This is a genomic window from Pseudomonas sp. GGS8 (assembly GCF_024168645.1).
In the GTDB taxonomy this organism is placed as follows: Bacteria; Pseudomonadota; Gammaproteobacteria; order Pseudomonadales; family Pseudomonadaceae; genus Aquipseudomonas.
In genome coordinates, this window is the sequence record NZ_JALJWF010000001.1 from 1,772,004 (window position 1) to 1,887,346 (window position 115,343).

At 58.4% G+C, this 115,343-nt stretch carries 104 protein-coding genes and 2 pseudogenes (2 of these 106 cut by a window edge); 67 read left to right on the forward strand and 39 right to left on the reverse strand.

The annotated features are described in order from the left end of the window. Positions 1–230 carry the final stretch of a SulP family inorganic anion transporter gene (locus J3D54_RS07745; RefSeq protein WP_253417384.1) on the forward strand. 1,297 nt of this gene lie to the left of the window's left edge, so only the last 230 of its 1,527 coding nucleotides appear in the window; the start codon falls outside the window, past its left edge; the stop codon is at positions 228–230. A gap of 170 nt (positions 231–400) precedes the next feature. On the opposite strand, the gene J3D54_RS07750 is transcribed toward J3D54_RS07745, so the two are convergent. Further along, a complete protein-coding gene (locus J3D54_RS07750) occupies positions 401–1,051 on the reverse strand; it encodes a hypothetical protein (protein ID WP_019580288.1) in 651 nt (216 codons plus the stop codon). Positions 1,052–1,423: 372 nt separating this feature from the next. On the opposite strand from J3D54_RS07750, the gene coxB reads away from it, so the two are divergent. The 4 genes from coxB to J3D54_RS07770 all read left to right on the forward strand — a co-directional run bounded on the left by coxB (position 1,424) and on the right by J3D54_RS07770 (position 5,744). After that, the gene (gene coxB, locus J3D54_RS07755; RefSeq protein WP_253417385.1) at positions 1,424–2,551 is read left to right on the forward strand and encodes a cytochrome c oxidase subunit II; all 1,128 of its coding nucleotides are present in this window, start codon (positions 1,424–1,426) and stop codon (positions 2,549–2,551) included. Positions 2,552–2,633: 82 nt separating this feature from the next. Next, positions 2,634–4,226 (forward strand): cytochrome c oxidase subunit I, encoded by a 1,593-nt coding sequence (gene ctaD / locus J3D54_RS07760; RefSeq protein ID WP_253417386.1) that lies wholly within the window; start codon positions 2,634–2,636, stop codon positions 4,224–4,226. Between the two features lie 39 nt (positions 4,227–4,265). Beyond that, positions 4,266–4,823, forward strand: a complete 558-nt coding sequence (locus J3D54_RS07765) for a cytochrome c oxidase assembly protein (RefSeq protein WP_253417387.1) — start codon at positions 4,266–4,268, stop codon at positions 4,821–4,823. A gap of 33 nt (positions 4,824–4,856) precedes the next feature. Next, entirely contained in the window at positions 4,857–5,744 is an 888-nt protein-coding gene (locus J3D54_RS07770) for a cytochrome c oxidase subunit 3 (protein WP_018927260.1), read from the forward strand. Positions 5,745–5,759: 15 nt separating this feature from the next. Here J3D54_RS07770 and J3D54_RS07775 read toward each other — a convergent pair whose 3' ends face one another. Further along, positions 5,760–5,963, reverse strand: a complete 204-nt coding sequence (locus tag J3D54_RS07775) for a twin transmembrane helix small protein (protein WP_253417388.1) — start codon at positions 5,961–5,963, stop codon at positions 5,760–5,762. 70 nt (positions 5,964–6,033) lie between these two features. Here J3D54_RS07775 and J3D54_RS07780 point away from each other — a divergent pair, with 70 nt between their 5' ends. The 5 genes and pseudogenes from J3D54_RS07780 (at position 6,034) to J3D54_RS07800 (ending at position 9,943) form a co-directional block, all read left to right on the forward strand. After that, positions 6,034–6,774 (forward strand): SURF1 family protein, encoded by a 741-nt coding sequence (locus J3D54_RS07780; RefSeq protein WP_253417389.1) that lies wholly within the window; start codon positions 6,034–6,036, stop codon positions 6,772–6,774. Then, entirely contained in the window at positions 6,740–7,333 is a 594-nt protein-coding gene (locus tag J3D54_RS07785; RefSeq protein WP_253417390.1) for a hypothetical protein, read from the forward strand. Before J3D54_RS07780 ends, J3D54_RS07785 begins: the two co-directional genes overlap by 35 nt. Positions 7,334–7,343: 10 nt before the next feature. Next, positions 7,344–8,424: pseudogene (locus J3D54_RS07790) on the forward strand (heme A synthase). Beyond that, positions 8,412–9,311: a heme o synthase gene (gene cyoE / locus J3D54_RS07795; RefSeq protein WP_253417391.1), complete on the forward strand. Its 900-nt coding sequence runs from the start codon at positions 8,412–8,414 to the stop codon at positions 9,309–9,311. Before J3D54_RS07790 ends, cyoE begins: the two are co-directional and overlap by 13 nt. Next, complete coding sequence (locus J3D54_RS07800) at positions 9,308–9,943, forward strand: SCO family protein (RefSeq protein ID WP_253417392.1); 636 nt, start codon at positions 9,308–9,310, stop codon at positions 9,941–9,943. The genes cyoE and J3D54_RS07800 overlap by 4 nt, the downstream gene beginning before the upstream one ends. A gap of 75 nt (positions 9,944–10,018) precedes the next feature. Here the strand turns inward: J3D54_RS07800 and J3D54_RS07805 are convergent, their stop codons facing one another. The 3 genes from J3D54_RS07805 to J3D54_RS07815 form a co-directional block, all read right to left on the reverse strand. Continuing rightward, positions 10,019–10,792: a MetQ/NlpA family ABC transporter substrate-binding protein gene (locus tag J3D54_RS07805; RefSeq protein ID WP_253417393.1), complete on the reverse strand. Its 774-nt coding sequence runs from the start codon at positions 10,790–10,792 to the stop codon at positions 10,019–10,021. A gap of 79 nt (positions 10,793–10,871) precedes the next feature. Next, a complete protein-coding gene (locus J3D54_RS07810) occupies positions 10,872–11,546 on the reverse strand; it encodes a methionine ABC transporter permease (protein WP_018927268.1) in 675 nt (224 codons plus the stop codon). Continuing rightward, complete coding sequence (locus tag J3D54_RS07815) at positions 11,546–12,553, reverse strand: methionine ABC transporter ATP-binding protein (RefSeq protein ID WP_253417394.1); 1,008 nt, start codon at positions 12,551–12,553, stop codon at positions 11,546–11,548. The genes J3D54_RS07810 and J3D54_RS07815 overlap by 1 nt, the downstream gene beginning before the upstream one ends. Before the next feature lie 248 nt (positions 12,554–12,801). Between J3D54_RS07815 and katE the strand changes: the two genes are divergently transcribed. Then, positions 12,802–14,940, forward strand: a complete 2,139-nt coding sequence (gene katE, locus J3D54_RS07820) for a catalase HPII (protein WP_301293557.1) — start codon at positions 12,802–12,804, stop codon at positions 14,938–14,940. 119 nt (positions 14,941–15,059) lie between these two features. Here katE and J3D54_RS07825 read toward each other — a convergent pair whose 3' ends face one another. The 4 genes from J3D54_RS07825 to zur are packed head-to-tail and all read right to left on the reverse strand — an operon-like array spanning position 15,060 to position 17,862. Then, complete coding sequence (locus tag J3D54_RS07825) at positions 15,060–15,776, reverse strand: PA5502 family lipoprotein (RefSeq protein WP_253417396.1); 717 nt, start codon at positions 15,774–15,776, stop codon at positions 15,060–15,062. A 37-nt stretch (positions 15,777–15,813) separates the two neighbouring features. Beyond that, entirely contained in the window at positions 15,814–16,602 is a 789-nt protein-coding gene (gene znuB / locus J3D54_RS07830) for a zinc ABC transporter permease subunit ZnuB (protein ID WP_253417397.1), read from the reverse strand. Beyond that, positions 16,595–17,380 (reverse strand): zinc ABC transporter ATP-binding protein ZnuC, encoded by a 786-nt coding sequence (gene znuC / locus J3D54_RS07835; protein ID WP_253417398.1) that lies wholly within the window; start codon positions 17,378–17,380, stop codon positions 16,595–16,597. Before znuC ends, znuB begins: the two co-directional genes overlap by 8 nt. Beyond that, a complete protein-coding gene (gene zur / locus J3D54_RS07840; protein WP_253417399.1) occupies positions 17,380–17,862 on the reverse strand; it encodes a zinc uptake transcriptional repressor Zur in 483 nt (160 codons plus the stop codon). Before zur ends, znuC begins: the two co-directional genes overlap by 1 nt. Before the next feature lie 66 nt (positions 17,863–17,928). Between zur and J3D54_RS07845 the strand changes: the two genes are divergently transcribed. Beyond that, positions 17,929–18,849: a zinc ABC transporter substrate-binding protein gene (locus J3D54_RS07845; RefSeq protein ID WP_253417400.1), complete on the forward strand. Its 921-nt coding sequence runs from the start codon at positions 17,929–17,931 to the stop codon at positions 18,847–18,849. 92 nt (positions 18,850–18,941) lie between these two features. Here J3D54_RS07845 and J3D54_RS07850 read toward each other — a convergent pair whose 3' ends face one another. Together J3D54_RS07850 and J3D54_RS07855 are read right to left on the reverse strand one after the other, a co-directional pair. Further along, the gene (locus J3D54_RS07850) at positions 18,942–19,892 is read right to left on the reverse strand and encodes a homoserine kinase (protein WP_253417401.1); all 951 of its coding nucleotides are present in this window, start codon (positions 19,890–19,892) and stop codon (positions 18,942–18,944) included. Between the two features lie 58 nt (positions 19,893–19,950). Beyond that, entirely contained in the window at positions 19,951–20,241 is a 291-nt protein-coding gene (locus tag J3D54_RS07855; protein ID WP_018927274.1) for a DUF2782 domain-containing protein, read from the reverse strand. A gap of 74 nt (positions 20,242–20,315) precedes the next feature. Between J3D54_RS07855 and polA the strand changes: the two genes are divergently transcribed. Continuing rightward, positions 20,316–23,084 carry a DNA polymerase I gene (polA, locus tag J3D54_RS07860; RefSeq protein WP_253417402.1) on the forward strand — a complete coding sequence of 923 codons (2,769 nt, stop codon included), beginning with the start codon at positions 20,316–20,318 and terminating at the stop codon, positions 23,082–23,084. Positions 23,085–23,382: 298 nt separating this feature from the next. Here polA and yihA read toward each other — a convergent pair whose 3' ends face one another. After that, positions 23,383–24,024 carry a ribosome biogenesis GTP-binding protein YihA/YsxC gene (yihA, locus tag J3D54_RS07865; protein WP_253417403.1) on the reverse strand — a complete coding sequence of 214 codons (642 nt, stop codon included), beginning with the start codon at positions 24,022–24,024 and terminating at the stop codon, positions 23,383–23,385. 191 nt (positions 24,025–24,215) lie between these two features. Between yihA and J3D54_RS07870 the strand changes: the two genes are divergently transcribed. From J3D54_RS07870 to J3D54_RS07900, 7 genes are all read left to right on the forward strand, one after another. Further along, positions 24,216–24,506 (forward strand): cytochrome c5 family protein, encoded by a 291-nt coding sequence (locus tag J3D54_RS07870; RefSeq protein WP_253417404.1) that lies wholly within the window; start codon positions 24,216–24,218, stop codon positions 24,504–24,506. Positions 24,507–24,552: 46 nt separating this feature from the next. Then, a complete protein-coding gene (locus J3D54_RS07875) occupies positions 24,553–25,164 on the forward strand; it encodes a cytochrome c4 (protein ID WP_105342661.1) in 612 nt (203 codons plus the stop codon). A 198-nt stretch (positions 25,165–25,362) separates the two neighbouring features. Further along, entirely contained in the window at positions 25,363–26,004 is a 642-nt protein-coding gene (locus J3D54_RS07880) for a thiol:disulfide interchange protein DsbA/DsbL (RefSeq protein WP_253417405.1), read from the forward strand. A gap of 14 nt (positions 26,005–26,018) precedes the next feature. Beyond that, positions 26,019–26,879: an endonuclease/exonuclease/phosphatase family protein gene (locus tag J3D54_RS07885; RefSeq protein ID WP_253417406.1), complete on the forward strand. Its 861-nt coding sequence runs from the start codon at positions 26,019–26,021 to the stop codon at positions 26,877–26,879. Next, on the forward strand, positions 26,880–28,916 hold the full coding sequence (locus J3D54_RS07890) for a diguanylate cyclase (RefSeq protein WP_253417407.1): 2,037 nt from the start codon (positions 26,880–26,882) through the stop codon (positions 28,914–28,916). A gap of 102 nt (positions 28,917–29,018) precedes the next feature. Beyond that, positions 29,019–29,798 carry an N-acetylmuramoyl-L-alanine amidase gene (locus J3D54_RS07895; RefSeq protein WP_253417408.1) on the forward strand — a complete coding sequence of 260 codons (780 nt, stop codon included), beginning with the start codon at positions 29,019–29,021 and terminating at the stop codon, positions 29,796–29,798. A 73-nt stretch (positions 29,799–29,871) separates the two neighbouring features. Then, positions 29,872–31,488 carry an EAL domain-containing protein gene (locus tag J3D54_RS07900; protein ID WP_253417409.1) on the forward strand — a complete coding sequence of 539 codons (1,617 nt, stop codon included), beginning with the start codon at positions 29,872–29,874 and terminating at the stop codon, positions 31,486–31,488. A gap of 12 nt (positions 31,489–31,500) precedes the next feature. Here the strand turns inward: J3D54_RS07900 and J3D54_RS07905 are convergent, their stop codons facing one another. Next, positions 31,501–33,291, reverse strand: coding sequence for a KinB sensor domain-containing domain (locus J3D54_RS07905; protein WP_253417410.1), 1,791 nt, complete (start codon positions 33,289–33,291; stop codon positions 31,501–31,503). A gap of 10 nt (positions 33,292–33,301) precedes the next feature. Continuing rightward, positions 33,302–34,648, reverse strand: a complete 1,347-nt coding sequence (algB, locus tag J3D54_RS07910) for a sigma-54-dependent response regulator transcription factor AlgB (protein WP_253417411.1) — start codon at positions 34,646–34,648, stop codon at positions 33,302–33,304. 440 nt (positions 34,649–35,088) lie between these two features. On the opposite strand from algB, the gene J3D54_RS07915 reads away from it, so the two are divergent. The 5 genes and pseudogenes from J3D54_RS07915 to J3D54_RS07935 all read left to right on the forward strand — a co-directional run bounded on the left by J3D54_RS07915 (position 35,089) and on the right by J3D54_RS07935 (position 39,138). Next, positions 35,089–35,376, forward strand: coding sequence for a hypothetical protein (locus J3D54_RS07915; protein ID WP_253417412.1), 288 nt, complete (start codon positions 35,089–35,091; stop codon positions 35,374–35,376). Between the two features lie 81 nt (positions 35,377–35,457). Next, positions 35,458–35,622, forward strand: a complete 165-nt coding sequence (locus tag J3D54_RS07920) for a DUF1328 domain-containing protein (protein ID WP_003177151.1) — start codon at positions 35,458–35,460, stop codon at positions 35,620–35,622. A gap of 25 nt (positions 35,623–35,647) precedes the next feature. After that, a pseudogene (locus J3D54_RS07925) lies at positions 35,648–35,790 on the forward strand (Ivy family c-type lysozyme inhibitor); the annotation flags it as partial. 682 nt (positions 35,791–36,472) lie between these two features. After that, entirely contained in the window at positions 36,473–37,804 is a 1,332-nt protein-coding gene (gene gltP, locus J3D54_RS07930) for a glutamate/aspartate:proton symporter GltP (RefSeq protein WP_253417413.1), read from the forward strand. Positions 37,805–37,908: 104 nt separating this feature from the next. Then, the gene (locus J3D54_RS07935; protein ID WP_253417414.1) at positions 37,909–39,138 is read left to right on the forward strand and encodes a nucleoside recognition domain-containing protein; all 1,230 of its coding nucleotides are present in this window, start codon (positions 37,909–37,911) and stop codon (positions 39,136–39,138) included. Positions 39,139–39,255: 117 nt separating this feature from the next. On the opposite strand, the gene J3D54_RS07940 is transcribed toward J3D54_RS07935, so the two are convergent. The 10 genes from J3D54_RS07940 to J3D54_RS07985 form a co-directional block, all read right to left on the reverse strand. After that, positions 39,256–39,882, reverse strand: a complete 627-nt coding sequence (locus J3D54_RS07940; RefSeq protein ID WP_253417415.1) for an ABC-type transport auxiliary lipoprotein family protein — start codon at positions 39,880–39,882, stop codon at positions 39,256–39,258. After that, positions 39,879–40,817, reverse strand: a complete 939-nt coding sequence (locus tag J3D54_RS07945) for an MlaD family protein (RefSeq protein ID WP_253417416.1) — start codon at positions 40,815–40,817, stop codon at positions 39,879–39,881. Before J3D54_RS07945 ends, J3D54_RS07940 begins: the two co-directional genes overlap by 4 nt. A gap of 1 nt (position 40,818) precedes the next feature. Continuing rightward, positions 40,819–41,622, reverse strand: a complete 804-nt coding sequence (locus J3D54_RS07950) for an ABC transporter ATP-binding protein (RefSeq protein ID WP_007941535.1) — start codon at positions 41,620–41,622, stop codon at positions 40,819–40,821. After that, the gene (locus J3D54_RS07955) at positions 41,619–42,767 is read right to left on the reverse strand and encodes an ABC transporter permease (protein WP_253417417.1); all 1,149 of its coding nucleotides are present in this window, start codon (positions 42,765–42,767) and stop codon (positions 41,619–41,621) included. Before J3D54_RS07955 ends, J3D54_RS07950 begins: the two co-directional genes overlap by 4 nt. 53 nt (positions 42,768–42,820) lie before the next feature. Then, positions 42,821–43,849 carry a DUF5924 family protein gene (locus J3D54_RS07960; RefSeq protein ID WP_253417418.1) on the reverse strand — a complete coding sequence of 343 codons (1,029 nt, stop codon included), beginning with the start codon at positions 43,847–43,849 and terminating at the stop codon, positions 42,821–42,823. A 240-nt stretch (positions 43,850–44,089) separates the two neighbouring features. Further along, the gene (locus tag J3D54_RS07965; RefSeq protein ID WP_253417419.1) at positions 44,090–45,466 is read right to left on the reverse strand and encodes a pitrilysin family protein; all 1,377 of its coding nucleotides are present in this window, start codon (positions 45,464–45,466) and stop codon (positions 44,090–44,092) included. Between the two features lie 56 nt (positions 45,467–45,522). Next, complete coding sequence (locus J3D54_RS07970) at positions 45,523–47,181, reverse strand: Na/Pi cotransporter family protein (protein ID WP_253417420.1); 1,659 nt, start codon at positions 47,179–47,181, stop codon at positions 45,523–45,525. Positions 47,182–47,394: 213 nt separating this feature from the next. After that, entirely contained in the window at positions 47,395–48,162 is a 768-nt protein-coding gene (locus J3D54_RS07975) for a TerC family protein (protein WP_253417421.1), read from the reverse strand. An 85-nt stretch (positions 48,163–48,247) separates the two neighbouring features. Beyond that, entirely contained in the window at positions 48,248–49,555 is a 1,308-nt protein-coding gene (locus J3D54_RS07980; protein WP_018927294.1) for a CitMHS family transporter, read from the reverse strand. A 394-nt stretch (positions 49,556–49,949) separates the two neighbouring features. After that, positions 49,950–50,276: a DOPA 4,5-dioxygenase family protein gene (locus J3D54_RS07985; protein ID WP_253417422.1), complete on the reverse strand. Its 327-nt coding sequence runs from the start codon at positions 50,274–50,276 to the stop codon at positions 49,950–49,952. Positions 50,277–50,358: 82 nt separating this feature from the next. On the opposite strand from J3D54_RS07985, the gene J3D54_RS07990 reads away from it, so the two are divergent. Beyond that, positions 50,359–51,024 (forward strand): NAD(P)-dependent oxidoreductase, encoded by a 666-nt coding sequence (locus tag J3D54_RS07990; RefSeq protein WP_253417423.1) that lies wholly within the window; start codon positions 50,359–50,361, stop codon positions 51,022–51,024. A gap of 5 nt (positions 51,025–51,029) precedes the next feature. On the opposite strand, the gene J3D54_RS07995 is transcribed toward J3D54_RS07990, so the two are convergent. Continuing rightward, positions 51,030–51,980, reverse strand: a complete 951-nt coding sequence (locus tag J3D54_RS07995) for a LysR family transcriptional regulator (protein ID WP_253417424.1) — start codon at positions 51,978–51,980, stop codon at positions 51,030–51,032. Positions 51,981–52,094: 114 nt separating this feature from the next. Between J3D54_RS07995 and betC the strand changes: the two genes are divergently transcribed. From betC to J3D54_RS08010, 3 genes are all read left to right on the forward strand, one after another. Beyond that, on the forward strand, positions 52,095–53,609 hold the full coding sequence (gene betC / locus J3D54_RS08000) for a choline-sulfatase (protein WP_253417425.1): 1,515 nt from the start codon (positions 52,095–52,097) through the stop codon (positions 53,607–53,609). Positions 53,610–53,625: 16 nt separating this feature from the next. Beyond that, positions 53,626–54,546 carry a choline ABC transporter substrate-binding protein gene (gene choX / locus J3D54_RS08005; protein WP_253417426.1) on the forward strand — a complete coding sequence of 307 codons (921 nt, stop codon included), beginning with the start codon at positions 53,626–53,628 and terminating at the stop codon, positions 54,544–54,546. 152 nt (positions 54,547–54,698) lie between these two features. Beyond that, positions 54,699–56,267 carry a SulP family inorganic anion transporter gene (locus tag J3D54_RS08010; protein WP_253417427.1) on the forward strand — a complete coding sequence of 523 codons (1,569 nt, stop codon included), beginning with the start codon at positions 54,699–54,701 and terminating at the stop codon, positions 56,265–56,267. 138 nt (positions 56,268–56,405) lie between these two features. Here the strand turns inward: J3D54_RS08010 and aroE are convergent, their stop codons facing one another. Further along, positions 56,406–57,227 (reverse strand): shikimate dehydrogenase, encoded by an 822-nt coding sequence (aroE, locus tag J3D54_RS08015; protein WP_253417428.1) that lies wholly within the window; start codon positions 57,225–57,227, stop codon positions 56,406–56,408. A gap of 13 nt (positions 57,228–57,240) precedes the next feature. After that, positions 57,241–58,155, reverse strand: coding sequence for an oxygen-dependent coproporphyrinogen oxidase (gene hemF / locus J3D54_RS08020; protein ID WP_253417429.1), 915 nt, complete (start codon positions 58,153–58,155; stop codon positions 57,241–57,243). Positions 58,156–58,334: 179 nt separating this feature from the next. On the opposite strand from hemF, the gene J3D54_RS08025 reads away from it, so the two are divergent. Further along, positions 58,335–59,312, forward strand: coding sequence for an NADPH:quinone reductase (locus tag J3D54_RS08025; protein WP_253417430.1), 978 nt, complete (start codon positions 58,335–58,337; stop codon positions 59,310–59,312). A 153-nt stretch (positions 59,313–59,465) separates the two neighbouring features. Here J3D54_RS08025 and J3D54_RS08030 read toward each other — a convergent pair whose 3' ends face one another. From J3D54_RS08030 to J3D54_RS08040, 3 genes are all read right to left on the reverse strand, one after another. Next, entirely contained in the window at positions 59,466–60,023 is a 558-nt protein-coding gene (locus J3D54_RS08030; protein WP_253417431.1) for an L-threonylcarbamoyladenylate synthase, read from the reverse strand. 54 nt (positions 60,024–60,077) lie between these two features. Continuing rightward, positions 60,078–61,184: a DNA-processing protein DprA gene (gene dprA, locus J3D54_RS08035; RefSeq protein ID WP_253417432.1), complete on the reverse strand. Its 1,107-nt coding sequence runs from the start codon at positions 61,182–61,184 to the stop codon at positions 60,078–60,080. Positions 61,185–61,265: 81 nt separating this feature from the next. Further along, the gene (locus tag J3D54_RS08040) at positions 61,266–62,291 is read right to left on the reverse strand and encodes a LysM peptidoglycan-binding domain-containing protein (RefSeq protein ID WP_253417433.1); all 1,026 of its coding nucleotides are present in this window, start codon (positions 62,289–62,291) and stop codon (positions 61,266–61,268) included. Between the two features lie 167 nt (positions 62,292–62,458). Between J3D54_RS08040 and def the strand changes: the two genes are divergently transcribed. The 5 genes from def (at position 62,459) to J3D54_RS08065 (ending at position 67,191) form a co-directional block, all read left to right on the forward strand. Beyond that, positions 62,459–62,965, forward strand: a complete 507-nt coding sequence (gene def / locus J3D54_RS08045) for a peptide deformylase (protein WP_007941507.1) — start codon at positions 62,459–62,461, stop codon at positions 62,963–62,965. A gap of 70 nt (positions 62,966–63,035) precedes the next feature. Continuing rightward, positions 63,036–63,995, forward strand: a complete 960-nt coding sequence (fmt, locus tag J3D54_RS08050) for a methionyl-tRNA formyltransferase (RefSeq protein ID WP_253417434.1) — start codon at positions 63,036–63,038, stop codon at positions 63,993–63,995. Further along, positions 63,992–65,302 carry a 16S rRNA (cytosine(967)-C(5))-methyltransferase RsmB gene (gene rsmB / locus J3D54_RS08055; protein WP_253417435.1) on the forward strand — a complete coding sequence of 437 codons (1,311 nt, stop codon included), beginning with the start codon at positions 63,992–63,994 and terminating at the stop codon, positions 65,300–65,302. The genes fmt and rsmB overlap by 4 nt, the downstream gene beginning before the upstream one ends. A gap of 22 nt (positions 65,303–65,324) precedes the next feature. Beyond that, positions 65,325–66,698, forward strand: a complete 1,374-nt coding sequence (gene trkA / locus J3D54_RS08060) for a Trk system potassium transporter TrkA (RefSeq protein ID WP_253417436.1) — start codon at positions 65,325–65,327, stop codon at positions 66,696–66,698. A 178-nt stretch (positions 66,699–66,876) separates the two neighbouring features. After that, positions 66,877–67,191, forward strand: a complete 315-nt coding sequence (locus J3D54_RS08065) for a tetratricopeptide repeat protein (protein ID WP_253417437.1) — start codon at positions 66,877–66,879, stop codon at positions 67,189–67,191. A gap of 60 nt (positions 67,192–67,251) precedes the next feature. On the opposite strand, the gene J3D54_RS08070 is transcribed toward J3D54_RS08065, so the two are convergent. After that, entirely contained in the window at positions 67,252–68,139 is an 888-nt protein-coding gene (locus tag J3D54_RS08070) for a lysophospholipid acyltransferase (protein WP_253417438.1), read from the reverse strand. 40 nt (positions 68,140–68,179) lie between these two features. Beyond that, the gene (gene tag, locus J3D54_RS08075; RefSeq protein WP_253417439.1) at positions 68,180–68,737 is read right to left on the reverse strand and encodes a DNA-3-methyladenine glycosylase I; all 558 of its coding nucleotides are present in this window, start codon (positions 68,735–68,737) and stop codon (positions 68,180–68,182) included. A gap of 81 nt (positions 68,738–68,818) precedes the next feature. On the opposite strand from tag, the gene glyQ reads away from it, so the two are divergent. The 4 genes from glyQ to J3D54_RS08095 all read left to right on the forward strand — a co-directional run bounded on the left by glyQ (position 68,819) and on the right by J3D54_RS08095 (position 73,228). Then, complete coding sequence (gene glyQ / locus J3D54_RS08080; RefSeq protein ID WP_003213601.1) at positions 68,819–69,772, forward strand: glycine--tRNA ligase subunit alpha; 954 nt, start codon at positions 68,819–68,821, stop codon at positions 69,770–69,772. After that, positions 69,769–71,823, forward strand: a complete 2,055-nt coding sequence (gene glyS / locus J3D54_RS08085) for a glycine--tRNA ligase subunit beta (RefSeq protein ID WP_253417440.1) — start codon at positions 69,769–69,771, stop codon at positions 71,821–71,823. Before glyQ ends, glyS begins: the two co-directional genes overlap by 4 nt. A gap of 4 nt (positions 71,824–71,827) precedes the next feature. Beyond that, positions 71,828–72,367, forward strand: coding sequence for a D-glycero-beta-D-manno-heptose 1,7-bisphosphate 7-phosphatase (gene gmhB, locus J3D54_RS08090; protein WP_253426532.1), 540 nt, complete (start codon positions 71,828–71,830; stop codon positions 72,365–72,367). An 81-nt stretch (positions 72,368–72,448) separates the two neighbouring features. Further along, the gene (locus tag J3D54_RS08095; protein ID WP_253417441.1) at positions 72,449–73,228 is read left to right on the forward strand and encodes a 1-acyl-sn-glycerol-3-phosphate acyltransferase; all 780 of its coding nucleotides are present in this window, start codon (positions 72,449–72,451) and stop codon (positions 73,226–73,228) included. Between the two features lie 182 nt (positions 73,229–73,410). On the opposite strand, the gene J3D54_RS08100 is transcribed toward J3D54_RS08095, so the two are convergent. Continuing rightward, positions 73,411–75,723, reverse strand: coding sequence for a CHASE2 domain-containing protein (locus J3D54_RS08100; protein WP_253417442.1), 2,313 nt, complete (start codon positions 75,721–75,723; stop codon positions 73,411–73,413). Between the two features lie 18 nt (positions 75,724–75,741). Further along, positions 75,742–76,737, reverse strand: coding sequence for a FecR domain-containing protein (locus J3D54_RS08105; protein ID WP_253417443.1), 996 nt, complete (start codon positions 76,735–76,737; stop codon positions 75,742–75,744). A gap of 767 nt (positions 76,738–77,504) precedes the next feature. Here J3D54_RS08105 and J3D54_RS08110 point away from each other — a divergent pair. Then, positions 77,505–78,224 (forward strand): response regulator transcription factor, encoded by a 720-nt coding sequence (locus tag J3D54_RS08110; protein ID WP_253417444.1) that lies wholly within the window; start codon positions 77,505–77,507, stop codon positions 78,222–78,224. Positions 78,225–78,346: 122 nt separating this feature from the next. Here the strand turns inward: J3D54_RS08110 and J3D54_RS08115 are convergent, their stop codons facing one another. Beyond that, entirely contained in the window at positions 78,347–79,246 is a 900-nt protein-coding gene (locus J3D54_RS08115; RefSeq protein ID WP_253417445.1) for an EamA family transporter, read from the reverse strand. A gap of 158 nt (positions 79,247–79,404) precedes the next feature. On the opposite strand from J3D54_RS08115, the gene J3D54_RS08120 reads away from it, so the two are divergent. Beyond that, a complete protein-coding gene (locus J3D54_RS08120; protein ID WP_253417446.1) occupies positions 79,405–80,202 on the forward strand; it encodes a helix-turn-helix domain-containing protein in 798 nt (265 codons plus the stop codon). A 122-nt stretch (positions 80,203–80,324) separates the two neighbouring features. Here J3D54_RS08120 and gyrB read toward each other — a convergent pair whose 3' ends face one another. The 4 genes from gyrB to dnaA are packed head-to-tail and all read right to left on the reverse strand — an operon-like array spanning position 80,325 to position 86,535. Continuing rightward, positions 80,325–82,742 (reverse strand): DNA topoisomerase (ATP-hydrolyzing) subunit B, encoded by a 2,418-nt coding sequence (gene gyrB, locus J3D54_RS08125; protein WP_253417447.1) that lies wholly within the window; start codon positions 82,740–82,742, stop codon positions 80,325–80,327. A gap of 5 nt (positions 82,743–82,747) precedes the next feature. After that, positions 82,748–83,851, reverse strand: a complete 1,104-nt coding sequence (gene recF, locus J3D54_RS08130; protein ID WP_105342583.1) for a DNA replication/repair protein RecF — start codon at positions 83,849–83,851, stop codon at positions 82,748–82,750. A 20-nt stretch (positions 83,852–83,871) separates the two neighbouring features. Further along, complete coding sequence (gene dnaN / locus J3D54_RS08135; protein WP_253417448.1) at positions 83,872–84,975, reverse strand: DNA polymerase III subunit beta; 1,104 nt, start codon at positions 84,973–84,975, stop codon at positions 83,872–83,874. A gap of 39 nt (positions 84,976–85,014) precedes the next feature. Further along, positions 85,015–86,535: a chromosomal replication initiator protein DnaA gene (dnaA, locus tag J3D54_RS08140; RefSeq protein ID WP_253417449.1), complete on the reverse strand. Its 1,521-nt coding sequence runs from the start codon at positions 86,533–86,535 to the stop codon at positions 85,015–85,017. Positions 86,536–87,103: 568 nt separating this feature from the next. Here dnaA and rpmH point away from each other — a divergent pair. From rpmH to J3D54_RS08270, 26 genes are all read left to right on the forward strand, one after another. Continuing rightward, positions 87,104–87,238 carry a 50S ribosomal protein L34 gene (gene rpmH, locus J3D54_RS08145; RefSeq protein WP_003213577.1) on the forward strand — a complete coding sequence of 45 codons (135 nt, stop codon included), beginning with the start codon at positions 87,104–87,106 and terminating at the stop codon, positions 87,236–87,238. Positions 87,239–87,254: 16 nt separating this feature from the next. Continuing rightward, positions 87,255–87,656, forward strand: a complete 402-nt coding sequence (rnpA, locus tag J3D54_RS08150) for a ribonuclease P protein component (RefSeq protein ID WP_253426535.1) — start codon at positions 87,255–87,257, stop codon at positions 87,654–87,656. Further along, on the forward strand, positions 87,649–87,894 hold the full coding sequence (gene yidD / locus J3D54_RS08155) for a membrane protein insertion efficiency factor YidD (RefSeq protein WP_003213574.1): 246 nt from the start codon (positions 87,649–87,651) through the stop codon (positions 87,892–87,894). The genes rnpA and yidD overlap by 8 nt, the downstream gene beginning before the upstream one ends. A 2-nt stretch (positions 87,895–87,896) precedes the next feature. Next, positions 87,897–89,582: a membrane protein insertase YidC gene (yidC, locus tag J3D54_RS08160; RefSeq protein WP_019651244.1), complete on the forward strand. Its 1,686-nt coding sequence runs from the start codon at positions 87,897–87,899 to the stop codon at positions 89,580–89,582. 79 nt (positions 89,583–89,661) lie between these two features. Continuing rightward, entirely contained in the window at positions 89,662–91,032 is a 1,371-nt protein-coding gene (gene mnmE, locus J3D54_RS08165; RefSeq protein WP_253417450.1) for a tRNA uridine-5-carboxymethylaminomethyl(34) synthesis GTPase MnmE, read from the forward strand. A gap of 550 nt (positions 91,033–91,582) precedes the next feature. Continuing rightward, positions 91,583–93,481: a tRNA uridine-5-carboxymethylaminomethyl(34) synthesis enzyme MnmG gene (mnmG, locus tag J3D54_RS08170; protein ID WP_253417451.1), complete on the forward strand. Its 1,899-nt coding sequence runs from the start codon at positions 91,583–91,585 to the stop codon at positions 93,479–93,481. Further along, positions 93,478–94,122, forward strand: a complete 645-nt coding sequence (rsmG, locus tag J3D54_RS08175) for a 16S rRNA (guanine(527)-N(7))-methyltransferase RsmG (protein WP_253417452.1) — start codon at positions 93,478–93,480, stop codon at positions 94,120–94,122. Before mnmG ends, rsmG begins: the two co-directional genes overlap by 4 nt. Positions 94,123–94,140: 18 nt before the next feature. Then, positions 94,141–94,938: a ParA family protein gene (locus J3D54_RS08180; protein WP_007934331.1), complete on the forward strand. Its 798-nt coding sequence runs from the start codon at positions 94,141–94,143 to the stop codon at positions 94,936–94,938. 9 nt (positions 94,939–94,947) lie between these two features. Then, a complete protein-coding gene (locus J3D54_RS08185; protein WP_253417453.1) occupies positions 94,948–95,820 on the forward strand; it encodes a ParB/RepB/Spo0J family partition protein in 873 nt (290 codons plus the stop codon). A gap of 148 nt (positions 95,821–95,968) precedes the next feature. Beyond that, the gene (locus tag J3D54_RS08190; RefSeq protein WP_007934335.1) at positions 95,969–96,376 is read left to right on the forward strand and encodes a F0F1 ATP synthase subunit I; all 408 of its coding nucleotides are present in this window, start codon (positions 95,969–95,971) and stop codon (positions 96,374–96,376) included. A gap of 16 nt (positions 96,377–96,392) precedes the next feature. Next, positions 96,393–97,262 carry a F0F1 ATP synthase subunit A gene (atpB, locus tag J3D54_RS08195; RefSeq protein ID WP_253417454.1) on the forward strand — a complete coding sequence of 290 codons (870 nt, stop codon included), beginning with the start codon at positions 96,393–96,395 and terminating at the stop codon, positions 97,260–97,262. Positions 97,263–97,395: 133 nt separating this feature from the next. Further along, positions 97,396–97,653, forward strand: a complete 258-nt coding sequence (atpE, locus tag J3D54_RS08200) for a F0F1 ATP synthase subunit C (RefSeq protein WP_002555987.1) — start codon at positions 97,396–97,398, stop codon at positions 97,651–97,653. A gap of 56 nt (positions 97,654–97,709) precedes the next feature. Continuing rightward, entirely contained in the window at positions 97,710–98,180 is a 471-nt protein-coding gene (locus tag J3D54_RS08205) for a F0F1 ATP synthase subunit B (RefSeq protein WP_007903028.1), read from the forward strand. 12 nt (positions 98,181–98,192) lie between these two features. Then, positions 98,193–98,729 carry a F0F1 ATP synthase subunit delta gene (locus J3D54_RS08210; protein WP_253417455.1) on the forward strand — a complete coding sequence of 179 codons (537 nt, stop codon included), beginning with the start codon at positions 98,193–98,195 and terminating at the stop codon, positions 98,727–98,729. A gap of 21 nt (positions 98,730–98,750) precedes the next feature. Beyond that, positions 98,751–100,295 (forward strand): F0F1 ATP synthase subunit alpha, encoded by a 1,545-nt coding sequence (atpA, locus tag J3D54_RS08215; RefSeq protein ID WP_105342560.1) that lies wholly within the window; start codon positions 98,751–98,753, stop codon positions 100,293–100,295. Positions 100,296–100,345: 50 nt separating this feature from the next. Next, positions 100,346–101,206: a F0F1 ATP synthase subunit gamma gene (gene atpG / locus J3D54_RS08220; RefSeq protein ID WP_007934344.1), complete on the forward strand. Its 861-nt coding sequence runs from the start codon at positions 100,346–100,348 to the stop codon at positions 101,204–101,206. Between the two features lie 27 nt (positions 101,207–101,233). Next, on the forward strand, positions 101,234–102,613 hold the full coding sequence (gene atpD / locus J3D54_RS08225; RefSeq protein WP_105342556.1) for a F0F1 ATP synthase subunit beta: 1,380 nt from the start codon (positions 101,234–101,236) through the stop codon (positions 102,611–102,613). Positions 102,614–102,658: 45 nt separating this feature from the next. After that, positions 102,659–103,084 (forward strand): F0F1 ATP synthase subunit epsilon, encoded by a 426-nt coding sequence (locus tag J3D54_RS08230; RefSeq protein ID WP_007934346.1) that lies wholly within the window; start codon positions 102,659–102,661, stop codon positions 103,082–103,084. Positions 103,085–103,200: 116 nt separating this feature from the next. Next, the gene (gene glmU / locus J3D54_RS08235) at positions 103,201–104,568 is read left to right on the forward strand and encodes a bifunctional UDP-N-acetylglucosamine diphosphorylase/glucosamine-1-phosphate N-acetyltransferase GlmU (protein ID WP_253417456.1); all 1,368 of its coding nucleotides are present in this window, start codon (positions 103,201–103,203) and stop codon (positions 104,566–104,568) included. A 204-nt stretch (positions 104,569–104,772) separates the two neighbouring features. Next, on the forward strand, positions 104,773–105,549 hold the full coding sequence (locus J3D54_RS08240) for a DeoR/GlpR family DNA-binding transcription regulator (RefSeq protein ID WP_253417457.1): 777 nt from the start codon (positions 104,773–104,775) through the stop codon (positions 105,547–105,549). A gap of 1 nt (position 105,550) precedes the next feature. Further along, positions 105,551–107,383 (forward strand): glutamine--fructose-6-phosphate transaminase (isomerizing), encoded by a 1,833-nt coding sequence (glmS, locus tag J3D54_RS08245; RefSeq protein ID WP_253417458.1) that lies wholly within the window; start codon positions 105,551–105,553, stop codon positions 107,381–107,383. A 281-nt stretch (positions 107,384–107,664) separates the two neighbouring features. Then, the gene (locus J3D54_RS08250; RefSeq protein WP_253417459.1) at positions 107,665–108,519 is read left to right on the forward strand and encodes a TnsA endonuclease N-terminal domain-containing protein; all 855 of its coding nucleotides are present in this window, start codon (positions 107,665–107,667) and stop codon (positions 108,517–108,519) included. After that, positions 108,516–110,684 (forward strand): Mu transposase C-terminal domain-containing protein, encoded by a 2,169-nt coding sequence (locus tag J3D54_RS08255; protein ID WP_253417460.1) that lies wholly within the window; start codon positions 108,516–108,518, stop codon positions 110,682–110,684. The genes J3D54_RS08250 and J3D54_RS08255 overlap by 4 nt, the downstream gene beginning before the upstream one ends. Then, positions 110,681–112,141, forward strand: a complete 1,461-nt coding sequence (locus J3D54_RS08260) for an ATP-binding protein (RefSeq protein WP_253417461.1) — start codon at positions 110,681–110,683, stop codon at positions 112,139–112,141. Before J3D54_RS08255 ends, J3D54_RS08260 begins: the two co-directional genes overlap by 4 nt. Positions 112,142–112,156: 15 nt before the next feature. Continuing rightward, positions 112,157–113,824: a TnsD family Tn7-like transposition protein gene (locus J3D54_RS08265; RefSeq protein WP_253417462.1), complete on the forward strand. Its 1,668-nt coding sequence runs from the start codon at positions 112,157–112,159 to the stop codon at positions 113,822–113,824. A gap of 457 nt (positions 113,825–114,281) precedes the next feature. Then, a protein-coding gene (locus tag J3D54_RS08270) for a TniQ family protein (RefSeq protein WP_253417463.1) crosses the window boundary here: on the forward strand, positions 114,282–115,343 show its 5' portion. It continues 624 nt past the right edge of the window; the window shows 1,062 of its 1,686 coding nt (coding positions 1–1,062); it begins with the start codon at positions 114,282–114,284; the stop codon falls past the right edge of the window.

Consider the following 115,343-nt stretch of genomic DNA (forward strand, 5'->3'; position numbering starts at 1 on the left):
TCAAGGTGCCGGCGTTGACCCAGGTGCTGGGGAGCATTCCGGCAGGCGCGACGGTGCATGTACCGCTCAATAACCTGAGCTACATCGATCACTCATGCCTTGAGTTGCTGGAGGAGTGGGGCCGGGCCAATGCGGCCAAGGGTTCGAAGTTGATGATTGAAGCGCGGGGGTTGAAGCGCAGGCTTGAAGGACGGTTGCGGACCACGACGGGCGTAGGTTCCGCCGGATAGATAACAGTGTGGGAGCGGGCTTCTGTGGCGAGGGGGCTTGTCGGAACGCCGCATCGCCCCGTTCGGCTGCGAAGCAGTCGCAAAGCTTTTGGGGCCGCTTCGCGGCCCAACGGGGGCGAGCCCCCTCGCCACAAGCCCGCTCCCACAGGTGTTCGGTTCTTACCGTTGGATCAAGCCGCTGGCTGATCCAGCTCCAGCTCGACGCCCAATTGACGCGACAGGCACGGCCAACGCTTCCACGCGGCGCCGGTGTCCGGGCTGTTGAGTTTCTCGCGGTAGGCCTCCACCGACTCTAGCGCGAAACTTTCATCGTCAAGCATCTCGTCCACGGCGTGATGCACCGCCTCATCCAGCTGGTTGGCAAATTCCTCGCCGATCAGTTGGTGGGCAATCAGGTTGGCAACCGTCATGTCCAAGGGGATCAGTGGCTGGCCAAAATGCTTGATGTACAGGTCGTTGACCTCTTCAACCAAACGGTGCGCCAGATAAGCTTCATCCAGCAGGCTGTCCAGGCCGACGTGACCGGCCATGATCGCCGGCGGCTGGAGGAAGAACTGCTCGGCGATTGTCAGCACCGGCTTGATCTGCGATTCGATGCCCGCTTCCCTGGCGACTTCATTGGCTGCGTCCAGCAGGTCTGGCACTTGTTCTATATACGCGGCCACAAAACGCGTCATCACGCCGTTGGCGTCGACATCCGGCAATTGGATGGCGGAGTGAAGGTGCGGCAGTTGGGTTTCCAGCTGACGAGTCAGCAGGCCGGTCTCGGCCTCGTGTTGCAGGGCTTTTTGGATCTGCTCGCGCAATGCGGCGGTGTTCATGAAAACTCCAGGAAACAAAGGCAATGGAATAGGGAAGACATAACTTAGCTGGCTTAGGAAAAAGGCTAAGACGCATTTGTCATAATTATTTCATCCTTGAGACGTCTGCGTTATATCGATTTGCCACCACTCGTCTACATCCTTCTCCATTCGTGACCTGGAACGCAAGTCCAGGCTGTTTCAGTTGATTTACCCCGTCGCGTTGCGAGGTGGCAGTCGCTGTCTATACTCGGTTCTGAATGGAGTTAGCTGATGACACCCGACTGCATAGGCAGCAAGGCTCGGCGATTCAAGTTCGTGGTCTGAAAAAGCCGCTCCCTTGCCGCAGGCGTTACGCCTACGGGATAACAAGAACGATAAGGGGAACCCGCAATGATGCGACATCCACATGTCTGGATGGGCCTCCTGTTGTGGTCGATTTTCAGTCAGGCGCAAGCGGCCTGGACTGTCAATATGGCGCCTGGAGCGACTGAGATCAGTCACGCAGTATTCGATCTGCACATGACCATTTTCTGGATCTGTGTGGTGATCGGCATCATCGTCTTCGGCGCCATGTTCTGGTCGATGATGCTCCACCGCCGCTCGACCGGGCAGGTGGCCGCAAAATTTCATGAAAGCACCACCGTTGAAATCCTCTGGACCATCGTGCCCCTGCTAATTCTGGTGGCCATGGCGGTTCCCGCTACCGCCACCCTGATCAAGATGTACGACAACACTGAGCCGGATATCGATATCCAGGTCACCGGTTATCAGTGGAAGTGGCACTACAAATACCTGGGTCAGGACGTCGAATTCTTTAGCAACCTGACCACCCCCGCCGATCAGATCCACAACAAAGAAGCCAAGGGCGAGCATTACCTGCTGGAGGTCGACAAACCATTGGTGCTGCCGATCGGTGCCAAGGTGCGCTTTCTGGTGACCTCCGCCGACGTCATCCACTCCTGGTGGGTGCCGGCCTTCGCGGTCAAGCGCGATGCGATTCCCGGTTTCGTCAATGAATCCTGGACCCGTGTCGAAAAGCCCGGCATCTACCGTGGCCAGTGCGCCGAGTTGTGCGGCAAGGACCACGGTTTCATGCCGATCGTGGTTGAGGTCAAGGAAAAGGCCGACTACGAAAAATGGCTGGGCGAGCGCAAGGCGGAAGCCGCGCAACTCAAAGAGCTGACCAGCAAGGAATGGACCCTCGACGAGCTCAAGGAGCGCGGCGACAAGATTTATCACACCACGTGCGTGGCCTGTCACCAGGCCGAAGGCCAGGGCCTGCCGCCGATGTTCCCGGCACTCAAGGGCTCGAAAATCGCCACCGGCCCGATCAAGGATCACCTGAGCCTGGTCTTCCACGGCAAACCCGGCACCGCGATGGCGGCGTTCGGCAAACAGCTCTCGGAAGTCGATATTGCAGCGGTCGTGACCTACGAACGTAACGCCTGGGGCAACAACAAAGGCGACATGGTCACCCCTAAAGAAGTGCTGGAGCTGAAACAGGCGGAAAGCAAATGACCCGGTCTATTGCGTACTCAAGGAATCGGTCGGGGCATGACGTCCCGGTTCGCCCAGCCCAGCCGTTTGCAGGAGACAGGACATGACTGCTGTCGTCGATGACCATGTTCAAACCGAGACCGCCCACGCCCACGGCCCTGCCAAAGGCCTGATGCGTTGGGTGTTGACTACCAACCACAAGGATATCGGCACGCTGTACCTGTGGTTTGCATTCACCATGTTTCTGCTCGGCGGCTCGTTCGCGATGGTGATTCGCGCCGAGCTGTTCCAGCCGGGACTGCAAATCGTCGAACCGGCATTCTTCAACCAGATGACCACCATGCACGGCCTGGTGATGGTGTTCGGTGCGGTGATGCCGGCCTTCGTCGGCCTCGCCAACTGGATGATCCCGTTGATGATCGGCGCGCCGGACATGGCCCTGCCACGGATGAACAACTTCAGCTTCTGGCTGTTGCCGGCGGCGTTCATTCTGTTGGTGTCGACCCTGTTCACCCCCGGTGGCGGGCCGAATTTCGGCTGGACCTTCTACGCACCGCTGTCGACCACCTACGCGCCGGAAAGCGTGACGTTCTTCATCTTCGCCATCCACTTGATGGGGATCAGTTCGATCATGGGGGCGATCAATGTGATCGCGACCATCCTCAACCTGCGCGCCCCCGGCATGACGCTGATGAAAATGCCGCTGTTCGTCTGGACCTGGCTGATCACCGCGTTCCTGCTGATCGCGGTGATGCCGGTATTGGCCGGCTGCGTGACCATGATGCTGATGGACATCCACTTCGGCACCAGTTTCTTCAGTGCCGCCGGTGGCGGTGATCCGGTGCTGTTCCAGCACGTGTTCTGGTTCTTCGGTCACCCCGAGGTGTACATCATGATCCTGCCGGCCTTCGGTGCCGTCAGCTCGATCATTCCGGCGTTCTCGCGCAAGCCGCTGTTTGGCTACACCTCGATGGTCTATGCCACGGCCAGTATTGCCTTCCTGTCATTCATCGTCTGGGCGCACCACATGTTCGTGGTCGGCATTCCGCTGGTGGGCGAGTTGTTCTTTATGTATGCCACGCTGCTGATCGCAGTGCCGACCGGCGTGAAGGTGTTCAACTGGGCCAGCACCATGTGGCAAGGCTCGCTGACCTTCGAGACACCGATGCTGTTCGCCGTAGCGTTCGTGATCCTGTTCTCCATTGGCGGGTTCTCCGGGTTGATGCTGGCCATCGCCCCGGCGGACTTCCAGTACCAGGACACCTACTTCGTGGTCGCGCACTTCCATTACGTGCTGGTGCCGGGGGCGATCTTCGGGATCTTCGCCTCGGCGTACTTCTGGCTGCCGAAATGGACCGGCCACATGTACGACGAAACCCTCGGCAAGCTGCACTTCTGGCTGTCTTTCATCGGCATGAACATGGCGTTCTTCCCGATGCACTTCGTGGGTCTGGCGGGCATGCCGCGGCGAATTCCGGACTACAACCTGCAATTCGCCGACTTCAACATGGTGTCGTCGATCGGCGCGTTCATGTTTGGTGCCACGCAGATCTTCTTCCTGTTCATCGTAATCAAGACCATTCGCGGCGGCGAGCCGGCACCGGCCAAGCCGTGGGATGGCGCCGAAGGCCTGGAATGGAGTGTTCCTTCGCCCGCGCCGTATCACACCTTCACCACACCGCCGGAAGTGAAATGAACGCACTAACTCCTGTGGGAGCGGTGGAGGTTGGAAATCATGGCTGACTCGATTTCAATGAAGAAGCTGGTCACCCGCCTGTTGCTGGTGGTGGCGGCAATGTTTGTCTTCGGCTTTGCCCTGGTGCCGATCTACGACGTGATGTGCAAGGCGTTCGGCATCAATGGCAAAACCGCCGGGCAATATGAAGGCGAGCAAACGGTCGACGCCTCGCGGCAGGTTCGCGTGCAGTTTCTGTCGACCAACTCTGCAGACATGCCCTGGGATTTTTATCCCAAGAGTGATGAGCTGACCGCTCACCCCGGGGCAGTGAATGAGATGATTTTTATCGCCCACAACCCCACCGATCGGCCGATGAGCGCCCAGGCCGTGCCGAGTATCGCCCCGAGCGCAGCAGCCGCGTACTTCCACAAGACCGAATGTTTCTGCTTTACCCAGCAAGTGCTGCAGCCCGGTCAACGCATCGAGATGCCGGTACGGTTCATCGTTGACCGCGACATGCCCAAGGATGTGAAGCACCTGACGCTGTCCTACACGCTGTTCGATATCACCGCACGTCATCCGCCCGTGGCTGTTGCAGCAAGCACCGGTGGCTAGACGTTAAAGCGTGCCCGATAAGGAGAACAATAAATGGCTACTCATGAACATTATTACGTTCCAGCCCAGAGCAAATGGCCGATCATCGCCACGATCGGCATGCTGGTCACGGTGTTCGGCCTGGGCACCTGGTTCAACGACCTGAAGGCTGCGCGGCCGGAGTCCCATGGCCCGCTGATCTTTTTCGTCGGTGGGCTGCTGCTGGCCTACATGCTGTTCGGCTGGTTCGGGACGGTGGTCAAGGAGAGTCGCGCGGGGTTGTACAGCCCACAACTCGACCGCTCGTTCCGCTGGGGCATGAGCTGGTTCATTTTCTCGGAGGTGATGTTCTTCCTCGCCTTTTTCGGTGCGCTGTTTTATGTGCGCAACATTGCGGGCCCGGCACTCGGTGGTGAAGGCACCAAAGGCATCGCCCACATGCTGTGGCCGACGTTCGAGTTCACCTGGCCGCTGCTGAACAACCCGGACTCGAAACTCTTTCCTCCACCCAAGGAAGTCATCAGCCCCTGGGGCCTGCCGCTGCTCAACACCGTGCTGCTGGTGAGTTCCAGCGTCACCGTGACCATCGCTCACCACGCCTTGAAGAAAGGCCATCGCGGCGCGCTGAAAATCTGGCTGGCGCTGACCGTGTTGCTCGGTTGCGGCTTCCTGGGCTTTCAAGCCAAAGAATATCTGCACGCCTACCACGAGCTGGGCCTGACCCTGGGTTCCGGCATCTACGGTGCAACGTTCTTCATGCTCACCGGTTTCCACGGTGCCCACGTGACCATCGGCACCATCATTCTGTTCGTCATGCTGATGCGCATCATGCGCGGGCACTTCAATGCAGACCACCATTTCGGCTTCGAGGCGGCGACCTGGTACTGGCACTTTGTGGATGTGGTGTGGATCGGGTTGTTCGTTTTCGTATACGTACTTTGAGCCTGGCACTCATGACTACCAAGGCACGTGGGACACCAGCTGGCCGCTGAAAAAACCCCAGGCGATCAAGCCGACAGTGATGGCGGCCAGCGCAACACGAATACTCAAGGCGATGACCAGGCGACTCGAGCTGCTGTCGTCCTTGACCAGAAAAAACAGGCCGCTGAACAGGCTGACAACCGTGGCAATCAGCATCAGGACGATGGCTGCTTTGAGCATGGTGACACTCCGGGGGACAGGCGATGCATGTGAGTATAGCTATCGCGATGACCGACTTTCTGGCGACGCCATGAAGCGCTTCCGGCCGGGCCTCGTGCCGACTCTGGTGGTCGCGGTGCTGCTGCCCTTGCTGGTGTCACTCGGCTTCTGGCAGTTGAGTCGGGGCGCAGAGAAAAGCGCGCTGCTGCAAAATTACGCCGAGCGCCGGACGGCCGAACCGATGGCCAGCACCGAACTGCAACACACCGAAGATCCGGCCTTCCGCCGGGTTCGCCTGCACGGCCAGTTCGATGCCGAACACAGCCTGCTGCTGGATAACCGGCAGCGCGACGGCAAGGTCGGGGTCGAGCTGTTGCAACCGTTTCAGGATCAGGCCACCGGGCTCTGGTTGCTGGTCAATCGCGGCTGGCTGCCGTGGCCGGATCGGCGCACACCGCCGTCATTCATCACCCCGACTCAGGTGTTGAGCCTCGATGCCTGGGTCTACGTCTCCCCCGGCGCAACGTTCCAGTTGCACGCCGACCCGACCACCACGACCTGGCCACAACTGATCACCGCCGTTGAACCGGCCAGACTGTGGACATCGCTTGAGCGTGACGGTTTCGCCTACGAATTACGTGCGCAAAGCGGCCCAGCGACCTACCGGGCCGATTGGCCGGTGGTGGCCATGGGGCCGGAAAAACACCTGGCTTACGCCGTGCAGTGGTTCGCCCTGGCGATCGCCCTGCTCGGTCTTTATCTCTATCTCGGCTGGCACAACGCAAAGGAGAATAATAATGGGAGTGGCCATGAATCCACCCGGCATGTCTGAGGCGAAAGCACCGGTGAATCGGCGGCGCGGACGCTTGCAGTTGTTGCTGATCCTATTGGGGGTGATCGGCCCGATGATCCTCGCCACCGGCATGTACAAATTGCAGTTCTGGGTGCCCGAAGGCCGCAGTTATCACGGTGAACTGATCGGCAACGGCCAGACCCGCGCCGACATTGGCGTACAGGCGCAAGAACAACGCTGGCAGTTGCTGGTGACGGCACCGAAGAACTGTTCGGTGGACTGCCAGCAGCTGGTTTATCTGGCGCGGCAGCTCCAGATCGGCCTTGGTCGCGATGCTGCCCGTGCCAGCCATGCACTGGCCATCGCGCAGCCGCTGAACAGCGATTACGAGACTAAACTTCAACGCGAGTACCCGCAGCTGCAACGCTACTCACTGGACCTGCCGACCTACACCAAAGGCGCTCAGGGCAATGACACGCCGCACCTGTGGATCATCGACCCTCACGGCAATCTGGTGCTGCGTTACGACCCGACGGTGAAGGGCAAGGACTTGCTCAACGACCTGCGCCACCTGCTGAAACTGTCGAACATCGGATAAGGGCATCGTCATGGCCAAACCTGGATTTCGCCTCGCGCTGTTTGCCACCTTGCTGGCACTGATTGTGGTGTTGCTCGGCGCTTACACACGCTTGACCCACGCCGGCCTCGGCTGCCCGGACTGGCCCGGGTGCTACGGTTTTATCAGCGTGCCGCAAAGCGAAGCCCAGCTGGCTCATGCCGAACTGCATTTTCCAGACACCCCGGTGGAAGCCCACAAGGGCTGGAACGAAATGGTCCATCGCTACTTCGCCGGCACGCTGGGGCTGCTGATCGCGGTGCTGGCGGGCCGCGCCTGGGTCCATCGTCATCATCCGGGGCAGCCGGTGAAGTTGCCGCTGTTCCTGCTGGCGTTGGTCATTGGCCAAGCGGCTTTCGGCATGTGGACGGTGACGCTCAAGCTTTGGCCGCAAGTGGTCACCGGACATTTGCTCGGTGGTTTTGCGACCTTGAGCCTGTTGTTTCTGCTGACCTTGCGTCTGTCCGGCGTATTGCCGGCGCTGACCGTGCCTCGACGTTTGCAATACTGGGCAACCGCCGGCTTGCTGTTGGTGATCCTGCAAATTGCCCTCGGTGGCTGGGTCAGCTCCAATTACGCGGCGGTAGCCTGCATCGACTTTCCGACCTGCCACGGCCAATGGCTGCCACCGGCTGATTTCGCCAACGGCTTTCACCTGACCCAACACATCGGCCCGAATTATCTGGGCGGGCAGCTGGACAGCGATGCCCGCACCGCGATTCACCTGACTCACCGTATCGGCGCGCTACTGGTCACCCTCGTTCTGCTCGGCCTGGCCTGGCAACTGAAGGTCGTCGGCATGACGCGTCTGGCCGCCATGGTGCTGATTGCCCTGGCAGCCCAAATCACCCTGGGCATTAGCAACGTGGTATTCCACCTGCCGCTGCCAGTGGCCGTCGCCCATAACGCCGGCGGTGCAGTGCTGTTGCTGACGATGGTGCTGGTCAATTATCACGCGCGAACCAGCCTGGTTCGGATCAAGCATCAGCCCCCTGTACGCTGGCGCCTCAGCCCGCGTAAACACTCGGCCGGGCCCATCACAAAATAAAGGAGAGATGCCATGGCGACTCTGATCGGCGAACGTCACAGTCAGGCGATCTGGCGGGATTACCTGGAGCTGACCAAGCCGAAAGTGGTGGTGCTGATGCTCATCACCTCGCTGGTCGGCATGTTCCTCGCGACCCGCTCCGGGGTGCCATGGACGGTGCTGGTGTTCGGCAATCTGGGGATTGCCCTGTGTGCCGGCGGTGCGGCGGCGGTCAATCATGTGGTGGACCGGCGCATCGACGCGGTCATGGCCCGGACCCACAAACGGCCCTTGGCTGAAGGGCGGGTATCTCCGGCCGCTGCACTGACGTTCGCCCTGGTGCTGGCGATGCTCGGCCAGGCCTTGCTGCTGACTTTCACCAACCCGTTGACTGCGTGGCTGACCCTCGCGTCGTTGCTCGGTTATGCCGTGGTCTACACCGGTTTCCTGAAACGCGCGACGCCGCAGAACATCGTCATCGGTGGCCTCGCCGGCGCTGCCCCGCCGCTGCTCGGCTGGACCGCCGCTACCGGTCATGTCGGCGCCGAACCATTGCTGCTGGTGCTGATCATCTTCGCCTGGACCCCGCCGCACTTCTGGGCGCTGGCGATTCACCGCAAGGAAGAATACGCCAAGGCTGACATTCCGATGCTGCCGGTGACCCATGGCGAGCACTACACCAAAGTCCACATCCTGCTTTATACCTTTGCGTTGCTGGCCGTCAGCCTGATGCCTTACGTGATCCACATGAGCGGCGTGCTCTACCTGATGTGTGCCCTCGCACTGGGCGCAAGGTTTCTGCAATGGGCCGTGGTGCTGTACCGTGGCACTCGACCGCACGCGGCGATCAACACGTTCAAGTACTCTATTTACTACTTGTTCCTGCTGTTTATCGCGCTGCTCGCAGACCACTACTTACTGTTGATCCTATGACTCGAACCCAGAAAACCGTCTTCATCCTCGTTGCCCTGATCGCGCTGATTCTGGGTCTGACCATCAATAAAGTTCTGACTGGGAAAAACCAGGGTGACCCGACGGCACTGATCGATGCGGGAATCATCCTGCTGCCCCAAAGCCGTAATTTGCCGGATGTGAAGATGACCGATCAGGACGGCAAGCCAGTGGCGGTCAACGAACTGAAAGGCAAGTGGAGTTTGCTGTTCTTCGGCTATACCTTCTGCCCGGACATCTGCCCGACCACCCTCGCCCAGTTGCGGCAGATCAAGAGCGAATTGCCGCCAGAGGCTGTGGATAAGTTGCAGATCATTCTGGTCAGCGTCGACCCGAACCGCGATACGCCCAAGCAACTCAAGCAGTACCTGGGCTACTTCGATCCGCAATTCATCGGGCTGACCGCATCCTCGGTCGAAGACCTTCAGAAAATGGCCAACGCGGTGAGCATTCCGTTCATTCCGGCGGACACCAGCAAGCCCAATTACACCGTTGATCACAGCGGCAATCTGGCGGTGATCGGGCCGGACGGGACACAACGCGGATTCATTCGTGCACCGTTGAACAATCAGAAACTGGTGGCGCAGCTGCCGGTGATGCTCAAGCGCGAATAACCGACACAGAACTGGTATTTCAGGCATAAAAAAACGGGGACGCAATCAATGCGTCCCCGTTTTTTTTGCGTCAGATCAGAACGCCGGCAATACCGCGCCTTTGTACTTCTCGAGAATGAAGGCTTTCACTTCCGGGCTGTGCAGGGCAGCAACCAGTTTCTGCATCGCCGCGCTGTCCTTGTCGTCCGGACGGGCAACGAGGATGTTCACGTATGGCGAGTCGCTGCCTTCGATGACCAACGCGTCCTTGGATGGATCGAGCTTGGCTTCCAGCGCGTAGTTGGTGTTGATCAGTGCCAGGTCGACCTGAGTCAGCACGCGCGGGATGGTCGCGGCTTCCAGTTCACGGAATTTCAGGTCCTTGGTGTTCTCGGTGATGTCCTTGACAGTCGACAGGATGTTGTTCGAATCCTTCAACTTGATCAGGCCAGCCTTCGCCAGCAGCAACAGCGCGCGGCCGCCGTTGGTGGCGTCGTTCGGGATCACCACGTTGGCACCGCCCGGCAGCTCTTCCAGTTTTTTGTACTTGGTGGAGTAAGCGCCCAGCGGCTCCAGGTGCACACCGGCAACGCTGACGAGGTGGGTGCCCTTGGCCTTGTTGAACTCATCCAGGTACGGTTGGTGCTGGAAGAAGTTGGCGTCCAGACGCTTCTCGGCCACCTGCACGTTCGGCTGGATGTAGTCGGTGAAGACTTTGACTTTCAGGTCGACGCCTTCTTTGGCCAGGGCCGGTTTAACGAATTCGAGAATTTCCGCGTGCGGCACCGGGGTGGCCGCAACGGTCAGCGTATCGGCAGCGTGGGCAGAAAAGGCTGCAACGGCAGCGAACGCGACGAGTAGTTTTTTCATTCAGCTAACTCCTTGTGAGGCGCCAGTCTTCGGCGCCTGCCAGCGAATGGCCGGCTCATGTCTTAGTGACGAAAACTGTTTATTTGCGGGAGAAATGAACCACCAGCTTGTCGCCGACGGTTTGTAGCACTTGAACCAGCACCAGCAGCAGCACCACGGTGACCACCATCACGTCGGTCTGGAAACGCTGGTAACCGAAACGGATCGCCAGGTCGCCCAAGCCGCCAGCGCCGACCACACCGGCCATCGCTGTGTAGGACACCAGTGTAATCGCTGTCACCGTAATCGCCGCGAAGATGCCCGGACGGGCTTCCGGCAGCAAGGCGTTGGTGATGATCTGACGGGTCGTCGCGCCCATGGCCTGGGTTGCCTCGATGATGCCGCGATCCACTTCACGCAGGGCGGTTTCCACCAGTCGCGCGAAGAACGGCGTGGCGCCCACCACCAGCGGTGGAATCGCACCGGCGACACCGAGGGAGGTGCCGGTAATCAACACGGTGAACGGAATCATCACGATCAGCAAAATGATGAACGGCAGCGAACGCAGAATGTTCACCACCAGCGACAGCATCGCGTAAACGCCTTTGGCTTCCAGCAACTGGCGCGGGCTGCACAAAAACAACAGCACGCCCAACGGCAACCCCAACAGCACGGTGAACAACAACGAACCGCCAAGCATCAGCAGGGTGTCACCGGTGGCCAGCCAGATTTCGTACCAGTCGATATTGGAAAAGAAACTCATCAGGACTTCCATCAGCGCAGCACCTCCATGTGGACATCAGCTGCGGTGAAGTGAGCAAACGCCGCTTCCATGTCGCCACCGGTGACGGCCAGGGTCAATTGGCCGTAGGGAACTTCTTTGATGCGATCGATACGGCCGGCCAGGATGCTGTAATCCACCCCCGTTTCACGGGCGACGGTCCCCAGCAACGGCGCGTAGGTCGCTTCGCCCTGGAAGGTCAGACGCACGATACGACCCGGTACATGAGCGAAGTCGTCGCGCTGTTCGTTTTCGTCGATCTGCTCGTCTTCCTGCACGAAGCGCTTGGTGGTCGGGTGCTTGGGATGCAGGAACACCTCGGCCACCGAACCTTGCTCGACGATCACACCAGCATCCATCACCGCCACCTGATCGCAGACCCGACGGATCACATCCATCTCGTGGGTGATCAGGACGATGGTCAGCTTCAGCTCGCGATTGATCTCGGCCAGCAGTTGCAAAACCGATGCCGTGGTCTGTGGGTCGAGGGCACTGGTGGCTTCGTCGCACAACAAAATTTTCGGCTTGGTTGCCAGGGCGCGGGCGATGCCGACACGCTGCTTCTGACCACCGGACAGTTGTGCCGGGTACTTTTTCGCATGGTCGGCCAGGCCAACCCGTGCCAGCAACTGCGCCACACGCTGGTCGATTTCGCTGCGCGACAGCTCACCCGCCAGGGTCAACGGCAATGCGACGTTGTCGGCCACAGTCTTGGATGCCAGCAAGTTGAAGTGCTGGAAAATCATCCCGACCTGCTGACGGAAACGCCGCAGGCCATTGGCATCCAGCGCCGTGACTTCTTCGCCATCGACGATGATCTTACCGCCACTGGAGTTCTCCAGGCGGTTGATCAGACGCAGCAGGGTACTTTTTCCCGCACCGGAATGGCCGATCAGGCCGAAGACCTGACCGTTCTCAATCGTCAGACTGGTCGAATGCAGGGCGGGAATATCCTTACCGGCGACGCGGTAAGTTTTGTGGACGTTTTGAAACTCGATCACGTAGCGAACCTTGTGGGGCGCGTTAGAAAAGGATCAGCGGTTAGCCGGGCGCGCATTTTAGCCTGTCCGTATAGAGGTTCTTAGCATTTATTTCGCTTTCAACCAGCGATTTGGCAATAAGGCGATCAAAGGTCAGAAAAAAGGAACGGCGCCAGTGCCCCATCAGTCACTCATTAAGCAACTCGAAAAAGCCAGAGCCATGCTAATGAGCCCTGGCCACGACGAGAATCGCAACGAGGAGTCTACGTCTGATGAGTACTAAAAAGCCTGCCGCCACCCGCACACTGGCCGGGACCGATACCCTGGACCGCAGCAACACCAATCCCAAGCTCGACAGCCTGGAACAATTTCGCTCCGACGCCACCGAGCAAGCCCTGCGCACCAACCAGGGTGTGAAGATCGCGGACAATCAGAACACGTTGAAGGCCGGCGCCCGTGGGCCGTCATTGCTGGAGGACTTCATCATGCGTGAAAAGATCACGCATTTTGACCATGAACGTATTCCTGAGCGCATCGTTCATGCCCGTGGCACTGGCGCCCATGGTTACTTCCAGGCCTACGAGCCCCATTCCGTGCTGACCAAGGCCGCATTCCTACAAAATCCACATCAAAAAACTCCGGTTTTTGTGCGCTTTTCCACGGTGCAAGGCCCGCGCGGGTCGGGCGATACCGTGCGCGACGTACGCGGTTTCGCGGTGAAGTTTTTCACCGACGAAGGCAACTTCGACCTCGTCGGTAACAACATGCCGGTGTTTTTCATTCAGGATGCGATCAAGTTTCCTGACTTCGTGCATGCGGTAAAACCCGAGCCCCACAACGAGATTCCTACTGGCGGTTCGGCTCACGACACCTTTTGGGACTTTGTTTCTCTGGTGCCGGAGTCCGCGCACATGGTGATCTGGACCATGTCCGACCGGGCAATCCCCAAAAGCCTGCGCAGCATGCAAGGCTTCGGCGTGCACACCTTCCGCATGATCAACGCCGAGGGCAAATCGCGTTTCGTCAAATTCCACTGGCGCCCCGTCGCGGGTACCTGCTCATTGGTGTGGGGTGAAGCGCAGCAGCTCGCCGGGAAAGACGCCGACTTCCATCGCCGTGATCTCTGGGAGTCCATCGAGACGGGGGACTACCCGGAGTGGGAATTGGGCGTACAGGTCATCGAGGAGGAAAGCGAACACGCCTTCGACTTCGACATCCTTGATCCGACCAAGCTCATCCCCGAGGAAATCGTACCGATCACTCCGCTGGGCAAGATGGTGCTCAACCGCAATCCGGACAGCTTCTTCGCCGAGACCGAGCAGGTTGCCTTCTGTCCAGGGCATATCGTGCCCGGAATCGATTTTTCGAATGATCCGCTGCTACAAGGCCGGCTGTTTTCCTACACCGATACGCAAATCAGCCGACTTGGCGGACCGAACTTTCACGAGATCCCGATCAACCGCCCACTGGCGCCATTCCACAACGGTCAACGGGATGCACAGCACCGCACCACCATCGACAAGGGGCGTGCTTCCTACGAGCCGAACTCCATCGACAGTGGCTGGCCGAAGGAAACCCTGCCCGCAGCGCAGGACGGCGGCTTCGAGAGTTACCCGGAGCGCATCGACACCGCCAAGATCCGCCAGCGCAGCGAGTCATTCAGCGACCACTTCTCCCAGGCTCGCCTGTTTTTTCACAGCATGAGCAAGCACGAGCAGGAACACATCATTGCCGCCTACAGCTTTGAGCTGGGCAAGGTCGAACGCGAGTTTATTCGTGTGCGTCAGGTCAATGAGATCCTGGCCAATATCGATCTGGAACTGGCCAAACGCGTGGCGCAGAACCTGGGCTTGCCGGTGCCGAAGACTGGAACGGTCAAGGTGCGTAACACTTCACTGGATCACTCCCCTGCCCTGAGCCAGGCCAACTTGTTGCCCGAAGACATCAAAACCCGAAAAGTCGCGATCCTGGCGGCCAACGGTGTCGATGGTGCGGCGATTGATGCCATGAAAAAAGCGCTGAAGGCAGAAGGTGCTCACGCCAAATTGCTCGGCCCGACCTCGGCCCCCGTGACGACCGCCAATGGCAAAGCACTACCGGTCGATGCTTCGATGGAAGGTTTACCGTCCGTGGCCTTCGACGCGGTGTTCGTGCCGGGTGGCGCGGCGTCGATCAAGGCATTGATCAGCGATGGTGTGGCGCTGCATTACCTGTTGGAGGCATACAAGCACCTGAAGGCGATCGCCTTGCATGGCGAAGCGAAGCAGTTGCTGGAGGTATTGAAACTGGAAGCGGACGCGGGGTTGATCGTGGGTACGGATACCAAGTTGTTCAAGGCGTTTTTTGCCGCGATCGGTCAGCATCGGATATGGGACAGGGAGCCTAAGGCCAAGGCGATTCCGGCTTAAAGCTGTATTGCTAAAGAGGACGCCATCGCGGGCAAGCCCGCTCCCACAGGTTTTTGGGGTGACCACGGATCTGTGGCCATTCCTCATCCCATGTGGGAGCGGGCTTGCCCGCGATGCTTTTAGGGCTTGCGAGGGCTCAAAACCATCTGCGCCGGAATGTTGCGCAGAATCTGCTTCTGCAGCTTCAGATCAAACCCCGAATCCAGCTTCTTCACCCGTTTGGTCAGCAACGTGGCCAGCCAAGGGTAATCCTGGGTGCGGGGAACCTGAATGCTCACGTCGCACTGATAATTCACCACATCGGTGGCGATGGCATCCAGTTGGCGACGAAGTTTGCTCATGTCGGTGAGGTTCAACGCCACCGTCGTGCTTTCAGCCGTCGGGTCGATCACTTTGGCCTGCGGTTTGGCTTCGGCAGCCTTGAGGGCCGCTTCGGCTTTATCCAGTTCAGCCTTGCGTGCATGAACAATCGCATTGTTAACGCCACCGGTCAGCGCCGGGGCCTTGGGCATCAACACCCTGGCACGGCTGAGCGCAGTGGCCGCGGCATTCACATCACCTTTTTGCAGCACGATCTGGCTGCGCAGCAAATAGGCTTCGGCCAATTGCCGCTGGTATTGCTCAAGGGATTGATCGTTGGGCGACTCGGCCTGCAAGGCCGCCAATTGGTCCTCGGCGGTGGCCAGCTCGCTGCTGGCCAGGCTTTGTTCCAGTTGTGCAATAGCCGTGGCCCGCGCATCGGGGGCCTCGGTGGCCGCCGGTGGCGTGCTTTGGCAAGCACCCAGTAACAGCGAAAATGCGACAAGGAGCAGATAACGGGAGGCGAACGGCTTCATTCCTGCGACTCTCTATTTGCGCAAAAAACGAGCAAGTCTACACCCCTCGACGGGGCAGGACAAAACTCAGCAGAAACAGCGCGGCGGCCGCCACCACAATCGACGGGCCGGCCGGGGTGTCCTTGAACCAGGACAACGCCAGTCCGCCACACACCGCAAGCATGCCCAGCAGGCTCGCGCCCAGTGCCATCTGCTCCGGCGAGCGGGCGTGACGCTGTGCCGCAGCTGCCGGAATAATCAGTAACGAAGTAATCAGCAACACGCCGACGATTTTCATCGCCACTGCGATCACCACGGCGATCAGCAACATCAGCACCAAACGCAACGCCGCCACCGGCAAACCTTCAACCTTGGCCAGTTCTTCGTGCACGGTGATCGCCAGCAAGGGTCGCCACAGTGTGACCAGCAGTGCCAGCACCACCGCGCTACCGCCGAGGATCCAGGCCAGATCGGTCGGGCTGATCGCCAGCAGGTCGCCGAACAGATAGGCCATCAGGTCGATCCGTACTTCATGCATGAAGCTTAGTACCACCAGCCCCAGAGAGAGCGTGCTCGGTGCGAGAATGCCCAACAGCGTGTCGGAGGCCAATGGTTGCCGTTGTTGCAGCGTTACCAGCAACACTGCCAGCAACAGGCAGCCTACGGTGACAGCCACGGTCGGGCTGACATCCAGCAGAAAGCCCAGCGCTACGCCAAGCAGGGCGGCGTGAGACAGGGTGTCGCCGAAATAAGCCATGCGCCGCCAGACCACGAACGAACCCAGCGGGCCCGCGACCAGCGCCAGGGCCAAACCTGCAAGCAGGGCGAAGAGCAGAAAATCAGCCATGCTTGCAGCTATCTCCATGAACGTGGGTATGGGCCGACGGGGTCGCTGTGACCACCGAGCCATGCAGGTCGTGAGCGTGGTCGTGATGGTGGTGATAAATCGCCAGGCTTTGTGCGTTCTTTCCGAACAGTTCAACGAACGCGGGATCGCCGCTGACCTGCTCGGGATGCCCAGAGCAGCAGACGTGGCGATTCAGGCACACCACCTGGTCGGTAGTGCTCATCACCAGATGTAAATCGTGAGAAACCATCAATACGCCACAGCGATGACGGTCACGCAGGCGTGTGATCAGGCTATAGAGCTCAGCTTGACCGGCCACGTCGACGCCTTGTACCGGCTCATCGAGCACCAGCAACTCGGGCTCGCGCAGCAATGCCCGCGCCAGCAACACTCGCTGCATTTCGCCACCGGAAACACTTTGCACCGGGCTGTCGATCACCTGCTCGGCGCCAACCTCCTTGAGGGCGGCCAAGGCCCGAGCGCGGTCCACGCCAGGGACCAGACGCAAGAAGCGCAGCACCGACAGCGGCAGGGTCGGATCGACATGGAGTTTTTGCGGCATGTAACCGACGCGCAACTTCGGCTTGCGCCAGACGCTGCCACTGTCCGGCTTCAACAGACCGAGCACCGCGCGCACCAACGTGGTTTTGCCGGCGCCATTGGGGCCGATCAGGGTAACGATCTGCCCCGGCTCGACGCTCAGTTCGATGTTATCCAGCACGTTTTGCCCGGCAAAAGTGACGGCCACCTGCTCAAGGCGAATCAGCGCATTGCTCATCAAGCCCCCTGGCAACCCGAGCAGAGACCGATGACCTCAACGGTCTGGGCCTCGACGATAAATCCGACATCCTTGGCGCTACCGATGATCGCGTCGCTGATGGACTTCTGCTCGAGCTCGATGGCGGCATGGCATTCGCGGCAAATCAGGAACTGGCCCTGGTGGGCGTGTTCCGGGTAATTGCAGCCGACGAAAGCGTTCAGTGAGGAAATGCGGTGTACCAGGCCGTTTTCCAAGAGGAAATCCAGCGCGCGGTACACAGTCGGCGGTGCGGCGCGACGGCCGTCCTGCTCGCTGAGCACCGCCAGAATATCGTAGGCACCCAGCGGTTTGTGGCTTTGCCATACCAGTTCCAGCACCCGCCGGCGCAAGGCGGTCAGGCGCAGGCCCTGACGTGCGCACAAGGCATCGGCCTCAGACAATGCGCTATGGACGCAATGAGAGTGGTCGTGGGGACGGCTGGCAATCGGTGTTTTAGGCATGAGCGGCGACGAGTGTTGTGAGAGACGTTATTATGTTACCCGTTCTCGCCTCTTCGAGTGGTCATCGTGTCCCGACTTTTTTCTATCTTTGTCGCGTTTGTCGCAAGTTTTCTGCTGATCGGCTCAGCCCAAGCCGAAGTCAAAGTCCTTACCAGCATCAAGCCGCTGCAGCTGATTGCTGCTGCGGTGCAGGAAGGTGTGGCGATTCCGGAAGTGCTGCTGCCGCCCGGGGCTTCACCGCATAACTATGCTTTGCGCCCATCCGACGTACGGAAGGTGCAGTCGGTGGACCTGGTTTACTGGATCGGTCCGGACATGGAAGGTTTCCTGCCTCGCGTACTGAAAGGTCGTACGCTGCCCAGCGTCGCGGTGCAGGATTTGCCTGGTCTGAAACTGCGACGTTTCGCCGAAGACAGCCACTCCCACGCCGAAGAAGCCGATGAGCATGACCACGATCATCGCCCCGGCAGCCTGGATGCGCACTTGTGGTTGTCGCCGATCAACGCCCGCGTGATCGCCAGCAAAATGGCTACCGATCTGAGTGCAGCCGATCCGGCTAACGCGGCGCGCTATCAGAGCAACCTCAAAGCCTTCGATGAGCGCCTGGATGCCCTGGACCTACGCCTGAAGGCTCGCCTGGCAGGGATCGCGAACAAGCCTTACTTCGTGTTCCACGAAGCCTTCGACTACTTCGAAGACGCCTACGGCCTCAAACACGCCGGTGTGTTCAGTGTCGCCGCCGAAGTGCAACCCGGTGCCCAGCACGTCGCGGCGATGCGCACGCGATTGCAGGAAGTCGGCAAAACTTGCGTGTTCAGCGAACCGCCGCTGCGTCCGCGCCTGGCAGAAACCCTGGTGGCCGGGCTGCCGGTGAAACTGGCGGAGCTGGATGCACTGGGCGGGTACACGCCAGCGACCGCTCAGGGGTATGAGCAGGTGCTGGAAAAGTTGGGGAATGATTTGGCGGGATGTCTGGAGTCGTTGTAACTCCAGCATCGGTGTCGCTCCCATCGCGGGCAAGCCCGCTCCCACAGGGTTTGCGGTGATCCTTGTGGGAGCGAGGCTTGCCCGCGAAGCTTTTAAAGGGCGAAAGGCAGCTGTGTATTGACCTTCTGCCGCTGCGCCAGCCGCAACTGAAACTCCATCGGATCGTGAATCAACACGTCCTGCCCAGCGAAAGACTCCGCCGCAATCAACCGCGACAACCAGAACCGCACGCACGCCACGCGCAGCATGGTCGGCCACAGCTCCGCTTCGGCAGCGGTGAACGGTCGCAACGCGGCATAAGCGCCCAGCAACGCCCGAGCTCGCACGCCATCGACCTGCCCTTGCTCGTCCGAACACCAGTCGTTCAAGGCAATTGCCACGTCATAGAGCATCGGCCCTGAACAGGCGTTGTAGAAGTCGATCAACCCGGTCAGGTGCGTGCCTTCGAACATCGCATTGTCGCGGAACAGATCCGCGTGGATGTTGGCCCGCGGCAGCGCCAGAATTTTCGTCTTCTGCTGCGTGATTTCGTCCAGGGCCCGTTGCAGCAAATCGCTTTGCTCGGCGTTCAGGTGCGAAAGCAACTGCGTGCCCTCTTCCAGCATCCAGTCCAGGCCGCGATCGGTTTTGCGCTTGATCATGTTGGCCTGGGTCGCCAGGTGCAAATGAGCCAGCAGCTCGCCGACCTGGGCGCAATGCTGCGCATTGGCGTCCTTGATGTGTTTGCCCGCCAGACGTGGCTGCAACAGCGCAGGTTTACCGGCCAGTTCACGCAGCGCAACGCCGTCGGTGGTGCGCAGGGCATAAGGCACTGGCAGGTCGGCGTCGTGCAGTACGTCGAGCAGTTCGATGAAGAACGGCATCTCCTGCACCGGACCGCGCTCGACCAGGGTCAGAACAAATTCGCCCTGCTCCAGGCTGATAAAGAAATTGGTGTTCTCGCTACCGGCGGCAATCCCCTGGAAATCAAGCAGGCGGCCGAGCCCGTAAGGGGCGAGAAAGGTTTCCAGCTCGGGCCGAGCCAGCGGGGTGAACACAGACATGGTTAAAACTGCCAGTACGGGCGCCGCGGTTGAGCCAGCGCCGATTGAAATTAAGAAACTACTTCCACTCAAAGATTTTCCACGAGGGAATCAGCATATCCGGCTGATCCGAGCGGATATAGTTTGCATCCGTTCCGTCCGCACGTATCAGAAAGTACGGTTTTCCGACCTTCGGGGTGACCTTGATCGCGTACACGAAACCGTTCTGGCGATACTCCTGAATGGTTTTATCGCCTTCCGTGCGGATCGTTACTTCCGGGTCCGCCGAGGGCTTGTCATCCGCCGCCATGACAGCCAATGGAGTGATTGCAAACAAGCCAGCCAGCAACAAGCGATTTAGTGTGCGCATGATAACCTTGTCCCTTTGTCGTCAACGGTCCCGCTATTCTAGCGCCGGACCCGCCGAAAAGGTTGATCCTGCTCATGAGCCAAGCCCCCCTCGTCCTGGTGGACGGTTCTTCTTATCTGTACCGCGCCTTTCACGCGCTGCCACCGCTGACCACGTCCAAAGGCCTGCCGACCGGTGCGGTCAAGGGTGTATTGAACATGCTCAAGAGTCTGCGCAAGCAGTACCCGGACAGCCCGTTCGCCGTGGTGTTCGACGCCAAGGGCGGGACGTTCCGCGATGCGATGTTCGCCGAATACAAGGCCAACCGTCCGAGCATGCCTGACGATATGCGGGTCCAGATCGAGCCGCTGCACGCCAGCGTCAAGGCCTTGGGCTTTCCATTGCTGTGCGTGGACAACGTCGAAGCGGACGATGTGATCGGCACCCTGGCCCGCAGCAGTGCGGCCGCCGACCGGCCGGTGATTATCTCCACCGGCGACAAGGACATGGCGCAGTTGGTCGACGGGCACATTACCTTGGTCAATACGATGACCGGTAGCACGCTGGACGTGGAAGGCGTGAAGGAGAAATTCGGCGTCGCTCCCGAGCAGATCATCGATTATCTGGCCCTGATGGGCGATTCGTCCGACAACATTCCGGGCGTTCCGGGTATCGGCCCGAAAACCGCGTCCGGCCTGCTGGTCGGCGTGAACGGCGGCCTGACCGAGCTCTATGCACAGCTCGACATCGTCCCGACCCTGCCGATCCGCGGCGCCAAAACCCTGCCGGCCAAGCTCGAAGAGCATAAGGAAATGGCCTTTCTTTCTTATCGATTGGCAACCATCAAGATCGACGTACCGCTGGACTTCGGCCTCGACGACCTGCATATGGGGCCACCGGATCACGACAAACTCGCCGAGCTCTATTCCCTGCTGGAATTCAAAAGCTGGTTCGAAGAGAACCAGCGCGATGCCAAGCGCTCGGGTCAGGACATCGTCGAGGTCGTCCAGGAGCAGCCGGGGGCCGCCGAAGCGAAATACGAAACCATCCTCGACCAGAAGCGCTTCGAGGCCTGGCTGGACAAGCTCGACAAGGCTCCCCTGATCGCCTTCGTCACTGAAACCAACGGCAGCGATGCCCAACACTCGCAACTGGTGGGCCTGTCGTTTTCTGTCGCGGCCAACGAAGCAGCCTACATTCCGCTGACCCATTCCTACATGGGCGTGCCGGAGCAGCTGGATCGCGACACCGTACTGCTGGCGTTGAAGCCGCTGCTGGAAAACCCGAACAAGCTGAAAGTCGGCCAACACGCGAAGTTCGACACCAATATCCTCGCCAATTGCGCCATTGGTGGCGATCAGAACAACGGGATTACTGTTCAGGGTATTGCCTACGACACCATGCTCGAATCTTACGTACTGGATTCGACGGCCACCCGCCACGACATGGATAGCCTGGCACTCAAATACCTGGGCCAAAGCAAGACCGACATCCAGGAGATCGCTGGCAAAGGCGTCAAACAGCTGACTTTCGACCAGATTTCCCTTGAACTGGCAGGCCCCTATGCCGCCGAAGACGCCGATGTCACCTTCCGCTTGCATCTGGCCTTGCAGGAAAAACTGGCCGCGACGCCAAGCCTGGTCAACGTGCTCAACGACATTGAAATGCCGCTGATGCCGGTCCTGGCCCGTATCGAGCGCCAAGGCGCGCTCGTGGACGCCAACCTGCTGGGCATCCAGAGCGTCGAGCTGGGCGAGAAACTGGTCGCCCTCGAGCGTGAGGCCTTTGCCATTGCCGGGGAAGAATTCAACCTCGGCTCGCCGAAGCAACTGGGGGTGATCCTCTACGAAAAACTCGGTTTGCCCGTACTCAGCAAAACCGCCAAGGGTCAGGCTTCGACTGCCGAAGCCGTGCTGGCCGAGTTGGCCGAACAGGACTACCCGCTGCCCAAGGTACTGATGCAATACCGCTCGCTGAGCAAGCTCAAAAGCACCTACACCGACCGCTTGCCAGAGCAGATCAACGCTCGCACCGGGCGCATTCATACGTCCTACCAGCAAGCCGTCGCAGCCACCGGGCGTTTGTCGTCCATCGACCCGAACCTGCAGAACATTCCGATCCGTACCGCCGAAGGTCGCAGGATTCGTCAGGCGTTCGTCGCGCCCAAAGGCTACAAGCTGCTGGCCGCGGACTACTCGCAAATCGAACTGCGGATCATGGCCCATCTGGCCAAGGACGAAGGCTTGCTGCACGCCTTCCGCAACAACCTTGATGTGCACCGGGCCACGGCCGCAGAAGTGTTTGGCGTCGAGTTGGGCGCGGTCACCAACGATCAGCGTCGTAGCGCCAAAGCCATCAACTTCGGCTTGATCTATGGCATGAGCGCCTTTGGCCTGGCCAAGCAGATCGGCGTTGATCGCAAACAGTCCCAGGCCTACATCGACCGTTATTTCGCCCGCTATCCCGGCGTGCTGGAATACATGGAGCGCACGCGTGCCCAGGCCGCCGAGCAAGGCTTCGTCGAAACCATCTTCGGTCGTCGTCTGTACTTGCCGGAAATCAACGCGAAAAACCAGGCCTTGCGCAAAGCTGCCGAGCGCACGGCGATCAACGCCCCAATGCAAGGCACCGCGGCGGACATCATCAAGAAAGCCATGGTGGCGGTGGACAACTGGCTGACATCGTCAGGCCTGGACGCCAAAGTCATCCTGCAGGTACACGATGAATTGGTGCTCGAGGTCCGTGAGGACCTGGTCGATCAGGTACGCGAGGAAATTCGCGTGCACATGAGCAACGCCGCCCAATTGGACGTACCGCTTCTGGTCGAGGTGGGCGTAGGCAACAACTGGGATGAGGCGCACTGAGCCGCCTGAAAAGACGTATGTGCTGCGGCCTGGCGCCGCAACACATGACCAAGAGCTATAGAGCGGAAAATGACGACGATTATTTCCAATGGTTTTTGAAAATAGTCTGAACTAAATCCGCGAACCGCCACTCAGAGATACTGAATGGCTGGTGAAGCCCTTCGATGCTCCTATGTTGTGTTAAGTGTTGGCAGATATCTGGACCCCGCCCTAGCGGTCCGGAACTTGAACCCCGGAACTTCTCCCTCCCCATACGAAGTCCGGGGTTTTTTTTGCCTGTCGATTTGTCTCGACAGCTTTACTCGGCAGCCTCGGCGCCCTTGTCCGCCAACTCCATCCAGCCCGCCAGTACGGTGTAGGCTTCTTCCAGCCCCATGCGTTTAGGGGCCGAAAACAGCTGGATTGTGACCGTATCGCCCCATCCCTTGCGAATTTCCGATTGAACCTTGAGCAGCGTGTTTTTCGCTGCGCCGTAGGTAAGCTTGTCGGCCTTGGTCAGCAGAATATGCATCGGCATGCCGCTGGCGACCGCCCAATCGAGCATCAACAGGTCGAAGTCGGTCATTGGATGACGGATGTCCATCATCAGAATCAAACCTTTCAAGCTCTCGCGACCGCCCAGATAAGCTTCCAGGTGACGCTGCCAGTGCATCTTCAACGGGATCGGTACTTTCGCATAACCGTACCCCGGCAGGTCGACCAGACGGCGTTCATCGTCTAGCTTGAAGAAGTTCAACAGCTGTGTGCGACCCGGTGTTTTCGAGGTCCGCGCCAGACTGGCATGCGTCAGGGTGTTCAACGCGCTGGACTTGCCGGCGTTGGAACGCCCGGCGAAGGCCACTTCAAAGCCTTCGTCGTCGGGACATTGGTCGACTTTGGCGGCGCTGAGCATAAAGGTGGACTGTTGGCACAGACCGAGGATGGGGTTTTTGAGTTGCATGGGATTTCCGATGTGGGCGGCGCCGGGAATGGACGCGGCAAGCAGTGTCGTTTCCGTTTCAGTGACGCCAGTATATAATGCCGCAGATTTTGTGTGCGCTTTGTCCCAGCGTAGGATGAAGTTCACGAGAGCGATTGACCTTGATTGCGCACTAGAACGCAGCACGCTCTCAACCCTGAAAAGGTCGTTTTATGACGAAATGGCTGCTAGCTGCCGGTGTCTTGGTGCCGCTTTACAGCGCTCAGGCTACACAGGATCCGGAAGCTGTGTACAACCGTGTTTGTGGTGCCTGTCATTCCGGCCAACTACCCATGGCGCCCCGCAAGGGCGATCAGGAAACTTGGACGCCGAGGTTGGCGAAAGGTATGGAGACGCTGGTGCAACACGTGACCCAGGGTTTCAAGGCGATGCCGCCGCGTGGTTTGTGCATGGACTGCAGTGCCGAGGATTACCGAGCCATCATCCAGTGGATGAGCGAGTAAACCCGGTCCATAACTCTTTAACCCTTAGCCGTAGTTGGATTAGCTGATGAACAAATTGATCGTGAGTCTGCTGTTGACCGTGGGGATCTCCGGCATTGCCCATGCTGCAGGTGATGCGACTGCTGGTCAGGCGAAAGCCGCAGTATGTGGCGCCTGTCATGGCCCGGATGGCAATAGCATGGCGCCTAACTTTCCGAAACTGGCAGGCCAGGGCGAGCGTTATCTGAACAAGCAGCTGCACGACATCAAGTCCGGCAAGCGCCAGGTCCTGGAAATGACCGGCCTGCTGACCAACCTGAGCGATCAGGACCTGGCTGATATCGCTGCCTACTTCGCCAGTCAGAAAGGCAGCGTCGGTGCCGCCGACCCGAAAGTCGTGGCTCGCGGTGAAGCACTGTTCCGCGGTGGCGATTTGGCCAAAGGGCTGCCAGCGTGCACCGGTTGCCACTCGCCGAATGGTGCAGGCAACGCAGCTGCCGGCTTCCCGCACCTGGGCGGCCAGCATGCTCAGTACGTCGGCAAGCAACTGACCGACTTCAGAAAAGAAGAAGGTGGCCGGACCAACGACGGCGATACCAAACCGATGCAAAGCATCGCCAAAAAGCTGAGCGACGAAGATATCGCCGCAGTCTCCAGCTATATTCAAGGCTTGCACTGAGGCCTGCAATCGAGCGTTGCGAGCGATGTACATCTCTTGCAACGTTAACACTCGATTAATCCGTCGATGCAAACATAAAAAGGGTAGCTTTGGCTGCCCTTTTTTGTGGCTGCTGCCGTTACACTACAGAACTCAAGCCCGCCGGAATCTGTCTGAAAACAGGTCGCGCGAGGCGACCCAATTGTCCAGGAGTAAAGCATGCGTAATCTGATCATCAGCGCCGCACTCGTCGCTGCCAGCCTGTTCGGCATGACTGCCCAAGCCGCCGAAAAACCTGAAGCGCCCTACGTCGAACTGAGCAATCCGGTCCCGGTGGCCGTGCCTGGCAAGATCGAAGTCGTGGAGCTGTTCTGGTACGGCTGCCCGCACTGCTATGCCTTTGAACCCGTCATTAACCCTTGGGTTGAAAAACTGCCTTCCGACGTGAATTTCGTGCGTATTCCAGCCATGTTCGGCGGCCCTTGGGATGCCCACGGCCAGATGTTCCTGACGCTTGAAGCCATGGGTGTCGAGAGCAAGGTTCATGCTGCGGTGTTCAATGCGATTCAGAAAGAACACAAGAAACTGACCGATAAAGAAGACATGGCGGACTTCCTGGCGACTCAAGGTGTAGACAAGGACAAGTTCCTGGCCACCTTCGACTCCTTCGCCATCAAAGGCCAGATCAACAAAGCCAAAGAACTTGCAAAGAAATATGAAATCTCCGGTGTGCCTACCATGATCGTCAATGGCAAGTATCGCTTTGACATCGGCTCTGCCGGCGGCGCTGAACAAGCGCTGACACTGGCCGACCAACTGGTTGCCAAAGAGCGAGCGGCAACCAAGGCCGTCGCCAACTAAGCGCGGCGACCGCCATGCGCCGCTGGGGAACTGAACGCGTCGTTGGCCTGCATGACCCGCGGGTCAACGAGCATCACCTGGAATCAACGGGGTTGCCCGTGGACAGCCGTCTGCGTTTGCTCAGTTTCAATATCCAGGTCGGCATCAGTACCGAGCGTTATCGGCACTATCTGACCCGCGGCTGGCAGCATCTGTTGCCGCACACCGGGCGTGCCGACAACCTGCAAAAAATCGGCAATCTGCTGGGCGACTTCGATCTGGTCGCCTTGCAGGAAGCCGATGGCGGTAGCCTGCGATCAGGCTACGTCAATCAGGTCGAACACCTGGCACAACTCGGCGCCTTCCCCTACTGGTATCAACAACTCAATCGCAATCTCGGTCGCCTCGGCCAGCACAGCAATGGTGTGCTCAGTCGACTGCGCCCGTGGGCGATTGAAGATCATCCGCTGCCGGGGCCCAAGGGTCGCGGGGCCATTCTGGTGCGCTTCGGCGAAGGTCCGGAGGCGCTCGTGGTGGTGATGATGCACCTGGCGCTGGGCGCTCGCGCCCGTAGCATGCAACTGGCTTACATCCGCGAGTTGATTGGCGGTTATAAACACCAGGTGCTGATGGGCGACATGAATACCCATGCCAGTGACTTGCTGCAACATTCCCCGTTGCGTGATTTAGGCCTGCTCGCACCGCAATTGGAAGCAACCTTTCCCAGCTGGCGGCCACAGCGCTGCCTGGACCATATTCTGCTCAGCCCCACCCTGACGCTTGAAAAGGTCGAGGTGCTGGCACAACCCATTTCCGATCACCTGCCGGTCGCGGTAGAGATTCGTCTGCCGGGCTCGCTCACGGCCGATGCATTCCCCGCGTTGAGTCCTGCCTGAATGAGCGACGAAGCACAGCGCTGGAAAGAGAAATACCTCAAAAGCATCGAACAACAGGAAAAGCTCGAACGTCGATGGGACGCCCGGCTCGACCTGCTGCGTCGCGGGCTGGTACGCAGCACCCTGGCTGCAGAAGGCACCGATCGAGCCGTTGATCAATGCATGAAGGAAATGCGCGAAGTCGTGCGTACCGACGACATGGACGCCGGCCTGGCGGCTTTGCTGCCGCGCCTGGAAAAAGCCGTACTCGACTCCGAGCAGCGCCGGGAAACCCGGGTCGATCAAGTCAGCGCCGCACTGACGGCGCTGGTCTCTCAGTTGCAAGCGTTGCCGCTGCCACGGGAAGTGAGCCGGCCACTGAAGAATTTCGCCAAACAGCTGGACGGACGCGTTGGCCAGGTTCGCGAAATCCCGCTGCTGCTCAGCGAACTGAGCGGTTTGCAAGGCAAGGCCTTGAGCCTGCTGGAGAACCCGGCAGAGCCCGGTCGCCCGGGTTTGCTGCAGCGCCTGTTCGGTAGCCGGGATGCGGACGACGCCACGCCACAGATCGCCGCCCCCGAATTGCACATGCCTGCCCCACAACCTGTCGAACCGGTTGCCGCACCGCTGGCCGAGCACCCACACCCGGCGACCAATCTCGCACCAGCCGCCGACCCGCAAGGAGTAATGCCGACCGTAGACGCCGCGCTGCCCGCCGCTGCGAACCCTGAAACAGTGGACACTCCGCCGCCGACAGCAGCAATGGCACCCATAGCTGAAGTCGTGGTGCTCGTACCGTCCATCCTGGAGCCAGAGACCACGAGCAGCCAGGCCCCAGGGCTACAAACCCAGCCGAACATCGAACAACTGCAAGAGCCGATTCCATCGATCACCGTACTGGCCACTCAGGCTCCGCCGGCAATCAACCCGGATGAGCTGATCCCGGAGGCCAGCGATCCACAAACGCCAGAACACGACATTCTGTATGCCCTGCCGGACTCGCCGGAGCCGTCCTACAGCTCTGTGGCCAAGCACATCGAAGACACCCTGCTGGGCCTTCTCGACGACCTGACGCTGCCAGAGCGCCATCGACCGCAAGCCGAAGCGATGCGCAATCGTCTTCAAAACGGCTTGAACTGGTACGAATTGCTGCCTATTCTCGATGATCTTGCAACATTGATGCTGGCAATTACCGACAGCGGTCAGCACGAATTCGAAGCGTATCTGCAGCGACTCAACGAACGCCTCGAGTCATTTCAGAGCAACCTGCAAGCGGCCAGCGAAGGCCACGCCGACAACCGCTCTGCCGCGCGGGAGATGGACACGCAAATTCGCGAGCAAGTTGACGGCCTGCAAAGCAGCATGCATGAAGCGGCGGACCTCGATGATCTCAAGCACATGCTGGAAAACCATCTCGAAGGCCTGCTCGGCACCATGGACCAGCACCAGAAGCAACGCGACGCGCGTGAGCAGGAAGTCGCGGCCCGCCTGCAAAGCCTGGCTGAAAGGGTTGCCCACATGGAGCAGGAGGCGCTGGGCTACCGTGAGCATCTCGAAGAACAGCGCCAGAAGGCGTTGATCGATCCGTTGACCGGCTTGCCGAATCGAGCGGCCTGGAGCGAACGGCTGGACCACGAAATCAGTCAATGGCAACAACACGGCAACACCCTGTTGCTGGCGATGCTCGACCTCGACCATTTCAAACGCATCAACGACAACTACGGCCACCTGGCGGGCGACAAGGTGCTGAAAATCATCGCCAGTGTGCTGCGCAAGCGTCTGCGCGGGACGGACTTCATTGCCAGGTTTGGCGGTGAGGAGTTTGTGTTGTTGATGCCTGCCACGGCGCCGATGGCCGGCGCGAAACTGCTGGAAACCTTGCGCGCATCGATCGAGGCTTGCCCGTTCCACTTCAAGGGCGAGCGAGTCACTATCACCATTTCCATGGGACTGACCGCCTTCAGACCGGACGAACATGGCGACCTGGTGCTTAAAAGAGCCGATCAGGCGCTATATCGCGCGAAAAATACCGGCCGCAATCGGATAGAACTGGGCTGACAGATAATTGTTCCATTTTGTTTAAAGGCGCGCTTTTGCGGTCGGCGCGCCAGGCAATACGTTACACTGTTGCATTATTGTCTCGCGCGTATTGCCTCCACCATGAAATTTCTTGCTCTTATTGCTTCGCTGCTTGTATTAGCCGGTTGCGCCAGCGGCCCCCGGATTGACACCAGCCACCCTTCCGCCAATCACGACAGCCGTATTCAATTCGTGGTGATGCATTACACCTCCGCATCTCTGGAGGACTCGCTGCAATTGCTGACCCATGGTGAGGTCAGCAGCCATTACCTGATCGGCGACGACGAGCACGCCACCATCTATAAGTTGATGGATGAAAATCTTCGGGCCTGGCACGCCGGCGAAAGCCAATGGCAAGGCCGGACCTGGCTGAACTCCAGTTCCATTGGCATCGAAATCGTCAATCCAGGCTTCCAAGACACCCCGACCGGGCGCCTCTGGTATCCCTACAGCGAAGCCCAGGTCCAATCGATGATCTTCCTGCTCAAGGACATCAGCAAGCGCCAGGGCATCAGCCCTCGCCATATCATCGGCCATAGCGACATCGCCCCCATGCGCAAGCTCGACCCTGGCCCGCTGTTCCCCTGGAAACGCCTGGCTGCCGAAGGTCTGGGAATCTGGCCGAACGAACAGGCCGTGGCGCGCCAGCAAACCCAGTTCGCCGTGCAGCTGCCAAGCATCAGCTGGTTTCAGGCACAACTTGCCCGCCTCGGCTACGCCACGCCACAAACCGGCGAACTGGATGTAGCGACACGCAATGTGCTGGCGGCTTTTCAACTGCATTTTCGCCCGTCCCGTTTCGACGGCACACCGGACGCGCAAACCGCGGCGCTTCTCCAGGTGTTGAACCAGACAAAATAATGACGCCCGCCCGACGGTCAGGGCTTTTTCCCAATCAGCAGCTATAACTCATTGGTAATTCTTCGGATATTCCATGATGACGGCTGCTCGAGAGAGGCTGCGTAGCTGGTTCTATCGCCCTTGGTTTTTGGCGGTGCTGTCGGCTGCCTTGAGTGCGACGCTACTGATGACCGGTAGTCTGTTCATTGCGATGCATCAGGTCGAGTACAACGAAAGCCAGGAGATGTACGCCCAGGGGGAGCGCTTCCTCGCCCGCCTGGAGCAGCTGTTCGGGCAACTGCGCGAAAGCCTCGACGACCTCGAAGCTCAACCACTGCGGGGCTGCGATGATGAAATGATCGCCACATTGCAGCAGGTCAGCTTCAATTTCCGCTTCGTTTACGAAGCTGCTTACATGGATGATTCACGAATCTGCTCCAACCGCCCCCGCCAGGAAGGGCTGTCGCTGATCCGGCCACCGGACATCAAGGGCCCCACCTACAGCTATTGGTTGAACACCACCACTGAACCCGATGAGAACCGCGCCGCACTGATGCTGGGGCGTGACAATTTCCGGGTGGCTACATCCCGCGGGCATTTGACCGACATGGTTGATCTGTCTCCGGGGAGCAGCCTGCTGGTAGTACTCGACCACGACACCCGCGCGATTCCCGTGCTCGGTGTCGCGCAGGAGTGGCCCCCGACGGAACCCTGGCCCCCGAAAAGCCACGATGCACTGCAAGTCACCCCTACCCGCCTGATTTACCGAATGCCGACCAACACTCTCGAATACCAACTGGTGCTGATCACACCACGCACCGGGATGCATGTGCCGGCCGTTTGGTGGTGGCTGCTTCCGGCCAGCCTCGCGCTAAGCGCCTGCGTAGGCATTCTGGTATTTCTGCTGGTGCGCCAGCGTCAATCACTGGATGCCGAACTGCACGGTGCGATACAGCGAGGCGAATTACAGGTGTTGTATCAACCGATCTTCGACCTCGACAGTCGCAACTGTGTCGGGGCTGAAGCCTTGCTGCGCTGGCGAAGGCCGGACGGCACCCTGACCAGCCCCGATCTGTTCATACCGATGGCAGAGAACACCGGCCAGATCCGCCAGATGACTGACTTCGTATTGCAGCGCCTGCTGGAACAGCTCGGACAACTGTTGCGCGCCAATCCGCAGCTGTACATCTCGGTCAACCTGGCCGCCTGCGACGTCATGGTGCCGCGTATCGGTCAGGTGATTGCGCGCCTGCTGGCGCTGCACCGGGTGGCGGCCAGACAGATTGCCTTTGAGGTGACCGAGCGCGGGCTGGTGGATGTGGTGGTAGCCCGAGAGAACCTACAAGCCTTGCGCGATGTCGGGCATCAGGTGCTGATTGATGACTTTGGCACCGGCTATTGCAGCCTCGCCTACCTGCAAACCCTGCCAGTGGACTGTCTGAAAATCGACAAGGCATTTATCGACGCGCTGGGCCATGACGCCGCCAGCAGCGGTGTGGCACCGCACATCATTCGCATGGCCCAGGCCCTGCAACTCAAGGTGATCGCAGAAGGCATCGAACATGAAGCCCAAGCTGTGTTCCTGAGTGGCGAAGGGGTGAAATTCGGTCAGGGCTGGCTGTTCGCCCATGCATTAAGCGCTGTGCAATTCATCGAATTGATTACCCGTGGCCGCCGACAGGCAACGCGGCGTCTGGATGACGAAGCCTGAGAGGGTTCAGGCTTATACCGCCAGCGCCATATAGAACTGCGTACCCTGCCCTGGCCGTGAATACACGCCCATCCGCCCGCCGTGCAACTGCACGATTTCCTTGCACAGCGCCAGACCGAGCCCGGCGCCCCCCTTCTTGCGGCCGACCTGAACAAAAGGCTCGAATATCCTCCCTTGCTGGCCGTAGGCAATACCTTCGCCGTTGTCTTCGACACTGATAATCACCCGCTCCCCATGACGTCGAGCCTGCAAACGTATCAGTCCGTCGCGGGAGGTGTGGCGCAAGGCGTTGTCGATCAGGTTATCGAGCACCCGTTCCAGTTGCGCCTGATCGGCTTGCAGCCGCGGCAACGTTCCCTGCACTTCCACCAACAGCTCAATACCCTTCTCCTGCGCCCGTCCGGCAAAGCGTGCCTGGGCCTGCTCCAGCAGATCCTCAATGGAGCACGGCGCCAGGATGAGTTTTTGCAGGCCGTTCTGATAGCGAGAGAAATTCAGCAGGTCGTTGATCAACTGCATCAAGCGCTGCATTTCTTCATTCACGGTATTCAGCAAGTCGGCCTCACGGGAGTCCTCGGCAAAATGCGCCCGCTCGCGGAACAGGCCGAATGCCATGTGCATCCCGGTGACCGGCGTACGCAACTCATGGGAAGCACGCAAGACGAACTCGCTGCGCACCCGTTCGAAGGCACGCTGTTCGGTGACGTCATGCAACACCATCACGGCGCCGAGAATATGACCTTGGGTGTGGCTGACCGGCGTCAGGCTATACGTCAGCAATCGCGACTCCCCGTCGACCTCGATGCTCAGGTCGTCCGGCACTCGTTCCAGGGTGCCGCCGCGCAGCACCAGATGCAGCTGTTCATCCAGTTCGGGACGCTCAAGTGCCGCGCCCAGCCCTTGGCCGAGACGCTCGGTGTCCCAGCCTAACTGGCGCTGAGCCACCGGATTGAGGTGCTCAAGATGACCTTGACGATCAATGATCAGCAAACCGTCGTCGATGCTATCGAGCACCGCTTGCAAACGCTGCTGTCCGGCGAGCAGCTCGTTGATATTAGTGGCTTGGTGCTGTCGCAGGGCCTCGGCCATGATTCCGAAACGTCGGGTCAGCTGGTTCATTTCCACCGCGGAGGAAATCGGCAGAGTCACTTCGAAATTGCCTTGGCCGATGTGGTCAGCGGCTGCCGCCAGGGCCTCGATCGGAGCGCCGAAACGCCGGGCGATCGCATGAGCGGTAATGAACCCGATGAACAGCACCCCTACCCCGACCAACCCAAGCAGGCCGGCAATCAGCAACGCCCGCTCCCGGGCCTGGCGCTCGGTCTCGTCGATGTTATCCAGCGTACGCTTCTGTTCGGCGATCAAGCCGTTGCGCAGTGTGTTGAATTTTTCCGTGAGATCCCCGCCCCCAGTGAGCACCTGTGCCGTATCGCGGGAAAGATCGTAGGCCTGCAGAAAGCTCTGGTAATCAGCCTTGGCCTTTTTGAACCCGTACTGGGCGCCCTCGTCGGACGGCTCATGGGCAATGCCTTCATCGAGCAACTCGAGGTAATGCCGTCTGGATGCCTCGAACGCCGCGGGATCAGGTTTCTCGCCGAGCATGATGATCAGTTGATCGCCCAGGGTCTGGCGCAACTTCAATCCCAGATCCAGCCTGACGAAGTTGTCACGGATCAGGGCCTCCTGCGTGCCGGCCATCTGCATCACGCTGACCAGCCCGAGCAACAGCCCGAGCAACGCTACCGTGATCAAGGCCGAAATACTCAGGAACAGCCGGGTACGCAACGTCATCGCCAGCTTCATCGAGGGCGGCTCACAGGTTGTACTGCTTGCGTTTGCGGTACAAGGTGGAGGCGTCGATACCCAGGGTCTTGGCCGCCTGATCCAGCGTATCGGCGGTGGCAAGGACCGCGCCGATGTGGGCTTTCTCCAACTCATCCAGGCTCAACGCGGCGCCAATGCGTGGCGTATTGTTGGTCGGAGCTTCGGCCATGCCCAAGTGGCTGATCTCGACCCGCTCCTGTGGACAAATAATGCTCGCCCGCTCCACCACGTTGCGCAGCTCGCGAATATTGCCGGGCCAGCGGTAGCTGAGCAGCGCTTCGCGGGCCTCGTCGCTGAAACACCGGGCCGGACGCGAGTACTCCTTGACGAAGCGCGCCAGGAAACGGTCAGCCAGGTTCAGAATGTCTTCCCTGCGTTCGCGAAGTGGCGGCAGGTGCAAGGTGATGACGTTCAGCCGATAGAGCAAATCTTCACGAAAACGACCGTCGCGGACCATGTCTTCAAGGTTGAGGTTAGTGGCCGCAAGGATTCGCACGTCGGCGCGACGAGTCACCGGGTCGCCCACGCGCTCGTATTCCTTGTCCTGGATGAAACGCAGCAATTTTGGCTGCAAGGTCAGAGGAAAATCGCCGATCTCGTCGAGAAACAACGTTCCGCCATCAGCCTGGTTGACACGACCCAAAGTGCTTTCGCTGGCACCGGTGAACGCGCCACGGCTGTGGCCGAAGAGTTCACTGTCCATTAATTCCGCCGTCAGGGACGGGCAGTTGATGGTGATGCAGGATTTCTTCTGGCGTTTGCTCCAGCCATGAATGGCCTGTGACAGCTCACCTTTACCGGTACCGGACTCTCCGAGGATCAGAATGTTGGCGTCGGTACTGGCGACCTGGCGTGCGGTTTCAAGCACCACTTTCATCGCCGGGCTGTGAGAGTCCAGCCCATCCTTGGGTTTACGCACTTCACCTTCGAGCGCTTCCAGGCGTGCCGAGAGTTGTCGCACTTCCAGCTGTTTAGCGGTGGCCAGACGTAACTGATCGGGGCTGCAAGGCTTGACCAGATAGTCGGCGGCACCGGCCTGAATCGCATCCACGGCTGTGTCCACGGCCGAGTGAGCGGTGACGATCACTACGCGCATCCAGGGCGCCTGAATCCGCATCTGGGCCAGCACATCGAGGCCGTTGTCTTCACCCAGGCGCAAATCGAGGAAGCACAGATCGAAAACCTGACGCTGCAACAAGGCTTCGGCCTGAGCAGCGCTGGTCGCGGTGGCCACGCTGTAGCCTTCGTCTTCGAGGCAATAGCGAAAGGTTCGAAGGATGGCAGACTCGTCGTCCACCAGCAAAATGCGGCCTTGATGCTCAGTGGCTGATTCCATGTTCCTACGCTCCTTTAATAGGTGTTCTTGGTTAGTCCCGGAAAAATCGGGCAAGTTGCATGGTTGATTCTGGTCGATTCCAGCCACAACAGGCTATCTATCTACTCAAGGTGCATCTAATGCATTGATTTATATGCTTTTTTATTAACGGACCATTCTTTCGGCGATTACCTGAGTCCTTTTCTGACATCTGCGCCCTCCCCGCAATTCCAAAAAAATTGAAGGCGCCTGAGAGCTCATCGTGCATTACGCACGACCGCAAACGGATCATCGTGCAGGATGCGTCCAGACTGATTCCTACAAACAACTTAATTTATTGATTTTTATAGTATTTATTCTTTAATGAAGCTGGCATGCAGGCTGCAATGGTCTAGGTAATCAGGGCATTTAATGAACCAGCGCCCGCCAAAGATCACTACCCGTATGGGAGGAACTTCAGGATGAATCGCCAAAGTGCCGCCCAATTTCGTCTCTCGCCACTGCAGGCCCAGCAAGGATTGTTTGCCCTGTTGGCATTGTTGATTACCTTGATTGGCGGCCAGCAGTACATGCGCTGGGAGCAGAGCCAGCAGCCAGAGGCGCCGCACCTGTCGATTGCACTTGCCCCCCAATCCCACTTCAGCGCCGTCAGCAGCAACCCGGCTGACAACGCATCAATGCTAATGATGGGCGTCGACCAGGCTCGGCCTGTGGATGAGACGCCCTCTCAGGAACTTTGGGTGTTTTAAGCAAACGAACTTGGCGCACCCAACGCGCCGGGAAAGGCACCACAAGCAACATCCTTAAATAGAAGCGTAAGGAGAATCACCATGTTGAGCTGGGCAATCACATTCCTGATCATTGCCATCATCGCCGCAGTATTGGGCTTTGGTGGTATCGCGGGCACCGCCACGGGTATCGCCAAGATTCTTTTTGTCGTATTCCTGGTGATGTTCATTGCTTCCTTCTTCTTCGGCCGTCGCGGTCGAGGTTGATATGTGTATTTCGTTAAAGACATTGGCAGCCGCCCTGCTTCTGGGCGGAGTGCCATGGCGATGACGGTCGCCTACACGGCATGCCGACTGCCGCGTTCTCGGTAAACAGGATGAAGGCATGCAGAAGTTGTGGATGGAACAACTGAAGAAGATCCACGCTGGTACTGAGTTCGATACACGAAAGAGGCCTCGCGCTTCTTTCCACTGCGCCACCCGAGGACGGTAGACGCATGACCAAGGGATCGGGACGTTCTGACTGTTTCAGGGTCGGAGTGACCTACGGGTACAGGGAGTACCTGCGCAAGGGCCGGGTCAGGTGAAGTTGCGACGCAAGTTCGTCGGCCCAGAGTGGCTCGACGGGCTTGCGGAGAGCTTCAACGTGCAAAACGTTGATCTAGAGCATTCAGCTCACCTGTTTTTGCTGCATATTCCCCGCAAAACCGTTTCGCGGTGTTTCTTCGTGACCGTATATCGAGAAAGCTCTGACTTTCATGAGAAGAAAAATCGCAGTCGAACGTAGGACATCTCCTAAATTTTCATTGGTTCAAAAAACATCAACCTGCGCGGAAATGGCCGGTTCACGGCACTTATGCCCGCCGAAAAATCATAGTCGAACCGGCTGGGACGTGGCTTTCAGTTGAAAAATCTCATGCCGATTCGGCATAGGGTAGGCGTTTACAGCATTAGACGGCGCTTCCCGGCATCGCAATAGTTGCGCCCTTTTTCGCGGTGTGAGAGCTGTAAATGCTCGCTAGCGAGGACCTTATACCGGGGTTGATGCAGGCTTCTTCGCCATTTAGCGTTGCAGTTCATGCATCGACCGAGTCAAACGCAAGTAAGGGTAAATAATATGAAGAAGGCAAAGCTTAGCCTCGCCTGGCAGATCCTCATCGGTCTGGTTCTGGGGATAGCAATAGGTGCATTGCTTAACCATTTCAGTGCCGAAAAGGCCTGGTGGATCAGCAATGTTCTTCAACCGGCGGGCGATATCTTTATCCGTCTGATCAAGATGATCGTGATCCCGATCGTGATCTCCTCGCTGGTCGTCGGCATCGCTGGCGTTGGGGACGCGAAAAAACTCGGGCGCATCGGTCTGAAGACCATTATTTACTTCGAGATCGTCACCACCATCGCCATTGTGGTCGGTCTGGTGCTGGCCAACGTGGTCCATCCGGGCAGCGGCATCGACATGAGCACCCTGGGTACCGTGGATATTTCCAAGTACCAGGCCACTGCCGCCGAGGTTCAACATGAACACGCGTTCATTGAAACCATCCTCAATCTGATCCCGTCGAACATCTTCGCAGCCATGGGCCGCGGCGAGATGCTGCCGATCATCTTCTTCTCCGTGTTGTTCGGTCTCGGTCTGTCGAGCCTGCAATCGGACCTGCGCGAACCGCTGGTGAAGATGTTCCAGGGCGTGTCGGAAAGCATGTTCAAAGTCACCCACATGATCATGAACTACGCCCCGATCGGCGTGTTCGCACTGATCGCGGTGACCGTGGCCAACTTCGGCTTCGCCTCCCTGCTGCCGCTGGCCAAGCTGGTCGTCCTGGTTTACTTCGCCGTTGCCTTCTTTGCCTTCGTGGTGCTGGGCCTGATCGCTCGCCTGTTCGGCTTCTCGGTGATCAAGCTGATGCGCATCTTCAAGGATGAGCTGGTCCTGGCCTACTCCACCGCCAGTTCCGAAACCGTGCTGCCGCGCGTGATCGAGAAGATGGAAGCCTACGGTGCGCCGAAAGCCATTTGCAGCTTCGTGGTACCGACCGGCTACTCGTTCAACCTCGACGGCTCGACCCTGTACCAGAGCATCGCGGCAATTTTCATTGCCCAGCTGTACGGCATTGACCTGTCGATCAGCCAGCAATTGCTGCTGGTACTGACCCTGATGGTCACCTCCAAAGGCATCGCCGGCGTACCGGGTGTGTCCTTCGTGGTGTTGCTGGCCACTCTGGGCAGCGTCGGTATTCCACTGGAAGGCCTGGCGTTCATCGCCGGTGTCGACCGCATCATGGACATGGCCCGTACCGCGCTGAACGTGATCGGCAACGCCTTGGCCGTGCTGGTCATCTCGCGCTGGGAAGGCATGTACGACGACGCCAAGGGCCAGCGCTACTGGAATTCCCTGCCGCACTGGCGCAGCAAGGAAAAGCTGCCGGTTGGTGAAACCTCCAGCAACTAATGCCCGCTCCCACAAGAGCCCCCAACAAACCCCGGAGAAATCCGGGGTTTGTCGTTTCTGCCTACCCCGCTATCATTCGCCGCATCTTCCGGGGGATTTGACTGATGCTTAATGGCCTATGGCTTGGCTTCTTCATCGTGGCAGCCGTATCGGCGCTGGTGCAGTGGCTGATCGGCGGTAACGCCGGGATCTTTGCGGCGATGGTGGAAAGTATTTTCGCCATGGCCAAATTGTCGGTCGAGGTCATGGTCCTGTTGTTCGGCACCCTCACCCTCTGGCTGGGCTTTCTGCGGATTGCCGAGAAGGCCGGCATCGTCGAGTGGCTGGCCAAGGCGCTGGGCCCGCTGTTCCTGCGCCTGATGCCGGAAGTGCCGGCCGGTCATCCCGCCATCGGCCTGATCACCTTGAACTTCGCCGCCAACGGCCTGGGCCTGGACAACGCCGCCACACCGATCGGCCTCAAAGCCATGAAGGCGCTGCAAGAGCTCAACCCCAGTGCGACGATCGCCAGCAACGCGCAGATCCTCTTCCTGGTGCTCAACGCCTCCTCCCTGACCCTGCTGCCCGTGACGATCTTCATGTACCGCGCCCAACAAGGCGCGCCTGATCCGACGCTGGTGTTCCTGCCGATCCTGCTGGCCACCAGCTGCTCGACCATCGTTGGTTTTCTGTCCGTCGCCTTCATGCAACGCCTGCGTATCTGGGACCCGGTGGTGCTGGCCTATCTGATTCCCGGCGCCCTCACCCTCGGCGGCTTTATGGCGCTGCTGGCGACGCTCTCGGCAACCGCGCTGGCGAGCCTGTCATCGATCCTCGGCAACGTGACGCTGTTCGGCTTGATCATGCTGTTTCTGATTATCGGCGCGTTACGCAAAGTGAAGGTCTACGAAGCATTCGTCGAAGGCGCGAAAGAAGGCTTCGATGTCGCCAAGAACCTGCTGCCGTATCTGGTGGCAATGCTCTGCGCCGTGGGTGTGCTGCGGGCGTCCGGGGCGCTGGACTTCGGTCTGGACGGGATTCGTCATCTGGTGGAGTGGGCCGGGTGGGACACACGTTTCGTCGACGCGCTGCCGACGGCCATGGTCAAACCCTTCTCCGGCAGTGCCGCCCGGGCAATGCTGATTGAAACCATGAAGACCGAGGGGGTGGACAGCTTCCCGGCGCTGGTGGCGGCGACAGTCCAGGGCAGCACCGAAACGACCTTCTATGTATTGGCGGTATATTTCGGCGCGGTGGGCATCCAGCGCGCACGGCATGCGGTGGGCTGCGCGCTGCTCGCGGAGCTGGCCGGTGTTCTTGGCGCGATCGGGGTTTGCTACTGGTTCTTCGGCTAACCGAAAAACCTGTGGGAGCGGGCTTGCCCGCGATGGGGTCGGAACATTCAACATTTCTGTTAACGGTTAGATTGCCATCGCGGGCAAGCCCGCTCCCACAGGGGTTCAGTGGTGGCTTCAAGGTCTCGGCGGCGGCGCGACTTTCTGACCTTGCTCCACCGTCCAGGCCACCACCTGCGCCGTCAGCTGGTCGCTGGCCTGGCCAAACCCGGCGACTACCGCCGGCACCTTCACATCGCTCAGCGGCTGACGCACTTCAAAGCGCCGACTGGCGAGGATGCGCTGGTCATACCCACGCACCAACAACGCATCCAGCCGCACGACCACACTCGCCGCAGAGCCCTGATATTCAGTCTGGAACGCTTGCAGGTTGCCGCCCAGTTCCAGGTCCGCCTGGAGATTGCTGTCATCGGTGCTGAGCAACGGCACCCGACCGTCACGCTGGAAACCATCGAGCAGACGATTGCGCAGCAGCACCGGCGCCGGGTCGCTCCAGCGTGAAGCCTTGTAGCTGCTGATCAGGTCTCCCTGGGGGATCACGGCGATTTTCGGGTTGTTCAGGGCTTCGCTGGTCTGTGGCTTGGCCAGTCGCAACGACCAGTGCAACATCGCACTGTGATTGGCCGGCGGGCTGCTCTGGGCCGAGGGCAACCGGTAGACATCGGATGGCTCGGACTTGGGCAGAATCGAGCAGGCACTGGTCAGTGCAAAACCAGCAGCCAAGGCTAGTGGGATCAGCTTCATGGCGTGAACTCCTTGTTCTTGTCACTGCCCAGCAGGTAACCGCTGGGGTTGGCTTCAAGCCGCTGGGAAATGGTCCGTAGCGAGCTCAAGGTATCGCGCAACTCACGCACCGCCGGTGCCAGGCCATTGAGGCCCTGCATGCCGTTGTTGAGGGAATCCTGATTAGTGGTAAGCAATGAGTTGATGGTCGCGCTGCTCTGTTCCAGGGACTTCATGGCTTGCTCGGCACTGCCGAACATCTGCTTGCCCTGATCGTTGAGCAGGCCGTTGGCGTTGCGCATCAACGCAGCGGTTTGTTCGAGAGTGGCGGAGGCCTGTTTACCGATCGACGCCAGTTGCTGCATGGCCTGACCGATGTCGCCGCGCTGGTCGGCGATGGTGCCGGTGGTTTGCTCCAGATGCTCAAGGGTCTTGCTGATGCGCTCGACGTTTTCCGAAGAAAACATCTGATTGGCGTTCTGCATCAACACGTTCACACCGGTCATCAGGTCGTTACTGTCGTTCATCAATCGGGCGATGGGCGAGGGCGATGCCACGATGGTCGGCAAATTGCCGTCCTTACCCTTGAGCTTCGGACTTTGTGGCGTGCCGCCGCTGAGCTGAATGATCGAGGTGCCGGTGATCCCGGTCAGTGCCAGTTTGGCCTGGGTGTCTTCCTTGATCGGGGTGTCTCCGCCCAGGCGGATGCGCGCCAACACCCTGCGTGGATCGCTCGGGTCCAGGCGCAGCGTCACCACGTCACCGACCTTGATCCCGCTGTACTGCACGGCACTGCCCTTCGACAGGCCGCTGACCGCCTCATTGAAGACGATTTCGTAATCCTTGAATTCGGTGTCGACGCTGGACTTGGCCAGCCACAGACCGAAGAGCAGGGCGCCTGCCACCACCATGACGGTGAACAGGCCGATCAATACGTGATGGGCTCGGGTTTCCATGTCAGACCTCATTGAGCTGGTTAGCGGCCGTCAGCGCCGCGCGGCCGCGAGGGCCATGGAAGTATTCGTGAATCCACGCGTCGTCGGTTTCCGAAACCTTATCGATGGCATCCGCCACCAGTACTTTCTTTTGCGCCAGCACCGCCACCCGGTCGGTGATGGTGTAGAGCGTGTCGAGGTCGTGGGTGACCAGAAATACACTCAAACCCAACGCATCGCGCAGGGTCAGGATTAACTGATCGAACGCCGCCGCGCCAATTGGATCGAGGCCGGCGGTGGGTTCGTCGAGAAACAGAATGTCCGGATCCAGCGCCAGCGCCCGGGCCAGGGCGGCGCGCTTGATCATGCCGCCAGACAGTGACGCCGGGTACTTGTCGGCCGCTGATAACGGCAATCCGGCCAATGCCAGTTTCACCGCCGCCAGGTGCTCGGCGTCGGTACGGCTCAGGCCGGCATGTTCTATAAGGGGCAGGGCGACGTTCTCGGTCACCGTCAGCGAAGAGAACAGGGCGCCTTTCTGGAACAACACACCGAAGCGCCGTTCGACCAGCGAGCGCTCGTGCTCCGACAGGCTCGGCAAGTTCTTGCCGAAGACCTTCACCAGCCCTTCGCTGGGTTGGCGCAAGCCGACGATGCTGCGCAACAGCACCGATTTGCCGCTGCCGGAACCGCCGACCACCGCAAGAATTTCGCCTTTATACAAATCCAGATCGAGGTTCTCGTGCACGCTCTGGCGGCCGAAGCGATTGCATAGCCCACGGACTTCGATCACCGCCTCGGTAGGCGCTCGGGGTAGACGACTCACCAGCCCATCTCCATGAAAAACAATGCAGCCACGGCATCAAGGACGATCACCACGAAAATCGACTGCACCACACTCGACGTGGTGTGTGCACCGACAGACTCGGCACTGCCACTGACCTTGAAGCCTTCGAGACAGCCGATGGCGGCAATCAGGAACGCAAAAATCGGCGCTTTGACGATCCCCACCAGAAAGTGCTGAACGCCAATGTCCGATTGCAGCAGCGACAGGAACATCGCCGGAGAAATATCCAGTGACAGCGCGCAGACCACACCACCGCCGACAATCCCCGACAACATCGCCAGAAAGGTCAGCATCGGCAGCGCTACCAACAACGCCAGCACACGTGGTACCACCAGCAACTCCATCGGATCGAGGCCGAGTGTGCGGATCGCGTCGATTTCTTCGTTGGCCTTCATCGAGCCGATCTGCGCGGTGAACGCACTGGCGGTGCGACCGGCCATCAGGATCGCGGTGAGCAACACGCCGAATTCCCGCAGAAAAGAGAACGCCACCAGGTCCACGGTAAAAATGCTCGCGCCGAAACTCGCCAGCACGGTCGCGCCGAGAAACGCTACCACGGCGCCCACCATAAAGGTCAGCAGGGCGACGATGGGAGCGGCGTCGAGGCCGGTCTGCTCAATGTGCGCGACCATCGGCGTGAGGCGCCAGCGCTTGGGACAAAACAGCCCGCGCGCGATGGTTTGCAGGATCAGGCCGACAAAACCCAGCACCTGCAGGCTGTCCTGCCAGACCGCATCGACCGCGCGGCCGATACGGGCCAGCAGTTGAATGCCGACGCTGATTTCCGGCTCTTTGATCGGCACGCAGAAATCAGTCAGCGAGCAATACACCGTCTGCAGCAAGGCGCGATCGGCGGAGGAAAGGGTGCAATCAGGGTGTTCGGCGGACTTGCCCAGACGCTCGGAACCCAGCAACTCCACCAACAGCGATGCACCCGCCGTATCCAGGGCACCGAGGCCGTTTAGGTCGATGGGGGTGTTGTTGTCGTATTGGCCACGGAGCTTTTCGCTCAGGTGGTTGAGGTCGGCGTAATGGGCGAGCGTCCAGTCACCCGTGACCCGCAGCAGGGCAGGGCTGTGGGAGGTGTCCAGTCGGGCACTGCCGGGCGTTGTGCTGCTGGTCATAAGCTCCTGCTTGTTCGGCAATTGCGCAGACCTGATTAATAGCACGAACCGCGTTACTTATCTTTGATGGGTGTGCTGTCCATGACTTTGAAACGCAGCACGCCGATCAACTGGCCGTCTTCGGTGAGCACCCGAACCTGCCATTTACCCGCAGGATTGCCGGGGAAGTTCTGCTTGTGGGTCCAGGCGCGGTAGCCTTCCTTGCGCCCGCCGTGGATATCCAGAGGGATGCGGTCGACCTCTTTACCGTTGAACATCCAGACGTGATAAATCCGCTCGTCCAGCCCCCGCGGGGCATTGATCGCGGTGTAGGCGTACAAACCGTCGCCACGAATCTGCTCGGCGCTGACTTCTTCCAGGCTCTTGCCGGGGGTACGGTCCTGCATTTGGGTGCTGATCGCCACATCGGTCATCCACAGGGTGGCCGGCGGCACCCAGGAACGCAGCACCCAGCCGACAGCGCCGATACCGATGGTGATGCTGAGGATCGCCAACGCATTGCGCACGGTCCGAATCGGGAAGATCGACGCCAGGCTCGGGAACGACAGCACCATGGCGATGCCCAGCGCCAGTTTGAAACTCTGGGCGGTGGTCAGGTGCAGGATGACGGGCAGGGCGGTCAGCAGGGCCGCGAACAGGGTCAGGGTGTGCAACGCCAGGAACGCCCAGCGGCGCGGCGCCAGCCATTTGTAGTAGAGCGGGTCGATGATCGAAATCAGCGCCGCCATGCTCAACAACCCGGTGAAGAACAGTTGGCCGCTGTTCCAGGTGGTGGTGATGAAAAAGAACGGCAGGACGAAGAACAGGCTTTCCTGATGGATCATCTGCGTCGCGTAACGCAACAGGGGCTGGGGTATTTCGCGCTTGAAGACCTTGGCGAACAACTCAGTGAGGCTGTTTTCCAGCATCAGCCAGACCCAGCTGACCAGCATGATGGTGGTGATCCAGGTCGCCAGGCTTTGTTGGCGATCCACCAATATGAAGCTGCCGACCCCGGAAATGAAACCGCCGAGCGCGATGACCCCGGGATAGCGCTTCATCAATTCCAGGATGCGCTGTATGTACAGGGTCAGAGTCGGCATTCGGCGGTTCACAATAGTCGTGGGAAAAATCCCCGACAGGGTACCGTCCGAGGGGCCCTGTGGCGAGGGTTCCGGTTACGTTGACCAAACCCAAAACCCTGTGGCGAGGGAGCTTGCTCCCGCTGGGTCGCGAAGCGGCCCTAAAACCACCCACCGCATAATTTCAAGTAGATCTCCGATACCGGTTTACGGCTGCTGCGCAGCCGAGCGGGAGCAAGCTCCCTCGCCACAGGGAAATAACTACCTTCTGCGGTGAACACGCCAACCCAATACCCCAAGCACCATCAATCCAAATACCCCGGCAATCGCCCACATCAACTGGTCATAACTCATCAGCGGCTTCTCGATCCGCAAATACCCCGGTTGCAGCAGCAACTCACGCATCGCCGTGTTCGCCTCGGCCAGCGTCACTTCTTGCAGTGCCTTGGCCGGGTTGGTGAAATGGCCGTCCTCGTAGTCCCCAAGGGCGCTCCAGTAGTAATCCGCCAGAGCGCTGTTGCCTTGCACGGCCCAAGTCTGGCGGGCGATGGCGGCGTCCTTGAGGCGAGCGAAGGTGGTGGCATCAAGACCGTTCTTGAGCAAATCGGCTTTGAGCTCATCCAGCACCTGTTCAGCTGCCGGCACGTCGCCGCGTTCAAGGTCGGCGTTCAGGCTCATGAAGCCCACTCCGCCAAACACCTCACGCTCGGCGGAGGGTCCATAGGACAACCCATGGACCAGGCGCAGCTGGCGATAGAGCGCCCAATCCAGGTAGTCCTTGAGCAAATCGAACGTTTCGTCGTGCTGGTCTTCCTGCACCGGCTCCGGCACCAGCCAGTGCAACTTGGCGCCGCCACCGACAAGACCGTGGCTCAGAGTGCGCTCATGGGCCGCGCTGGCCTGGATTGCCGGCAAGGGCAGGTGATCGGCAGGCTCAACGGCTACGAGCGCGCCATACGCCCGCTCCAGATAGGCCGGCAGCAGGCGGTCGAGCTCGCCGACCACGATCAGGGTCATGTTATTGGGCGCGTACCAGGCTTTGCGCACCTTCTCCAGTTGCTCGCGGGTCAGGTGATCGACTTCGGCGCGCTCTGGGCATTTGAGGCCCAGCTCCACCGCTAACTGATTACTGGCGGTGTGGCCCAGGTCCTGGCGATCGAGCCAGCGTTGCAGGTGCGAATAATGGCCACCGTCTTCGCGCTCGACCACCTGCTTGGCGACGTTGATAGCGTTGTCGTCGATACGGGTCTGGGTCAGCAGCGCCAACAACAGATCGAGGGCCTTACGCTGGTTTTTCGCCGGCACTTCGATGACGAACGTGGTGTCGGCATTGCTGGTGTAAGCGTTCCACTCACCACCCAGGCTCTGCATGCGCTCTTCCAGACCACCTTCGCCGGTGGCATCGATACCGCTGAACAGCAAGTGCTCGAGCAGATGCGGCAGCTCCTTGTCGGCGCAGCTGAAATCATCCAGACCCACGCCGACCACCAGCCGAATCGCCACATGCCCGCGCTCGGTGCCCGGTTTGAGGACCAGTTGCAGACCGTTGGGCAGCGTATAGCCCTCGACCTGAAAGCGATCCAGGGCAAATGAAGGCAGGGAGCCAAGCAACAGACAAGCGAACAGCAGACAACGCATAACGAGTTTCCGTACGACCAGCGTAATTACTACAGACTTCAGGCAACTGTGGACGTTCAGGGTGAATGAGTGATGTCAGCCATATCGTCGACTGCCAGAGCGCCAGTGTCCGAAGTACCCAATACCGCATAGGCGCTGCTGCAAAACAGCGAATTGAGGCGCCTCATGTCAGCGATCAGCTCCAGATGCAGCGAACTGGTCTCGATGCTTTGCACAATCTTACGGTGCAAACGACTGACATGGGCGTGGGCCAGGCGGCGTTCCTGTGCGCGAAAGCGACGTTTCTCCCGCAGTAACTGGCGAGCACTTTCCGGGTCGGAACTGAGGAACACCGACAACCCCAGACGCAAGTTGGCAATCAGCTGGCTGTGCAGCCCCGCCAACTCTTCCAGACCGACCTCGGAAAACGACCGGCGCTGCGAGGTTTTCTGCTGCTGAACTTTGCGCAGCATGCGTTCGATCACGTCGCTGGCCAGCTTCAGGTTGATCGCCAGCTCGATGGTTTCCGCCCAACGCTGGCTGTCCTGTTCGCTGAGGTCTTCGCGGGGCATTTGCGCCAGATAGAGTTTGATCGCGCTGTAGAGCGCTTCGACATCATCGGTCAGACGCCGGATTTCCTGGGTAACGGCTGTCTGTTTGCCGCGCAGTACGGCGAGCATGGCTTCGAGCATGCTGTCGACCAGATCGCCGATGCGCAGGGTTTCCCGGGCGGCATTGGCCAGTGCCAGGCTAGGGGTCACCAACGCCGTCGGGTCAAGGTGCCGCGGCTTGGCCGTGCCGTTGATGTCCGGCCGCTCCGGCAGCAGCCACGCACAGAGCCTGGCCATCAGCCCGACGCTGGGCAACAGGATCAGGCAACGCGTGGTGTTGTAGATCAGGTGGAAGCCGATGACCATTTCTTGAGCGCTGAAGTTGAAGCTGTCGATCCAGTGCACCAGTGGATCGAGCACCGGAATGATCAGCAGCAGACCAATCAGTTTGTACAACAGGCTGCCCAGCGCCACCTGACGACCAGCAGCGTTCTGCATGCTGGTGCTGAGGAAAGCGAGAATGCCGCTGCCGATGTTGGCGCCGATCACCAGGCCGATCGCCACTGGCAGACTGATCACGCTGGCACCGGCGAGGGTCGCGGTCAGCAGGACGGCAGCCAGGCTGGAGTAGGAAATCATCGCGAATAACGCACCGACCAACGCATCGAGCAAGATGTCGCCGGTCAGTGAGGCGAAAATCACCTTCACCCCCTGAGCATGAGTGATCGGCGTGGCGGCCTCGACGATCAGTTGCAGCGCCAGAATGATCAGCCCCAAACCGATGCTGACCCGGCCCATCTGCCCGACCCGGGTCTGTTTGCGCGACAGGAAGAAAATCACCCCGAGGAAGATCAGCAGCGGCGACAGCCACGACAGGTCGAGGGTCAGTACCCGCGCCATCAGTGCGGTACCGACATCGGCGCCGAGCATGGTCGCCAGGGCCGGGGTCAGCGCCATCAGGCCCTGACCGACAAACGAGGTGACGAGCATGGCGGTGGCGTTGCTGCTCTGGACCATGGCGGTCACCATGATCCCGGCGATAAACGCCAGCCAGCGCCTGGACATGTTCTGGCCGATCACGTGGCGCAAGTTGGAGCCATAAACCCGCAAGATGCCGGTTCGGACGATGTGCGTGCCCCAGATCAACAAGGCCACGGCCGATAACAAATTGAGCAGGGTGAGCATACAGGCCCCCTGTGGTGGTAGCGCCCCAGTGGGGCAAGTTGACGGTGCCGCGCGTTTTTCTACGTTCTGTACTTAAGCTGTAGTTGGCTAACGGTCTGGACGCCAGCATCGCATAGCTAAAGAAGCGATTGAAACAAAACTGTCATGAAAACAGTTTGATGCAGACATGACAAAGGGGCCCGAAGGCCCCTTTGTCATGGCAGGGTGTTCGGGTTATTGGCCCGGAACATCCTTGCGCAGTTTCACCGGCTCTTGCTGTGTGCGTTTTTTCGCAATTGCGGTGCGCATCTTGATGTTGATTGCTTCCACTGCCAGCGAGAACGCCATGGCGAAGTAGACGTAGCCTTTTGGCACGTGCACATCAAAAGACTCGGCAATCAGCACGGTACCGACGATCAACAGGAAAGACAGCGCCAGCATTTTCAGCGACGGGTGCCTGTCGATGAACTCGCTGATGGTGCCAGAAGCCCACATCATCACCAGCACAGCAACGATGATCGCCGCGACCATGACCGGTACGTGGGACACCATGCCAACGGCAGTGATGACCGAGTCCAGTGAGAACACAATGTCGATGATCGCGATCTGAATAATGGTGTAGAGGAAGTTGCCGCCCTTGCCGCTCGGCTCCTCATTGGTTTCGTCTTCGCCTTCCAGCGCGTGGTACATCTCTTGCGAGCTTTTCCACAGCAGGAACAGACCACCGAAGAACAGGATCAAGTCACGCCCGGAGATACCCTGACCGAATACTTCGAACAGGTCTGCGGTGAGGCGCATGACCCAGGTGATCGACAACAGCAACAGAATCCGCGTGACCATGGCCAGTGCGAGGCCGAAGATCCGGGTGCGCGCCTGCATGTGCTTGGGCATGCGGCTGACCAGGATCGAAATCATGATGATGTTGTCGATGCCCAGAACGATCTCCAGGGCAGTCAGGGTGAAGAAGGCAACCCAGATTTCAGGGTTGGTCAGCCATTCCATGTGTATTCCTTTGAGGATGTGTTAAACCACGAAGGGCCCGGGCTTCATACAGCAAAGCCTGGACCCGTCATGGTGAGTCTTGGGCTTATAGCGTGCTGAACAGCGGAAAGATCCCCATCAGCAAGGCCGCCACCAGTATGCACAGGCAAACCAGCACTGCCCATTTCAGGGTGAACCGCTGATGGTCACCGAACTCGATACCGGCCAGGGCTACCAACAGATAGGTCGAGGGTACTAGCGGGCTCAGCAAGTGGACGGGCTGACCGACGATCGAGGCACGTGCCATTTCTACCGCGGTTATACCGTAATGACTGGCGGCTTCGGCAAGTACTGGTAACACGCCGTAATAAAATGCGTCGTTCGACATGAAGAACGTGAACGGCATGCTCACCAGCGCGGTGATCACGGCCAGGTACGGGCCGAGGAAATCCGGGATGACTGCCAGCAGGCTCTTGGACATCGCGTCGACCATGCCGGTGCCCGTCAGGATACCGGTGAAGATACCCGCGGCAAAGATCAACCCGACCACCGCCAACACGCTACCAGCGTGGGCCGCAACGCGGTCCTTCTGCTGTTGCAGGCAAGGGTAGTTGACGATCATCGCGATACTGAATGCCACCATGAACAGCACCGGCAGCGGCAACAGGCCAGCAATCAGGGTGCCCATGAGCGCCAGAGTCAGCGCGCCGTTGAACCAGATCAGCTTTGGACGACGGGCATCCGGGAACTGCGAAACGCTGATTTCGCTGTGGTCGATTTCATCACCGACCAGATGCAGCTCACCCAGACGCGCACGCTCGCGTTTACCGTAGACGTAGGCAATCGCCAGAATCGCCACCACGCCGGCCAGCATCGCCGGAATCATCGGCACGAAAATGGCGGACGGGTCCACATGCAGCGCACTGGCCGCACGAGCGGTCGGACCACCCCATGGCGTCATGTTCATCACGCCACCGGCGAGGATGATCAGACCGGCCATGATCCGCGGGCTCATGCCGATGCGGCTGTAGAGCGGCAGCATGGCGGCCACGCAGATCATGTAAGTGGTGGCGCCATCACCGTCCATGGACACGATCAGCGCCAGAACGGCGGTACCGACCGACACTTTCAACGGGTCGCCTTTGACCAGTTTGAGGATCTTGCGCACGGCCGGGTCGAACAGGCCGGAGTCGATCATCAGGGCGAAATAGAGAATGGCGAACATCAGCATCACGCCGGTCGGCGCGAGCTTGGTGATGCCTTCAAGCATCATTGGGCCGATCTTCGGCGAGAAACCGCCGAACAGGGCGAAGATGATCGGGATGATGATCAGGGCGATCAGCGCGGACAGGCGCTTGGTCATGATCAGGAACATGAACGTGATGACCATGGCAAAGCCAAGGAAAGTCAGCATAGGAATACTCCAGGCGTAGCGTGGCTAGGGAATGGGCGAACCGGTTGGGTCAGCGCAGAACGGGAAGCACGAAACGTACGGGCGGAGTTGCAGCGAAGAGGCGGATAGGAGTGGACATCAGAATCACCATTGTTGTTGTTAAATGGGCCGGGCGGGCAATAAAACACTCGCGTTGGCCAACCGGTCTGTTGCCGGCAGTGAGGCGATCCTAATCGGGGAAGCTTTCAGCCAGCTTTCGCGGATGAAAGCATTGACCGAATGTACGACCGGTCGTCGGGCGGGTTTAAAGTCTGTAGGTGCGGGGTCAGGAGCAAGACATGGGCGAACCCATGCAGGATATCGCCCACTGTCATTGCTCGATTTGCCGTCCGCCGAGGCCGAAGAACAATTCTGATCAGAAAACAGACAGGTCCAGCGGACGGATCGCCCCCATCCAGATCGCGTGTTCGGTGTGGTCGAGCAGATCGTTGCCGGTATCCGGGTGCAGGAACACCACCAACCCCTTGCGATTGAGCGCCAGCCACGGCAACACCTCGCCAAGGTATTGCGGCTCGAAAGCCAATTGGCAACTCCAGTCCGGGTGCGGGCCGACCGGGCGTTCATGCACCCGGCCCATCTTCAGTGGAAACAATTGCGCGGCCTGCTCACACAAGGCCCGGGCCTGCGGGAGGGTGCTGGCGTCGAAATAGACATGGGCGTGGTAGCCCTTGATCGGTTGCATCTGAAACCCCTTTAAACCTGATCGAACCCACACCGTTCCCCACAGGTCTCACGTTATATAGGCAGGACGTCGGAGCACAGCCATGAAAAACGCCGAAACCCCGGTAGTGAAGGTAGTGCTTTATGGTGCCATGAGTAGCCTGGGCAGTGCGCTGATGGCGCAAATGCTGCGGCGCCAACATGAAGTGATCGCGATTCTCGATGACCTGACGGCGCTCGCACCACGTCCGGGGTTGCGCACCAAGGCCGGCAATCTGTTCGATGCCAAGCGGGTCAAGCAGAGTGTGGCTGGCTGTTCGGCGGTGATCTGTCTGCTCGATGCGCCGGGGTTGCCAATGAACAGTGAACACATCGAGAAATCCATCGTACCCGGCCCGGTCGAGCAGGTGCTGGCGGTGGATGCACTGATCGACGGCATGCAGGCCGCAGGCGTTGCCCGGCTGTTTGTGGTGGGTGATTTCGAGGTGCTGGACGATCCGGAGATAGACGACCCATTGCAACGCGACGCCGCCGAAGAAATCCGCGAGGCGCTGCAAAGCAGCCCATTGCACTGGACCCTGGTGAATGCCCCACGCGGCGTGCCGGGGCTGTCCATCGAGCATTTCAGCCACGTCAGCACGAGCCTGGAACGTGGCCTGGCCGAATCGCTGGAACGGCTGAACCGCGTTGCCGTCGGGATTGCCGATGAGTTATGGCTGAATCTGCATGTTGGTCAGCATGTGAATTTTGTCGCGACTTCGGAACCGTAAAGCCCTCATACCGCAATCGATGGCAAAGGAAGGCCATTGAGCGATTGCGCACTGCTGGCCTGTTCCGCCATCAACCAATCCACAAACGTTTGAATCAACGCCCCGCGCCGTTTGCGCTGAGGCAGGACCACGTAATAACCCAGCCTGGAAATCACTGTCTCGGCAATCGGCCGACACAACAAACCTTGCGCCAGCAAGTTATCTACAAGGTGCCGCCAACCGATCGCAACGCCCTGGCCGCCAATCGCCGCTTGAATCAGCAAGGTGTAATTGTCGAAGCGCAGTTGCCCCGGTGCTGGCGCCGACGTGATCCCCAGCTCGCGAAACACACCGCTCCAGTCGAACCAGTTGCTGCTGTGTTCGCCTCGCAAGTGCAGCAGTGGAAACTCCAGCAATGACTGAGCCGGCAAGGGCAGGGGACGATCCTTCAAGAGCAGTGGGCTGCACACCGGAAACACCTCTTCGCTGAACAGCCAGTGACTCTCACCCTGCTTAAACCGACCATCACCGAACAGCACCGCCACATCGATATCAGTGCGCAGCATGTTGTGGCTGCGTTCACTGGTAACCAGGCTGACGTCCACTTGAGGATTGGCGGTATGGAAGCGGTGCAGACGAGGCATCAGCCAGTACGCGGCGAAGGCGAAGTCAGTCGCCACCTGCAACACTTCGTGCTGCTGTTGTGCACTGATCGCACTCAATCCTACGTCGATACTCTGTAAACCGAGCTGAACTTGCTCAAAGAGAATCGCGCCAGCCTCGGTCAGTTCGATACCGCGATGAATGCGGTCGAACAACCGTGTAGCGAGCTGCTCTTCCAATCGTTTGATCTGCTGGCTGATGGCCGGCTGCGTGGTGCCGAGCTCCACCGCAGCGGCAGTGAAACTGCGCTGGCGGGCCGCGGCTTCAAAGGCACGCAGCAGGTCCAGAGACAAATCACCGAGGGCGTCATACATAAGCTGTGCTTATCCTAGTCATTGCCTGGCATGGGCTTTACCACAAAGGTAATGGGCTCCATGCTCGATCACAGCACTCTCGCATAAATATCCACTATGGAATGCCGCGATCACATGAAGCGCAAAAATATTCTTTTCATCATGGCCGATCAAATGGCCGCGCCAATGTTGCCGTTCTACGGCCCTTCGCCCATCAAACTGCCGAATCTGAGCCGCCTCGCCGCCGAAGGCGTGGTGTTCGACGCCGCGTACTGCAACAGCCCGCTCTGCGCGCCGTCACGTTTCACCCTGGTCAGCGGTCAGTTGCCGAGCAAGATCGGCGCCTACGACAACGCGGCCGACTTCCCGGCCGACGTTCCGACCTATGCCCACTACCTGCGGCGCCTCGGCTATCGCACCGCGCTGTCGGGCAAGATGCACTTCTGCGGCCCGGACCAGTTGCACGGCTATGAAGAACGCCTGACCAGCGACATCTACCCGGCCGACTACGGTTGGGCGGTGAACTGGGACGAGCCGGACGTGCGGCCGACCTGGTACCACAACATGTCGTCGGTGCTGCAAGCCGGGCCCTGCGTGCGCACCAATCAGCTGGATTTCGACGAAGAGGTGGTGTTCAAGGCCCAGCAATACCTGTTCGATCACATCCGCGAAGATGGCGACCAGCCGTTCTGCCTGACCGTGTCGATGACTCACCCACACGACCCGTACACGATTCCCAAGGCATTCTGGGATCTGTACGACGACGCCGACATCCCTTTGCCGGAAACACCCGCACAGGATGAACTCGATCCGCACTCCCGGCGCCTTCTCAAAGTTTATGACCTGTGGGACAAGCCGCTGCCTGTGGATAAGATTCGCGACGCGCGCCGTGCCTATTTCGGTGCGTGCAGCTATATCGACAGCAACGTCGGCAAACTCCTGCAAACACTCGAGGAAACAGGGCTGATCGACGACACCATCATCGTGTTCTCCGGTGACCACGGCGACATGCTCGGCGAGCGCGGGCTCTGGTACAAAATGCACTGGTACGAAATGGCCGCCCGTGTACCGCTGCTGATCAGTGCGCCGGGGCAATTCGGCGCCGGCCGCGTCAGTGCGGCGGTCTCCACCGCCGATCTGTTGCCAACCTTTGTGGAATTGGCCGGTGGCTCATTGGAGCCAGGCCTGCCGCTGGACGGCCGCTCGCTGGTTTCACACCTGCAAGGGCAGGGCGGTCACGACGAGGTGTTCGGCGAATACATGGCCGAAGGCACCATCAGCCCGTTGATGATGATTCGGCGCGGCGCCTACAAATTCATCTACAGCGAAGACGACCCTTGCCTGCTCTTCGACGTACACAACGACCCGCGTGAACAGGAAGAACTCAGCCATTCGCCGCAATATCGTCAACTTTTCGAGGATTTTCTCGCCGAAGCACGGACTAAATGGAATATCCCAGTGATCCACCAACAGGTGCTCGCCAGTCAGCGACGCCGGCGTTTCGTCGCCGACGCCCTGACCATCGGCAAGCTGAAGAGCTGGGATCACCAGCCACTGGTGGACGCCAGTCAGCAGTACATGCGCAACCACATCGACCTCGACGATCTGGAGCGTAAAGCCCGTTATCCACAACCCTGCCAAAACCAATAATGTTAAGGGGACGTCCATGCAAAAGTTATCCACAGTACTGACAGTCGGGCTTCTGACTCTGGGCAGCGCCTCGGCCTACGCCGAGCAAAGCTGCGAAACGGTGAAAATGGCCGACCCAGGCTGGAGCGACATCGCCGCCACCAACGCCATCACCGGGTTTCTGCTGGACGGCATGGGCTACAAGGCCAAGGTCGACACGCTGGCGGTGCCGATCACCTTTGGCGGTCTGAAGGATGGCCAGGTGGACGTCTTCCTCGGCAACTGGATGCCGGCGCAGCAAGGCTTCTACGACAAGTTCGTGGCCAACGGCGACGTGACTCAACTGGCGAAGAACCTCGACGGCACCGAGTTCACTCTGGCAGTCCCGGATTACGTTTGGGACGCGGGTGTGCATAACTTTAATGACTTGAACAAATTCTCCGACAAGTTCGACAAGAAGATCTATGGCATCGGCTCCGGCGCCCCGGCGAACATTTCGCTGCAAGAGATCATCAAGAAGAACAACTTCGACATGGGTCAGTGGAAATTGATCGAGTCCAGCGAGCAGGCAATGCTGGCCGAAGTATCCCGCGCCGTGAAGAAACAGAAGTTCGTGACCTTCCTCGGCTGGACGCCACACCCGATGAACGTGCAGTTGAAAATGCATTACCTGAAGGGCGGCGAGAAGTACTTCGGTGACACCGGCAGCGTTTATACATTGACCCGCAAAGGTTATGCACAGGCCTGCCCGAACGTCGGCAAACTGCTCACCAACCTGAGCTTTACCCAGGAAATGGAGAACAGCATCATGGCCGAAGTGGTGAACAAGAAGGTCAGCAATGCCGACGCGGCCAAGGCGTGGATCAAGGCCAACCCGGTGGTGCTGGATAAATGGCTGGACGGTGTGAAGACTGTGGACGGGAAGGATGCGTTGCCTGCGGTCAAAGCCAAACTGTAAGGTTCGATGACGCCATCGCGGGCAAGCCCGCTCCCACAAAGATCACCGCGAACCTGTGGGAGCGGGCTTGCCCGCGAATCGGTTGCCGCCCTTGCGCTACCGCATCTGACACACCAACCTGACGCATTTGTAGTCACTCACCGAGAGGACCCATGGCCTTCCCCAGCCGCCATTCACTCTTTCCCTTCCTGACCTGGTTGCCCCGGCAAACCCGCGCCAGCGTCGGTCGTGATCTGATCGTCGGCCTGAGCGGCGCGATTCTCGCGTTACCACAATCGATTGCCTACGCCCTGATCGCCGGTCTCCCACCGGAATATGGCTTGTACGCCGCCATTATCCCGGTGCTGATCGCCTGCCTCTGGGGTTCGTCGTGGCATTTGATCTGCGGTCCTACGGCGGCCATTTCCATCGTTCTGTACGCCAGCGTCAGTCCTCTGGCCGTCCCTGCGTCACAGGACTACGTCACGCTGATCCTGCTTTTGACCCTCCTGGCAGGCATTTTCCAGTGGTTGCTGGGTTTGCTGCGATTCGGCGCCCTGGTGAATTTCGTCTCTCACTCGGTGGTGCTGGGCTTCACCCTCGGCGCGGCGGTGGTGATTGCCATCGGGCAACTGCCGAACCTGCTGGGGCTGGACGTGCCCAACCAGGCCACGGCGCTCAACAGTTTGATGATGCTGCTCAATCACCTCGGCGAGGTGGACAAACCCTCGCTGCTATTGGGCCTGGCCACGGTCGTGGTGGGTGTCGTGCTGAAACTGCTGGTGCCACGCTGGCCGACGCTGTTGATCGCTCTGGTCCTCAGCGGTTTGCTGGTGTGGTTGTGGCCAGCGATGTTCGGTCATGTGAAGCTGGTCAGCGCGTTTGTCGGGCGGCTGCCGCCCTTCAGCCCGCTACCGCTGGATCTGGACCTGATATTGCGCCTGCTGCCCAGCGCGGTAGCGGTCGGCATGCTCGGGCTGGTGACGAGCCTGTCAATTGCGCGCTCCTTGTCGGCTCGCTCACAGCAGTTGCTCGACGCCAATCAAGAAGTCCGGGCCCAGGGTTTCTCGAACATGGTCGGGGCGTTTTTTTCCGGCTCGCTGTCCGCCGGTTCCTTCACTCGCTCGGGCCTGAGCTACGATGCCGGTGCCTGTTCACCGCTGGCCGGCGTTTTTTCGGCGCTGTGGGTGGCGCTGTTCGCGATCTTCGGTGCGGCATTGATTGCGCACATCCCGATTCCGGCCATGGCTGGCAGCATCCTTTTGATCGCTTGGGGATTGGTGGATCATCGCGGCATTCGTGCGTTGTTGCGGGTCAGCCATGCCGAATTCCTGGTCATGACGCTGACCTGTGTCGCGACCCTGTTGCTCGAGTTGCAGACGGCGATCTACGCCGGGGTGCTGGCGTCGCTGTTCTTCTACCTTAAACGTACCTCGCAACCACGGGTACAGCACTGGCGTGATGGCGACGAAGACATTCTGAGGGTCGGCGGTTCGATCTTTTTCGGCGCCAGCCATTACCTGCAAGTACGCCTGCAGCGAATGCAAGGCGCACGGGTGGTGATCGAGGCGCAGCAGATCAACTTCATCGACTACTCAGGGGTGGAAATGCTACACCAGGAGGCGCGACGGCTACTGCGCCAGGATCGCAGCCTGACCCTGCGGCAGGCACGACCGCAGGTGGTGGAGGAATTGAGGAAGCTCGAAGGCGCGGAGAAATGCCCGATCCGTTTTGAGGATTGACCCCCCTGAGATAAACACCGATCTGTGGCGAGGGGGCTTGCCCCCGTTCGGCCGCGCAGCGGTCGTAGCAGTTTTGGGACGGCTTCGCCATCCAACGGGGCGATGCGGCGTTCCGACAAGCCCCCTCGCCACAAAAAACTACAGCGCCAGTTGCCGGCGGAGTTCGGCCAGCACCGGCGCCGTATCCGGGCGCACACCGCGCCACAGATAGAAAGCTTCCGCCGCCTGCTCAGCCAACATGCCCAAGCCATCCATCGCCACCGCCGCGCCGTGCTCGCTGGCCCAACGGCAGAACGAAGTAGGATCCTTGCCGTACATCATGTCGTAGCAGACCGTCTTGCCCGGCTCGATCAAACTGCTGGCAATCGGCGGTACATCGCCTGACAGGCTGGCGGACGTGGCGTTGATGATCAGGTCCACCGGCTCGCGCAACCAATCGAAACCGCTGGCCGACACCGGCCCCAGATCGGCAAACAATTGCGCCAGCAATTCGGCTTTTTCCACCGTGCGGTTGGCAATGATCACCGACGCCGGTTGCTCCGCCAGCAGCGGCTCCAGCGCGCCGCGCACCGCGCCACCGGCACCCAGCAGCAGGATGCGTTTGCCCGCGAGGCTGAATCCAGCGTTGACCGTCAGGTCCCGTACCAGCCCGGCACCATCGGTGTTGTCGCCCAGCAGACTGCCATCGGCCAGTTTGCTCAGGGTATTCACCGCGCCGGCCCGTTGCGCCCGCAGGGTCAAGCTGTTCGCCAGGCGATAGGCGTCTTCCTTGAACGGCACTGTCACATTCGCCCCACGGCCTTCGCGGAAAAATTCCAGCGCACAGCCGGAAAAATCGTCGAGGGGCGCCAGCAAGGTGCTGTAGTCCAGTTTCTGCCCGGTCTGCTCGGCGAACAGACGGTGGATCAACGGCGACTTGCTGTGGCCGATCGGATTACCGAATACGACGTAACGGTCCATCAGAATTCCTCGTTCAGGCCTTGGCCAACCAATCGCGGTCTTGCAGGAAGTATTCGGTCAGGCGCGCTTCTTCACTGCCCGGCTCGGCCTTCCAGTCGTAGGCCCAGCGTACTTGCGGCGGTAACGACATCAGAATCGACTCGGTGCGCCCGCCCGATTGCAGGCCGAACAGCGTGCCGCGGTCATAGACCAAGTTGAATTCAACGTAGCGACCACGGCGAAATTCCTGGAACTCACGCTGTTTGGCGGTGAACGCATCGTTTTTACGGCGTTGCACGATCGGCAGGTACGCGTCGATGAACGCATCGCCAATGGCGCGCATGAAGGCGAAGCTGGTGTCGAAGTCCCACTCGTTCAAGTCATCGAAAAACAGACCACCGATGCCCCTTGGCTCGTGGCGATGCTTGATGTGGAAGTAACTGTCGCACCAGGCTTTATAGCGCGGGTAGACGTCCGGACCGAATGGCGCGCAGGCCTGTTCGGCGACGCGGTGCCAATGCACGCAGTCTTCTTCATTGCCGTAGTAAGGGGTCAGGTCGAAGCCACCACCAAACCACCAGACCGGCTCTTCACCTTCTTTTTCAGCGATGAAAAAGCGCACGTTGGCGTGGGATGTCGGTACATGGGGGTTGTGCGGGTGAATCACCAACGACACGCCCAGGGCTTCGAAGCCTCGACCGGCCAGTTCCGGCCGATGAGCACTGGCGGACGGCGGGAGGCCGCTGCCAAACACGTGGGAAAAGTTGACACCGCCCTTTTCGATGACTGCGCCGTTTTCGATCACCCGGGTGCGACCGCCACCACCGGCGGGCCGGGTCCAGGCGTCTTCGACGAAACGCACGCCACCGTCCTCGGCTTCCAGGGCAGCGCAAATGCGGTCTTGCAGGTCGAGCAGGTAGGCTTTTACGGCCTCGGTGCGGGTAGTCATGGCATCACCTTGAATCGGGCAAAGCTACGCGGCGCTCCATCAGAGCGGGGGCCGGCGCAAATGGGCCCGTAGCATAACATCGCAGACGAGCCTGCCGCAGTTGACGAAGGTCAAGCTTGGGAGTTCGATAGGGCGCTTGGCGCTACAACTCTAGAAGCCAAGACCTAAGGAGAGTGCAGATGGCAAAGCGTATCCAGTTCCGCGCCCATGGCGGCCCCGAAGTGCTCGAATACGTGGATTACCAACCCGCCGAGCCCGGCCCGCAACAGGTACGCGTGACCAACAAGGCCATCGGCCTGAACTTCATCGATACCTATTACCGCAGCGGTCTTTATGCGCCGCCAGCCCTGCCATCGGGGCTGGGCGCTGAAGGCGCGGGCGTGGTCGATGCAGTCGGTAGCGCAGTCACCCGCTTCAAGGTGGGCGATCGCGTGGCTTACGGCAGCGGCCCGTTGGGTGCCTACAGCGACGTGCATGTCTTGCCGGAAGCCAACCTGGTGCACCTGCCAGACGCCATCAGCTTCGAGCAAGCCGCCGGCGTGATGCTCAAAGGCCTGACCGTGCAGTACTTGTTGCGTCAGACGTATGAACTCAAGGGCGGCGAAACTATTCTGTTTCACGCCGCGGCCGGCGGCGTCGGGTCGCTGGCCTGCCAATGGGCCAAGGCCCTGGGGGTGAATCTGATCGGCACGGTCAGTTCAGCGGAAAAAGCGGCCCTGGCGAAAGCCAATGGTGCCTGGGCGACCATCGATTACAGCCATGAAAACGTCGCACAACGCGTGCTGGAATTGACCGACGGTAATAAAGTCCCGGTGGTGTACGACGGCGTAGGCAAAGATACCTGGCTGACGTCGCTCGACAGCGTTGCCCCGCGAGGGCTGGTGGTGAGCTTTGGCAATGCTTCGGGCGCAGTAGAGGGAGTGAACCTGGGGATTCTCGCGGCTAAGGGTTCGCTGTACGTGACCCGGCCGACGCTGGCGACCTACGCCAACAATGCTGAAAACCTGCAACGCATGGCTGATGAACTGTTCGAGATGATCATCAGCGGCAAGCTGAAGGTGGACATCAGCCAGCGGTATCCACTGGCTGATGCGGCGAAGGCGCAAACCGAGTTGTCGGCGCGGCGTACGACTGGCTCGACGATTCTGTTGCCTTGACACCAGATTGTGGCGAGGGGGCTTGCCCCCGTCGGACTGCGCAGCAGTCCCCAACCCGATGATGCGGCCTGCCAGTTAGAACGCATCGCTCATTGGCGGGCGCTTCGCACCCGAACGGGGCGGTGCGGCGCTCCGACAAGCCCCCTCGCCACATTAATCCGGGCGCACCACATGGCCGGTAGCCAGATCGCGAATCACGCTCGGGTTTTTACGCCCGCCCAGATGGCCACCGAGCACATAATCAACCTGCCCCCGGAAATACTGCTCCACGCGAATCCGCGTCCGTGCCGCCGGCCGGCCCTGAGGGTTCGCCGAGGTCGACACCAACGGCCCGACCAACGCACACAAATCCCGCACCACTGGGTGATCGCTGACCCGCAACGCCACAGTTTCATGCACACCGGTAATCCACTGCGGCAACATATTCTGATGCGGCACCAGCCAGGTGTTGGGACCCGGCCAAGTGCTGGCCATGCGATCCATCCACAGTTCAGGGAAGTCTTCGAAGAGGAAGTCGAACTGACGGATATTGTCGGCCACCAGAATCAGGCCTTTATCCACAGACCGTCCCTTGATCAGCAACAGCCGATCCACCGCGTCTTCGTTCCACGGGTCGCAACCCAGGCCCCAGACAGCTTCGGTTGGGTAGGCAATGACCGCCCCGGCGCGAATTTCTCGTGCGGCTTGTTGCACACGCCAACTGTTAACCATGAAAAACTCTCCGGAATAAGGCTCTGCGCAGTTTACCGATCTTCCTTATAAAACCTAGCTTACCCGCGCAAACCATCGGCCGCTCTCACAGACCGCCCGGCCGTCCATCTCAAGCTCCGTCAGCGCCGCCAGCACTTTCGACAAGGCCCAGCCGCTGGTGACCGACAAGGCTTCGCTGGTATGAGGCGCCGCGTGGAGCAACACGAGCAGTGGATGAGTCACCGTCGTTTGCGGCGCTTCTGTGGATAACGGCAACCGTTGCCAGCCGCGCAAGGCCTCAAGGATGTGCTCGATGGTTTCCACCAGCACCGCACCGTCGCGAATCAGTTGATGGCAACCCTTTGCGCCAGGGTGGTGGATCGACCCTGGAATCGCATACACCTCACGCCCCTGTTCCGCCGCAAGCCTCGCGGTGATCAATGAACCGCTGGTGACGCTTGCCTCAACCACCAGCACGCCAAGGGACAAACCGCTGATAATTCGATTGCGCCGGGGGAAGTTGCTCGGGGAAGGGCCGGCGTCCAGCGGGAACTCCGAAAGTACCGCGCTTCCCGAGGCGATCATAGCGTCCGCCAGTCGTCGATTACGCTGTGGATAAAAATTTTCAAGCCCCGTGCCAAGCACCCCTACCGTTTGCCCGCCAACATCCAGAGCCGCCTGATGCGCGGCGGCATCGATACCCAGGGCCAGACCGCTGGTGATGACAAAACCGGCGCCGGCCAGACTGCGGGAAAACGCAGTGGCGGTGTCCATGCCCGGTCGCGACGCGCGACGACTGCCGACCATCGCCAACTGCGGTTTTTCCAGAATGCCCGGATCGCCGGCGACGAATAACAGCGGCGGCGCATCACTGATTTGCGCCAACAGCGCGGGGTAGTCCGGTTGGTCCCACATCAGTAAATGCTGGCCCGGATGCTCTAGCCAGGCCAATGCGTGGCTGGCGCCATCACGAATTTCACTGGAGCGCCGGGCCTGCGCACAAGCGAGAGGCAAGCCCAACGCACGCCAGGCACTGGCCGGCGCGCTGATGGCTTTGGAGGCAGAGCCGAAGGCTTCAAGCAACTTCTTGAAACGCGCCGGACCGAGTTCGGGCAAAAGGTGCAGGCGTAAACGGGCTTCCAGTTCCGCAGGGGAAACGGACGTACAGGCAGACAGCGACATGGATCATCCTTGATCGTTATAAAGTCCCGTCGAATCGGGAATAAGCTGTGGATAACTCTGTTGGTAACTTGTGGAGCGTGTTTAAGGATTGCGCACCTTGTCCATCACCGCCAAGGAGCGCGATGCGTTTAGCACCAGCCCGTAGCTGAGCTTGTCATAGGTGCGGAATACCATCAGCAGACCGGCCCGTTCGTCGGGGATTTTCAAGAGTTGACCGGTGATCCGGTCACGCACGGTTTCACCGGTCTTCATCACCACCAGCACATTGCCTTCGGCCAGGCCATCGCGCTGCCCTTTGTTCAGCGTGACGACATCCAGTGCGCCAATCTGGGTGACCCCACGCGGTACATCGATGATCAGGCCATTGATGTCGGTGGTTGGCGCACTGGGCATGAAGGTCGAATTGATCGAGCGTTCTTCGCTGCTGAACAGCCGGTCGCCGAGTCGCACCTCCTGAGTGGTGCGCTGCAGGGCCAGGGTGGCGACGTCGCCTTCAGTGGCAATGATCTCGCCGCCGCCGATGTCGTCGGCGTTGATCCCCAGGAACTCCTTGCTCTGCGGATCGATGTAGACCTTGCCCTGACGGAAGATGCCGTAGACCGGTTGTGCCGGATCGAAATGGCCGCGCGCGAATATTCGATCGCCAGTGCCGCTGAGCACCCGTTCGGCATCACCGGCAACGATGTAGGGCGCTTTGTCGAAATCCTCGACCTTGTCGACGATGCGATTGCTCAACAGAAAGCTGTTGATCGATTTCAGCGGAATGCTCGGGATGGCGTCCGCCACCGGCGAACTGCGAATGCGTGGCGACAGCTTGATGGTGCCCCGGGAAGCGCCGCGATTGAGGGTCAGGCGTGGCTGACCGTTGACGTAGACCAGCGACAGCGTATCGCCGGGATAGATGAGATTGGGGTTTTCGATCTGCGGATTGGCTTGCCACAGCTGCGGCCACTGCCACGGCTCACGCAGGTATTTTCCGGAAATGTCCCAGAGTGTGTCCCCTGCCACCACGGTGTAGCGCTGTGGAAAACCTTCCCTGAGTTGCACTTGCCCATGCGCAAAACCGGCCGAGGCCAGAAGGAGCAAGGCGAGTAGTGATTTCCTCATGCAGTGAATCCCTTTATTATGTACGTTCGCGTGAAACGCCAGAGCCCTCGTGGCTCGCTTCCTGCTCATTTGAAAAGCGGGAAGCTACGTTCACAACGGTAGCCTGCATCTTCGGACTCGCCAGGCCATCGACCCGACTTTACCTCACACGTGCAGCAATTAAGCTTATGGCCATTTTAGACATCCTCGAATTTCCCGATTCGCGCCTGCGCACTATCGCCAAACCAGTGGCCGTAGTGGACGACGAAGTGCGTCAGTTGGTCGATGACATGTTTGAAACAATGTATGAAGCGCCAGGCATCGGCCTCGCCGCGACCCAGGTCAACGTGCACAAACGTATCGTCGTGATGGACCTCTCCGAAGACCGCAGCGAACCGCGGGTGTTCATCAACCCTGAGTTCGAAACCCTGACCGACGAGATGGGCCAGTACCAGGAAGGCTGCCTCTCGGTGCCGGGCTTCTACGAAAACGTCGATCGCCCGCAAAAGGTCAAGATCAAGGCCCTGGACCGCGACGGTCAGCCTTACGAACTGATCGCTGAAGGCCTGCTCGCGGTGTGCATCCAGCATGAATGCGACCACCTCAACGGCAAGTTGTTCGTCGATTACCTGTCCACGCTCAAACGCGACCGGATCAAGAAGAAACTGGAAAAGCTCCACCGCCAGAACGCTTGATGCCCCTCTTTCAAAGGCTTGCTGCGGCAAGCCTTTTTCTTTTCAAGATGCTTTGCAATCGAGAGCTTCCATGACTGAGCCACTGCGCATTGTCTTTGCCGGCACCCCGGAATTCGCCGCCGAACACCTCAAGGCCCTGCTGGGCAGTCCTTACGAGATCGTTGCGGTCTACACCCAACCGGACCGTCCGGCAGGTCGTGGGCAGAAGCTGATGCCGAGCCCGGTCAAGCAGTTAGCGCTGGAGCACAACATCCCGGTGTTGCAACCACCGACCCTGCGCAATGCCGACGCCCAGGCGGAACTGGCCGCGCTGAAGCCGGATTTGATGGTGGTAGTCGCCTATGGCCTGATCCTGCCGCAAGTGGTGCTGGATATTCCGCGCCTCGGTTGCATCAACAGCCACGCCTCCTTGCTGCCACGCTGGCGCGGTGCGGCGCCGATCCAGCGCGCCGTCGAAGCGGGCGACAGTGAAAGCGGCGTGACCGTGATGCGCATGGAAGCCGGCCTTGATACCGGGCCGATGCTGCTCAAAGTCACCACGCCAATCAGCGCCGAAGACACCGGCGGCAGCCTCCACGATCGCCTCGCAGAGATGGGCCCACCCGCCGTGGTTCAGGCGATCGCCGGCCTGGCGGCGGGCACACTGGAAGGCGAAGTGCAGGACGACAGCCTCGCCACCTATGCACACAAATTGAACAAAGACGAAGCGCGCATCGACTGGAACCGCCCGGCGGTTGAACTGGAGCGTCTGGTTCGCGCCTTCAATCCATGGCCGATCTGCCACAGCACGCTGAACGGCGAAGCGCTGAAAGTGTTGGCCGCAAGCCTGGCCGAAGGGCAGGGCGCGCCGGGTGAAATCCTCAGCGCCAGCAAGGACGGCTTGATCGTCGCCTGCGGTGAACAGGCGTTGTGTCTGACCCGTCTGCAATTACCCGGCGGCAAAGCACTGAACTTCAGCGATTTGTTCAACAGCCGTCGTGAGAAATTCGCCGTCGGCACCGTCCTCGGTCAAACGGCAGACGCTCAATGAACCCACGTCTGGCCGCCGCCAAGGCACTTGCTGCAGTTCTTAACGGAAAAGCTTCACTCAACAGTTCTCTGCCGACGCAAATGGACAAGGTTGAAGACCGCGATCGCGGCTTCACCCAAGACCTGGCGTTCGGCACGGCTCGCTGGCAGCCGCGTTTGTCGGCGCTGGCGGCCAAGTTGCTGCAGAAGCCGTTCAAGGCGGCTGATGCCGATGTCGAAGCGCTGTTGCTGGTGGGGCTTTATCAACTGCTCTACACCCGCGTCCCGGCTCACGCCGCCATCGGCGAAACCGTCGGTTGCGCCGACAAACTGAAAAAGCCGTGGGCCAAAGCCTTGCTCAACGCCGTGCTGCGCCGCGCCCAACGGGAAAGCGAAGCACTGCTGGCCGAGCTGGAACACGACCCGGTGGTGCGCACCGCCCACCCGCGCTGGCTGCAAAAATCCCTCAAGGCCTTCTGGCCTGAACAATGGGAAGCCATCTGCGCAGCGAACAACGCGCACCCGCCAATGATCCTGCGGGTCAACCGTCGTCATCACACTCGCGACGCTTACCTCGGCTTGCTGAGCGACGCCGGTGTGGCCGCCAAGCCCTGCGTTTACAGTCGCGACGGCATCATCCTCGACACCGCAGCCGACGTGCGCAGCCTGCCGGGTTTCGCCGAAGGCTGGATCAGCGTGCAGGACGAAGCCGCACAACTGGCCGCCGATCTGCTGGACCTGGCGCCAGGTCAACGGGTGCTGGACGCCTGCTGCGCACCGGGCGGCAAAACCTGCCACATCCTGGAAGCCGAGCCCAAACTGGCCGGCGTGGTGGCCGTGGATCTGGAAGCCAAGCGTCTGGTGCGGGTGCGGGAAAACCTCGCACGCCTGGGCCTGAGCGCCGAACTGATCGCCGCCGACGGTCGCGACACCGCCACCTGGTGGGACGGCAAGCCGTTCCAGCGCATTCTGCTGGACGCGCCATGCTCGGCCACCGGCGTGATCCGTCGTCACCCGGACATCAAGCTGACCCGCCAACCCGACGACATCGCCGCACTGGCGGTGCTTCAGGGCGAGTTGCTCGACGCCATGTGGATAACTCTGGAAGTGGGCGGCATTCTGCTTTACGCCACCTGCTCCACGCTGCCGACCGAAAACACCGAAGTCATCGAAGCGTTCCTCGCTCGCACGCCGGGTGCCCGTGAACTGGACCTCGCCACAGCGGCCGGCATCAAGCAGCCCCATGGTCGCCAGTTGCTGGCCCAGGAAGGCGGCCACGACGGTTTCTACTACGCCAAGCTGATCAAGATTGCCGCCGCGCGCGGTTAACCGGGTTTAAGGGAGTGACTGGATGAAAATCATCATCCTCGGCGCAGGGCAGGTTGGCGGTTCGCTGGCAGAACACTTGGCCAGCGAGGCCAACGACATCACCGTGGTCGACACCGATGGCGAACGCCTGCGCGACCTCGGCGATCGGCTGGACATCCGCACCGTGCAGGGTCGGGGTTCGCTGCCAACCGTACTGCGGCAGGCCGGTGCTGACGACGCTGACATGCTGGTGGCCGTGACCAACAGTGACGAAACCAACATGGTCGCCTGTCAGGTCGCCCACACCCTGTTCCACACCCCCACCAAGATCGCCCGGGTCCGCGAAGCCGCGTACCTGACCCGTGCCGAACTGTTCGACAACGAAACGATTCCGGTCGACGTGCTGATCAGTCCGGAACAAGTGGTCACCAATTACATCAAGCGCCTGATCCAGCATCCAGGCGCGTTGCAGGTGATCGACTTCGCCGAAGGCAAGGCGCAGTTGGTGGCAGTCAAGGCGTACTACGGCGGGCCGCTGGTGGGCCAGCAACTGCGCCAGTTACGCGAACACATGCCGAATGTCGAAACCCGCGTCGCGGCGATTTTCCGTCGTGACCGACCGATCCTGCCCCAGGGCGATACGGTGATCGAGGCTGACGACGAAGTGTTTTTCATCGCCGCCAAAGCGAATATTCGTGCAGTGATGAGCGAAATGCGCCGCCTCGATGAAAGCTACAAACGCATCGTCATCGCCGGTGGCGGGCAGATCGGTGAACGCCTGGCCGAAGCCATCGAAAGCCGTTACCAGGTGAAGATCATCGAGATGAACCCGGCCCGCTGCCGCTACCTCTCGGACAACCTCGACAGCACCGTGGTGTTGCAGGGCAGTGCTTCAGACCGGGATCTGCTGCTGGAAGAGAACATCGCCGACGCCGATATTTTCCTCGCCCTGACCAACGACGACGAAGCCAACATCATGTCTTCGCTGCTGGCCAAGCGCCTGGGCGCAAAGAAGGTGATGACGATCATCAACAACCCGGCCTACGTCGACCTGATCCAGGGCGGCGACATCGACATCGCCATCAGTCCGCAACTGGCGACCATCGGCACCTTGCTGGCCCACGTCCGGCGCGGGGACATTGTCAGCGTGCACTCATTGCGCCGGGGCGCGGCGGAAGCCATCGAGGCCATTGCCCACGGCGATGCGAAGTCGAGCAAGGTGATCGGCAAGGCCATCGAAAACATCGGCCTGCCGCCGGGCACCACCATCGGCGCGATCATCCGCGACGAAGAAGTGATCATCGCCCACGACGACACCGTGATCGAAACCGGCGACCATGTGATTCTGTTCCTTGTGGATAAGAAGCATATTCGGGATGTGGAGAAGCTGTTCCATGTGGGGCTGAGCTTCTTCTGATCCGGAATGTGCGGTGGCCAGGCGGGCCTCTTCACGCCCTGAGCCTTTCCGTCAACAGTGTTTTGCAGTGAACACATATCTTGTGTACGACCGAGATTTCTGTGGGAGCGGGCTTGCCCACGAAAGCAATCTCAAGGACAAACAGGCATCCCTGAATAACCTCGATAAGGAATCCACCATGATCGAATCCCTGGAAAAAATGCTCGCCAAGGGTGTGGATAACTCATTGCTGCGCTTCGGCTTGGGCAAGGGTTATCTGGATCTTGGGGAAAACGCCAAGGCCGCAGAGCATTTCCAGCGCTGCGTCGAGCTCGATCCGAAGTATTCGGCAGCCTGGAAGCTGTTGGGCAAGGCCCATCTGGCGCTGATGGATTACGCCGCCGCGCGGCAGGCCTGGGAACAAGGCCTGGAAGCCGCCCGCGCTCATGGCGACAAGCAGGCGGAAAAGGAGATGACGGTGTTTCTGAAAAAGCTTGATCGTCAGGCGCACTGATCAGAGATAACGCAGGCCAAGATCAAAAGATCTCAGCCTGCGCAGTTATCCACAGCAGCATCAATACCAGCGAGCTTCGCCCGGTGGACGCTTCTTGAAGCGCTTCATGCTCCACATGTACTGGCTCGGATAAGCCCGCACGTAGCGCTCGACCACTTGGCTCATGGCCGCGCAGGAGGTTTCGGTATCGGTGCTGTACATGGCGTCTGGTGCGGCTTCGAGGATCACCTTGTAACCCGAACCGTCCGGCAGCCGCAGGGCATGCAGGAACACGCCGACCGCTTTGCCACCGGCGAGCATGTTTGGCACGAATTTGCTGGTCAGGGCCTGAGTGGCGAAAAATGGCACGAAGATCCCGGCGGATTCGGCCGGTTCCGGGTCAGCCGGAATGCCCACCGCGCCACCCTTGCGCACTTCCTTGATCACGCTGAGGATGCCTTCCTTGGTGGAAGCAGCCACCCGGTTACCCAATTGCACCCGCTGCTTGCGCAGCAATTCATCCACCGCCTTCAACTTCGGCGGACGGTAGAAAATGATCGGTTTGCACTGGCTGCAATAGAAGTGGTTCAACACTTCCCAGTTGCCCAGGTGGCTGGTGATGCCAACCACACCTTTGCCGGACGCCAAAGCCTCTTTCAAAACGTCGAGACCTTCGACTTCGCGCACCAGATCAATGGAACGCTGAGCCGGCCAGATCCATGCGCAGGCGCTTTCAGTCAGAGACTTGCCAATGTCTTTCAGGCTCTGGCCGACCAGACGCTCACGCTCGGCCGGGTCCATCTGCGGAAAGCACTTGGCAAGGTTGATCCGCACCACGTCGCGGGAACGGTTGGGGGTTTTCCACATGATCCAGCCAATCGCCGAACCCACCGCCTGCACTGCCCGCCATGGCAGTAGGGCAAACAGCCGCAGAGCGCCTACCAGCAAGGCGCCTTTAAACTTATCCACAGGTCACTCCTGATCTTGTGCTGTGCGCGAGGCGGCTATTCTAACCGCCGTTCGTCAAGGTGGCGTAGCGATCGCAATCACGGGTGTGATCCATGACCATGCCCGAAGCCTGCATCAGTGCGTAACAAATGGTCGGGCCGACGAACGTGAAGCCGGCTTTTTTCAGGCCTTTGCTCATCTCGATGGCGGCCGGTGTCACCGCCGGCACTTCACTGCGATCCTTGAAATGATTGATCACCGGCGTGCCGCCGACAAACGACCAGAGAAACGCCACCGGGTCCTCCAGCTCCAGCCAGGCCTGGGCATTACGCCGGGCTGCGTTGAGTTTGAGACGATTGCGGATGATCCCCGGATCGAGCATCAGTTCATCGATTTCCGCATCACTCATCTGCGCCACGCGCTGCACGTCGAAGCCGAACAGCACCTCGCGATAACGCTCGCGTTTGCGCAACACAGTGATCCAGGAAAGCCCGGCCTGGAACCCTTCGAGCAAAAGCAACTCGAACAATCCCTGCGCATCGCGTAGCGGCGTGCCCCACTCCTGATCGTGATAAGCCATGTACAGCGGATCTTCGGTACACCAAAAGCAGCGTGGCATAAGGCTCCAGGGGGCGTGCGCAGGACCGAATCGGGTATACTCCCGCTCTTTAAATCGCAGCCCAAGAAACAGGTGAATTTCGTGAGCCAGCCTACGCCAGCCGTGCGTACCTTCCAAGACTTGATCCTCGCCCTCCAGCAATACTGGGCCGAGCAAGGTTGCGTGGTACTTCAGCCCTACGATATGGAAGTAGGCGCCGGCACTTTCCACACAGCCACGTTCCTGCGCGCCATTGGCCCGGAAACCTGGAACGCCGCTTATGTGCAGCCCAGTCGTCGCCCGACTGACGGCCGCTACGGTGAAAACCCGAACCGTCTGCAGCACTACTATCAGTTCCAGGTAGTCCTGAAGCCGAACCCGGACAACTTCCAGGAACTGTACCTGGGCTCCCTCAAGCACGTGGGTCTTGACCCGCTGGTGCACGACATCCGTTTCGTCGAAGACAACTGGGAGTCGCCAACGCTGGGCGCCTGGGGTCTGGGCTGGGAAGTCTGGCTCAACGGCATGGAAGTGACGCAGTTCACTTACTTCCAGCAAGCGGGCGGCATCGAGTGCTACCCGGTGACCGGCGAGATCACTTACGGTCTGGAGCGTCTGGCCATGTACCTGCAAGGCGTGGACTCGGTCTACGACCTGGTCTGGGCTGACGGTCCGTTCGGCAAGGTGACTTACGGCGACGTGTTCCACCAGAACGAAGTGGAGCAGTCGACCTACAACTTCGAACACGCCAACGTCGAGAAGCTGTTCGAACTGTTCGATTTCTATGAAAGCGAAGCCAAGCGCCTGATCGAACTCGACCAGCCGCTGCCGTTGCCGAGCTATGAAATGGTGTTGAAGGCTTCCCATACCTTCAACCTGCTGGATGCGCGCCGGGCGATCTCGGTGACCGCGCGTCAGCAATACATTCTGCGTGTACGCACCCTGGCGCGTTCCGTCGCGCAAGCCTACCTGTTGGCTCGCGCCAAGCTGGGCTTCCCGATGGCGACCCCGGACCTGCGTGATGAAGTACTGGCCAAGCTGGAGGCTGCACAATGAGTGCTCAAGATTTTCTGGTTGAACTGGGCACCGAAGAACTGCCACCCAAAGCCCTGAACACCCTGGCCGAAGCATTCCTGGCCGGTATCGACAAAGGCCTGCAAGCCGCTGGCCTGAGCTACGAGAGCAAAACCGTCTACGCCGCGCCGCGTCGTCTGGCCGTGCTGATCACTGCGCTGGCAACCCAGCAGCCGGATCGCAGCATCAACCTCGACGGCCCGCCACGTCAGGCTGCGTTCGATGCCGAAGGCAACCCGACTCAAGCAGCCCTGGGCTTCGCCAAGAAGTGCGGCGTAGAGCTGAGCGAAATCGATCAGAGCGGCCCGAAGCTGCGCTACAGCCAAAGCATCGCCGGCAAGCCGACCGCAAGCCTGATGCCGACCATCGTCGAAGACTCCCTGAACGACCTGCCTATCCCCAAGCGCATGCGCTGGGGTGCTCGCAAGGAAGAGTTCGTTCGTCCGACCCAATGGTTGGTGATGCTGCTCGGTGACCACGTCATCGACTGCACCATCCTCGCCCAGAAGGCCGGCCGCGACTCCCGTGGTCACCGTTTCCACCACCCTGAAAGCGTGCGCATCACCTCGCCGGCCAACTACCTGAACGATCTGCGTGCTGCTTATGTACTGGCCGACGCCAACGAGCGTCGCGAGCTGATCAGCAAACGCACCAATGAACTGGCGACCATGCAGGAAGGTACGGCGATCGTTCCGCAAGCCTTGCTCGACGAAGTGACCGCGCTGGTTGAATGGCCGGTGCCGCTGGTGTGCTCGTTTGAAGAACGTTTCCTCGACGTGCCGCAAGAAGCACTGATCACCACCATGCAGGACAACCAGAAGTACTTCTGCCTGCTGGATGCCGACGGCAAGTTGCTGCCTCGTTTCATTACCGTGGCCAACATTGAAAGCAAGGATCCACAGCAGATCATCGCCGGTAACGAGAAAGTGGTTCGCCCACGCCTGACCGACGCCGAGTTCTTCTTCAAGCAAGACAAGAAGCAAAAACTCGAAGAATTCAATCTGCGTCTGCAGAACGTGGTGTTCCAGGAAAAACTCGGCAGCGTCTACGACAAGGCTGAGCGCGTGTCGAAACTGGCGGCCTACATTGCCGCTCGTATCGGCGGTAACGCTTCCTGGGCAGCGCGCGCAGGCCTGCTGTCCAAGTGCGATCTGGCGACCGAAATGGTCGGTGAGTTCCCGGAGATGCAAGGTGTCGCCGGTTACTACTACGCCCTCAACGACGGCGAAGCGGAAGATGTCGCCCTGGCGCTGAACGAGCAGTACATGCCGCGCGGCGCCGGCGCTGAACTGCCGACCACCCTGACCGGTGCGGCCGTGGCCATCGCCGACAAGCTCGACACCCTGGTGGGCATTTTCGGTATCGGCATGCTGCCAACCGGCAGCAAGGACCCGTATGCCCTGCGCCGTGCAGCGCTGGGTGTGTTGCGGATCCTGATCGACAAAAAGCTCGATCTCGACCTGAACGACGCCGTGGCTTTTGCCGTGAATGCGTTCGGTGCCAAGGTCAAGGCTGTCGGCCTCAACGATGCGGTGCTGGAGTTCATCTTCGACCGTCTGCGCGCCCGTTACGAAGACGAAGGCGTGGACGTCGCGACTTACCTGTCGGTACGTGCCCTGAAACCGGGTTCGGCCCTGGACTTCGACCAGCGCGTTCAAGCGGTACAAGCGTTCCGCAAATTGCCGGAAGCCGCTGCCCTGGCCGCCGTGAACAAGCGCGTGTCGAACCTGCTGAGCAAGATCGAAGGCTCCGTGCCGACGGTCGTTGAAGCCAAGTACTTCGACAACGCCAACGAGTTCTCGCTGTATTCGGCGATCCAGCAGGCGGACCAGGCTGTGCAGCCAATGGCCGCTGCCCGTCAGTACAGCGAATCGCTGGCGCGTCTGGCCGCATTGCGCGAGCCGGTGGATGCGTTCTTCGAAGCGGTGATGGTCAACGCCGAAGACGCCAAGGTGCGAGCCAACCGCTATGCGCTGCTGGCACGTCTGCGTGGGTTGTTCCTCGGCGTTGCCGACATTTCGTTGCTGGGCTGAGGGGCTGCTGTTGAAACTGCTGATTCTCGATCGGGACGGGGTGATCAATTACGACTCCGACGCGTACATCAAGTCGGTGGAGGAGTGGATTCCACTCCCCGGTTCGATCGAAGCGATCGCGCAGTTGAGCAAGGCCGGCTGGACGGTGGCGGTCGCCACCAACCAGTCGGGCATCGCTCGCGGCTACTACGACATCGCCACCCTGGAGGCCATGCACGCCCGCTTGCGCGAGTTAGTGGCGGAGCAGGGCGGCGAAGTCGGGCTGATCGTCTATTGCCCGCACGGCCCAGACGACGGCTGCGATTGCCGCAAGCCAAAACCCGGGATGTTGAAAACCATCGCCGCGCATTACAACGTTTCGCTGACGAATCTGTGGTTCGTCGGCGATACTCTCGGTGACCTGGAGGCTGCCAAAGCCGTCGACTGTCAGCCTGTTTTGGTAATGACCGGGAAAGGCGAAAAGACTCAGGGCAAGACCCTACCGGCGGGCACCTTGATTTTTGATGATCTGGCGGCGATTGCCGCAGAACTTATCCACAACTAAGGCTCTTCTGACATCCTGGCCAAGGACTGATCGGGAGTGCGCTTGAATAGGCGGGCAGTGCCCGCAACGGTAAATGTCGCCATGTCGATACTGCAGGCCATCAGAACTTTCCTCTTTTACCTGCTGCTGGGCACCAGTTCGTTGCTCTGGTGCACCCTGAGCTTTTTTATCGCGCCGTTTCTACCGTTCAAGGCGCGCTATCGCTTTATCAACGTGTATTGGTGCCGCTGTGCCTTGTGGCTGAGCAAAGTCTTTCTGGGTATTCGCTACGAAGTGAAGGGCGCCGAGAACGTGCCTGAACAGCCCTGCGTGATTCAGTCGAACCACCAGAGCACCTGGGAGACGTTCTTTCTCTCGGCCTACTTCGAACCGTTGAGCCAGGTGCTCAAGCGCGAACTGCTCTACGTACCGTTCTTCGGCTGGGCCATGGCCATGCTGCGACCGATCGCCATCGACCGTGACAACCCTAAAGCTGCGCTCAAGCATGTGGCGAAAAAGGGCGATGAACTGCTCAAGGACAATGTCTGGGTGCTGATTTTCCCGGAAGGGACTCGCGTTCCCTTCGGCACCATCGGCAAGTTCTCCCGTGGCGGCACCGCATTGGCCGTCAATGCGTCATTGCCCGTGCTGCCAATTGCACACAATGCCGGCAAGTTCTGGCCAAAAACCGGTTGGGCCAAAAAGCAGGGCGTGATTACCGTGATCATCGGCGCTCCGATGTACGCCGAGGGTAGCGGGCCACGGGCCATCGCCGACCTGAATGACCGGGTGCAGGCCTGGAACGAACAGATGCAACGCGAAATGGGTTCGCTGCCAGCAGCCCCGGCGGCACCGAGTGCGACCGATCAAGTGACTGTCTGAGATTCTGTGGATAACCTGTGTACCGTTTTGTTGAAAATCGCTGTATTTTGTTTTTAAGCTTTTGATTTACATACATATTTCTTAAGCAGATAAAACCTCGAAAAACGTGCATAAGTTTTTTCTGGACGTAAAAAAACCGGCTGATATAGCCGGTTTTTTTATGCCTGTGAAAAGTGTTCGGCTCACTCGCTCAATAGGGGCAGTTGGACACTGAACGTCGTGCCTTGTCCCAGCACGCTATGACAGGAAATCCGCCCGCCGTGACGATCCACCACGGCCTTGACCATGGACAACCCCAACCCCAGGCCGTCACTGCCGTGAGCCGATGCAAAGCGTCGATATTGACTGAACAGCTCGGGAAGTTCTTCGACGGCAATCCCTCGGCCCTGATCGGCGATCTCGTACGTCAACCAACCCTTGGCACAACTCACCCGCACGGTGATCCGCGAACCCGCCGGACTGTACTTGATGGCGTTTTCCAGCAAGTTGAACAGTGCCCGTGTCAGTAACGACTGATCGGCCAGGACCAGAGCTTCAGCATCTTCGTCGAGGTCATGCAGCAACTGAATGTTCTTCAAATGAGCGATGCTCGAGGCCTGGTCGAAGGTATCGAGCAGCAACATCGCGAACATGCTCGGCTGAAATTGATAGGCCTCGGATTCAGCCTTTGCCAACTGCACAAAGGCCTCGGTCAGGTTCAGCGCCTTGCGCACTTGTAACTCGATCTGACTGAACACTTGAGTATCGCCAGACACCTGATGCCGCTGAACGTCGAGCAAAGCCAGAATCGCCGAGTGGGGGGCCCTCAGGTCATGAGACAGGAAACGCAGTAACACGGCCCGCTGTTCCTCGGCATCCCGTTCGACGCTCAAGTCAGTGAGGCTCAGTAACCAGCCAATCACCGAGTCGCCTTCGGCCGGCAATAGAGGCGCCAGGTCCAGACGCAAGCTGCGTGCCTGGGTGTCACGAAACTCCAGCGGCTCCAGGGTCGACAATGCAGTTAGCGTTCCATCGGTCGGCACCGGGTAACCCAATTCGCTCAGTTGCTCGAACATCTCCTCGCCCACCAGGCTGCTGGAAAATATCTCTCGAGCCTTGCGGTTGGCCAACAGAATGCGCCCGTTCGGATCGCTGATCAGCGTCGCCACCGGAAGGTACTCAAGGCCATCGGCAATGAAACGCCGGGTGTCGCGGGTCCGGCTCATGGCCTGCTCCAGCGCGACGATTTGCCCTTGCAACACATCGCCAGCCGGGGCCTGGGTACGGCGGCGTTCGGGAAAGACTTTCGGCTCGCTGTCCAGGCGCGCCAGTTCCCAGCCGAAATAGGCGAGCACCGCATTCAGCCTTCGCCAATTCCAGATCAGGTAACCCAACAGCATACCCAGCAAACTCGCGGCCGGTGACCACCACCAGCCAAGACGTAACAGCAGGCTCGAACCCAGCAGCGCGACCGCCATTGCCCCCAGGGTCAACCATAGCGCGCGACGCGGGCGCACCAACATCAGGCCCAGCAACTCACCGACAATCACCACCGATAACAACGCCGCCAAGCGTTCATCGACCTCCACGATATTGCGTTGTTGCAGCAGCCCGTTGAGGATATTCGCCTGAATCTCGATGCCCGGGGTGGTGCCGATGCTCGCCGATTGCGGTGTCACGTAACGGTCCCCCAAACCTGGAGCGGTGGAGCCGATCAGGATCAAGCGATCGCGTAGCAACTCGGGCGGGACTTCACCACGTAATACGCTGACGTAGGGGACACTGGGAAAACCCGCATCGGAACGGATGAAAGGAATCCGTATTTCGTGGGCTCGCAGCCAGCCTTGCGTCGACGACAGGGCCGGGGTCCCGGGCATCGGTACATTTTCCTTGTCGGCAAGGGTCTCTTTGTACAACAGCCAAGCCAGTTGCGCGCGTGTTTGTTGTGCCGGTCCTTCGCTTAAATACACACTGCGCACGATCCCGTCGGCATCTGCTTCGGCATTGATGTGCCCGATGCCTTTGGCGCAATGGCTCAGTGGCGCCACCGGCTCAATTTCTCCCAAAGGTTGCCCATAACGCGCCACACCTTCGCGCAACAGCGGCACAAAGACATTTCCGGCTCGGCAGGCCGCCTGGGCCAGAAGCTGATCGTTGCCGGGATGGTTATCGGGTTCACTGAAGATCACGTCGAACAGAATGCCTTTGGCGTTCGCGGCGCCTAGCCGATCAAGCAACTGCGCGTGCATGGCCCTCGGCCAGGGCCATTTGCCAAGCTGCTGCAAGCTGTAGTCGTCGATCGTGACAATGAGTATTCGTGGGTCCACCGGCAGCGGGCTCAGCCGACGCAGGTTGTCGTACAGCAGATTGCTCAAGACCAGACCATGGGTCATGGACAGCACCGCCGTCAGCGGCAACAGGATCAGGCTGACCCACAGCCACTCGCGGACCATTCGCCGAAACAACCGCTGAGCCTGGGTCGGCTCGCGACCGTCCTTCCTTGGGCGGCACTTCATCGGTCGTCGGCCGGGGCGCTATTGGACACGCGTAGTCCTGGGGTAATAAAAAATGTCATACACCCCGGTTTCTCCCTCTAACCCCTGAGCGTCATACGCCGACAGGCGAACATGATAGAACAACGCTTTCAGCCCGCTGAATTTGATCTCGGGCGTGCTGGAAAACTGCTCTTGCTTGATGTCCAGAAAAGCGGCGTCGGTGGCTACTTGCGCCCGATAACGCGTGGCCCCTTCGATGGGCTTCATGATCAATTGCCAGACAGGCACATTACCCGTCTGACCGGCCTGCCCCAACAAACGCGGGGCGGGTAACAAGTCGATTGGCGTCAACGTGCCATGTTTCTGAATACGCAAACCCTGACGAGCCATGACCTGGACTTCGTCATCCTCAGGGCCCTGAGTCCGTTTGGCAGTGGAGCGGGCAGAGCGGGGGGACGGCCGCTCCTCATCGCGATTGACCGCCACTTGCCCGTTCAGCACTTCCAGTAATGCCTGGCCACCATCATCGTTGCGCGCCCGGAAATGCGTACCCCGTACGCCCAGTACACCAACCGGCGTGACGATCTGAAAACGATCATGGTCGCTGGCACGTTTGATCACATATGACTCGACCTGACCCTGCTCAAGGATAACCTGAGGGATCGAATGTTCTTCATTGAGGTGCAGCGTGATCTGAGAGCTGGAGGGCAGCACCACCCGCGAGCCATCGCCCAGGGACAGGCTGACAAACGCCGAGGGCGAGGTCTTGACGCCTTCCTGCTCATCGATCGGCATGCCTTCTTGCAGTGGCGTCTGTTTACCTTTGGCGTCCAGCTTCCAGGCTTCGCCGGTCAGGTGCTCGACAGTCGCAGGCAGCGGTTGGCCGCGACATTGTTGGTTGTCATCGATATAAGGCAAACGTTTTGCAGAGATGGCAGCCGCCGATGCGCTCTGGGTGAGCAATCCCATCAAGCCGGCAACCAGCAAAAGACAAACGCCAGAACGGCGCGGGAGCAATAAGGTCATGGGGTTCATGAATTGGCGTTTATGCTCTTATAGAAATCATGCCGGGAAACGCACTTGACGCACGATACCTGACCGGATGCTCTGGCAGATAGCCATGGGAGCAAAGGAAATGGAACGACACATCCCTGTGTCGGAACCGAGCAGGCACTCCGTATGTTTTCCCCTGAACTGCAGACCCGCCGAAAACCGGCGATCGACGGTCCTGCAGTTTGGTGTTGACGCTCCCTGCGTCGGAGCACATCCCAATGCCCCTGTGCCGCTCAGCGAAAATGAATTTACCGGCATAAGGGACCATGCGCGATCATTCTCAATATTTGTTCAGAATTGACTGAAGGCGCCTAAAACACCCAACGTTGTTGCGCCGAGCGAATGTCGGGCTGGGCGGCTTCCACCTGTGCGTAGTGCACTGGGGCAAAGCCTGGCGAGTCGCCCATCACTGTGTTTGTCTCTGCCGGGCCAAAGTAATGCGGTACAGAATTCTGCTCGATGGCGGGTGTTGACTGGACCGTGGTGCATCCCAATCCGAGACCCGCGGCCAACATCAACGCTGCCAATCTTGTAACTCCGTTAAAGAAAATCTTTGGACGCATCTTTCCCACTGTCCCTCTTGAGCATTCTGCCGATGATTCATCGCCTACCGGCTAAGTGATATCAGCGTATCCAGACTTGGGAAGTTCACAGCAATTCGTCACAATTGTTCAGATTCAACCAATCAGCCTAAACTCCCGCAGAAACTTTCTTAACGTTGCACTTACGAGATGAAGGAAACACTCGGCATGCGTGTCGCAATACTGGATGACGAACCCGCCGAACTCCGCCGGGTGGAACAGACACTGCGACAGATCCCCGTAACGGGGGAGCAGGCGTGGACGTTGCACAGTTTCGAGCGGGGAGAGGACTTGTTACGGCAACTTCGCCGGGAAACTTTCGATCTGCTGATCCTCGACTGGCAATTGCCCGATGTCAGCGGCCTGTCATTGTTGCGCTGGACCCGGGAACACATGGACTCACCACCGGCCGCGATCATGCTCACCAGTCGCGATACCGAAAGCGATATCGTCCAGGCCTTGAACGCCGGAGCCGACGATTACGTGAGCAAACCGTTTCGTCCTAACGAACTAATGGCTCGGGTCAGCGCAGTGCTTCGCCGACATGGGCTGCAACGCACAGCAGCCACCGAAATACTCATATTCAATGACCTCGAATTCGACGACGCCGAACTCACCGTCACCCGTGCCTCCACCCCCATCAGCCTGACCGAACGGGAATACCGTCTCGCCCGCTGCCTGTTCGCCAATCTGGGCCGACCTTTGTCCCGTGAATACTTGTATGAGCGCTTTTGGACCCATGAAGAAATAGTCTCCTCCCGCCCGCTCGATACTCATATTTATCGTCTGCGCAACAAGCTGGGCCTGACGGCAGATCGCGGTTGGCAACTGCTGACGATTTACGGTTATGGGTATCGGCTTGAGAGCGTGGCCACCGCTAGCGAATGATTCGACGAACAATAAAAAGTCCAACGCTGAACGTTGGCAGTGTCCATTACGGCAGTTCTGCGCAGGGAACCAATACCCCGCCCATGTAGATTTCAATTGATCAATGTTCTGGCTCGATCGCCTTAGTCCGAGCGCAACCTGGCTCTGGGGGCGGCATGGATTGTGCCGGCGGACTTGCGATAGAGGCCGACTGCCAACCCCATAATAATGATCGCAATTGAAATCAAGTTCGGTATCGAGATGTGTTCGCCGATAATCAGCATCGAACTGCCGATGCCGAATACCGGAATCAACAACGACAGCGGTGCCACTGTTGAAACAGGATAAAGCTTCAACAGCGAGTTCCACCCCCAATAGGCAAAGTGTGTGGCCAGATAAACCTGGAATATAATCGATAGCACAGCCGTCAAGTCGAGACTGCTTTGCAGGTTCTCAAAGGGCGCGGCGCCCCGCATGAGCCAAGCGATGAAGAAGAGCGGGATGGGTGGAAACAGACTAGCCCAGACCATGAATGAAAAGATCTCTTTGACACCGGATTTCTTGATAATGACGTTGCCTACGCTCCAGGCGACGGCACTCAGCACAATCAGCAGTACTCCAAGTATCGCGTGCTCCCCTTGCTGGGTAGAAATGACGCCTGCCAACCCAACCAATGCCAGCAGCGCACCGAGAAGCTGAGCACCGCGAAGCTTCTCTTTAAACAGTAACGCCCCCCAACCCATGGTGAAGAACACGCTGAGCTGGATGATCAGCGAAGCAATACCGGGGCTGACGCCGACCTGAATGCCATAGTTGATCACGCCCCACATACCCAATCCGAAAATGAAGCCGTAGGCGGCGACATAGCTGAACTTGATGGCGGGGCGTTTTATGAAGAACACCAAGGGTATGGCGGCGAGGGCAAAGCGTATACCAGTTAACACAAAGGGATCGATCGAGCGTAAACCCAGCTTGGTGATTGGAAAGTTCACTCCCCACACTAAGGTGACGAGTATCGCCAGAACCAAATGTTTTTTCTGCATATCCCTAGCCTCACATTAAGCGGCACACCCCGGTATGCCGCATTCCCATCAGTTCAATGCGAACCGTTTCTGCATCAGGTTTTTTTGGAGATGCGATTCTATGGTCCAAAATTTTGGCCTGCTTGCTATAGCAGGTCTATTTTTGTCAAAATCGGGCCATGTCGATCAATCCAACACTGGATCCCTACGAGCATGGAAGCCCCGATGCTGTGGTGAGCCTGCGCAAGTATTCTTCGGGTACTGTTTTTGCCCGGCATACGCACAGTCGTGGTCAGTTTGCGTACGCCTCGACGGGCGCGTTGAAGATGTTCACCGATCAGGGGAATTGGGTTGTCCCGCCTCAAAGAGCGCTTTGGGTTCCCGCGTGCGTGTCGCATGAAATGCATATGCGCGGCGACGTGACCATGATCAATACTTATCTCAATGAGGCTGCCTCCATCCGCGCCGGTTTGCCGGAGCATTGCCAGGTCTACAATGTTTCGCCGCTGCTCAGGCACCTGTTGGAAGCGGTGTTGGCCATTGATCCAGAGCAACCGCCCAATATCCGAAGCCAATCCGTGCAGACGCTACTGGTGGATGAAATCGGCGCCATGTCGGAGCTTCCATTGAGCGCACCATTGCCTTCGGAACCTCGACTGGCCCTTTCGTGCCATCGATTCCTCGATGCCCCCACGCAGAATATTTCCATCAGTGAAATGGCCAGTTGGTCGAGCATGAGCCGGCGAACGTTCACGCGAAGTTTTCGGGACGCGACTGGCATGAGTTTTGTCTTCTGGAGACAGCAAGTCTGTCTACTCGAAGCCATGTCCAGACTGAGCAATGGCTCATCTATCACCGAAGTGGCAATTGATCTGGGTTACAGCAGCCCAAGCGCATTTACCTCGGTATTTCGGCGTAACCTGGGGGATTCACCGGGGCGTTATCTGGCCAAGTCCAAAGGTGCATCGATGTTCTGAGCGATTGATCAAGAAGGGGAAACGATCGACCCCTGGGCAGTGTTTCCACCACGAAATGTACGTCGCAATAAAAAAGGCCAACGCTATGCGTTGGCCTTTTTTACTCTAGCGGTCCTGCAGGATCAGAAGTCCAGGTTGGACACCGCGAGGGCGTTGCTTTCGATGAAGTCACGGCGAGGTTCGACCGCATCACCCATCAGGGTGTTGAAGATCTGGTCGGCGCCGATGGCGTCTTCGATGGTCACTTTGAGCATGCGGCGTGAGCCCGGATCCATGGTGGTTTCCCACAGCTGGTCAGGGTTCATCTCACCCAGACCTTTGTATCGCTGGATGGTATGGCGCTTGGTGCTTTCGGCCATCAGCCATTCAAGGGCTTCCTTGAATTCGGTGACGGCTTTCTTGCGTTCGCCGCGCTGAATATAAGCGCCGTCGTCCAGCAGAGTGCTCAGTTGAGCGCCCAGGGAAACGACGGTCTTGTAATCGTTGCTACCGAAGAAGTCGCGGTTGAAGGTGACGTAGTTCGACAGCCCGTGGGAGATCAGTTCGACCTCTGGCAGCCACACGTTACGTTCACGGTCTTCACGCAGGCTGGCCTTGTATACCAGGCCGGATTTCTCGACGGTGCGCAGGCGAACTTCGTACTGAGCCAGCCAATCCTGCATCGCTGCATGATCGGACAATTGCTCCATGCTCACGGCCGGCAGGTAGATGAAGTGCTCGGTCAGTTCCTGTGGGTACAGGCGCGACAGGCGCTTGAGGGTTTTCATCACCAGACGGAAGTCATTCACCAGACGCTCGAGGGCTTCACCGGAGATACCCGGGGCTTCCTCGTTCAGGTGCAGGCTCGCATCTTCCAGGGCCGACTGCGTCATGTACTCTTCCATGGCGTCGTCGTCTTTGATGTATTGCTCTTGCTTGCCTTTCTTGACCTTGTACAGCGGTGGCTGGGCGATGTAGATGTAGCCGCGCTCGATCAGCTCCGGCAACTGACGGAAGAAGAAGGTCAGCAGCAGGGTGCGGATGTGCGAACCGTCGACGTCAGCATCGGTCATGATGATGATGTTGTGGTAGCGCAGCTTGTCGATGTTGTACTCGTCGCGACCGATGCCGCAGCCCAGCGCGGTGATCAAGGTGCCCACTTCTTGCGAAGAGATCATCTTGTCGAAGCGCGCCTTCTCGACGTTCAGGATCTTGCCCTTCAATGGCAGGATGGCCTGGGTCTTGCGGTTACGTCCCTGCTTGGCGGAGCCGCCAGCAGAGTCACCTTCCACGAGGTACAGTTCGGAGAGGGCAGGGTCTTTTTCCTGGCAGTCCGCCAGTTTGCCCGGCAGGCCGGCGATGTCCAGCGCGCCTTTGCGGCGGGTCATCTCACGGGCCTTGCGTGCTGCTTCACGAGCACGCGCCGCGTCGATCATCTTGCCGACGACCAGCTTGGCTTCGTTCGGGTTTTCCAGCAGGAAGTCGGAGAAGTACTTGCCCATTTCCTGTTCGACCGCGGTCTTCACTTCGGAAGACACCAGCTTGTCTTTGGTCTGGGAACTGAACTTCGGATCCGGCACTTTCACCGAAATGATCGCCGTCAGGCCTTCGCGGGCATCGTCACCAGTAGTGGCGACTTTGTGCTTCTTCGCCAGACCTTCCGCTTCGATGTAGGTGTTCAAGTTACGTGTCAGTGCCGAACGGAAACCCACCAGGTGAGTACCGCCATCGCGCTGCGGAATGTTATTGGTAAAGCACAACAGGTTCTCGTTGAAGCTGTCGTTCCACTGCAGGGCGATTTCCACGCCGATGCCGTCTTCACGCTGGACGTTGAAGTGGAACACCTGGTTGACCGCAGTCTTGTTGGTGTTCAGGTACTCAACGAACGCACGTAGACCACCTTCGTACTTGAACAATTCTTCCTTGCCGCTGCGCTCGTCCTTGAGGACGATGCCGACACCGGAGTTGAGGAAGGACAGTTCGCGAATCCGCTTGGCCAGGATGTCCCAGCTGAAGTGGATGTTCTTGAAGGTGTCAGCCGAAGGCTTGAAGTGAATCTGGGTACCGGTGGATTCGCTGTCGCCAACGATTTTCATCGGCTCTTGAGGAACACCGTGGACGTAAGTCTGTTCCCAGATCTTGCCGCTGCGGCGAACGGTCAGGACCAGTTCTTCGGACAGGGCGTTAACTACCGATACACCTACACCGTGCAGACCGCCGGAAACTTTGTAGGAGTTGTCGTCGAACTTACCGCCGGCGTGCAGCACGGTCATGATGACCTCGGCCGCCGAGACGCCTTCTTCTTTGTGCACGTCTACCGGGATGCCACGACCGTTGTCGCGAACGGTGATGGACTCATCCGGGTGAATGATGATGCTGATGTCGTCGCAGTGGCCGGCCAAAGCTTCGTCGATCGAGTTATCGACCACCTCGAACACCATGTGGTGCAGACCGCTGCCATCGTCGGTGTCACCAATGTACATACCGGGACGTTTGCGTACGGCATCCAGGCCTTTCAGCACTTTAATGCTCGTTGAGTCGTACGTATTTTCTTCGCTCAATGCCTTCACTCCCGATGGTCGTGGGTCTGGGTGATACGGCCCTGTTCCACGTGGAACAAAGCGACTGGCGTTTCCGTCTGCCAGCCTTCCCTCAATAATTCATGATCTACACAGGTGATAAAGACCTGGCAGCGTAAGTCTTCCAGCAAGCGGCAAAGCGCGCGACGGTGGTGCTCGTCCAGTTCGGACGGCAGGTCATCCACCAGATAAATACACTGGCCGCGTCGTGCCTGGCTGACCAAGTGCCCTTGGGCAATCCGCAATGCACAGACCACCAACTTCTGCTGACCACGGGACAAGATGTCCGCGGCGTTATGTGCGCCTAATCGGAGACGCAAATCAGCACGTTGTGGTCCGGCCTGGGTATGACCCATTTGCTGATCCCGCTGAAGGGATCCGGCGAGCACTGCACTCAACTCACGGTCTTTGTCCCAGCCTCGGTAATAGCTGAGCGTCAAGCCCTCAAGCTCAACCAGTTCGCTCAAGGTCTGTTCAAAGACTGGTTTCAAGGCTTTGATGTAAGCGCGGCGGTATTCATCTATTTCATCGCTGGCCTGGCACAGTTCCCTGTCCCAAACCGCTTGCGAAACGGCGTCAAGTGTACCATGCCGCAGCCAAGAGTTTCTCTGGCGCAAGGCCTTCTGCAAGCGCTGCCACGTGGACATGAATCGCGGTTCCACGTGGAACACACCCCAGTCGAGAAACTGCCGGCGAATCTTCGGCGCGCCTTCCAGCAGGCGGAAACTGTCCGGGTTGATCAACTGCAGCGGCAGGATCTCCGCCAGCTGTGCCGCACTACGGGCATTTTGCCCGTCGATGCGGATCTGGAACTCTCCCTGACGATCGCGAGATATCCCCAATGCGCTGTGCCCGCCCTCGGCCAATTCGACCTGGCCAAATACCGTGCACGCCAATTGCTCGTACTGAATGACCGGCAACAGACGGCTGCTACGAAACGAACGGGCAAGCCCCAGCAGATGAATGGCTTCCAGAACACTGGTTTTGCCGCTGCCGTTGGCGCCGTAAAGAATGTTGATTCGGGGGGAGGGGGAGAAGGTCACCGGGTGCAGATTGCGCACCGCGGTGACCGAGACGCGACTTAAGGACATCTAGCTTCTGCTAAGCATGATTACAGACGCATCGGCATGACAACGTAAGCCGAGTCGTCGTTGTCGGACTCTTGCACCAGCGCACTGCTGTTGGAGTCGGACAGGATCAGGCGAACCTGCTCGGTGGTCATCACGCCCAATACGTCGAGCAGATAGCTCACGTTGAAGCCGATTTCCAAAGAGCCGCCGTTGTACTCAACGCCCACTTCTTCTTCCGCTTCTTCCTGCTCCGGGTTATTCGCCTGGATCTTCAGCTGACCGGTGGCCAGTTGCAGACGGATACCGCGGTACTTCTCGTTAGACAGAATCGCGGTACGGCTGAACGCTTCACGTAGGGCCTGGCGATCGCCGAGTACCAGCTTGTCGCCGCCTTTAGGCAGAACGCGCTCGTAGTCAGGGAATTTACCGTCGACCAATTTCGAGGTGAAGGTGAACTCGCCGGTGGTGGCACGGATATGATGCTGGCCCAGGACGATGCTGACGTTGCCGTCCGGCTCGGTCAGCAGACGCGCCAGCTCCAGAATACCTTTGCGTGGCACGATGACCTGATGACGATCCGGCTGACCGATATCGGCCTGCATCGAGCACATGGCCAGACGGTGACCGTCGGTCGCCACGGCGCGGATGATCCCGGCCGAGACTTCCAGCAACATGCCGTTGAGGTAGTAACGCACGTCCTGCTGCGCCATGGCGAAGCTGGTGCGTTCGATCAGACGACGAAGTTTGCTTTGCTCAAGGCTGCAGGTCAGCGAACCCGGGCCTTCTTCCACTGTCGGGAAGTCATTGGCCGGCAGGGTCGACAGGGTGAAGCGGCTACGGCCGGCCTTCACCACGAGCTTCTGCTCGTCGACCTTGATATCGATCAGCGCATCGTTCGGCAAGCTCTTGCAGATGTCCATCAGCTTGCGCGCTGGCACAGTGATGGAACCCGGGTCCGCAGGCTCTTCGAGTTGCACACGACCGACCAGCTCGACTTCCAGGTCGGTACCGGTCAGCGACAGTTGCTGGCCTTCGACAACCAGCAGCACGTTGGAAAGCACCGGCAAGGTCTGTCGGCGCTCGACGACGCCTGCGACCAGTTGCAGGGGTTTCAACAGGGCTTCGCGTTGAATGGTGAAATGCATGGTCTAGTCCCTTGCCTTAATAAGCTGCGCTGGTGTTCATCAAGTGGTCAGTGTACGCAGCAGGTTCTTATAGTCCTCGCGGATGTCCGCGTCGGATTCCTTAAGCTCGTTGATCTTGCGGCAGGCGTGCAAAACAGTCGTGTGGTCGCGGCCGCCAAACACATCGCCGATTTCCGGCAGGCTGTGGTTGGTCAATTCCTTGGACAACGCCATGGCGACCTGACGCGGACGTGCTACCGAGCGTGAACGACGCTTGGACAGCAAGTCGGAGATCTTGATCTTGTAATACTCGGCGACGGTGCGCTGAATGTTATCCACAGAGACCAGTTTGTCTTGCAGCGCCAACAAGTCTTTCAGGGATTCGCGAATCAGCTCGATGGTGATGTCGCGGCCCATGAAGTGCGAGTGGGCGATCACGCGTTTAAGCGCGCCTTCCAGCTCACGGACGTTGGAGCGAATACGCTGGGCGATGAAGAATGCCGCGTCGTGTGGCAGATCGACTTTGGCCTGGTCGGCCTTTTTCATCAGGATCGCTACACGGGTTTCCAGCTCCGGCGGCTCGACGGCGACCGTCAGGCCCCAGCCAAAGCGGGATTTGAGGCGTTCTTCAAGGCCTTCGATTTCTTTCGGATAGCGGTCACTGGTGAGAATGACCTGCTGGCCACCTTCGAGCAGGGCGTTGAAGGTGTGGAAAAACTCTTCCTGCGAACGTTCCTTGCGAGCGAAGAACTGAATGTCATCGATCAGCAACGCATCCACCGACCGGTAGAAGCGCTTGAACTCGTTGATCGCGTTCAGCTGCAGCGCCTTGACCATGTCGGCCACGAAACGCTCCGAATGCAGGTACACGACCTTGGCATTCGGGTTCTTCTTTAATAGGTGGTTACCCACAGCGTGCATCAAGTGGGTTTTACCCAAACCGACGCCGCCATAAAGGAAGAGCGGGTTGTAGCCGTGTTTGGGGTTGTCCGCCACCTGCCAGGCCGCAGCCCGCGCCAGTTGGTTGGACTTACCTTCGACGAAGTTCTCGAAGGTAAAGGTGCGGTTCAGGTAACTGGTGTGCTTGAGCGCACCTTCGACCTGCACCGTGCGCTGCTCGGAACGAACCGGGGCCTGTTGCGAACTGGCGCCGGCCATCGGATCGAAGCTGTCGCGGGACGGCTCTTCACTGACCTCGGCAACTTTTTGCGTCGAACGCTTGGTCTGTGCCGCCGCTGGAGCAGGGGCTGGAGCGCTGACCGGTGCGGCAGCCGCCTGAGCCTGGGACGCCGCAGCGGCCAATGGGGCATTGGGTGCCGCACGCGGTGCTGAACTGCGTTTGCTGCCTATTAATAAGGAAAGCGCCGGCGCCATGCCATTGCCGTGCTCATCCAGCAGTTCAAGGACGCGGCCCAGGTACTTTTCGTTGACCCAGTCGAGAACAAAGCGATTCGGCGCGTAGACACGCAACTCGTCGCCTTCGGCTTCGACCTGTAGCGGACGGATCCAAGTGTTGAATTGTTGGGCAGGCAGCTCATCGCGCAAAAGCTCCACGCACTGCTGCCAAAGTTCCACTGACACGGATATCCCCTAAGTTGAAAGCCGGTGAGGCAAAAACAAGCGGTCATTGTAGCGGCCAGACGCCCACTTATCCACATGCAGGTTGCGCACAGGGCATGAATTATCAATGCGTTAACCCTCGAAAAGAAGACCAACGGTATGTGCGTAAGCTCTGTGGATAACCGCCCATGAGGGCACTGGACAAGTGGGGGCGAAACTCAGTGGATAAGCCGCCTGTGGATAACTAGCCTTTCCACACACAGCTTATCCGATAGCGCAGCACAGGCTGACCACTGTTTTCCACCGTAGTTGTCATTCTCTGTACATCACGGTTTTTAAGGGCTTAAGGTAGTTATCCACAGATGATCGCTTCCCTAGCTTTTACAAGCTTTACAGAAAAGCTTTAAATAATTCCCTTCTTTATTTCTATATCTAGCGAACGACCTGCGGATGAGCAAAACCTCTGGAGATCTATTTATAAGGAAACGTTGGTTGGAAATTGACCTAGAGGCTTGCTTTCTCTAGAATCCCCGGTCTCTTAAAACGGGGGCCATTCCGGCCCGTTGTGGACGAACCAGGTAACACGACAATGAAACGTACTTTCCAACCAAGCACTATCAAACGCGCTCGTACCCACGGTTTCCGTGCTCGCATGGCTACCAAGAACGGTCGTGCCGTCCTGTCGCGTCGTCGCGCCAAAGGTCGTGCGCGTCTGGCAGTTTGATAATCCGGCACTGGAGGTGAGTCAGGACTTCAGTCGGGATAAGCGTCTGCTTACTCCCCGGCATTTCAAGGCAGTCTTTGACTCCCCTACCGGCAAGGTTCCGGGGAAAAATCTCCTGCTCCTTGCGCGCAATAACGATCTTGATCACCCCCGTCTCGGGCTGGTTATCGGGAAAAAGAGCGTAAAGCTCTCCGTCGAGCGCAATCGCCTCAAACGTCTGATGCGTGAATCGTTTCGCCTGAACCAGGATTCACTGGTCGGTTGGGACATTGTTATCGTCGCGCGCAAAGGTTTGGGTGACGTAGAAAACCCCGAATTGATTCAGCATTTCGGCAAACTCTGGAAGCGTCTGGCACGCAACAAGCCGGTACCAGCAGTCAAAGCCGAAACTGTAGGGGTAGACAGTCCCGATGCGTAAACTGGCACTCGTTCCGATCCAGTTTTATCGCTATGCCATTAGTCCCCTGATGGCCAATCACTGTCGTTTCTACCCCAGTTGTTCCTGCTACGCGTTAGAAGCCATAGAAAATCATGGCCTTCTGCGCGGTGGCTGGCTGACCTTTCGTCGTTTAGGTCGCTGTCATCCGTGGAATCCCGGTGGTTATGACCCGGTTCCACCTATCCCTACCTCCCGTTCTTCTTCGATGGCCGAGTAATCATGGATATCAAACGCACGATCCTGATCGTCGCCCTGGCAATCGTGTCCTACGTTATGGTTCTTAAATGGAACCAGGACTATGGCCAGGCTGCCCTGCCGACTCAGAATGTTGCTTCCAGTACTACCGCACCGGGCCTACCGGATACGGCGACTGGCAATAATGCTTCCGCCAGTGACGACATCCCGCGCGCCGCAAGCGATACCAGTGCAACTGCACCTGCTGAAACGCCAGTGGCTGCAAGCAAAGACCTCATCCAGATCAAAACGGATGTGCTCAACCTGGCTATCGATCCACAAGGTGGTGATGTTGCCCAGTTAACGCTGCCGCTGTATCCACGTCGTCAGGACCATCCGGAAATTCCATTCCAGCTGTTCGATAACGGCAACGAGCGGACTTATCTGGCTCAGAGCGGCCTGATCGGCACCAACGGTCCGGACGCGAGTCCTGCCGGTCGTCCGGTTTACTCCTCCGAGAAGAAGACTTATCAACTGGCCGACGGTCAGGACCAATTGGTCGTGGACCTTAAGTTCAGCAAGGACGGCGTCAACTACATCAAGCGTTTCACCCTGAAACGTGGCCTGTATGACGTAACCGTTTCCTACCTGATCGACAACCAGAGCGCTCAACCCTGGTCCGGTGCAATGTTCGCGCAACTGAAGCGTGATGCCAGTTCCGATCCTTCTTCCAGCACTGCCACCGGCACCGCGACTTACCTGGGCGCCGCCCTGTGGACAAGTAACGAGCCGTACAAGAAAGTGTCGATGAAGGACATGGACAAGGCTCAGCTGAAAGAAACCGTCAGCGGTGGCTGGGTTGCCTGGTTGCAGCACTACTTCGTGACCGCGTGGATTCCGGCCAAGGGCGAAAACAACGTCGTCCAGACTCGTAAAGACAGCAAAGGCAACTACATCATTGGCTACACCGGTCCTTCTCTGACCGCTGCGCCAGGTGCCAAGGTTGAAACCAGCGCCGTTCTGTACGCGGGTCCAAAAAGCCAGGCCGTGCTGAAACAGTTGTCCCCAGGCCTGGAACTGACCGTCGACTACGGCATTCTGTGGTTCATTGCCCAGCCAATCTTCTGGTTGCTGCAACATATCCACGCACTGGTTGGTAACTGGGGCTTCTCGATCATCTTCCTGACCATGCTGATCAAGGGGATTTTCTTCCCGCTGTCGGCCGCCAGCTACAAATCCATGGCACGCATGCGTGCAGTGGCACCGAAACTGGCCGCGCTGAAAGAGCAACATGGCGAAGACCGGCAGAAAATGTCGCAAGCCATGATGGAGCTGTACAAGAAAGAGAAGATCAACCCACTGGGTGGCTGCTTGCCAATCCTGGTGCAGATGCCGGTTTTCCTTTCGCTGTACTGGGTTCTGCTGGAAAGCGTGGAAATGCGCCAGGCGCCATTCATGCTGTGGATTACTGACCTGTCGATCAAGGATCCGTTCTTCATTCTGCCGATCATCATGGGCGCAACCATGTTCATCCAGCAGCAGTTGAACCCGACGCCTCCGGATCCGATGCAGGCCAAGGTGATGAAGCTGATGCCAATCATCTTCACCTTCTTCTTCCTGTGGTTCCCGGCCGGTCTGGTACTGTACTGGGTAGTGAACAACTGCCTGTCGATCGCCCAACAGTGGTACATCACTCGTAAGATCGAAGCGGCTACCAAAGCAGCTGCCTGATTTACACTGTGGATAACCACTCAAAACGCCCCCTAGTGGGGCGTTTTGCTATCTGTCACTTTTGTTTGGATACCGGTTTATGAGCGTTCCTCGTGAAACCATCGCTGCCGTTGCTACCGCTCAAGGTCGCGGCGGTGTGGGCATCGTCCGTATTTCCGGGCCGCTGGCGAGTGTGGCGGCCAAAGCCATCAGCGGCCGCGAACTGAAACCGCGGTTCGCCCATTACGGCCCGTTCCTCAGTGAAAACGAAGAGGTGCTGGACGAAGGCATCGCGCTGTATTTCCCCGGACCGAATTCGTTCACCGGCGAAGATGTGCTGGAGCTGCAGGGCCACGGCGGACCAATCGTCCTGGATATGTTGCTCAAACGTTGCCTGGAATTGGGCTGCCGTCTGGCCCGACCGGGTGAATTCAGCGAACGCGCCTTCCTCAATGACAAGCTTGACCTGGCTCAGGCCGAAGCCATTGCCGACCTGATCGAGGCGAGTTCTGCACAGGCAGCACGAAATGCCCTGCGTTCGTTGCAAGGTGCGTTTTCCCAGCGTGTGCATAACCTGACCGAGCAACTGATAGGCCTGCGCATTTACGTCGAAGCGGCCATCGACTTCCCTGAAGAAGAAATCGACTTCCTCGCCGATGGCCACGTGCTGAGCATGCTGGATAAAGTGCGCGACGAATTATCCACAGTGCTTCGTGAAGCCGGGCAGGGCGCCTTGCTGCGTGATGGCATGACGGTGGTCATTGCCGGTCGGCCGAATGCCGGTAAGTCCAGCCTTCTGAATGCCTTGGCCGGACGCGAAGCCGCGATAGTGACGGAGATTGCCGGCACAACCCGGGACATTCTTCGCGAACATATCCACATCGATGGCATGCCGTTGCATGTGGTCGACACTGCCGGGCTGCGCAATACCGATGATCAGGTGGAGAAAATCGGCGTCGAACGGGCATTGAAAGCCATCGGCGAAGCAGATCGGGTATTGCTGGTGGTCGATGCCACCGCTCCCGAGGCCCTTGATCCATTTGCCTTATGGCCGGAGTTCCTCGAAACCCGCCCGGATCCGGCAAAAGTGACGCTGATTCGTAACAAGGCAGACCTTACGGGCGAAGCGATTGCCCTGGAAGTCAGTGACGACGGCCACGTCACGATCAGCCTCAGTGCCAGGTCCGCCGGCGAAGGCCTCGAGTTGCTGCGCGAGCATCTCAAGTCCTGCATGGGTTACGAGCAGACCTCTGAAAGCAGCTTCAGTGCTCGCAGGCGTCACCTGGAGGCACTGCGTCATGCGAGTGCGTCCCTCGAACACGGCCGCGCGCAGCTGACGTTAGCGGGTGCTGGTGAACTGCTGGCCGAAGATTTGCGGCAAGCCCAGCAGTCTTTGGGCGAAATCACCGGCGCATTCAGCTCCGATGATCTGCTGGGCAGGATCTTTTCCAGCTTCTGTATCGGTAAATAGTCCTTCTGCGTTACCCACAGACAGGCCGTTCTGGCCTGTCTGCCCCTCTTCTTCTGAAATAGCCCTCCGCTCTCGAGCAGATTTTTCTGTTCGGGCGGATTTTCCGTGCCCGGGATTTGCTCGGTAAGCCGTTTTCTGTGGATTAAGCCCTGTGAATAACTGCCGCTAAGGGCAGTTGATAACAAGGCCTCAAAACTGAAGATAACCGCCTCTGTGGATAACCACCCCTTTCATCCACAGGCTTACACCGGTTATCCAAGGGCCTCCTCGGCACATGACCACAGGGTTTTGAATCTCTGTACACATTGAAAATAAAGGCCTGTATGAATCTATCCACAGAAAGGTGGGTCAGTAGAAATAAACATAAAAACAAAGATTTAATAAATTTCTCTCTTTTTAATTTCTATAACCCCGACTTCTCCACAGCTGGTTAAATTTTGTGCAAAGGGTTCTTTAGGAAGGGCGAAGTCCCTATACTTGCCGACCAGGTCCAAGAACCTGAGCTCAAACTATTCCGGATTACCTGACTAAAGCAGGCACGAGGTGCGTGGTGGATTTCCCTTCCCGTTTTGAAGTGATCGTCATCGGCGGCGGTCATGCCGGTACCGAGGCAGCACTTGCATCAGCACGTATGGGGGCAAAAACCCTGTTGCTGACGCATAACGTGGAAACCCTCGGTGCCATGAGCTGCAACCCCGCCATTGGTGGGATCGGCAAAAGCCATCTGGTCAAGGAAATCGATGCCCTGGGCGGCGCGATGGCCATGGCTACCGATAAAGGTGGTATTCAATTTCGCGTATTGAACAGCCGCAAAGGCCCAGCCGTGCGCGCCACTCGCGCCCAGGCAGATCGGGTTCTATACAAGGCAGCTGTCCGCGAAACTTTGGAAAACCAGCCGAACCTGTGGATATTTCAACAGGCAGCCGATGACCTGATCGTCGAACAGGAACAGGTGCGCGGTGTTGTCACCCAAATGGGCCTGCGGTTCTTCGCCGATTCCGTGGTGTTGACCACCGGGACCTTCCTCGGCGGACTTATCCACATTGGCATGCAGAATTATTCCGGCGGTCGCGCCGGTGATCCGCCGTCGATTGCCTTGGCACATCGTCTGCGTGAATTGCCATTGCGTGTCGGTCGCCTGAAAACCGGTACACCGCCGCGTATTGACGGTCGCTCTGTGGATTTCTCGGTCATGACCGAACAAGCAGGGGATACACCGATTCCGGTGATGTCGTTCATGGGCTCCAAAGAGCAGCATCCGAAACAGGTCAGCTGCTGGATTACCCACACCAACGCCCGGACCCACGAAATCATTGCCGCCAACCTCGACCGTTCGCCAATGTATTCCGATGCTGGGTTGATTGAAGGCATTGGCCCACGTTATTGCCCATCGATCGAAGACAAGATCCACCGCTTTGCCGACAAGGAAAGCCACCAGGTCTTCATCGAACCGGAAGGGTTGACCACTCACGAGCTGTACCCGAACGGGATATCCACATCCTTGCCGTTCGACGTGCAATTGCAGATTGTGCAATCGATCCGTGGCATGGAAAACGCGCACATCGTGCGTCCGGGCTACGCCATCGAGTACGACTATTTCGACCCGCGTGACCTGAAGTACAGCCTGGAAACCAAAGTGATCGGTGGTCTGTTCTTCGCCGGGCAAATCAACGGCACCACCGGTTACGAAGAAGCCGGCGCCCAGGGTTTGCTGGCCGGAGCCAACGCTGCACTGCGAGCCCAGGGCAAAGACGCCTGGTGCCCGCGTCGCGACGAAGCGTACATCGGCGTTTTGGTTGACGACCTGATTACTCTCGGTACCCAGGAACCGTATCGGATGTTCACATCCCGTGCCGAATACCGCTTGATTCTGCGCGAAGACAACGCCGACCTGCGCCTGACCGAAAAAGGTCGCGAACTGGGTCTGGTGGATGATGTGCGTTGGGCGGCCTTCTGCAAAAAACGCGAAAGCATCGATCTGGAAGAACAACGCCTGAAAAGTACCTGGGTTCGCCCGGGCACCGAGCAGGGCGATGCGATTGCCGAGAAGTTCGGCACGCCGCTGACCCATGAATACAATTTGCTCAATCTGCTGAGCCGTCCGGAAATCGACTACGCTGGTCTGATCGCCATAACCGGTGGGGGGGCAGACGATCCTCAGGTCGCCGAGCAGGTCGAAATCAAGACCAAGTACGCCGGTTACATCGATCGTCAACAGGATGAAATCGCACGCCTGCGGGCCAGTGAAGACACCAAACTGCCTGTGGATATCGATTACACGAACATTTCAGGTCTCTCCAAAGAGATCCAGAGCAAGCTAGGTGCGACCCGTCCAGAGACTTTGGGCCATGCGTCGCGTATTCCGGGCGTTACCCCGGCAGCGATTTCGCTGTTGATGATTCATTTGAAAAAACGCGGCGCGGGCCGTCAGTTGGAGCAAAGCGCTTGAGTTCGTTGGTTACCTCGCAACATGCAGAAGAGTTATCCACAGGTGCTCGCCAGCTCGGTGTCACACTGACGGAAGCCCAGCACGCTCAGCTGCTGGGTTATCTGGCCTTGTTGATCAAATGGAACAAGGCTTACAACCTGACCGCCGTGCGCGATCCGGACGAAATGGTCTCCCGTCACCTGCTCGATAGCTTGAGCGTGATGTCATTCGTCGAAAATGGTCGCTGGCTGGACGTTGGCAGCGGCGGCGGCATGCCGGGTATTCCGTTGGCGATTCTTTTTCCAGAGTCCCTGGTGACCTGTCTGGATAGCAATGGCAAGAAAACCCGCTTCCTGACCCAGGTCAAACTCGAACTCAAACTGGATAACCTGCAAGTTATCCACAGTCGCGTCGAAGCCTTCCAACCTGAACTGCCATTCAACGGGATCATTTCCCGGGCGTTCAGCAGCATGGAGAACTTCAGCAACTGGACTCGCCATTTGGGCGACGCCGATACACGCTGGCTGGCAATGAAGGGCGTTCATCCCGCCGATGAGCTGGTAGCATTGCCGGCAGACTTCCACCTCGATAGCGAACACGCCCTGGCCGTACCCGGTTGCCAAGGCCAACGCCATCTGCTGATACTGCGCCGCACGGCATGATTGGGAACACAAGCAAGAATGGCTAAGGTATTCGCGATAGCGAACCAAAAGGGTGGTGTGGGCAAGACCACCACCTGCATCAACCTCGCAGCTTCCCTGGTCGCTACCAAGCGTCGGGTGCTGTTGATCGATCTTGATCCACAGGGCAACGCCACCATGGGTAGCGGTGTGGATAAACACGGCCTGGAAAACTCGGTCTACGATCTGCTGATCGGTGAATGCGATCTGGCCCAGGCCATGCACTATTCCGAACACGGTGGTTACCAGTTGTTGCCGGCCAACCGCGATCTGACCGCGGCCGAAGTCGTTCTGCTGGAAATGCAGATGAAGGAAAGCCGCCTGCGCAGTGCGTTGGCGCCGATCCGTGAAAACTACGATTACATTTTGATCGACTGCCCGCCATCGCTGTCGATGCTCACGCTCAATGCGCTGGTTGCCGCTGACGGGGTCATTATCCCCATGCAGTGCGAGTACTTCGCACTCGAAGGGTTGAGCGACCTTGTGGATAACATCAAGCGCATTGCCGAACTGCTGAACCCGAACCTGAAAGTCGAAGGCCTGTTGCGGACTATGTACGACCCGCGCCTGAGCCTGATGAACGACGTCTCGGCACAGCTCAAGGAACACTTCGGTGATCAGCTCTACGACACCGTGATTCCGCGCAACATCCGTCTGGCCGAAGCGCCAAGCTATGGCATGCCGGCGCTGGCGTACGATAAATCATCGCGCGGCGCGATTGCCTATCTGGCATTGGCCGGCGAGATGGTTCGCCGTCAACGCAAAAATTCACGCACCGCCGCTGCCCAGGCAACTTAAGGAATCCCCATGGCCGTCAAGAAACGAGGTCTCGGACGTGGACTGGATGCACTGCTGAGTGGTCCGACTGTCAGCTCGCTGGAAGAACAAGCGGTGCAAGCCGACCAGCGTGAGCTGCAGCACCTGCCCCTGGACCTGATCCAGCGTGGCAAGTACCAGCCGCGTCGGGACATGGATCCTCAGGCGCTGGAAGAGCTGGCGCAGTCGATCAAGGCCCAGGGCGTGATGCAGCCGATCGTGGTTCGCCCGATCGGCAGTGGCCGTTTCGAAATTATCGCCGGCGAACGCCGCTGGCGCGCCAGCCAGCAGGCTGGCCAGGAAACCATCCCGGCGATGGTTCGCGATGTGCCGGATGAAACCGCCATCGCCATGGCGCTGATCGAGAATATCCAGCGCGAAGACCTCAATCCGATCGAAGAAGCGGTGGCCTTGCAGCGTTTGCAGCAGGAATTCCAGCTGACTCAGCAACAAGTGGCCGAGGCTGTGGGTAAGTCCCGCGTCACCGTGGCCAACCTGTTGCGCCTGATTTCGTTGCCGGAAGTCATCAAGACCATGCTGTCTCACGGCGACCTGGAAATGGGTCATGCCCGCGCCTTGCTGGGTTTACCGGAAAATCAACAGGTTGAAGGGGCGCGACATGTTGTCGCACGGGGGCTGACTGTGCGCCAGACTGAAGCACTGGTTCGCCAGTGGTTGGGTGGCAAACCGGAGCCTGTGGAACCGGCAAAACCGGACCCGGATATCGCCCGGCTCGAGCAGCGCCTGGCCGAGCGCCTAGGCTCTGCGGTGCAGATCCGCCACGGAAAGAAGGGTAAGGGGCAGTTGGTGATCGGCTACAACTCTCTTGATGAACTTCAAGGTGTGCTCGCACACATCCGCTGAAACAATTCCTCTTGTAGCGTGAAGTCGGAAATCACTACCTGACAGTTGAATAGGGGCAGAACCGCCCCTATACTCTGCGCGCATTTTGTCGGCACAAATTATGCCAAGTTATTGAACTATGGCAGCCGACCATTGGGGAGCAAAAGTGATGGAAAACCGCACGCCAGACCGCTTGCCTTTCCATCGATTGGCTGTTTTTCCGGTGTTAATGGCTCAACTTGTCGTTTTGCTGATTGCCGCTTTGGCGCTCTGGCGATGGTATGGAGTCGTTGCCGGGTACTCAGGACTTTGCGGAGGCCTGATAGCCTTGCTTCCCAATATTTATTTCGCTCACAGGGCATTTCGGTTTTCCGGCGCCCGAGCGGCTCAAGCCATCGTCCGGTCTTTTTATGCCGGCGAGGCGGGCAAACTGATTTTGACGGCAGTGCTGTTTGCATTGACGTTTGCAGGTGTGAAGCCATTGGCGCCGTTAGCAGTATTCGGCGTCTTCGTGCTGACCCAACTGGTCAGCTGGTTCGCTCCCCTGCTTATGAGAACAAGACTTTCGAGACCTTAGGGCGTTTGAGGCAACCATGGCAGAAACAACCGCTTCGGGCTATATCCAGCACCACTTGCAGAACCTGACCTTCGGTCAGCTACCCAACGGCGGCTGGGGCTTTGCCCACACCGCAGCAGAAGCCAAGGAAATGGGCTTCTGGGCTTTCCACGTCGATACCCTCGGCTGGTCGGTCGCGTTGGGTCTGATCTTCGTTCTTCTTTTCCGCATGGCGGCAAAGAAGGCGACTACAGGTGTACCTGGTGCTTTGCAGAACTTCGTTGAAGTATTGGTCGAATTCGTCGATGGCAGCGTGAAAGACAGCTTCCATGGCCGTAGCCCGGTGGTCGCACCGCTGGCACTGACCATCTTCGTCTGGGTCTTCCTGATGAACGCCATCGACCTGGTACCGGTCGACTGGATTCCTCAGCTGGCCATCCTGATCTCCGGCGACCACCACATCCCGTTCCGTGCCGTGTCGACCACCGACCCGAACGCGACCCTGGGCATGGCGTTCTCGGTTTTCGCACTGATCATCTTCTACAGCATCAAGATCAAGGGCCTCGGCGGCTTTATCGGCGAACTGACCCTGCACCCGTTCGGCAGCAAGAACATCCTCGTTCAGGCGCTGCTGATTCCGGTGAACTTCCTGCTGGAATTCGTGACCCTGATCGCCAAGCCGATCTCCCTGGCTCTGCGTCTGTTCGGCAACATGTATGCCGGTGAGCTGGTGTTTATTCTGATCGCTGTGATGTTCGGCAGCGGTCTGCTCTGGCTGAGCGGCCTGGGCGTAGTTCTGCAGTGGGCGTGGGCTGTGTTCCACATCCTGATCATCACCCTGCAGGCGTTTATCTTCATGATGCTGACCATCGTTTACCTGTCGATGGCGCACGAAGAGAACCATTAAGACCCGTCTCGACTGGTCTGATGTCCCGCCCGGTCAAACGGGTGGGTGCCCTAAACGGGCTATGAAACGATTTGTTTTACCGCTTTAAAATCTAAAAAACCTAAACCATACGACGTAAAAGTCGGGAGGAAAGATGGAAACTGTAGTTGGTCTAACCGCTATCGCTGTTGCACTGTTGATCGGCCTGGGCGCACTGGGTACCGCAATTGGTTTCGGCCTGTTGGGTGGCAAATTCCTGGAAGGCGCTGCGCGTCAGCCGGAAATGGTTCCAATGCTGCAAGTTAAAATGTTCATCGTTGCCGGTCTGCTCGACGCCGTAACCATGATCGGTGTTGGTATCGCTCTGTTCTTCACCTTCGCGAACCCATTCGTTGGTCAACTCGCTGGCTAATCACTCGAATCGTCGAGTGATTGGTGTGTTGTGCAACGAACGAGCGAGGTGTTGGCGTGAACATTAATGCAACCCTGATTGGCCAGTCCGTTGCGTTCTTAATTTTTGTACTTTTTTGCATGAAGTTCGTATGGCCTCCGGTCATCGCGGCTTTGCACGAACGTCAGAAGAAGATCGCGGATGGACTGGACGCTGCCGCCCGAGCAGCTCGCGACCTGGAGTTGGCCCAAGATAAAGCGGGTCAACAACTGCGCGAAGCGAAAGCTCAGGCAGCCGAAATCATTGAGCAAGCCAAGAAACGCGGTAACCAGATCGTTGAAGAGGCTGTTGAAAAAGCCCGTATCGACGCTGACCGTGTGAAGGTTCAGGCTCAGGCCGAGATCGAGCAGGAACTGAACAGTGTCAAAGACGCGCTGCGTGCCCAACTGGGTGCACTGGCTGTCGGCGGCGCCGAGAAGATCCTGGGTGCCACAATCGATCAAAACGCGCACGCGGAGCTGGTAAACAAACTGGCTGCTGAAATTTAAGCGAGGGCGATCATGGCAGAATTGACCACGTTGGCCCGACCTTACGCTAAGGCAGCCTTCGAGCACGCCCAGGCCCACCAGCAACTGGCCTCTTGGTCAGCCATGCTCGGCCTGGCTGCAGCAGTGTCGCAAGACGACACCATGCAGCGCGTGCTCAAGGCCCCGCGACTGACGAGCGCAGACAAGGCCGCCACGTTTATTGACGTGTGCGGCGACAAGTTTGATGCCAAGGCACAGAACTTCATTAACGTCGTTGCCGAAAACGACCGTCTCCCGCTGTTGCCGGAGATCGCCGCTCTGTTCGACCTGTACAAGGCCGAACAAGAGAAGTCGGTAGACGTTGAAGTCACCAGTGCTTTTGCATTGAACCAAGAACAGCAAGACAAACTCGCCAAGGTTCTCAGTGCACGACTCGACCGGGAAGTGCGCCTGCAAGTTGCGGAAGACAAATCCCTCATTGGGGGCATTGTCATTCGCGCCGGCGACCTGGTTATCGATGGCTCGGTTCGCGGGAAACTCGCAAGCCTTGCCGAAGCATTGAAATCTTGAGTTTGAAGGGGCAGCAGAGCAATGCAGCAACTCAATCCTTCCGAAATAAGTGAAATTATCAAGGGCCGCATCGACAAGCTCGATGTGACCTCCCAAGCCCGTAACGAAGGCACAGTCGTCAGCGTATCTGACGGTATCGTGCGGATTCACGGTCTGGCCGACGTTATGTACGGCGAGATGATCGAGTTTCCGGGCGGCGTCTTCGGTATGGCTCTCAACCTCGAGCAAGACTCTGTAGGTGCCGTTGTATTGGGCTCCTACCAGACTCTGGCCGAAGGCATGAGCGCCAAGTGCACCGGCCGCATCCTCGAAGTTCCGGTGGGTAAGGAACTGCTGGGTCGCGTTGTCGACGCACTGGGTAACCCAGTTGACGGCAAAGGTCCGCTGAACAACACCGAGACCGACGCGGTCGAGAAAGTTGCTCCTGGCGTGATCTGGCGTAAGTCGGTAGACCAGCCTGTACAGACTGGCTACAAGGCTGTCGATGCCATGATCCCTGTCGGCCGTGGCCAGCGTGAGCTGATCATCGGTGACCGTCAGATCGGTAAAACCGCTCTGGCGATCGACGCGATCATCAACCAGAAAGACAGCGGCATTTTCTGCGTCTACGTAGCGATCGGTCAGAAGCAATCGACCATCGCCAACGTGGTTCGCAAGCTGGAAGAAAACGGCGCACTGGCTAACACCATCGTCGTGGCTGCGAGCGCTTCGGAATCTGCAGCACTGCAATTCCTGGCACCGTACTCCGGTTGCACCATGGGCGAATACTTCCGCGACCGCGGTGAAGACGCGCTGATCGTTTATGACGATCTGTCCAAGCAAGCAGTGGCTTACCGCCAGATTTCCCTGCTGCTGCGCCGTCCACCGGGCCGTGAAGCTTACCCAGGCGACGTGTTCTATCTCCACTCCCGTCTGCTGGAGCGCGCATCCCGCGTTTCGGAAGAGTACGTAGAGAAGTTCACCAACGGCGCAGTGACTGGCAAAACCGGTTCCCTGACCGCACTGCCGATCATCGAAACCCAGGCTGGCGACGTTTCCGCGTTCGTTCCGACCAACGTGATTTCCATCACCGACGGTCAGATCTTCCTGGAATCGGCCATGTTCAACTCCGGGATCCGTCCTGCTGTGAACGCCGGTGTTTCGGTATCCCGTGTGGGTGGTGCCGCTCAGACCAAGATCATCAAGAAGCTGTCCGGTGGTATCCGTACCGCTCTGGCTCAGTACCGTGAACTGGCGGCATTCGCCCAGTTCGCTTCTGACCTGGACGAAGCGACCCGTAAGCAACTTGAGCATGGTCAGCGCGTTACCGAGCTGATGAAGCAGAAGCAATACGCACCAATGTCGATCGCTGACATGGCGCTGTCGCTGTATGCCGCTGAGCGTGGGTTCCTGACTGACGTCGAAATCGCCAAGATCGGCAGCTTTGAACAAGCGCTGATTGCTTTCTTCAACCGCGATCACGCCGATTTGATGGCGAAGATCAACGTGAAGGGTGACTTCAATGACGAAATCGACGCTGGCATGAAAGCCGGTATCGAGAAGTTCAAGGCCACCCAAACCTGGTAAGCCGCAGCGGGAGCCGCAAGGCTCCCGCTTGCTAACCTGATAGGTGTTACATGGCAGGCGCAAAAGAGATTCGCAGTAAGATTGCGAGCATCAAAAGCACGCAAAAGATTACCAGCGCCATGGAAAAAGTGGCGGTCAGCAAAATGCGCAAGGCACAAATGCGCATGGCTGCTAGCCGTCCTTACGCGGAGCGCATCCGCCAGGTTATTGGCCATCTGGCCAACGCCAACCCGGAATATCGCCACCCGTTCATGATCGACCGTGAAGTAAAGCGCGTCGGTTACGTCGTGGTGAGCAGTGACCGTGGTCTGTGTGGTGGCTTGAACACCAACCTGTTCAAGGCTCTGGTCAAGGACATGGCGGTAAACCGCGAAAACGGCGTCGAGATCGATCTGTGTGTCGTTGGTAGCAAGGGTGCGGCTTTCTTCCGCAACTTCGGCGGTAACGTCGTTGCAGCTATCAGCCACCTGGGTGAAGAGCCGTCGATCAATGACTTGATCGGCAGCGTCAAGGTGATGCTGGATGCCTACCTGGACGGCCGTATTGACCGCCTGTCCGTGGTGTCCAACAAGTTCATCAACACCATGACACAACAGCCTACCGTGGAGCAGTTGATTCCACTGGTGGCAACCCCGGATCAGGAACTCAAGCACCACTGGGATTATCTGTACGAACCGGACGCCAAAGAGCTGCTTGACGGCTTGATGGTCCGTTACGTGGAGTCGCAGGTCTACCAGGCGGTGGTCGAGAACAACGCGGCTGAACAAGCTGCGCGGATGATCGCGATGAAGAACGCTACCGACAACGCCGGTGATTTGATCAGCGATTTGCAGCTGGTCTACAACAAGGCGCGTCAGGCTGCGATCACCCAAGAGATCTCGGAAATCGTCGGCGGCGCTGCCGCGGTTTAACGGTTCAAATATTCAGAGGATCCAGCTATGAGTAGCGGACGTATCGTTCAAATCATCGGCGCCGTTATCGACGTGGAATTTCCACGCGACAGCGTACCGAGCATCTACAACGCGCTGAAAGTACAAAGCGCGGCCGAAACCACTCTGGAAGTTCAGCAACAGCTGGGCGACGGCGTGGTTCGTACCATTGCGATGGGTTCCACCGAGGGCTTGAAGCGCGGTCTGGAAGTCACCGACTCCGGCGCAGCCATCTCCGTACCGGTCGGTAAAGCGACTCTGGGCCGGATCATGGACGTTCTGGGTAACCCGATCGACGAAGCTGGCCCGATCGACACCGAAGAGCGCTGGGGCATTCACCGTCCTGCGCCAACCTTCGCGGAACAGGCAGGCGGCAACGACCTGCTGGAAACCGGCATCAAGGTTATCGACCTGGTTTGCCCGTTCGCCAAGGGCGGTAAAGTCGGTCTGTTCGGTGGTGCCGGTGTAGGCAAAACCGTAAACATGATGGAACTGATCCGTAACATCGCCATCGAGCACAGCGGTTATTCCGTGTTCGCCGGTGTGGGTGAGCGTACTCGTGAGGGTAACGACTTCTACCACGAGATGAAGGATTCCAACGTTCTGGACAAAGTGGCACTGGTTTACGGTCAGATGAACGAGCCGCCGGGAAACCGTCTGCGCGTAGCACTGACTGGCCTGACCATGGCCGAGAAGTTCCGTGACGAAGGTAACGACGTTCTGCTGTTCGTCGACAACATCTATCGTTACACCCTGGCCGGTACTGAAGTATCCGCACTGCTGGGCCGTATGCCTTCGGCAGTAGGTTACCAGCCGACCCTGGCCGAAGAGATGGGTACTCTGCAAGAGCGTATCACTTCGACCAAAAACGGTTCGATCACCTCGATCCAGGCGGTATACGTACCGGCGGACGACTTGACTGACCCGTCGCCAGCGACCACCTTCGCCCACTTGGACGCCACCGTCGTTCTGTCCCGTGACATCGCTTCCCTGGGTATCTACCCGGCGGTAGACCCACTGGACTCGACTTCGCGTCAGCTGGACCCGAACGTGATCGGTCAGGACCACTACGACACCGCTCGCGGCGTTCAGTATGTTCTGCAACGTTACAAAGAACTGAAGGACATCATTGCGATCCTGGGTATGGACGAGCTGTCGGAAGCCGACAAACAGTTGGTAAACCGTGCTCGTAAGATCCAGCGCTTCCTGTCGCAGCCGTTCTTCGTGGCTGAAGTCTTCACCGGTGCTTCGGGTAAATACGTTTCCCTGAAAGACACCATTGCTGGCTTCAAAGGCATCCTCAACGGTGACTACGACCACCTGCCAGAACAAGCGTTCTACATGGTCGGCGGCATCGAAGAAGCGATCGAGAAAGCCAAGAAACTGTAATCCCGGCGCCCGGCAACGGGCGCTAATTTAGGTTGAGGCAATCAGATGGCTATGACAGTCCATTGCGATATCGTCAGCGCGGAAGGGGAAATCTTCTCCGGCCTGGTCGAGATGGTGGTTGCACACGGTGCTCTGGGTGATCTTGGTATCGCCCTGGGTCACGCGCCGCTGATCACCAATCTCAAGCCGGGCCCGATCCGCCTGATCAAGCAGGGCGGGGAAGAGGAGGTGTATTACATCTCCGGTGGTTTCCTCGAGGTTCAGCCGAACATGGTCAAGGTTCTCGCCGACACCGTGCAGCGCGCTGCCGACCTGGACGAAGCCGCAGCTTTGGAAGCCGTTAAGGCTGCCGAGAAAGCCTTGCATGAGCGAGGCGCGGAATTCGATTACGGTTCTGCTGCCGCACGTCTGGCCGAGGCTGCAGCTCAGCTGCGCACCGTCCAGCAGATCCGCAAGAAGTTCGGCCACTAATCGGCCATCGACTTGTTGTGCGATTATTAAAAAGGGTAGCCTCGGCTACCCTTTTTTCTTTTCCGATTTTCATCACCTGGTCGCAGTTGCTGACCACCCAGGATTGGTAGCCAGTCATGTCCCTTGAAATTGTTATTCTCGCTGCCGGGCAAGGCACTCGCATGCGTTCGGCCTTGCCGAAAGTCCTCCATCCGATTGCCGGTAACTCAATGCTTGGCCATGTTATCCACAGCGCCCGGCAACTTGATCCACAGCGCATCCACGTGGTGATCGGCCATGGTGCCGAAGCGGTTCGCGAGCGTCTGGCCGCCGATGACCTGAATTTCGTCCTGCAGGACCAACAACTGGGTACCGGTCATGCGGTAGCCCAGGCTGTGCCGTTCATCGAGTCCGACACCGTGCTGATTCTCTACGGTGACGTACCGTTGATCGAAGTCGAAACCCTGCAACGTCTGCTCAAGCAAGCTGCACCAAAGCGATTGGGCCTGCTGACGGTCGAGCTGGATGACCCGACTGGCTACGGCCGCATTGTCCGTGATGCCGCCGGTAACGTGACTGCCATCGTCGAGCAGAAAGATGCCAACGCGGCTGAGCGTGCGATCACCGAAGGCAATACCGGCATTCTGGCGGTGCCTTCCCAGCGTTTGGGCGATTGGCTGAGCCGCCTTTCCAACAACAATGCCCAGGGCGAGTACTACCTGACAGACGTGATCGCCATGGCGGTCAGCGATGGTCTGGTAGTGGCCACCGAACAACCCCATGACGCCATGGAAGTGCAGGGCGCCAATGATCGCAAACAACTGGCCGAGCTGGAGCGTCACTATCAGCTGCGCGCCGCTCGTCGTTTGATGGCTCAGGGCGTGACCCTGCGCGACCCGGCCCGCTTCGATGTACGCGGCGAAGTCATCGTCGGCCGCGATGTGCTGATCGACATCAACGTGATCCTGGAAGGCAAAGTGGTCATCGAGGACGACGTGGTGATCGGTCCGAACTGCGTGATCAAGGACAGCACCCTGCGCAAAGGCGTGGTGATCAAGGCCAACAGCCATATCGAAGGCGCGATTCTCGGCGAAGGCAGCGATGCCGGCCCGTTCGCTCGTTTGCGTCCCGGCACGGTGCTGGAAGCTCGCGCGCATGTGGGTAACTTCGTTGAACTGAAGAACGCTCATATGGGTGAAGGCGCCAAGGCCGGTCACTTGACGTATCTGGGTGATGCGGAGGTCGGGGCGCGTACCAACATCGGCGCGGGTACCATCACCTGTAACTACGATGGTGCGAACAAGTGGAAAACCGTGCTGGGTGAAGATGTGTTTATCGGCTCCAACAATTCGCTGGTGGCGCCTGTGGATATCTCATCGGGTGCGACCACGGCGGCCGGTTCGACCATTACTCAGAATGTGGATAACGCTCAGTTGGCCGTGGGCCGGGCTCGGCAGAAGAACATCGACGGCTGGAAGCGGCCGGAGAAGATCAAGAAGCGTTAAGTTATCCACAGCCGCATGATGCGGCGTCTATGAGATTGCTTTCGCGGGCAAGCCTCGCTCCTACGGACGGTGATATCCCGTAGGAGCGAGGCTTGTCCGCGAAGCTTTTATCCACAGATCTTTTTTTTCATATCCCGCTTGACGAAGTTTCGCTGATAGGTTTTGATTGCTTACGTTATCTTTCGAATCGAAACTTACCAAGCCATGTCGAAACGCAATACACCCCAACGTCGCCACAACATTCTCGCCTTGCTCAATGAGCAGGGGGAAGTCAGTGTGGATGAATTGGCCAAGCGTTTCGAAACTTCGGAAGTTACGATTCGCAAGGACCTGGCAGCGCTTGAAAGCAACGGTCTGTTGCTGCGTCGTTATGGCGGGGCGGTCACCATGCCTCAGGAGCTGGTTGCCGACATTGGCCAGCCGGTTTCCAAATACAAGCAGGCCATTGCCCGAGCCGCGGTCACGCGGATTCGCGAGCATGCGCGCATCATTATCGACAGCGGCAGTACCACCGCCGCGATGATCCCGGAACTCGGCCAGCAACCGGGCCTGGTGGTGATGACCAACTCCCTGCATGTCGCCAATGCCTTGAGCGAACTCGAGCATGAGCCGGTGCTGTTGATGACCGGTGGTACCTGGGACCCGCATTCCGAGTCTTTCCAGGGGCAGGTGGCAGAGCAGGTACTACGCTCATATGACTTCGATCAGTTATTTATCGGTGCCGATGGCATCGATCTGGTGCGCGGGACCACCACTTTCAATGAATTGCTGGGCCTGAGCCGTGTCATGGCCGAGGTTGCCCGCGAAGTGATCGTGATGGTCGAGGCCGACAAGATCGGCCGCAAGATTCCCAATCTGGAGCTGCCTTGGAGCAGCGTCCATACCCTTATTACCGATGATCGCCTGCCGCTTGAGGCCCGCGATCAGATTCAGGCCCGCGGCATCAATGTGATTTGCGCCGCTGTCAGTCAGGAGAACTAGCATGTGTGGAATTGTTGGTGCAGTCGCAGAACGGAACATTACCGCCATCCTGCTCGAAGGCCTCAAGCGTCTGGAATACCGTGGTTATGACAGCGCCGGCGTGGCGGTGTACACCAACGATGAAAAACTCTTGCGCCTGCGTCGTCCGGGCAAGGTCAGCGAACTGGAACAGGCGCTGATCGAAGAGCCTCTGGTCGGTCGCCTGGGTATTGCCCACACCCGCTGGGCGACCCATGGTGCGCCGTGCGAACGCAACGCTCACCCGCACTTTTCGGGCGATCTGGCGGTGGTGCACAACGGCATCATCGAGAACCATGAAGCCCTGCGCGAGCAACTCAAGGCCCTGGGCCACGTGTTCACCTCGGACACGGACACTGAAGTCATCGCCCATCTGCTCAACGAAAAACTCAAAGAGCAGCCCGACCTGACCCTGGCCCTGAAAGCGACCGTCAAAGAGCTGCACGGCGCTTACGGTCTGGCGGTGATCAGTGCTCGGCAACCGGATCGCTTGGTAGCAGCCCGCAGCGGCAGCCCATTGGTGATCGGTCTGGGCCTGGGTGAAAACTTTCTCGCCTCCGACCAACTCGCCCTGCGCCAGGTCACTGACCGCTTCATGTACCTGGAAGAAGGCGACATCGCCGAAATTCGCCGCGACAGCGTGCAGATCTGGGACATCAACGGCGCGCTCGTGGAGCGTGAAAGCGTCCAGTACCGTGACGGTGCTGAAGCCGCTGACAAAGGTGAATTCCGGCATTACATGCTCAAGGAAATTCATGAGCAACCGGCCGTGGTGCAACGCACCCTTGAAGGTCGCCTGAGTCAGAATCAGGTGCTGGTCCAGGCATTTGGTCCACAAGCGGCCGAGCTGTTCGCCAAGGTGCGAAATGTACAGATTGTCGCCTGTGGCACCAGCTATCACGCCGGTATGGTCGCCCGTTACTGGCTCGAAGAACTGGCCGGCATTCCGTGCCAGGTCGAAGTCGCCAGCGAATTCCGCTACCGCAAAGTAGTCGTGCAGCCGAACACCCTGTTCGTGAGCATCTCTCAGTCGGGTGAAACTGCTGACACCCTGGCCGCGCTGCGCAACGCCAAGGAACTGGGCTTCCTTTCCAGCCTGGCAATCTGCAACGTCGGCATCAGCTCTCTGGTGCGTGAATCGGACCTGACGCTGCTGACCCAGGCCGGTCGCGAAATCGGCGTGGCCTCGACCAAAGCCTTCACCACTCAATTGGTGGGCCTGCTGTTGCTGACCCTGGCCCTGGGTCAGGTTCGCGGTACGTTGGGCGCAGGGGTTGAAGCCACACTGGTCGAAGAACTGCGTCGCCTGCCGACCCGCCTGGGCGAAGCCCTGGCCATGGACAGCACCGTGGAAAAAATCGCCGAGTTGTTCGCCGAGAAGAACCACACACTGTTCCTCGGTCGCGGTGCGCAATTCCCGGTGGCGATGGAAGGGGCGCTCAAGCTCAAGGAAATCTCCTACATCCACGCCGAAGCCTACCCGGCGGGCGAGCTGAAACATGGCCCGCTGGCGCTTGTGGATAACGACATGCCGGTGGTCACCGTGGCACCGAACAACGAGTTGCTGGAGAAGCTGAAGTCCAACCTCCAGGAAGTCCGCGCCCGCGGCGGTGAACTGATCGTCTTTGCCGACGAACAGGCCGGCATGACCAATGGCGAAGGCACTCATGTCGTGCAGATGCCACACATCCACGACATCCTGTCGCCGATTCTCTACACGATTCCGTTGCAGTTGTTGTCGTACTACGTGGCGGTGTTGAAAGGCACTGACGTTGATCAGCCGCGCAACCTGGCGAAGTCTGTGACGGTGGAATAAGTTATCCACAGGTGATCGAAACAATTGGTTTTTTAAAATAAAGATTGACACAAAATAATAGAGATTGACACAAGCCAACATAGATTGACACGAGGTCTAAACCCCCGTATTTACGGGGGTTTTACTTTTCTGGATCGATCCTTCGGTCTGGATTCATCGCTTCGATTTTCAGCTGTAGTAGCCTAGGAATGCCTTCGAGATGACTGCTAGGCCGAGCATCTTTTCCTACAACTATTTCCAGCGTGAAATGAAGCGGTTCGCACGAGCTGAGGAGGCGGGGGTTGCGAGGTCGCAGGTTTGCATCACAGCAGGACATTGAACGGCACATTGCAAATGGATTTGGCGCAGGCGCCGGAGCGAGCTACGTGCCTTGGCTAAGAGTGCAGGATGTTCCGTCAAGGGGGCGTTCGCACAAGATCCCAGGAGTGAAGGTTGATCGGATACATCACCTTCTGTCAGATCTTGAGAGGTCTTATCACCTTGTTTGCGAATTTTCTGAAGACGTTGTGGATATTCGTGAGCAATATCCTTTGTTACCTCTAGAGCATGTGCAAACTATTGCCGCTTCGATAGGTGTCCGTTATCCGACGTACCCAGGCACCAAAGTGCCGTATGTAATGACAACAGATTTTCTATTAACCGTTCGGGAGCCGGATGGAAGTTTTAAAACTGTTGCTAGAACGGTTAAGTATCAAAAGGATTTGGACGGTAAAGGGGCGAAGAGAACGCTTGAAAAACTTGAAGTTGAAAAGCGTTTTTGGCAAAAGCAAGGAGTTGATTGGAATATCGTTACTGAAGAGTTTTTCACTCGGGATTTGATAAAGAATCTTGGTATGCTCAGAAAATATTCGAAGCTACCTAGGGACTTAATGAAGTCATCCTTGCATGCTAGATTCATCGAGCTCCTAGAGGACAGCAGACCCTATCCGTGGAGTTTGGCTGAGTGTCTGCGAAAAATTGCCTCTCAGTTATCTATATCATATGCCGACGCCAGAGGAATGTTTTTTTATTTTGTCTGGAATAAAGTCGTCAAGATTGATTTGTTGAATGCCCCTCTCTTATTGACTGATGCTCTGCCAGAGTTTGAAGTTGTTCAAGCCGCCGGTCAGGTATCCTTGAAGGAGAATATGTCATGAAAGTTGTCGTTAATGGCGTATTTGAACCGGTTACAGAGCTCTCCGTTATCACCGCCATGGTTAGGGCTATCCATCTCGATGAAAAAAATGATGTGGTGTTTGTCATTGGGCTAACAGAACCTTTTCGGCAGCCCTATGCTGTTGGCCTAGAAGGTTTTCGCTGCTCGCTGAGTTCCGGTGATACCAAGCCAGTAACCATCACTACGCCAGAGTTCATGATGGTGCTTGAGGACGATCTGAGCGAGAAAGCGAAGCAAGCCAGAGATGAAAAATGGGATGTCATAGCCCCGCTGATTGAGTCTAGTTATCCAGGACAACTATTTGTTCGTGGTGAACTGGGGAGATTGGTGTCGAACAGAGCTTCGGAGCTTGGAATTCAGCGCAAAACTATTTATCGACTGCTCTACCGGTATTGGGTTTATGGTCAGGTGAGAAACTCATTGCTGAATAACTATGCAGCAGTGGGGGTTCCCGAACGAAACTATGATCCTAGTAGGCCGCCGGGGAGGCGGCCGAGGTTTCAAGGAGTTCTCGTCCAACCTGCCAAGATTATTAACGCTGTTGACAAACGTTGTATCCGGCTGGGGTACTCTTTGTACGTTAATGATAAAAAACCCTCTATTGTCAGCGCTTATGACGAAATGCTGAAAAAGTTCTATTCAGTAAAGGACATATCTAAGAAAGAGGGTGAGGGTTGTCGTCTGTCACCTAGCTCAGAAATACCGAACTATCACCAGTTCTATAATTGGGGTAGGAAATTTTTCGATGAGGTGGAGACTGAGCGTGGGCGTAAAGGATTAAAAAAATGGCTTAAGGACTGTCGTCCGCTGTCTGGTACTGTCCGCGATTGGCTTCGTGGCCCTTGTCATCAGTTCGAAATCGATGCAACTATTGCCGATATTTATTTGGTAAATAGCTACTCTAGGCGAATGCTGATAGGTCGGCCGGTACTTTACATCGTAGTCGATAGTTTCTCCGGAATGATCGTTGGCCTTTATGTGGGACTGGAGGGCCCTAGCTGGAATGGCGCCAGGCAAGCGCTGTTCAATGCTTTTACCTCCAAGGTCGAGTTCTGTGCTCAGAATGATGTCGAGATCGACCCAGAGGACTGGGACTGCCACCACTTGCCGTACAACATCTACTCAGACAGAGGTGAGATGCTGTCGCTGGCATCAGAGGGACTTGCGACAGGTCTGGGCATCGAGATGGGGACTGCACCGCCTTTCCGACCAGATTGGAAGCCGATGGTGGAGAGCCGGTTCGGTATTTTGAATGACCTCACCGGGATCAGGTGGCTCCCCGGTGGAGTGGCTGCGCGCGAGCAAGAGAGGGGCGAACGAGATAACCGGCTCGACGCAACGCTGAACCTGAAAGAGTTCACTCAGATCATCATCAGGTGTGTCCTCCACTACAACCGGCATCATCGGCAGCCCGGTCGGCTCACCCAGGCGATGATGAATGATGGTGTTGAGCCTACTCCTATCGGGATATGGACCTGGGCTTCTGAAAACGAACTAATCGAGCCCAATAGTCGGCCAGACGAGCTGGTATATCTCCACCTGTTGCCTCGTGATCGGGCAACCGTTCAAAAAGGTGGGCTGATGTTCCGCGGAATGCACTATGTCTGTGAAATGGCTGTGGAGAAAAACTGGTTTGCCAAGGCCCGCAGTCGTGGGGTCTGGTCGGTAGAGTGTTGGTACGACCCGAATTCTTCTGATCATATCTGGATTCACAATGATAGTAAGCAGTTCATCCGTTGTGATCTTCGCCAGTCGGATACTAAGTACGCCGGTTATCGCTCGGACGAAATCTATGATTTGATCGAAGCCTATCGACAAAAACCACCTGCACACCGGCGCGCCGAGTTGGAAAGCCGTGTGGATCTATCCGACGTGGTCAGTAAGATCATCAACAATGCGCTTGCGGAGCAGAAGCAAGAACCGGCACCCGCCACAAAAGCGGAAGCCGTAGGAAACATTCGCGAGAATCGGGCTGCGGAGCGATTTATGGAGCGCGAGAATGCTCCTGTTCCTGATGGGGTGCGGGCGCAGCCAACTGATCGGGAGACTGGATCAACTCCCAATACACATGAGTCGTATGCCGGCCCACGCAGTGCGGAGATCATCGATATGCTCAAGAGAATCCGCCCAGGACAGACCAAATGAAAGGCGCCCAGATTTTTGCGAGCTACACCAAACAGCCCATCCCTGAATACGCTGGCAACCCGCTGATCGAAGCATTGCCTCCGATCCTTACGGATACAGAAGCTGCGGAGTTGATCTCGAATTTTCCTCAGCCAGTGGATCCCGAAGAACTCACCCTGGATGGGGCCATCCGGATTCACTGCATAGATCGTTTGAGAACAGTGGTGCAGCCCTTTTTGCTTCACCTGGATTTAGAGTCCATGTTCTCACTGCTCATCCGCCGGGGGTACGTGGGTCGTAATCCCACGTCACCTGATACCGTTAGGCATTTGCATTCCTTGTCGGGAGCTCAGCGTTACCATGACGCTTTCAAGTCGACCGCTGAGACCTTCAGCGTGGTGGGTCTAAGCGGCATTGGTAAGTCGACAGCTCTGCACGCCATCTTGAGCCTTTATCCACAAACGATTCGTCATGAGCGTTATGAGGGTAAGCAATTCGTCCACACCCAAATCACTTGGCTTAAGCTCGACTGCCCCCGAGATGGTTCCTTGTCGGGATTTTGCCAGCAGTTCTTTTATGCCGTTGGAAATGCCCTGGGGGACAAGGACTATCACAAGCGTCACCGGCATCGGAACATCAATGATGCGCTGCAGCAGATGGAGCAGGTCGCCAGCACATTTTTCATAGGTGCGTTGTTAATCGACGAGCTTCAGAACCTCCACCTGGCTAAAACCGGTGGCAAGGAGAGCATGCTGAACTTCTTCCTCAACCTGGTTAACAACATCGGAATTCCTGTCGTCTTCATCGGTACAAACTCGATGATCAGCTTGTTTTCGGATGTCATGCGCAACGCCCGTCGTTGCTGCGGCGTGGGCATGCTGGAGTTCAAACGTTTCGAAAAAGAAGATGACGAATGGAAGACGCTGGTCGAGAACCTTTGGAGTTATCAGTGGTGCAAGCAGACGGCTGAACTGACTGGTGAGATTTTCGATGTGTTGTATGAGCACACCCAAGGTGTCACAGATTTTCTGGTCAAGCTGTTGGTGTTGAGTCAGCGTTATGCGGTTCAAAGTGGTTTGGAGTGTTTGACTGCCGAGATAATTGCAAAGGTGAGCAACTCCAAGATGCAGATCCTGAAGCCAGCACTGTCAGCCCTGCGCAGCCGAGATCCAAAGCGGATGCGGCAGTTCGACGACCTACTGCCGATCGAAGAGCAACTGAACGACATGATGGCGTTCGATGGACTGGTTCGAGCAGACCGCCTCGCCCTGCTTCGGAGTGTCGTATCGCGTGAACATCCGATAAACCTGACTCCAGCAGTCTCCACGAATAAACCCCAGGCACCTGCTGCTGTTGCTGTAGAGTTCTCTGAGGCTAAAGCGCTGAGCGAACACGATTCTCCACTTGAAGCGTTAAGGGCCGCAGGTTGGATAAATAACGATCTGTTTGAGTTTTCACCGACGTATCGCAAAAAGTGAGTCGGAGGTGGTGAAATGGATCTCAAATTCCATTTCTTCCCCACAGCATTTCCCGACGAGACACTACACAGCGTGCTTTCTCGTTATGCACGCCTTTGCGGTGTTCGCAGCTTCAAAGCAGCTTTCGCCGGAGTAAGATCCCCAGCGGCTTTTTCGCAGAGTGTGGCTTTCCCAAGTCACTTGGACGATTTAGTCGATGCCCTTCCTTGCGGTACGGGCTTGTCGGTGGCCGAGGTCATCAAGCGTCACACGCTGTTGCCCTACTACGCCCCCTTTGTCAGCCAGGATCAAGTAGATCAGGCCCAGGCTTTGATGGCCGGCGATGGAACAGGGCTTATGCTCAAATTGGGAGTCAATGCGAGTCGTCTCGAGTTCGCTTGCAGAACGCGTTTTTGCCCAGAATGCGTAGCCCAGGATCAGGTTCGAGTCGGAGTCGCCTATTGGCATAGGGTTCACACGCTCCCTGGCGTTCTGGTATGCCCCCATCACGGCACCTTGCTCAACGTCGTGGATCATCGCTGGTTCAGTCGCAATTCTCGGCAACTCAATCTGCCTGGCGATGACAGTGTGCAAGCACACTCGATACCGCTTCATGTCCCATCGATCTGTCTGCCGGCGCTACACGAAATAGCGCTGCGCTCACTACAGGTGCTCGGATCTGAGGTCCGTGCTCTGTCGATCTCCAAAGTACGCTCCACGCTTCTGCAGGGGGCCGCCGAACACGACCTTACTTCCAAGTCCCGTCGCTTGCATCTACGGCGCCTTGCGCAGCATATGGCTACATTTTGCCTAACACTTCCGAATGCCTGGGAATATTCGGTACTCAGCGAGACTCGTGAGGGTATCCCCGCCACATGGGTCACTAAGCTACTGCGCAAGCCAAGAGACTCCCACCATCCTCTCAAGTACATCCTGTTGGCCAGCGCACTGAGGGTAAATATGGAGAACGTGCTGGGTAAAGGGACATTATGTGAGCCACAGACAGCGCCTCCTCTTACGGCTGTCACTCAACTCCCAAAGTGCGCTCCACCGATGTTTGCCATCGAGGGGCTGGACTGTATATCGACGGCGGTGTGGGAACATGCGCTCGCGGGAGCCGATGCGAGAAAGATCGCTTCCGTACTAGGGGTTTCCCTGGTCCACGTCTACCGGACCATCCGCGGCGTGGAAGGTGGGTCAGACGCCTGGAAAGAGGCAAGGTTTATCAGCCAGCTCCGCGAAAGACGAATGGTCTTCGATGCTGAGTATCGCTTGCAGAAGGCACATGACTGCCGGGGGTACGCTTGGCTGTACCGTTGCGATCGGCCTTGGCTGACAGAATGCATTGCGAAACGAGCTGCCGACCATGCAAACAGAGCGGATAGCGCTGACATGTTCGCCGCTCTCGATGTGAGACTTGCCAAGCAAGTTGGGCAATGTGCCCGAGCTCTTCGCTCTTTGCCGGGAAAACCTGTCCGGATCTCACGTACTAGGATAGGCCGAGAGCTTCATGTGCTCTCCCGTTTTGAAAAACAAATCTCCAAACTGCCCCTCTGTGCAGCAGCACTCATCGAGGCTTGTGAGTCCCTAGAAGAGTTTCACAATCGACGGCTGCGGTGGGCGAGGCAAAAGCTTCGCTCACAGGGAAAGCCCGTCACCCACTCGTCTCTCTACAGGGCTGCGAGCATCAGGCTCAGGACATAGTCAGGTGATGATCGGGCGCATCGCATGGGTCGCGATAGCGACGCACCGGGAGAGGCTAGCGGCCATGGTTACCTAAACGCCGGCGTGCTTCATAGAAGGACATGGCTTCGATCGTTGCTTGCGTTCATAGGGGCCAACGAAGGTCTGCCAGCTGCCGAGTAGTACACTGAGCTCGATTCCACGGGCGTAAGAGATACACCCTTCGAAAAAGTGGAAAACCTTTTGTGTAAGTAGCTCACTCCAAGCCGGCATATTTTTATTTATACGTGTTCTGTATCTAACTCAGGTGCATCACGGTTACCGACAAGAAAGTGTAAAGAGCATTAGCTAATTTACATTGCATTTTTGAAAGTTATTAAGAAAATCCTTGCTCAGGTACAGGTTGGTGTGTGTTAAAAAGGGTGCTGATCCTGGGATGTGTGTCCTTTCCGAGCCCCACTTTGTAAGTCGGTAACTGATGTCTGATCTACTTTTTTTCCCTATGTCGATGCCGGACGAGATGTTGCATTCTCGTATCACCCGCTATCACTATCTGTCAGGTAACAGAACCGAAGCAGAAACCTTTCATGATCTGTTCGACTCGACTCCATTTGGCGTCGGAATGCTTCCTAAACAGATCGAGGTACTCGCAGCGAAGCTGCCGGGGGATAGAGAGCGCAATCTCGACGAGCTCATCAGCATCAACACTACTTTTCCAGCCTATCGGCCTTTTTTGGGTATGCGCGACGATACGGAAAAAGGAGCTGACGGGAGCGTTGTTTCTGAAGTGGCGCGTGTACCGCGTCGAGAAGTAACGGTTCACGGAAAGGCCAGGATCTGTCTCAGCTGCGTACAGCAGGATCTCTTGGAGCTTGGCTATGCCTACTGGCATCGGTCACACCATATGCCTGGTGTCATGGCCTGCTGGCGTCATGGCGAGCGGCTTATTCATTCCTGCCCAAAGTGCTCTCACCCATTCTATCGGAGATACAAATTACTCCCGAGCTTAACCGAACAATGTGTATGCGGTTGGAGTCCGTTAAACGCTGCAGAAGGGACGAAGGCATCGGACGTTGAGATGAAGTTTGCAATTTTTGCGTATGAAGTTCTCCAACATAATCTTCCACCGGTATGCAGTAAAGTTCTTTACTCCTGCTTTGTTCGGCAGACTAGAAAACGTGGCTTCACTCATGGCGAACTAATCAGTACTACAAAGTTGATTGATAGCATTAGAGCTAAATTTGGGGATGAGGTTCTGTCGCAGATGGACAGGGCTTTTGACCAAGGGAAGCTTCAGACCTGGATTAGATTTAGGGTTTATAAAGGCCAGATCGATATGCCGTTAGCCCGCCATTTGATTATCGCGTTTCATCTGTTCGGCAGTGTCGAAAAGTTTGAATTGTCCTTGAGAAAAGAGTCAATTCTTTTTAGCGCCGCTAATTCTGGGATACCTTCAAAAGTTAAGCAGGGGCGGCCTAGTAAGAAGGATCAGCATCGACAGAAAATAGAAATGCTTATAGCGCTGCGCGCGGACATTAAC

Excerpts from the sequence above, each read along its gene's own strand:
- J3D54_RS07750 (WP_019580288.1), bottom strand. The coding sequence starts at position 1,051 with ATGAACACCGCCGCATTGCGCGAGCAGATCCAAAAAGCCCTGCAACAC.
- coxB (WP_253417385.1), top strand. The coding sequence starts at position 1,424 with ATGATGCGACATCCACATGTCTGGATGGGCCTCCTGTTGTGGTCGATT.
- ctaD (WP_253417386.1), top strand. The coding sequence starts at position 2,634 with ATGACTGCTGTCGTCGATGACCATGTTCAAACCGAGACCGCCCACGCC.
- J3D54_RS07765 (WP_253417387.1), top strand. The coding sequence starts at position 4,266 with ATGGCTGACTCGATTTCAATGAAGAAGCTGGTCACCCGCCTGTTGCTG.
- J3D54_RS07770 (WP_018927260.1), top strand. The coding sequence starts at position 4,857 with ATGGCTACTCATGAACATTATTACGTTCCAGCCCAGAGCAAATGGCCG.
- J3D54_RS07775 (WP_253417388.1), bottom strand. The coding sequence starts at position 5,963 with ATGCTCAAAGCAGCCATCGTCCTGATGCTGATTGCCACGGTTGTCAGC.
- J3D54_RS07780 (WP_253417389.1), top strand. The coding sequence starts at position 6,034 with ATGAAGCGCTTCCGGCCGGGCCTCGTGCCGACTCTGGTGGTCGCGGTG.
- J3D54_RS07785 (WP_253417390.1), top strand. The coding sequence starts at position 6,740 with ATGGGAGTGGCCATGAATCCACCCGGCATGTCTGAGGCGAAAGCACCG.
- cyoE (WP_253417391.1), top strand. The coding sequence starts at position 8,412 with ATGGCGACTCTGATCGGCGAACGTCACAGTCAGGCGATCTGGCGGGAT.
- J3D54_RS07800 (WP_253417392.1), top strand. The coding sequence starts at position 9,308 with ATGACTCGAACCCAGAAAACCGTCTTCATCCTCGTTGCCCTGATCGCG.
- J3D54_RS07805 (WP_253417393.1), bottom strand. The coding sequence starts at position 10,792 with ATGAAAAAACTACTCGTCGCGTTCGCTGCCGTTGCAGCCTTTTCTGCC.
- J3D54_RS07810 (WP_018927268.1), bottom strand. The coding sequence starts at position 11,546 with ATGGAAGTCCTGATGAGTTTCTTTTCCAATATCGACTGGTACGAAATC.
- J3D54_RS07825 (WP_253417396.1), bottom strand. The coding sequence starts at position 15,776 with ATGAAGCCGTTCGCCTCCCGTTATCTGCTCCTTGTCGCATTTTCGCTG.
- znuB (WP_253417397.1), bottom strand. The coding sequence starts at position 16,602 with ATGGCTGATTTTCTGCTCTTCGCCCTGCTTGCAGGTTTGGCCCTGGCG.
- znuC (WP_253417398.1), bottom strand. The coding sequence starts at position 17,380 with ATGAGCAATGCGCTGATTCGCCTTGAGCAGGTGGCCGTCACTTTTGCC.
- zur (WP_253417399.1), bottom strand. The coding sequence starts at position 17,862 with ATGCCTAAAACACCGATTGCCAGCCGTCCCCACGACCACTCTCATTGC.
- J3D54_RS07850 (WP_253417401.1), bottom strand. The coding sequence starts at position 19,892 with ATGTCTGTGTTCACCCCGCTGGCTCGGCCCGAGCTGGAAACCTTTCTC.
- J3D54_RS07855 (WP_018927274.1), bottom strand. The coding sequence starts at position 20,241 with ATGCGCACACTAAATCGCTTGTTGCTGGCTGGCTTGTTTGCAATCACT.
- polA (WP_253417402.1), top strand. The coding sequence starts at position 20,316 with ATGAGCCAAGCCCCCCTCGTCCTGGTGGACGGTTCTTCTTATCTGTAC.
- yihA (WP_253417403.1), bottom strand. The coding sequence starts at position 24,024 with ATGCAACTCAAAAACCCCATCCTCGGTCTGTGCCAACAGTCCACCTTT.
- J3D54_RS07870 (WP_253417404.1), top strand. The coding sequence starts at position 24,216 with ATGACGAAATGGCTGCTAGCTGCCGGTGTCTTGGTGCCGCTTTACAGC.
- J3D54_RS07875 (WP_105342661.1), top strand. The coding sequence starts at position 24,553 with ATGAACAAATTGATCGTGAGTCTGCTGTTGACCGTGGGGATCTCCGGC.
- J3D54_RS07880 (WP_253417405.1), top strand. The coding sequence starts at position 25,363 with ATGCGTAATCTGATCATCAGCGCCGCACTCGTCGCTGCCAGCCTGTTC.
- J3D54_RS07885 (WP_253417406.1), top strand. The coding sequence starts at position 26,019 with ATGCGCCGCTGGGGAACTGAACGCGTCGTTGGCCTGCATGACCCGCGG.
- J3D54_RS07890 (WP_253417407.1), top strand. The coding sequence starts at position 26,880 with ATGAGCGACGAAGCACAGCGCTGGAAAGAGAAATACCTCAAAAGCATC.
- J3D54_RS07895 (WP_253417408.1), top strand. The coding sequence starts at position 29,019 with ATGAAATTTCTTGCTCTTATTGCTTCGCTGCTTGTATTAGCCGGTTGC.
- J3D54_RS07900 (WP_253417409.1), top strand. The coding sequence starts at position 29,872 with ATGATGACGGCTGCTCGAGAGAGGCTGCGTAGCTGGTTCTATCGCCCT.
- J3D54_RS07905 (WP_253417410.1), bottom strand. The coding sequence starts at position 33,291 with ATGAAGCTGGCGATGACGTTGCGTACCCGGCTGTTCCTGAGTATTTCG.
- algB (WP_253417411.1), bottom strand. The coding sequence starts at position 34,648 with ATGGAATCAGCCACTGAGCATCAAGGCCGCATTTTGCTGGTGGACGAC.
- J3D54_RS07915 (WP_253417412.1), top strand. The coding sequence starts at position 35,089 with ATGAATCGCCAAAGTGCCGCCCAATTTCGTCTCTCGCCACTGCAGGCC.
- J3D54_RS07920 (WP_003177151.1), top strand. The coding sequence starts at position 35,458 with ATGTTGAGCTGGGCAATCACATTCCTGATCATTGCCATCATCGCCGCA.
- gltP (WP_253417413.1), top strand. The coding sequence starts at position 36,473 with ATGAAGAAGGCAAAGCTTAGCCTCGCCTGGCAGATCCTCATCGGTCTG.
- J3D54_RS07935 (WP_253417414.1), top strand. The coding sequence starts at position 37,909 with ATGCTTAATGGCCTATGGCTTGGCTTCTTCATCGTGGCAGCCGTATCG.
- J3D54_RS07940 (WP_253417415.1), bottom strand. The coding sequence starts at position 39,882 with ATGAAGCTGATCCCACTAGCCTTGGCTGCTGGTTTTGCACTGACCAGT.
- J3D54_RS07945 (WP_253417416.1), bottom strand. The coding sequence starts at position 40,817 with ATGGAAACCCGAGCCCATCACGTATTGATCGGCCTGTTCACCGTCATG.
- J3D54_RS07955 (WP_253417417.1), bottom strand. The coding sequence starts at position 42,767 with ATGACCAGCAGCACAACGCCCGGCAGTGCCCGACTGGACACCTCCCAC.
- J3D54_RS07960 (WP_253417418.1), bottom strand. The coding sequence starts at position 43,849 with ATGCCGACTCTGACCCTGTACATACAGCGCATCCTGGAATTGATGAAG.
- J3D54_RS07965 (WP_253417419.1), bottom strand. The coding sequence starts at position 45,466 with ATGCGTTGTCTGCTGTTCGCTTGTCTGTTGCTTGGCTCCCTGCCTTCA.
- J3D54_RS07970 (WP_253417420.1), bottom strand. The coding sequence starts at position 47,181 with ATGCTCACCCTGCTCAATTTGTTATCGGCCGTGGCCTTGTTGATCTGG.
- J3D54_RS07975 (WP_253417421.1), bottom strand. The coding sequence starts at position 48,162 with ATGGAATGGCTGACCAACCCTGAAATCTGGGTTGCCTTCTTCACCCTG.
- J3D54_RS07980 (WP_018927294.1), bottom strand. The coding sequence starts at position 49,555 with ATGCTGACTTTCCTTGGCTTTGCCATGGTCATCACGTTCATGTTCCTG.
- J3D54_RS07985 (WP_253417422.1), bottom strand. The coding sequence starts at position 50,276 with ATGCAACCGATCAAGGGCTACCACGCCCATGTCTATTTCGACGCCAGC.
- J3D54_RS07990 (WP_253417423.1), top strand. The coding sequence starts at position 50,359 with ATGAAAAACGCCGAAACCCCGGTAGTGAAGGTAGTGCTTTATGGTGCC.
- J3D54_RS07995 (WP_253417424.1), bottom strand. The coding sequence starts at position 51,980 with ATGTATGACGCCCTCGGTGATTTGTCTCTGGACCTGCTGCGTGCCTTT.
- betC (WP_253417425.1), top strand. The coding sequence starts at position 52,095 with ATGAAGCGCAAAAATATTCTTTTCATCATGGCCGATCAAATGGCCGCG.
- choX (WP_253417426.1), top strand. The coding sequence starts at position 53,626 with ATGCAAAAGTTATCCACAGTACTGACAGTCGGGCTTCTGACTCTGGGC.
- J3D54_RS08010 (WP_253417427.1), top strand. The coding sequence starts at position 54,699 with ATGGCCTTCCCCAGCCGCCATTCACTCTTTCCCTTCCTGACCTGGTTG.
- aroE (WP_253417428.1), bottom strand. The coding sequence starts at position 57,227 with ATGGACCGTTACGTCGTATTCGGTAATCCGATCGGCCACAGCAAGTCG.
- hemF (WP_253417429.1), bottom strand. The coding sequence starts at position 58,155 with ATGACTACCCGCACCGAGGCCGTAAAAGCCTACCTGCTCGACCTGCAA.
- J3D54_RS08025 (WP_253417430.1), top strand. The coding sequence starts at position 58,335 with ATGGCAAAGCGTATCCAGTTCCGCGCCCATGGCGGCCCCGAAGTGCTC.
- J3D54_RS08030 (WP_253417431.1), bottom strand. The coding sequence starts at position 60,023 with ATGGTTAACAGTTGGCGTGTGCAACAAGCCGCACGAGAAATTCGCGCC.
- dprA (WP_253417432.1), bottom strand. The coding sequence starts at position 61,184 with ATGTCGCTGTCTGCCTGTACGTCCGTTTCCCCTGCGGAACTGGAAGCC.
- J3D54_RS08040 (WP_253417433.1), bottom strand. The coding sequence starts at position 62,291 with ATGAGGAAATCACTACTCGCCTTGCTCCTTCTGGCCTCGGCCGGTTTT.
- def (WP_007941507.1), top strand. The coding sequence starts at position 62,459 with ATGGCCATTTTAGACATCCTCGAATTTCCCGATTCGCGCCTGCGCACT.
- fmt (WP_253417434.1), top strand. The coding sequence starts at position 63,036 with ATGACTGAGCCACTGCGCATTGTCTTTGCCGGCACCCCGGAATTCGCC.
- rsmB (WP_253417435.1), top strand. The coding sequence starts at position 63,992 with ATGAACCCACGTCTGGCCGCCGCCAAGGCACTTGCTGCAGTTCTTAAC.
- trkA (WP_253417436.1), top strand. The coding sequence starts at position 65,325 with ATGAAAATCATCATCCTCGGCGCAGGGCAGGTTGGCGGTTCGCTGGCA.
- J3D54_RS08065 (WP_253417437.1), top strand. The coding sequence starts at position 66,877 with ATGATCGAATCCCTGGAAAAAATGCTCGCCAAGGGTGTGGATAACTCA.
- tag (WP_253417439.1), bottom strand. The coding sequence starts at position 68,737 with ATGCCACGCTGCTTTTGGTGTACCGAAGATCCGCTGTACATGGCTTAT.
- glyS (WP_253417440.1), top strand. The coding sequence starts at position 69,769 with ATGAGTGCTCAAGATTTTCTGGTTGAACTGGGCACCGAAGAACTGCCA.
- J3D54_RS08095 (WP_253417441.1), top strand. The coding sequence starts at position 72,449 with ATGTCGATACTGCAGGCCATCAGAACTTTCCTCTTTTACCTGCTGCTG.
- J3D54_RS08100 (WP_253417442.1), bottom strand. The coding sequence starts at position 75,723 with ATGAAGTGCCGCCCAAGGAAGGACGGTCGCGAGCCGACCCAGGCTCAG.
- J3D54_RS08105 (WP_253417443.1), bottom strand. The coding sequence starts at position 76,737 with ATGAACCCCATGACCTTATTGCTCCCGCGCCGTTCTGGCGTTTGTCTT.
- J3D54_RS08110 (WP_253417444.1), top strand. The coding sequence starts at position 77,505 with ATGCGTGTCGCAATACTGGATGACGAACCCGCCGAACTCCGCCGGGTG.
- J3D54_RS08115 (WP_253417445.1), bottom strand. The coding sequence starts at position 79,246 with ATGCAGAAAAAACATTTGGTTCTGGCGATACTCGTCACCTTAGTGTGG.
- J3D54_RS08120 (WP_253417446.1), top strand. The coding sequence starts at position 79,405 with ATGTCGATCAATCCAACACTGGATCCCTACGAGCATGGAAGCCCCGAT.
- recF (WP_105342583.1), bottom strand. The coding sequence starts at position 83,851 with ATGTCCTTAAGTCGCGTCTCGGTCACCGCGGTGCGCAATCTGCACCCG.
- dnaN (WP_253417448.1), bottom strand. The coding sequence starts at position 84,975 with ATGCATTTCACCATTCAACGCGAAGCCCTGTTGAAACCCCTGCAACTG.
- rpmH (WP_003213577.1), top strand. The coding sequence starts at position 87,104 with ATGAAACGTACTTTCCAACCAAGCACTATCAAACGCGCTCGTACCCAC.
- yidD (WP_003213574.1), top strand. The coding sequence starts at position 87,649 with ATGCGTAAACTGGCACTCGTTCCGATCCAGTTTTATCGCTATGCCATT.
- yidC (WP_019651244.1), top strand. The coding sequence starts at position 87,897 with ATGGATATCAAACGCACGATCCTGATCGTCGCCCTGGCAATCGTGTCC.
- mnmE (WP_253417450.1), top strand. The coding sequence starts at position 89,662 with ATGAGCGTTCCTCGTGAAACCATCGCTGCCGTTGCTACCGCTCAAGGT.
- J3D54_RS08180 (WP_007934331.1), top strand. The coding sequence starts at position 94,141 with ATGGCTAAGGTATTCGCGATAGCGAACCAAAAGGGTGGTGTGGGCAAG.
- J3D54_RS08185 (WP_253417453.1), top strand. The coding sequence starts at position 94,948 with ATGGCCGTCAAGAAACGAGGTCTCGGACGTGGACTGGATGCACTGCTG.
- J3D54_RS08190 (WP_007934335.1), top strand. The coding sequence starts at position 95,969 with ATGGAAAACCGCACGCCAGACCGCTTGCCTTTCCATCGATTGGCTGTT.
- atpB (WP_253417454.1), top strand. The coding sequence starts at position 96,393 with ATGGCAGAAACAACCGCTTCGGGCTATATCCAGCACCACTTGCAGAAC.
- atpE (WP_002555987.1), top strand. The coding sequence starts at position 97,396 with ATGGAAACTGTAGTTGGTCTAACCGCTATCGCTGTTGCACTGTTGATC.
- J3D54_RS08210 (WP_253417455.1), top strand. The coding sequence starts at position 98,193 with ATGGCAGAATTGACCACGTTGGCCCGACCTTACGCTAAGGCAGCCTTC.
- atpA (WP_105342560.1), top strand. The coding sequence starts at position 98,751 with ATGCAGCAACTCAATCCTTCCGAAATAAGTGAAATTATCAAGGGCCGC.
- atpG (WP_007934344.1), top strand. The coding sequence starts at position 100,346 with ATGGCAGGCGCAAAAGAGATTCGCAGTAAGATTGCGAGCATCAAAAGC.
- atpD (WP_105342556.1), top strand. The coding sequence starts at position 101,234 with ATGAGTAGCGGACGTATCGTTCAAATCATCGGCGCCGTTATCGACGTG.
- J3D54_RS08230 (WP_007934346.1), top strand. The coding sequence starts at position 102,659 with ATGGCTATGACAGTCCATTGCGATATCGTCAGCGCGGAAGGGGAAATC.
- glmU (WP_253417456.1), top strand. The coding sequence starts at position 103,201 with ATGTCCCTTGAAATTGTTATTCTCGCTGCCGGGCAAGGCACTCGCATG.
- J3D54_RS08240 (WP_253417457.1), top strand. The coding sequence starts at position 104,773 with ATGTCGAAACGCAATACACCCCAACGTCGCCACAACATTCTCGCCTTG.
- glmS (WP_253417458.1), top strand. The coding sequence starts at position 105,551 with ATGTGTGGAATTGTTGGTGCAGTCGCAGAACGGAACATTACCGCCATC.
- J3D54_RS08255 (WP_253417460.1), top strand. The coding sequence starts at position 108,516 with ATGAAAGTTGTCGTTAATGGCGTATTTGAACCGGTTACAGAGCTCTCC.
- J3D54_RS08260 (WP_253417461.1), top strand. The coding sequence starts at position 110,681 with ATGAAAGGCGCCCAGATTTTTGCGAGCTACACCAAACAGCCCATCCCT.
- J3D54_RS08265 (WP_253417462.1), top strand. The coding sequence starts at position 112,157 with ATGGATCTCAAATTCCATTTCTTCCCCACAGCATTTCCCGACGAGACA.